Genomic DNA, 112780 nt, shown 5'->3' with positions numbered 1-112780 from the left:
AAAGGTGGTTCGCACAATCGCTATCTAGTGCCTTGGTGAAACAGATCGTAGCATTCACGGCACAGATAAGGAGTTAGCCATGCGTATCAATCCACCCCTTGTAGCACTCGCCATGGGCGCGTTCGGTATCGGGGTTACCGAGTTTGCTCCCATGGGCATGCTGCCCAACATTGCCACTGACCTGGGTGTGTCCATTCCGGCCGCTGGTCTGCTGGTCAGCGCCTATGCACTGGGTGTGCTGATCGGCGCCCCGCTCATGACCCTGGCAACCGTACGCGTACCGCGCCGATACCTGCTGATCGGGCTGATGGCCATCTTCACCTTGGGCAACCTTATGTCGGCCCTGGCCAGCGACTACGCCAGCCTGTTGGTCGCACGGGTAGTGACCTCCCTCAACCACGGCGCCTTCTTCGGTATAGGTGCCATCGTCGCGGCCAGCGTGGTGCCCGCCGAGAAACGTGCCGGCGCCGTGGCCGCGATGTTCATGGGCCTGACGCTGGCCACCATCGGCGGTGTCCCCCTGGCAACCTGGTTCGGCGAGTTGCTCGGCTGGCGCACGGCGTTCTGGGGCATAGCCGGGCTCGGCCTGGTGGCGATGACCACGCTGTGGTATGCCTTGCCCAATGTGCCATCGCCCAAGGGCGACGGTGCGCTGGCCGAGATACGCGTGCTGACACGTGGGCCTGTGTTGGCAGCCTTGCTCCTGACCGTGGTGGGCTCCAGCGCGATGTTCACGGTGTTCACCTACATTGCGCCCATCCTGCAAAACGAAGCCGGCGCGTCTACCGCATTCGTCACCTCCATGCTGGTGCTGTTTGGTGTTGGCCTGACCCTGGGTAACGTCTGGGGCGGCAAAGCGGCGGACCGGTCCGTGGATCGAACCCTGATTGTCTCGCTCGCCATATTGATCGCGGTACTGCTGGTGTTCCCACTCGTAATGGGCTCATCCCTGCTTACTGCCGGCGCCATCCTGGTCTGGGGCGCAGCCAGTTTCGCCCTGGTTCCGCCCCTGCAGATGCGCGTGATGGAGGCGGCCAAGGATGCACCCAACCTGGCCTCGGCCGTGAACATCGGTGCTTTCAACCTGGGCAACGCCATCGGCGCTGCATTGGGGGGCGCCGTGATCAATGGCGGCCTCGGTTACTCGGCCATCGCGCTGGCGGGCGCAGGCACCGCAGCGCTGGGCTTGATAATGGTGCTGACGTTCGCCTGGCGTGGTCGTCACCAGGTTACCCAGGTCGCGGCCTGAGGCATGCGCCTTCGCGAAGGCTGTGCTAGCTGTCAAGGCGTGCCGTTACGCCCATGTTCGTGATAGGCCGGGCGCTCGCTCAGGCGCTCGTAATAATCGCGTAGGGCAGGCAGGTGAGGGTGTTCGAGCGGCGTTTCGAACCAGCGGTTGACCGACAGGCCTATGGGAATGTCGGCCAGGGTGAAGTCACGCCCGGCTATATAGGCGCCGGTGCGTGCCAACTGGCGCTCGAGAATGAGCATATTGCGCCCCCAGTCGGCACAGGCGTTGGCCAGGGCATGCGGGTCTTGATGGGCGGGGGAGTGTCTGACCAGCGACAGGAACGCGTAGCGCCAGGATGCGTTCAGGTCCGAAGCCTGCCAGTCGATCCATTGGTCGATCCTGGCCCGAGTACGGGCCTCCCCCGGGTAGAAGGCTGCTGGGCCATAGCAATTGGCCAGGTAGCGAATGATGCTGTTGGACTCCCACAAGGTGAAGTCGCCGTCCTGGATGACCGGCACCATGGCATTGGGGTTGAGCGCCAGAAACGCTTCGCTGTCGGTAGCCTGGAAGCCCGTTCCCCAGTCCTCCCGCACGAATGGGACCTGGAACTCCGCGCACGCCCACAGTACCTTGCGTACGTTGATCGATGAGGCTTTGCCCAGTATGCGCAGCATGTTGACATCCTTGTAGGCGGAGCTTCGATCCTCGGTGACCGACGGCAAACGGTCAAGAGGTAGCGATCGTGTAGGCCCTTTCTGAAATTGCGCGCAGGTACTTGCTGCTCGTTGTGCTCAGGGAAGCACCTGCCTAGTCTCGGCTCTCCAGACAGGGAGCAAACAGCATGGACAATGACATCACCAGACCCCCCCAAGGCCCCACCGTGGTCAACGCAACCCGTCGATTCGCGAGCGCCGGTACCGACCTGGTCCAGATGAAGCCAGCGTTGCCCTTGCGTACTGCCTTAGTGGAAGCATCCGTCATCATGGGTTGCATCACCGAGCTTACCCGCAAGGCCATCGACAAGCCTGCAGACCGCAAGAACGCAATGCTCGCCACCTGCTACCTGGCCGCAATGGCCAAGGCCCTCATCGACGGGCAATTACAGGCGTTGCGCCATGTTCGTGAGGACGATGTCGAACGATAGCGGTCAGGCGCTTGCTTGGGGGCCGCGAACTTGGCACCCTTGGCGGCGCGTATCGCCTGTAACTCGACAAAAGGAAGAGTGCATTGAGCTGGGACAAGGTGGGGAAACTCCTCGTAGCCGTTCTGATCGGGCTGGCGGCCCTGTTGTTCGTCTACAAGGCAGTGATGGGCAACCCGCGCCTGGAAGCGTCGCTGACCTACGCGTACCTGACCTATCCGGGACAGTTCAGCGAGCGTATCAGCAAAGCCAGCGAGCAGCTCAAGTACGAGCAGTTGAGTGCACGCATAAACACGATCGGCCAAGGTCAACTGAGCCGCGACCAGGTCGACCGGCTGGTGGAGATGGCACAGGCGCCTTATGCCCAGCTGTTTGCAAAACCTTTCGAGGCCGGCCTGGTAGACCACCGGACCGGCTTGCTCATCGAGTTGCAGAACACCGGCAATGCCCCCGTGGATCAGGTAAGGATCCGCTTGCCCTCCAAAGGCCTGGTGCAGATCCGGGATTCGGCCGGCAATGACACCTTGCTCGAGGCGGCCACCGCTCAGCTCGAGATCCCGGCGATCGAGGCCGGCGGCTCCAGCAAGGTCTGGGTGTATTTCGATGCTGACTATTCGCAGATTCGCCAGAGTGGGGTAGGCATCAGCTATGCCGAGGGGACGGCGGATGTGCAGGTGTATCAGTCGGTCGCCGGCTTCCCGGCCTGGGCTGCCCGCTACAGCACAGAGCTGATGGGGCTGTTGATTGTAATGGGGTTGAGCGTGTTGGCACTGGGTTACGCCTGCCTGTCCCGCCGGCGGTCGGCCTAGGCATTGCTCAAGCGCCGGTGTCGTGCAGTGCCAGGCTCTGACGCAAGTGCTCCAGCAAGGCCAGGCGCACCGACTGCGGCCCCTGAACGCGGATCGCTCCGGCCTGGGACAGCAGCCAGCCCATCAACGCTCGATCATCCGCTACCGTTGTGACCAGGATGGCACCGCCGTTGGGCAGGCATGTGAGGCGCATACCTGTGCCCAGCGGATGCATCTCCAGATGATGGTAGAGCGACTCGTCCACCCAGGCGTGCAATTCCACTTGAGCGGGCGCATCTCCTGGCGCGGGCGGTGCCCCATCGCGCAATTTGCGTCCGGGCTGCCAGTGCCAGCTATACGGCATGCACGCGCTGTTGCACTGCAACGGGAACAGTCCTGCCAGCTCCACCAGGTCACGCTCGACCGTACGCTTGGTCGTGGCATGGCCCGCGCTCGACAGTGCCGCCTGTAACTGCGTGCAGCTCATGCCGGGATCGCGGCCCGGAAGGAGCTTGAGGAGTTCCCACTGGCGGGCGATGGTGTGACGCGATGACTGACTGGGCAAAGGCTCTTCCTTGAGGGGCAGACAATGAATGCCTAACTGGTGGCTTTAAGCTACCGGAGGATACCGTTTCGCAGGTTTTGAACCAAGTCATTCATACCCGTGAGGCAAGCGACGAGCGCAAACGGTGTCTTCGTACTTGCAACGCCATCGCCCCCGATCAACGACACAGGGGCGATGGGTTAACGCTCGAACATCATCCGTCCAGGCAACGGGTCAGCGTGCGCCCACTCAGTTGAGCGCGTGCGCCATACCCTGGTCTTCGCCAAGGAAACCACCGCTCTGGTGCTGCCACAGGCGCGCGTAGGTGCCGTTTTTCTCGAGCAGCTGGGCGTGGGTGCCTTGCTCGATGATGCGCCCTTCATCCATCACGATCAGACGATCCATGGCGGCGATCGTAGACAGTCGATGGGCAATCGCAATTACAGTCTTGCCCTCCATCATCTCGTCCAGGCTTTCCTGGATGGCGACCTCTACCTCCGAATCCAGTGCACTGGTTGCCTCGTCAAGCAGCAGGATAGGTGCGTTCTTGAGCATCACCCGGGCGATGGCGATGCGCTGACGTTGCCCACCGGACAGCTTGATACCGCGCTCACCGACCATGGTGTCGTAACCGGTGCGGCCCTGTTGGTCGCTGAGCTGGCTGATGAACCCGTCGGCTTGCGCATCGCGGGCGGCGGCCTGGATTTGCGCGTCGGTGGCGTCCGGCCGTCCATAGGCGATGTTCTCGCGTATGGTGCGATGCAGCAGTGACGTATCCTGTGTCACCATGCCGATGGCGCTGCGCAGGCTGTCCTGGGTGACCTTGGCTACATCCTGGCCATCGATACGGATCTGGCCACTGTCCACGTCGTAAAAGCGCAGCAGCAGGTTGATCAGCGTCGACTTGCCAGCACCGGAGCGGCCGACCAGGCCCACTTTCTCACCCGGCTTGATGTCCAGGCTGAGGTCGGTCAGTACCTGGCGCTCACCGTTGTAGTTGAAACTGACCTTGTCGAATGTCACTGCGCCACCACGGGTCACCAGAGCGGTGGCGTCCGGGGCGTCCTGCACTTTCGGACCGCGCGTCAGGGTGGCCATGCCGTCCTGCAGTGTGCCGATATTTTCGAACAGTGAGGTCATCTGCCACATGATCCAGTGCGACATGCCATTGATGCGCAGGGCCATGGCAGTGATGGCCGCCACAGCGCCGGTGCCCACTTGGCCCTGGTGCCACAGCCACAGCGCATAACCGCCTGCACCAAGGATAAGCCCTACCACCAACGCCTGGTTGACGATCTCGAACTGGCTCACCAGACGCATCTGCCGGAAACCGGTCTGCTTGAAGTCCTCCATGGCCGCTCGGGCGAAATGGGCTTCGCGCTTGGAGTGCGAGAACAACTTGACTGTAGTGATGTTGGTGTAGGCGTCGGAAATGCGCCCGGTCATCGACGACCGCGCGTGGGCCTGCTCTTCGCCTACTGCGCCCAGGCGTGGAACGAAATAAACCATCGCCAGCCCGAATAGCACCAGCCAGGCAATGAACGGCAGCATGAGTTTCAAGGCAAAGCCGCCGGCCAGGGCGATGATGGCGATGAAATAAACGCCAATGCCGGGCAGGATCTCGATGACCGTGAACAGCACCTCGCGCACGGCCAGTGCAGTCTGCATGACCTTGGTGGTGACGCGCCCTGAAAACTCGTCGGAGAAGAACGACAGGCTCTGGCGCAGCATCAGCCGGTGAAAATCCCAGCGCAGTCGCAGCGGCAGGTTGATGGCCAGCACTTGGTGCTGGACCATGGTGCGTAGCGCCACCAGGCCGATGCTGATCACCAGCACGATGCCAATGCCCCACAACACGTGGCTTTCCTGGGCGGCAGCGGTGTCGCCGGCCTGCCAGGCTGACAGCAGGTCCACCACCTGGCCGAGGAAGCTGAACAGCCAGGCTTCGTAGAGGGACACGCTAGCGCTGAGCAGGGCCAGCGCAAGAATGTAGCCGCGCGCCCCACGGGTGCACGCCCACAGGAAAGGCATGAGGCCAACGGGGGGCGGCGGCACCTCATCGGGAGGGAAAGGGTCGAGCCTACGCTCAAAGATACGAAGCATGCAGTGTCTCCGGAAAAACGAATGGCGTGGCTGCCCTGGTACTTCACCAGCAGTGCCCGCCTTTACATAGACACAATGAGTGTCCATCTGATCAAAAACTTCAGCGCCATGGGCCTGCGTGAGGCTTCACATGCTCAAGACCTTTTGCATTGGCTGGTAAATCAGCCCCGCGTGCTCCCCAACTTCACCTGCCTGGCTGAAGCCATAACGCTGATAGGCCGCCACCGATGGCAGCGACGCGCTTACCGTAACCGTCTGGCTGCGGGCATGGCCGAGAGCGGCCTCGATCACGCGTCGGCCGATACCCTGGCGCTGACGAGCGGGGCATACGAAGAGCATTGCCACATGACGGCCTTGCTTGAGTTCGACCAGCCCCGCAAGCCTTCCTTGGACCTCGCACACCAGCATGAGGTTGTCACCTTGCAATCGCTCTGCAAAGGCGTTCACGCTCGCCACTTCGGTGAATGTCGTGATGGCCTGCGCAGGCAAAAGTGGCGCTACCGAATGCATGAACGAAGCCATGCACAGAGCATTGGCCTGATCGAGTTCATGGCGAGAGAGGGTGCGTATTTGCATGCTGACGGTCCGTGTGGGCAAGCGGTGAGCTAATAGTACCAGCGCTTCTTTCTGGCAATTGCAAAGGAGTGTATTCGTGCCTGCTTGAGCGTGCAGCCGGAGAGTTGCTGATCGATTCCATATCACCAGGCGAGTACCCAGTCCTGGACGCTCATCGACTTCCTGCACGGATGGGGCTAGCCTCGTGCCAACCTGCCCAGCCTGGATCGCCTACCCCCTATGCCTGCCGTTTTTTCCGAGTTGCCGTCCCTTGGCGCCCTGCGGGTGTTCGAGGTCGTGGCGCGGCATCTCAATTTTGGCCTGGCCGCCGAAGAGCTGGGTGTCACCCAGCCCGCCGTGGCCCAGCAGATTCGGGGGTTGGAACGCGCCTTGGAGGTACGCCTGTTCGAACGCCTGCCTCGAGGCCTGGCATTGACCGACGCTGGTCGCGGGTATAGCGAGACCGTGCGTACGGCAATGGCCATGCTCGATGAGGCAACGCGCCGGCTGCGCCCTGCGCCTTCCCATATCACCGTCAGCGTGACACCCACTTTCGCCGCCAAGTGGCTGATCCCCAGGCTCGGTGGACTGGCCGAGCGCTACCCGACATTGGATGTGCGAGTACTGGCCACCGATCGTCTGTCGCATTTTCATACCGACGGCGTCGACCTTGCCGTGCGTTACGGGCGGCCACCTTTCGGGCCAGGGCTTGAGCAGGCACTGTTGATGGGTTCGGAGATCATCGCGGTGGCGAGCCCCACCCTGGTAGCGGCGCTTGGCCCGCCTGAAGACTTCGCAACACTGGAGCGCTATGTAGCTCTGTGTGATGCCCACGACTTGTGGCCGTCTTATCGCGCGCAGGTCTATCCCGGTCACCCCGCCGTTGGTGCAAGGTCAGTCCAGTTCAACCAGACATCACTGGCCATAGACGCGGCCATTGGCGGGCAGGGCATTGCGCTGGCAGAACGCGCCTTCGTGGCTCAGGAGATCGACGCAGGGCGCCTGGTCCAGGTTGCCGAATCGCATCTGCGCCCAGACAAGGCGTTCTACCTGGTGTGGCCACGCAAAGCTCGAGACGCGCAGCAGCTGCAGTGGGTCATCGACTGGCTCAGGTCAGACGCAGGCGATAGAAAAACTACTGGCTGACGCGTTGGGAGCTATCTCCCTCGCTTCTCTGCTCCTTGGTAGCCTGGTTCCTGTACCCACTCGATGCCCATCACAGGAGGCAGCATGACAAACGAAAAGGTTGCAATCATTACCGCAGGTGGCAGCGGTATGGGCGCGGCGGCGGCCAGGCGCCTGGCCGCCGATGGCTACAAGGTCGCGATTCTTTCGTCCTCTGGCAAAGGAGAGGCCTTGGCCATGACGCTGGGCGGGCTGGGCGTGACGGGGAGCAACCAGTGCATGGAGGACCTCGAGCGGCTGGTCGAGGCAGTCATGCAGCGGTGGGGCCGCATCGACGTGCTAGTCAACAGTGCTGGCCACGGGCCTCGGGGGCCTGTGCTGGAACTGAGCGACGCCGACTGGCATGCCGGCATGGAGACCTACCTGCTCAACGTCATCCGGCCGACACGCCTGGTCACGCCGGTGATGCAGCGCCAGGGCGGCGGGGTCATCGTGAATATTTCCAGTGCCTGGGCCTTCGAACCCAGTGATCTGTTTCCCACTTCCGCCGTGATGCGTGCCGGGCTCGCTGCGTTCAGCAAACTTTTCGCCGATACGTATGCACGTGACAATGTGCGCATGAACAACGTGCTGCCGGGGTGGATAGACAGCTTGCCGGCCCTTGAGCAGCGTCGCGACAGCGTGCCGCTCAAGCGCTATGGCAGCAGCGACGAAATTGCCGCCACGGTCGCGTTTCTGGCAAGTGACGGCGCCGCCTACATCACCGGGCAGAATATCCGGGTCGACGGTGGCGTGACGCGAAGCGTCTGAGTTGAACGATGCGCTCAAGGCAGGCTCACAACCCCAAAGGGTTTCACAGGAGCAGTGCGATGAGTATCGAACGCAGTATCCCTGAACTCGCGGCCTGGTACGCGCAGTACGACGACATCAGCTACCGCCGTGAGTCACCCGATGCCTACCACCATGAACTGGTGCGTACCGCCGAAGCGTTGCGTGACGATGGCATCATCGATTGGGACGATTGGCTGGCGCTCAAGGCCTTGGCCGACCAGGCGCATGTGCATGCCCTCGAAGATGCCGTGCGCGCCCATGTAATCGACCCTGACACATGAAAGCGCTGAGGATTGCCACATTCAACATCAACGGCATTCGCAGCCGGCTGCCTGCACTGCTGGCCTGGCTCGAACGTGAAAAGCCCGATGTGGTCTGCCTTCAGGAGCTCAAGGCACCCGACCATCAGTTCCCGGGTGAGGCTCTGGAAGCCGCTGGCTACGGGTATCTGCACCTGGGCCAACCTGCCTGGAACGGAGTGGCGATCCTGGCGCGCGGCAGCGAGCCGCTCGAGGTCCGGCGAGGCTTGCCGGGCATGGAGGACGACACCCAGAGCCGCTATCTGGAGGCAGCGGTGCATGGGGTGTTGATAGGGTGTTTGTACCTCCCCAACGGCAACCCGCAACCAGGGCCGAAGTTCGACTACAAGCTGCGTTGGTTCGAATGCCTGATCGAGCATGCCCGGCAGTTGCAGGGCAGTGGTCACCCCACCGTCCTGGCCGGTGACTTCAATGTCGTGCCCACGGACCTGGATATCTACGACTCCAAGTCCTGGCAAAAGGATGCGCTGCTGCAACCCGAATCGCGCGATTGCTTCGAGCGTTTACTGGCCAGCGGCTGGATCGATGCTATCCGGCACCTGCATCCGCAAGAGCAGGTGTTCACGTTCTGGGACTACTTCCGCAACCATTGGGCGCGCAATGCGGGTCTGCGCATCGATCACCTGCTGCTCAGCCGGGACCTGGCGCCGTACCTCAAGCGAGCGGGCGTCGATGCCTGGGTGCGCAATGAGCCCAAGGCCAGTGACCATGCCCCGACCTGGATCGAGTTGGGGAGTCGGCGCAGCCGCAAGTCGGCTGGAGTCAGCTAATAAGGTCGGGAGCTCAAGCGCCTGATTGCACGATCCTATACGCATCTTTCCAGCTGCCCTGTACCCCATCCATCATCTCTTGAGTTCCCCTATGGGAGCGGTCCGATGCCCCGGCAAGGGCGCTCCCACAGGGGGAGCGCTGGCCAGGCGTCAAAGCTGCGCTTACAGCCAGTTACTTGCGCGTACGACTTAATGAACGTCATAAACATGCATGAGTCTACTTGATGCTTTCTCTTAGCGTGACTAATACTAAGGAACGGCCGGTGAGGGATGATCATGCAGATGCGATTCGTTGTGGTTCCAGCTGTACCGCAAACAAAAGAATGGCTGCCACGGCGACTCGGCTTTCCATCATCACTGGGGGAGGGCTACGACCTGTACGACACGCAGGACAAGGTCAGGCTGAGCCTGAACCTGCCTACTCGCGCTCAGGCCGAGTACGAGTGCAGCTGTCACAACGGCTGCGAAGTGGCCGGTGACCTGACCGGAAGCGGCTGAGGGCCTGCCCGGCCCGATCAAGCCAGGTAGTCGTTGAAGTAGTCAAGCGTGGCCAGGTTCTTGTCCTTGGACTCGAACATGATGTCGAACCTGTCGAGAAACTGAAGTGCGTAGCGGTTCGTCCAGCGGTTCCACATGCGAGCGCTGTGGGCGTACAGATCGCGTTTGTTCACCTGTTCCAGCAACTCACCGATCACCAGCTTGCGATCAGGCCCGAACCCCAGCGCCTGCAGGTGCTCCGGGGGCTGAGAGTAGTGCATGGTGGGGCGTACGCCGCGCCAGCTCTCGATCACCCGCTCAACTCGCGTATCGCCCGGGTCGATGTAGTCACCCTCATGAATCCAGCAATGGTGGATATCCAGCACCACCGGCGCCAGGTCAGCCAACGCCAGGCAGTCGTCGAGCCCATAGGTCTTCTCGTCATTCTCGAAGGTGATCACATTGCGGGCCACCTCGGACAGGCGTGGCCATACGGTGCGAATCCCCGCACCGCCCAGCCGGCCGGCAATGTGCACATTGCATTTGAAGTCCTGGAAGACCTGCCCGTAACCCATCATGCGGATCATGTCGGCATGGTATTCGAATTCGGCCAGGCTGTTCTCCACCACCTCGGGGCGGTCCGAGCCCAACACGCAGTACTGTCCAGGGTGAAATGACAGGCGTATCTGCCTGGCGCGCGCGAAAGCACCGATGGCGGCGAAACGTTCGGCCATCAGCGCTTGAAAGTCGGCCTCGCGGTACACGTGGGCCACGCTAGGGTGGCTGTACAGCGGCAGCAGGTCGCTGCTCAGGCGCAGCATGCGCAGCGCCTGGGGCAGCTGGGCCACATAGTCGAGCAAGCGCAGCTGGGCCTGGAGGTTGTGTTCCGCCAGTTCAAGCAACTTGTTCCGAGCCGCCTCGCGGGAGGCGCCCGAAACCCAACGCAGCGTCGTGCTGCGCGGGTTGAACGTACGCTCGATGGTCTCCAGCTCCTTGACCGACAAGCTGCGGTGCGGGTGTCGGTACATGCAGGCGAAACCCAGGCGTGGCATGCGATTACTCCAGAGGGCAGGGCCCGTTTACAGCAGCTTGTCCAAGGTGATCGGGAACTCGCGGACCCGCTTGCCGGTGGCGTGATAAATGGCATTGGCCACGGCCGCAGCGACACCTACCACGCCGATCTCGCCCACGCCCTTGGAGCCCAGCTCGTTGACCACATCATCGTGCTCTTCCACAAAGATCACCTCGATATCATCAATGTCGGCATTCACCGGCACGTGGTACTCGGCCAGGTTGTGGTTGAGGATGCGGCCCAGCGCATGGTCGGTCTGGGTTTCTTCGTGTAGCGCCATGCCGATGCCCCACACCACGCCCCCCAGGATCTGGCTGCGCGCTGTCTTGGGGTTAACGACCCGGCCTGCAGCCACCGCACTGACCACGCGCTTGACGCGCACGGTCCCCAGGTCTTCGTCCACCGATACCTCGACGAAGACCGCCGAATGGGTGGCAGTGGAGTAGGGCTTGCGCTTGTCGTCAGGGCCCGCCTCGACCTGCACCTCGAAGCAGGCCTGCTGGGCACTGGGCAGCAGGTCGGCGAGGGCGAACGAATGCTCACCGGCGCTCACCTGGCCATCTGCGATCAAGAAGTCGGAATCCTCCAGGCTGGCCAGGCTCTGGTGCTGTTGCCTGGCTTGCTCGACAACCTGCTTGCGCAGCTCCAGGCACGCTTTGCGCACGGCAGAACCGACGGAGGACACGGTGAACGACCCACCTTGCAACGGAGCCTTGGGCAAGGAGGAGTCGCCAAGCAGGAACGTGACATCGGCCATGTCGAGGCCCGCGGCATCGGCAGCGATCTGCGTCATGACGGTATAGGTGCCGGTGCCGATGTCCGTGGTGGCGCTGCTGACGGTCAAGTGCCCGTCACAGCCCAGACGCGCCTTGGCGCTGGCTTGCATCTGCATGGCTTCCCATACACCGCCGGCCATGCCCCAGCCTATGCGTTGATTGCCGTCCCGCATCGAGCCGGGCGCAGCCTGGCGCTTGGCCCAACCAAAACGCTCGGCCCCTTGTGCGTAACAGGCTAGCAATTCCTTGCTCGAGTAAGGCTTACCCTCATTGCCATTGTGGCTGGCGAAGTTTCGTCGCCGCAACTCGACCGGGTCCAGCCCTGTTGCGCAGGCCAGTTCGTCCATGGCGCACTCCAGCGCCAGCATGCCCGAACCTGCACCCGGCGCGCGCATGTCCAATGGGGTGTAGACGTCCAGTGGGGCCAAGCGGTAGCTCAACGCGACGTTGTCGCATTGGTACAGCATGCCGCTCCACTCGACGACGTGCTCGGCAAAGTCTTCAAACCGTGACGTCTGGCCGATGGCGTCATGCCCAATGGCAGACAGGCGGCCTTGCTCATCGGCCGCCAGGCGCAGGCGTTGCTGTGTGCGTGGACGGTAGCCAAAGGTGAACATCTGCTGGCGGGTCAAGGTCACGCGCACCGAGCGCATCAGGTGCAGGGCAGCCATGACCGCCAGGGGCAGCTGGTACTGGGGACGCAGGCCGGAACCGAAGGCGCCACCGACGAAGGCTGCCTTGACGCGCAATTTTTCCTTGGGCATGCCGAATACGTTGTGCACGTATTCCTGGCAATTCTGCGTGCCTTGAGTCTTGTCGTGGATGACCAGGCTACCATCGAGCTGGTAGCACACGGTGGAGGCGTGGGGCTCCATCGGGTTGTGGTGTTCGTTGGCCGTCCAGTAGGTGGCGTCCACGCGGGTAGGGGCGCTGGCATACTGGCCTGGGAAGTCACCACGGGGCTCAGGTGTTTCAGCCGGCGCCTCGTGCGCTTGACCCAGTACCTTTTCCAGGTCAGATTCATGCCTTTCCTGGCTGTACTGGATCTCGACCAACGAGCCCGCATGCCGAGCGATTTCCAGCGTCTGTGCGACGACCAGTGCGACGGGCTGACCGCTGTAGAACACGCGGTCATTGAACAACGGCCTGAAGGGTGAGCCCTCGGCTGCATCATCGTCACTGTAGTCATCGTCGTAGCTGGAAATGCGCGGACGGTTGATGTGGTCCAGTACTGCCACCACGCCTGGCACCTGTAGCGCTTTGTCGCTGTTGACCTTGACCACCCGGCCGCGGGCGATGGTGCTGGAAACGACGCTGCCGTGCAGCAGGCCTTCTTCCGGGTAATCGGCGGCATAACGTGCCTGGCCGGTGACCTTCGCTGCGCCGTCGACGCGGTCCGCTGGGGTTCCTACTACCTTGCTCATTGCGCGTCCCCCTCGAGGCTGCCGCCGGCGGCGGCCTCGTTCAATGCCCGAATGATGGCTTGTTGTGCCAGTTGCACCTTGAAGCCGTTCTGGCTCAGGGGTTGTGCCCCTTGCAGCAGGGCAGTGGCCACTTGCGTGAAGAGCTCGGTGCTGGGCGCCTTTGCTTGCAACATCGCTTCGACAGCTTCGTTGCGCCATGGCTTGTGGGCCACGCCACCCAAGGCGATGCGGGCCTCCTGAATAACCCCGCCTTCGATGTGCAGGGCAGCGGCGACCGAGACCAGCGCGAAGGCATAGGAGGCACGATCACGTACTTTCACGTAGCGGAAATGCTCGGCGAAGCCTTGATCAGGCAGCTCGATGGCGGTAATCAGCTCATCAGGCGCCAGGTGGTTGTCCTGCTGCGGCGTATCGCCGGGCAGGCGATGGAACTCGGCGAACGGAATCTGGCGTTTGGCGGCGGGCCCTTGCACATGCACCACGGCCTTCAGGGCAGCCAATGCCACGCACATGTCCGAAGGATGAGTCGCCACGCAAGCCTCGCTGGCGCCGAGAATCGCATGAATGCGATTCAAGCCGCTGCGTGCCGGGCAACCGCTGCCGGGTTCGCGTTTGTTGCAAGGCGTACCGGTGTCGTAGAAGTAGTAGCAGCGCGTACGTTGCAGCAGGTTGCCGCCGGTGCTTGCCATGTTGCGCAACTGAGGCGATGCACCGGCCAGGATCGCTTGCGACAGCAGTGGGTAACGCTGGCGGATGAGCGGGTCCCAGGCCAGGTCCGCGTTGCTGACCAACGCGCCGATCATTACACCGCCCGCGTTGGAGGACTCGATACGGTCAAGTTCCAGTCCTGTGATATCGATCAGTCGCTCGGGCCGTTCGACATTTTCCTTCATCAGGTCGACCAGGTTGGTCCCGCCTGCAATAAAACGCGAGGACGCATTGGTCAAGCGCAGTGCCTCGTCCAGCGAGGCAGGCTTGTGGTAGCTGAAAGGGGTCATGTGCGTGCCCTCTTGATCAGCGGCAGGGCCTGTTCGACGGCGGCCACGATGTTGCTGTAAGCGCCGCAGCGGCAAAGGTTGCCGCTCATCTGCTCGCGGATGTCGGCACGGGTATGGGCGTGACCTTCATTGGCGAGGCCCACGGCCGAGCAGATCTGGCCAGGGGTGCAGTAACCGCACTGGAAGGCGTCCTGACTGATGAATGCCTGCTGCATGGGGTGCAGTTGGTCACCCTCGGCCAGGCCTTCGATGGTGACGAGGTCGGCACCTTCGCACATCACGGCCAGGGTCAGGCAAGCGTTCACCCGGCGGCCGTCGCGCAGCACGGTGCAGGCGCCGCATTGGCCATGGTCGCAACCTTTCTTGGTGCCCACCAGGTCCAGCTGCTCACGCAACAGGTCGAGCAGGGTGGTCCAGGGTTGTACCGTCAGGGCCTGGGGTTGGCCATTGAGGGTGAAGTTCAGGGTCTGCTGTGCAGCGCCCTGTTCAGGGAGTGCAGTCATGGTAGGTCCTCACGGTTCGATTGCGCACAGTAGGCTGTGTCTATGGAGTGCGACTGGTCAGGCGCCCGGAACGTTCATCCCAAGCGCCAGGCCCTTGTCATTTCTTGCCTGGAAGCACCGCGCTCAGCACTTGCTTGGCGGTCTGCACGATCACGCCGGCTTCATCCGGGTCACCCTTGAGCAAGGTGGTCGCAAACTTCCTGGCCTGCTCAAGTTTCAGGTGCGGCGGCAGTGGCGCTACGTTGGGGTCCGTCTTGAACTCGATCAGGACCGGGCGATCGGCCGCCAAGGCACGCTCCCAAGCGGGAGCGACATCTTCTTCACGCTCGACGTAGATACCCTCAAGACCAATCGAGATGGCGAACAAGTGATAAGGCACATCAGGGATCGACTGAGAGGCTTCGAACTTCGGATCGCCCTCCATCACGCGCTGCTCCCAGGTCACCTGGTTGAGGTCTTCGTTGTTGAACACCGCGCAGATCCACGTGGGGCTTTCCCACTGCTGCCAGTATTTGGCCACTGTGATCAGTTCGGCGAGGTTATTCATCTGCATGGCGCCGTCGCCCACCAGGGCGATCACCGGCCGGGTCGGATGGGCGAACTTGGCGGCAATGGCGTAAGGTACGGCCGCGCCCATGCAGGCCAAGCCGCCCGACAAGGAACACTGCATCCCTTCGCGGATCATGAGGTCGCGGGCGTACCAGTTGGCGCACGAACCTGAATCACTGGATATGATCGCTTGGTCCGGCAGGCGCGGGGACAGCTCATGCACCACTCGCTGCGGGTTGATCGGGTCGGCCTTGACCAACGCGCGTTTGGTCAATGTCTTGTCCCAGCTGGCGCGCCACTTCTCGATTTTCTTGCGCCAGCTGTGATCAGGGCGCGGGTGCAGCAAAGGTAGTAATGCCTGCAACGTCTGCGCCGCGTCACCGACCAGGTTCACCTCCATGGGATAACGCAGGCTGAGCATGTCGGGTTGCAGGTCGATTTGCACGCCGCGCGCCTGACCTTCCTTGGGTAGGAATTCGGAATACGGGAAGCCAGAACCAATCATCAGCAGCGTGTCACATTCGGCCATCAACTTGTAACTCGGCTCCGTCCCAAGCAGGCCGATGGCGCCAGTCACCCACGGCAGCTCATCGGGCAGCACGCCCTTGCCCAGCAAGGCCTTGGCAACGCCAGCACCCAGTTGCTCGGCCACTGCGGCTACCTCGTCACTGGCACCCAGCGCGCCGGCCCCGACCAGGATGGCGACCTTGCGTCCGGCGTTGAGCACATCGGCGGCGCGTTGCAGGTCGGCATCGAAGGGGACCACCTTGGGTTTACTGTAACCAACGCCCGAATGAACGGTGCCATGGGCGCGGGGCGGGTCTTCGTAGGGCAGGTCCTGCAGATCGTTGGGCAGAATCACGGCAGTCACACGTCGCTCTCCAACGGCCGTGCGCACGGCGCGGTCTACCAGATGACGTACCTGTTCAGGCGTGGATGCCTGTTGCACGAACGCGCCAGCGACGTCCTTGAACATCGAGACCAGGTCCAGCTCCTGCTGATAGTGACCGCCCAAGGCTGCGCGCGCCTGCTGGCCCACGATGGCCAGCACCGGCTGATGGTCCATGCGCGCGTCGTACAAACCGGTCAGCAGATGCGAAGCACCCGGGCCGGACGTCGCGATGCAGACGCCCAGCTCGCCGGTGAACTTGGCGTGGGCACTGGCCATGAAGGCAGCCATCTCTTCGTGCCGGGCCTGGATGAATTCGATCTTGCCGCCCGCGCGGTTCAGGGCGCCGAACACACCGTTGATCCCGTCGCCTGGGTAACCAAAGATGCGGCGTACGCCCCATTGGTACAGCCGCTCGACCAGAAAATCGCCTACAGTGCCGCTCATTGTCTTCTCCTGCCGCGTCTCGGATAAGTTCTGGACTTGACAGGGAATACTAAAGTTTCAACGGACTTGAAGCGGTTCAGCCGACCGGAATAACCCGTTCGTGCAGATCAACCGTGCTTGCGCAGCGCTTCGATCAACTCGGCCTTGGTCATGGTCGAGCGGCCCTTGATGTCCTTGCTGCGTGCCTCCTTGAGCAGACTTTCCTTGGTCTGCGATTCGAGGGACGCCGAGCTGTTGCGCGCGTGCCCCTCACGGGTCTTGGCAGCTCGTTTGGCAGAGTCCGAACGTGCGCTTTCCTTGTCCGTACTGCTGGTCTTGCTGCCAGAGCCACCTTGCTTGTCGCCCCCACCGGATTGCTTGTTCACCGTAGCCCAGGCGCGCGCCTCGGCTTTGTCCTTGGAGAGCCCTTTGTCCTCGTAACTTTGCTCGATGTGCTCGGCTTTGCGCTTTTGCTCTTGGGTGTACTTGTCCTTGTCGCCGCGTGCCATGGTCGCCGCTCCTCTCTGATGGATATAGGGTTGAAGGCCAGCACGCGCTCAAGTGCCTGTTGGCGGACGGGCGGTGGCCCTTTTAATCGGCGGACTCCACCTGAGAAAGGGGACGGGCAACGTGCTCCAGTGACCGGCGCTCTGCGGCTACGCCGTAAACGGCCTGAACGAATGCCGCTACCAGCATGAGCGCGGCGCCGAGCAGATACCCATACCAGACCTGGGTGCGCTCGCCCGATTCGATCAAGGCACCGAACAACGTCGGCCCCACCATGCCACCGAGCCCTGTGCCGAATGCATAGAACACGGCAATGGCCAGAGCGCGGATCTCCAGCGGGAAGGTTTCTGCGACAGTAAGGTAGGCAGAGCTGGCCGCAGCCGATGCGAAGAAAAAGATCACCATCCAGGCGATCGTTTGCTCGATGGCATCGATCATCCCCTGTTCGAACAGGTAGCCGCTCAGGGTCAGCAGTATGCCCGACAGGGCATACGTGGCGCTGATCATGATGCGCCGCCCCAGCACATCGAACAGCCGCCCGAGCAACAGCGGGCCACAGAAGTTGCCGAGCGCGAACGGCAGGACATACCAGCCAACGCTGGAGGAGGGCACATCGTAGAAATCGGTCAGCACCAGGGCATAGGTGAAGAAGATGGCATTGTAGAAAAACGCCTGCGCCGTGAGCAGCGTCAGGCCTACCATGGCCCGGCGTCTGTGGACCACGAACAGGCTGTGAAATATCTCGGGCAAAGGCGTGTGATGCCTGGTGCGCAATTGCAGGGGCGAAACATCTACCGCAGGCAGTCTCAAGCCTTGAGCGCGGCACTTGCGCTCGATATCGGCCACTATACGCTCAGCAGCTTCGGGCTGATCGTGAATCATCAGCCACCGCGGGCTCTCCGGCACCCACAGCCGCATCAGCATGATCAGCAATCCCAACGCGGCGCCGGTGCCGAAACAGAGGCGCCATCCGAGGTCGCCGTTCGCGATCGACGGGTCCAGAAGCACGATGGCGCCCACTGCACCCAGCGCAGCGCCGAGCCAGAATGTGCCGTTGATGGTCAGATCGACCCAGCCCCTATAGCGCGCTGGGGTGAACTCCTGGATGGTCGAATTGATGGCCGTATATTCCCCACCAATGCCCGCGCCTGTGAGAAAGCGAAATGCCAGAAAGCTCCACAGATTCCAGGAAAATGCCGTGGCTGCAGTGGCCCCGATATAGAGCGCCAGAGTGATGAAGAACAGTTTGCGCCGGCCCAGCCGGTCGGTCAGCCATCCGAAAAAGAGTGCGCCGAGCACCGCCCCTGCGATGTAGATGGCGCCAGCCAGACCAACGTCGCGGTTGCTCATGGCCAGAGCAGGGCTGTCCTTCAGGGCGCCGGCGAGTGACCCGGCAAGGGTGACTTCCAGGCCGTCCAGTAGCCACGTGATGCCAAGCGCCACCACCAGCAACGTGTGAAACCGGGTCCATGGCAGTCGATCAAGGCGGGCAGGAATATCCGTGCTGTAGAGCCGCTGATCGGGGCTGCTGGCATGTGTGCCGTGTCTAGGTTTAGTCGTCACGCCAGCCTCGAGCCTCTATCGCTGCCGTTTACAGGAAGGGCTGCGAAGCAGCCCTTAGATTCCAGGTATCAGGCTCGGTGAGCCTTTGCGATGATCAAGTACCCCTGATGATCAGCTACCACCACCCGAGCCGCCTGCGCCGCCCGTACCGCCACCTGTACCGCCGCTCCCGGTCCCACTGCCCATACCGGTACCCCCGCTGCCGCCCATGTCGCCTCTACCGCCCATGTCGCCGCTCCCGGTACCGCCCATGCCTGAGCCACTCCCGGTGCCGCCGGGACCCGTGTTCGCCCCACTACCGGTACCCGAGCCTGAGGTTGTGCCATCGCCACCCGTGGCGTCCGTACCATTGCTTCCGGTGCCACTGCCGGTACCCATGCCGTCCCCTGGGGTGCCGGAACCGGTAGCGCCGCCGGTGCCATTCATGGTCCCGTGATCACCCGACTGCATGCTGGGGGTGTGCTGATCGTTCATGTTGGTAGCTGCCATGACCATTGGCGCGGACGCACCCAGGCAGAGTGCAAGCAGCAAGGAAGAAGGTTTTAGCATTGTCATGATGAAGCTCCTTTTATGAGGTGTCCTCGTAGTGTTCGTCAGGCTGCACTACCACGCCGTGCCCTGTAGGCGACGAACGGGCCTTTCCCTAGGGCGATGAAGTGCCAACCGACCGCCTGGCAGGGCATGCGGTTTTTTGCGGGTGTTCCGGCGCTTGACCGGGGTCATACAGGAAAACCACGTCACTTCGTGGATGTTTTCAGACAGGAACCAACGATGAACAGCCCGTCCAGCACCGCCGCCAACACAGATCGAACCTTACCCAGCCAGCTTGGGTTTCCGGTGGTGGGCATTGGTGCCTCGGCAGGCGGTATCGCCGCGCTCAAGGTTTTCTTCGAACACATGCCGTCTGAGAGCGGCATGGCATTCGTCATCGTGCTGCACCTCTCGCCCGATCATCAGCGCGTCGCGGACGGGATCATTCGGACCGCGACTTCCATGCCGGTCGTACAGGTAAACAGCTGCGTGCCCATCGAGCCCGATCACGTCTATGTCATTTCACCTGCCTGGCAACTGATCATGGCTGACGGCCACCTCAAGGTCGTTCCCTCTTCGCGGCCTTTGGGAAAGCATGTCGCCATCGATTTGTTCTTCCGTGATCTGGCCGATGTGCACAAGCAGCGAAGTTTCTGTGTAGTGCTTTCCGGTGCAGGCAGTGATGGTGCAGTGGGCTTGTCGCGTATCAAGGAGCAAGGTGGCATCACCTTGGTGCAGAGCCCGGCCGATGCCGAATTCGACGGGATGCCGCTGGCTGCCATTGCCACCGGACTGGTCGATGCGATACTGCCGGTAGCCGACATACCGCAAAAACTGCTCGGTTTCTGGATGGGCATGCGCAGCATCCGTGTCGCCGATGCAGAGGCCGGAATCCAAGCCAACGCTGCGCAAGCGGGAGAGGATAGCGAGCAGGCGCTGCAGGACATTCTCATGACCCTGCGCAACTGTACCGGGTACGATTTCCAGCACTACAAGCGCGCGACGGTCATACGGCGCATCGAACGCCGCTTGCAGATCACTGGCCGGGCCGACCTGCCGAGCTACCTGCGTCATCTTCAGCAGCACCCTGATGAGGCAAAGAACCTGCTCGAAGACCTGCTGATCGGTGTGACGAACTATTTTCGCGACCGGGAAGCCTTCGAGGCGCTCGAGCGCTTGGTATTGAGCGTTGTCTTGAACCCAGGTGGCCCTGAGGACAAGCGTGAAGACGTGCGAATCTGGTCCGCTGGCTGCTCAACGGGAGAAGAGGCCTACAGCCTGGCGATACTGTGTGCCGAACACCGCAAACTTGAGCCTGCTCTGCTCAAGCTGCAGGTATTTGCCACCGACATCGACGAGCGCGCGATTGCCATAGGTCGCGCGGGGATCTACCCGGAGGCGATCATCACCGATGTATCGACCACGCGCCTGCGCCAGTACTTCGCCAAGGAGAACGATCACTACCGGGTAAGGAAGGAAATTCGTGAGAAGGTTCTGTTCGCCAGGCACAGCTTGCTTTGCGACCCGCCTTTCTCACAGGTAGACCTGATCGTGTGTCGCAACGTGCTCATCTATCTGGATCGCGAGATCCAGAAACAAATGCTGCAGATGTTCTATTTCGCGCTACGCCCTGGCGGCTACCTGTTCATGGGCTCCTCGGAGTCTGCCGACCTGTGCCCGGAGCTGTTCAAGGCGGTCGATAAACGCAACCGGATTTTCCGCGCCAATGTCGCCGCCAACATCCCCGTCGAGCAAAATCAAAATCAGGTGATGACGAGCCTGGAGAGCGAGCTGCATCGCACCAAGCTCCACCTGCAGGAAACCATCGAAAAGTCGGAAGTCTCCAGCGAAGAGCTAGAAGCTTCCAACGAAGAAATGCAAGCCATCAACCAAGAGCTGCGCTTGGCTACCGAAGAACTGGAAACCAGCAAGGAAGAGCTTCAGTCGATCAACGAAGAATTGCTCACGGTCAATTTCGAGCTCAAGAGCAAGGTCGAAGAAACCGACAAGATCAACGACTACCTGGCCAACCTGATCGCTTCTACCGACATCGCTACAGTGTTCGTGGATCGCAATATGCATATCCGCTGGTTCACGCCGAGAGCGCAGGACATCTTCAGCATGCGCCAGACGGACACGGGCCGTTCGCTGCTGGATATCACCCATCGGCTCGATTATCCGAAAATGACCGAGGACGCTGCTGCGGTTCATCAATCGCTGACCGTCAGGGAACGAGAGGTCAGTAGCAGTGACCGACGCTGGTACATCGCTCGTCTGTTGCCTTATCGCTCGAGCGAGGACCACATCGACGGTACGGTGCTCACGTTCATCGACATCACCAAACGGCGTGAAGCTGAACAGGACCTGCGCCTGGGACAGGAGCGCATGCGACTGGTAGCGGAAAGCACCCAGGACTTTGCCATCATCATCCTGGACGGCAACGGCGTCATCTGTGAGTGGAATCGCGGTGCGGAGTCTATCTTCGGCCACAGCGCCGAGCAGATTGCCGGTAGCCATTTCGACGTGCTGTTCACGGACCAGGATCGAGCTGCTGGTGTACCTGAAGCCGAATTGCGCAAAGCCCAGGTAAATGGGCGTGCCGAAGACGAGCGCTGGCATTTGCGTCGCGACGGGAGCCGCTTGTACTGCAGCGGGGAAACGGCGCGCTTGCGTGGTGATACCCCGGGGTACGTGAAGATTGCCCGTGATATGACGGGGCAGAAGCACCTGCAGGATGAACAGGGCAAGCGCCTGGCTGAGACACGTACCAGCAGCTTGCTCAAGGATGAGTTCTTCGCCTTCATGTCGCACGAGCTCAAGCATCCGCTGAACCTCATTCAGCTCAATGCCGAGATATTGCGCCGACTGCCTGCCGTGCAGTACACGGCCAAGGGTGGCAAGGCGCTTGCCGTGATCAACGACGCAGTGACCAGCCAGACCCGCATCATCGATGATTTGCTAGACGTCGCTCGCCTGCGGACCGGAAAGCTCATGCTCAAGAAAGAGCTTCTGGATCTGGCCGATATGCTCAAGTCGATACATGCCATGGCCATTGAGGAGTACCCCACGGCCCGGATCCTCCTCGTACTGCCCGAACCGCGCGGTCCGATGGTGGTTTATGGTGATGCGACGCGTCTTGAGCAGATCATCTGGAACCTGATCAACAATGCCCTGAAGTTCAGCGGCCCGCAGGCATGGGTCACGGTCGAGCTCTCGCTTACCGAAAAAAACGTGCGTTTGGCTGTCAGCGACAACGGCCCTGGCCTGTCTGCAGATGATGTGACAGACATCTTCGAGCTGTTTCGGCAGCCCCACCACACCCGTCATCACGGTGACGGCCTGGGCATCGGGTTGTCACTGGTCAAGCAACTGGTGCAGGCCCATGGCGGTACTGTGAGCGCACACTCGGCGGGGCTGGGGCTTGGTTCAACATTCAGTGTCCAGCTACCGCTGTCGCAGCGCACCCTTGGGAAGGGCGCAGCCAACTCAGACGCTGGGCCCAGTGAAGGCAGGCTCAAGGGCGTTCATGTCTTGCTGGTAGACGATTCTGCGGACGTTGTGGACGTCATGCGGATGCTGCTGGAAATGGAAGACGCCCACGTTACTACGTTCCTCAATCCGGTTGAGGCGCTGGAGAATGTGGGAGGGCACCGGTTCGATGTGATACTGACCGATATCGGCATGCCTGAAATGGACGGGCACGCATTCATCACGGCGATTCGTGAACAAGCTCAGTATCAGGCGACGCCTGCAATCGCGTTGAGTGGCTATGGGGTCAGCCCGCCAAGCCGGGAGGGTCGGGTCGCGCACTTCGACCTGCAACTGACCAAGCCCGTGCACTACGACGAGCTGGTAGGCGCCATTGAGTCACTCTGTCGTGCCTCGCAAACGCTTTGAAAGGGAATCGGTGGGCAGTGCGGCTCACCGCAACCGATGACCGGTGCCGAACTGGGCAAGGTCAATGGTGATGAGCCTATGTGAGACGGCAGGGCAGCGGACCGCCGGGTCCGCTGCCACGTTCAAGCGTCACAGGTGACGCTCTCAAGCCCCCCGCATACCCAGGTTGTCTCGCCCTTGCGCATGCACGTTCGCCTCCTGCGGCAGCGCCGTAACCTTGATGGCCCGCACCGGTACGGCGAACTTGGCGCCGATTTTCGAGAACCGCTCAAGCAGCTTGAAGTTGATGGCCTGTTGAATGTCCATGTACAGGTTGTAGCCTGGGTCCTGCACGATATAGACACATTCGAACTCAAGCGCTTCCTTGCCGAAGCCCCGCAGGTGCGCGCGGTCGAAGCGTGCTTGCGTTTGCGCCTTGATCGCTTCCTCTACGATCCCGGGTGCCTTCTTCACCGCCTCGGTAGGCGTGTCATAGGAAAGACCAAATTCGAACACGATGCGTCGTTCTTGCAGGCGCTTGTAGTTCTGGATGGTGCTGCTGATCATGCTGGCATTGGCCATGACGATCTGCTCGCCGCCCAGGCTGCGGATGCGCGTGGTTTTCAGGCCTACATGTTCGACGGTACCGGCCAATGGGCCAATGACGATGAAGTCGCCCACCTCGAACGGCTTGTCCACGGCGATGGACAGCGAGGCGAACAGGTCACCCAGAATGTTCTGCACAGCCAGGGCGACCGCAATACCGCCCACACCCAAGCTGGCGACGAAGGCGGTGATGTTCACGCCCAGGTTCGACAGCATGGCCAGTAGCACGATCGACCACAACAATACCCGCGCACCCCAGGCCGACAACGTGGCAAGGGCACTGCTCTGCTGGGAACCGTCCGGATTGTGGCGGGTGAAGTAGCGGTCCAGGCCCAGACCGATGGCACGGTTGACCCACAGGCCGATCTGCAACGCGGCGACGACGAACCAGAGGCTGCCGACCCGGCTCAACCAACGCTCCGGCAGGTCGAGCATGCTCAACCCCACCAACAGTGAAGCCAGGAACAGTAGCGAGTTGCTGGTGCCTGACAGTACTTTCTCAACCACATGGCTCATGGCACCGGAGTGAGATGACCAGTGCTTGACGCGCCGCTGTACGAAGCTTATGGCGGCCCTGGCCACCAGGAACGTCAGGACGGCCACAGTGACGGCGAGTAACAGGTTCAGAATGGAAATACCGAAGAACGTGGTATCGGTGAAGAGTGTAATGATGCGATCGCTCATGAAGGCTTGCCTCCTCTAGCAAAGATTTCGAGGTGTCAGGCGTCGAGCAAAACAATTGCCCTGCGAGTGGTTATCAGAGGGTGGGTGCACGTCGATCATAAGAAGATGAACAGTGCAGACCGGGTAAGGGGCCGTGCGCCCGTAGGCCATTGATTGGCCCACGATTGACAACAGGTGGGGCCCCGTCCGGCGATGCGCTGAGAGGGCTCCTCATGGATGCGGCACATCGTCTTCAAGCGTTGCGCCGGTACGCGCAGCCAGCGCACGGTATTCCTTGCGCAGCTCGCGCAGGGTCTTGCTGTCCATGGCCTCCAGGTCCAGCACCGAACGTTGCGCCGATTGAGTGGCGCGGATCAGCTCATCGAGCTTGACGTGAATGATGTCGTTGTCCCGGTTCTGGGTGTTTTGGATCAGAAACACCATCAGGAATGTGATGATGGTGGTCGAGGTGTTGATGATCAGTTGCCAGGTATCGTTGTAGTGGAACCATGGGCCGGAAACCGCCCACATGATGATGAGCACGATGGCCATCAGGAATGTGCTGGGGCGGCCAGCCTGGTTGGATAACCACTGACAGAACTGCGCGAACTTCATCGGATCCCTCCTGGTGATTGCAGTGGTTTGCGGCGGCGCAGCGTACGCCGCCAGGTGTGAAACGGTCAGCCGTCAGTTTGTTCTTCAGGTGGCACCTGGCCTTCCGGCCATTCCGGAGCCGGCTCTGTGGGCGCCTGTTCAGGTGTACCAATGGTGTCACCCGGATTGTGGGGTACGTCGTCCACATAAGGGTCTGGATGATTGGGGTCAGTCATGTTGGATTCCTCTGGGATGTGCTGCGTTAGTGCCCAGCCCGTTGCCGGGTGTTCCATCGATCTGCCCAGTGGAACGTCCTGACACTGAAGCGGCTCCATCCTTGAGTGAGTTCAACGGACTACTGAGATGATCTACTTAGGCTGTGCAGGCTGGAGTCTGCCCAAGGAGCATGCCCCGGCTTTTCCCGAGGCAGGCAGCCATCTGGAGCGCTACGCTGCGTGCCTGAGCGCTGTGGAAATCAACAGTTCGTTCTACCGGCCCCATCGGCCGCAAACCTACGCGCGCTGGGCCACATCGACACCTGAGGGCTTTCGCTTCTCGGTCAAGGTACCCAAGGCCATTACCCATGAGATGCGTCTGCAAGGGTGTGAAGCGGCTTTGGACAGCTTTCTGGCCCAATGCGGGGAGTTGGGGGAGAAACTGGGCTGCTTGCTGGTCCAGCTACCACCGTCGCTAAGCTTTGACGAAGCGGTAGCCAGGCGTTTTTTCGAAGCGCTGCGCCGCCGGTCCGACAAGCCGGTCGTCGTCGAACCTAGGCATGCCACATGGTATTCAGCGCAAACGCTGCTGATTGACCTTCAGGTGGGACAGGTGGCGGCAAGTCCGCCTAGATTCGTGCTAGACGGCCAGCCCTCAGGATGGCCAGGCATAGCGTATTGGCGGTTGCACGGCGTACCGGTTTTGTATCACAGCGCTTATTCCGATCCATGCTTACGGCAGCTTGGCGCGCAGGTGACACGTACGCATGTTCAGGGGGCGATCACCTGGTGCATCTTTGACAACACAGCCAGTGGCGCCGCCGTGGGTGATGCGTTGACGGTTCGCAGTCACCTGGGCTAAGCGAAGCGGATCAAACTTTTCCCCAGCGTTGCGCTCTGCTCATAAAGACACCCTGTTGAAGTTGGAGATGCCCATGAAAGACACTCATACCCACACCGGCGACAAAGTCCCGCGTCCGATCTCCTCTGAGGAAGCGCAAAAAGGCGAGCAGTCACCTGATCCGGTGTTGGAACGCCCTGATCCGGCCACTGAGGCCGTAGACAAGGCGATCACCCCGACATCCATCAAGGAACTGGAAGAGCAGACGCGGGCGATCGAGCAGCAGACTGAGAACGTCGAAAAGCGCCTGGATCGCTAAGCGATGGGGTCGTTTTGCTGCATGCGCTGGGCTTTCCCGAAATTGAAGCCAGCGGCTTAGTGCTGCAATGGGCCGCAAAGCGGCCCCACGATTTGAGCTGGGCGCCTGACAGTCAACTTGACACCTTCAGCTACCGGGGCCGGCCCGGCGCTCCGGCAAAGGCACTCACACCTAGATCCACGTCAACCCGGCTCCATCCTCGTATTCTTCTTCCATCCTCGCAGATTCATGACGCACAGCGTGAACTGCAGAATGATCAGCGCCCAGGCCTCGGCATGCCAGCCCCAGGCCGCCCATAACAGATTGCTTGCAATGAAACAGCAGAAGCCGACCTTGCGGCGGGCGGGTCGCCGCGACCCTATGCACCATGCTGCCACTACCGTCAGCACCATGGCCGGCCATTCCAGCCAATCGATCCAATCCTCCATCGCGCTGTCCTCGGTCTTGGTTTGTTCGTGGGACAGGCCAGCTGAGGACGGGTTCAGATCGTTCCTCTACCCGGATACGCATGGCCATGACAGCGCGGGCACACACGTTTTTTTGAACCTCACCCAGCCTTGGCTTGCCCACTTGAGAGGTACTGCTTTGAATCGTGATCAAGAGGAGGGATGTCATGCCCAGTACAGCACGCAAGGTCCGTTATGGTGTAGTGGCCGGGGGCTCGATTTCCCAGGGTGCGTTCATGCCTGGTATCGGGCAGACCGACAACTCGGAAATTACCGTCCTGGTCACCGGGGATGAGGAAAAAGCCCGACAGTTGGGCAAGCGTTATGCCCTTCGCACCTACCATTACGACCAGTATGCTCAGATGCTTGCTGCGCGGGAGGTGGATGCGCTCTACATCGCAACGCCTAATTTTCGTCACCGTGAATTCGTGGTGCCGGCGCTCGAAGCCGGTATTCATGTATTGCTCGAAAAGCCCATGGGCATCAGCGAAGCCGACTGCAAGGCCATGATCGAGGCCTCGAAACGCACTGGGGCGAAGCTGATGGTTGCCTACCGTCTGCACTGCGAGCCTGGCACGCTGGACATGATCGAGCGTGTGCACAAGGGCGATTTCGGTGATCCCAGGTTGTTCACCTCTATCTTCACGCAGCGGGTCAAGCCCAATAACCACCGTGCCCAGAATGGTTTCGAGGCCGGGCCGGTGCCCGACATGGGCCCCTATCCCCTGAACATGGTTCGCCAGTTGTTCAACGCCGAACCCATCGAAGTCTCGGCCATGGGAGTTCGCTCGCCTGGCAGCACCATGGACACCTGGGACACGGTCACTGTGAGCCTGCGCTTCGAAGACGAACGACTGGCCCAGTTCACCGTCAGCTATACCTTGCCGTCTACCGAGCGGTTCCAGTTATTGGGCACCAAGGGCGAGATCGAGGCTTCACCGTGCTTTGGTTATGGGGAAGGGGTGGCGATCAGCTACAGGGCCACCATCGATGGCGAGACGCGTGTGCACGTTAACCCTGTGGTGGATCAATTTGCTGGGGAAACTGCTTATTTCTCCGACTGCATCCTCAACAACGTCGCGCCCGAGCCCGACGGGGAGGAGGGGTGGCGCGATGTACGGGTAGTCGAGGCGATCAAGCGAGCGCTTGAAACCGGTACGCCACAACAGCTGGAACCGCTGCCCGCTCGCCCGTTCGCGCGGCGATCCGAACAACGCAGGGCCTTTGCCCTGGCCCCAGTACCGCCGATGGTCGATGCCGAATCGCCGGCAGAATAGCGGGCGAGCTGCGCGCTCCCTTGAGGGGGCGCGCAGGCTTGATCACGCGGCTCGCTGCTCCGACTTGCCCTTGAGCAGTTTCTTCTGCGCCATCATCGTCTTGCCCATCTCCTCGAGTTGCTGCTTACCCAGCAGCTTGCGTGCCGTAGGGAACAGCTCGCTTTCTTCTTCCTCGATATGATGCTCCAGCAACTCTTTCATCACCTTGACCCGGCCTGCAAACTCGACCGTGCCGGTGTCTGTGCCTTCAAGGTCAGGAAGCACCAGTGAATCGACGGTACGGTGCTCTTCCTTGGCCTCGTAGTACATCTTTTCCTCTTCCTTGCCGCCAGCCTCTTTAATGGCCGGGTACAGGATTTCCTCCTCCAGCGCGGTATGGATAGTGACTTCCTGCTTGATGCGTTCCAGCAGTTCGGCACGCTTTTTCACCGCGCGCTCCGTTGTCGAAGACAACTCTTCGAGCAGTTTCTTGACCAACTGGTGGTCCTGGGTCAGCAATTCGATGGCGTTCATGGATCACCTCTGCAGGTTGTTGTAATCACGGTTGCCATGGGTTGAGTCGAGCGCCAGGCCATCAGTTCCGCTGCGCAGATGACGTGCCTGGCGTGTACCCTCATCTACACGGTGCGCGGCCACCCAGTGCCAACGCTGCGCGCAGCGCCGCCAGGTGCGTGAGGCCTTGCGGCAGGTTGCCCAGGTACTCTCCCGTGCCAGGGTCGACCATCTCCGAATAGATGCCTGCGCCATGGGCAAGGCCTTGCAAGGCAGCTTCATAGGCGTGCTGCGCGCGTTCGTGTTGGCCGAGCAGTACCCAAGCCTCTACCAGCCAGAACGTGCACGCCAGGAAGCAGCCTTCCTCCTCGACCGCACCGCTGTAGCGGTAGTGGAAGGGGCCTGCCGACAAGCTTTGCTGCACAGCCTCCAGGGTGCTTTGCAGCCTCTCAGGCGCCGGATAGCCGAAGTGCACCGCCAGGGCGATACCTGCGTCCAGCCGGTCGCTGCCTGGGTAGAACACATACGCCTGGCGGCCCTCATGCCAGCAATGGGTTTCGATCCACTCGAAAACACGGTCACGCTCGCGCGCCCAGCGCTGCCGGCAGGTTGTGGGTAGATGGCCGCCGTCGGCCAGTTCGATGGCCCGGCTCAGGGCCTGCCAGCAGCTGATCTTCGACAGGGTGTAGTGCCGCGTTTCTGGTAACTCCCAGATACCGGCATCGGGCTGGCGCCACTGGTCTGCGCATTGATCGGCCAGCCGTGACAGCAGCACTGCACTGCTGCCGTCCAGGATGTTGCCGGTGTCGATGAAACAACGGGCAGTTTCGAAAATGTCGCCGAACACGCCGTGCTGCAACTGGTCGCGGGCGTCGTTGCCCACTACGGGCGGGGATTGCTTGTAGCCCGGCAGGTCGATGGTGCGTGTGCAGTCACCGATGGCCCCGTCCAGGGTGTAGAAGACCTGCGCGCCGTGCTCGGCCAGCCTGCGCAGCAACCAGGTAAACGCAGCCTTGGCTTCAGGCTGAGCGCCAATGCCGAGGAAGGCTTCGATGGTATACCCGGCATCGCGTATCCATGCGAACCGATAGTCATAGTTCTTGGTGCCGCCTATGCGCTCTGGCAACGACGTGGTGGCAGCCGCCATGATCGAACCGCTGGGTGATGACAGCAACAACTTGAGCGCCAGCGCGTTGCGTATCACCACCGACTGATAGGGGCCTTTATAGATGAGGCTTTTCGACCACTGCCGCCATTCACGATCAGAGCCGTCGATGCGTTCATCGATCAGGCTCAGTGGCGGCACCACCAAGGGCTCGTCACGCCCCGCGATCAGGGCCACCACGGTGCGTTGCCCCGGCGAGGTGTCGAGTGTGGCGCGCACGCCTATGTCGTCCTTGCGCCGCACGCTGATCTGTTGATCATGCAGGAACATCCCGAGAATATGGCCTGCGTGAAAAACGCAGCCGTTGTCGTTGGGCGTGAGGTACGGGCTAACCGTGTCGGCCTGGGTACCAAAATCGATGGCGATCTCAAGCGTGACCGACCCTTCGATGCCCTCGATACGGCGAGCCAGTTCCGCCCAGGGTAAGCGCCCGGCAGGCCCGCTGTTTAGCGATTCGGTCAATCGCACGCTGCCGGTAGAGGTGATGTACTCGGTTTCCATCACATTGCTGCCGGGGCGATAGCGACGCTTTGCCTGATAGGGCTGGGTTGGGGTGATGGCAAAGTAACCGCCGGTCCTGGGCGAGAGCAGTCGATCGAACAGAGGGGGGGAGTCCATGTGGGGCACGCACCACCAGTCGATGGAACCGTCCAGGCCCACCAGTGCTACCGAGCGCCCATCGCCAAGGGCCGCATACTGCTCCAGCGCCAGCCAGCCACCGGTATCTCGTTGCGGCTCGGCACATTGCCGCGGGCTTTCAGATACGTCTTCCACATTGCAGCTCCTGCACCTTTTGTACAGGTGTGACTGAAGCGAAGCGACAACAGTTCGGCACAAATGGGCAACGGCAAGACGATGACTGTCGGGTCAAAATAAATGGAATTTTTTGTTACGCCTTTGGCTCCATTAGGCTGAGTTTGATGGAGGAGAGTCCAATGGCAGGACAACAACTGTATGTAATCGAGTACGAGCTACACGGAGAATTCAGGACTTTCATCATTCGACTGGAACGCATGGACAACGCCGAGGCCTGGCACTGGGCGAGTTGCGATGCAGGCGTCGGTATCATCCCGCGGTTCGGTCAGCACAAGATCAAGAAAGTCAGCCGACCCATGGCTGAGCGCTATGGGTTGACCAACGTGCGGTGGCGGGTCTCGGGCAAAGGCCCGGAGTTCGTCGCGCCGGCGGTAGACATGACGAAATTCGCAGTTGCCACTGAGAAGTCCTGAATTAGATTGGCGACACGCCGGTGGCACGGGCCCCGGCGTGTTCGTGTCCAGGCGTGTGTGTTCAGCCGTTCAGGGCTACGGGTACAGGAGTGTCGATAGTCGCACGGCGCTGTTGGCGCCGGCCCGTACGTGACCTGTGACCTGACCAAGTGCTTCATGGCGCACGGTGAGGTGCAACGTGGCCAGCCCTGCTTCGTCTGTCGCCACTTCAACGAGCATTGCCTTCCCTTGGGTTTGAATGCGCAGCGGTTGCGGTTGCACGGTTTCGATGCTCGCCTCCTGAAGCATGCTGCCGCCGAGCTGAACCCAAAGCGGCTTGCTCGGCGCTCCCCTTACTTCAATCGAAAGATCGGCAGGGCTTGCGCTGCGACTCAGTCGTTTGTACTGCACCTGCACCTTGCCATCGGCGCTGCTCGCCTGGGTATCGATCAGCCAGGTACTGGCCGGCATTGCGGCCATTACTACACCCAGGGGCAGCAAAAGTGCACACCATTTAATGCGTCCGGCGGGCCAAAAAGGGTGGTGCGCATTGGCGCTTTCGGGCGCTGGATAATGCTTGGAATTCATCGGGTGCTCATTCATCGAGATGTGATCAGGCTCGTTCGCCGCGTAGCCAGCGTTGGTGATAATGCGCAAGTTGCGACAACCCATAGACTGCCCCCTGGCGCATCACTTCTTCACGCTCGGCAAAAAAACGTTGGGTGCCGGTAAAAACGGCAAGCGGCTCACCCGCGAATGCCCAGGCAAAACACAGCGTACCTGGCGGAATTTTGCCTTGCGCGGCAGGCCCCGCTACGCCCGTGGTGGCGATGGCGACGGTAGCGTTGCTGTCTTTCAATGCGCCCAATGCCATTTCCCAGGCCACCGCCTCGCTGGTCAGGCCATAGCGCTCGATGGTCGTGGGGCTGACGCCTAGCAGACGCTGCTTGGCAGCAGGAGAGTAGACGACGTAGCCGCTTTCGAGCACCTCGGCTGTTCCTGGCAGGGCGGCCAGTGCCGCTACCATGGCGCCTGCAGTGCAGGACTCGGCAGTGGTCAGAACAAGGTCATGTTTTTTCAAATACTCGAAAACGGACTCAATCGGCTCAGTGACCATACCTGTAACTCGCGCAGCATTTTGCAGTGGACGCGAGCGCAAGGCTTTTGGTTCAGTGCATGTGCGCCCGCCCGTCCATCGCGCAACAATCGAGCTGAACTTAGCAGGACTTTCATGCTTCCTCTTCAAAGAGGTTGAAAAACCGATCAAACCTGGAGAGCGGTTATGAACGAGCCTGTGACGTACTTCTGGATTGCCGTGGCGGTCCTCATTCTACTGGTGGACTTGTGGGCGATCGTCAGCGTGTTTCGTAGTGACAAGACCGATTCCACAAAGGCGGCCTGGGCGCTATTGCTCCTGGCGCTGCCTGTTGCGGGTCTGGCGATCTGGGGTATTTGGGGGCCGCGTGGCATCAAGCGCGGCACTGGACCTTCTTCCCCTGAACATAGCAAAGGCTGAGGTGTCTTCATGAGCACATCGAATGAGCAGGACGCCAAGCGCGTTGAGCAAGCGCGTACCACAGGCGAAGAAGAGCGAGACAATGACGCTCACCGTCCAGACGGGTCTACGGGCACCGAGCAGGACACTACGGCGCAGAAGACCGCCAGGGATGTGCCTGCGCACAAGCCGTAAAGCAGTGTTCAGCCAGCTTCGCTACACCGCGCGACGTCAACGGCAGCCAAGCGCTGTTGACTAACGCGTGGGCATTGTCCCTGCCCGTGAATACTTTCTAGGAGCCGTACTGTGCCACGTATCATCACCCCAGCCACCCCGGAGCACGAAATCCAGGAGCATAATGCCCGCATGTTCGGCTCGCCCAAGGAGCGGCTGGACTTCTACCGACAGGAAATCCAGTACGAGACCAGCATCCTTGCCAATCGTACGGATGCTTATCTGGCTGCCCAGTCATTTCTGGTGATTGCCTACGCATCTGCCATGGGCAACACCAATCAGAGTTGGGGTGAAATGTTCACGTTGGTGGTGCCGCCGTTTCTGGCGCTGCTTGGCGTGCTCAGTTCACTGAACGCCTGGCCAGGTATTCACGCCGCCTACAAGATCATCGAGCATTGGCAGCTCAAACAGAGCCATCTGCTGCGAAGCGAACCCATGATGGGCCTGGCTTATGACGAGTCGCCCTTGTTCAGCGAGACCGAAACCTCCCAGGCCGGTCATCGCAAGTCCTTGCTGTTCTCGCTGCGTACACCCTGGATTTTCCTCGTGTGCTGGGTCTTGCTGGGGTCATACGCCATCTTTATTCAGTTGGCATAAAGACCAGGCCTTTCAACTCTTGGCCGCGGGGCCCATCATAGGCGCCTTTTGCACAGCGCGACGTGCCCGGTGCCCGTGCTTGCACTCAGGAAGTTCGAGGTCGATCGATGAATCAACGTACCGCTGGTATCGATGCCAGTGGCCAGGATGATGCCGCGTTAACCGCAGAACGGTTGCAGCTTGCGCTGGACGCGGGCGCGATCATCGGCACGTGGGTATGGGATATACCCAATGACAGGGTTACGGCCGATGAGCGTTTTTCGCATTCGTTTGGCTTGCCGCTGTCCAAATGCCTGACAGGGATGCCTCTGGCAGAAGCGTTTGCCTCCATCTATCCCGATGACCGCGAACGCGTCGCGCAAGCCATTCAGGCGGCCACGGCCCTGGGCGGCCCGTTTCGCTGTGAATACCGGGTCCGCCAGGACGATGGCTGTTATCGCTGGGTTGAAGCCAACGGTCGAGTCGAGCTCGATGAGCAGGGCATTGCGGTGCGCTTTCCTGGTGTGCTGATGAACATCGAGTCACGTCGCAAGGCCCAGGCCGAGCGCGACCGCATGTCCACGTTGCTGCGTACCTTCACTGCCGCGGTTCCCGGCGTGGTGTACGCCAAGGACCTGGAGGGGCGCATGCTGGTGGCCAATCATGGCGCCACGCAGCTGATTGGCAAGCCGCCGGAATTCTACCTGGGCAAGACCGACCTTGAGTTCCTCGAGGATAAGGAGCAGGCCAGGCAGGTGATGGAAACCGATCAGCGTGTGATGGCTGGCGGGACGGCCGTGCAGGTCGAAGAGCGGGTGGACATGCCAGACGGGTCGGCCACGTATTGGCTCTCGGTCAAGGCACCGCTGCTCAGTGACGACGGGGAGGTGATCGGCTTGGTAGGATCCTCCATCGACGTCACGGCCCGCAGGCAGGTAGAGGAGCAACTTCTTGAGCTCAACCGAACGCTCGAGGCGCGTGTTGCCCAGGCGGTAGCCGAGCGGGAGGAGGCCGAAGCCGCTTTGCGTCAGGCCCAGAAAATGGAAGCGGTTGGACAATTGACTGGGGGCATTGCCCATGACTTCAACAACTTGTTGGCGGGCATTTCGGGCAGTCTTGACCTGATCAGGTCTCGCCTGGCCCAGGGCCGTCATGAGGACGTTGAACGCTACATGACCGTGGCTTACGGTGCTACACGCAAGGCCGCCGCGCTGACGCACCGACTGTTGGCGTTCGCCAGGCGCCAGACCCTGGTGCCCGTGCAGACGGATGTCCATGCGCTGATCGATGGTATGGCTGAGCTCGTGCGCCGCACGGTAGGCCCTTCCGTGAAGCTGGAGGTCCAGTTGTCCGCTTCGTTGCACACGTGCCTGGTCGATCCCGTCCAGCTTGAGAACGCATTGCTGAACCTTTGCATCAATGCGCGCGATGCCATGGACGGTAACGGCCGGATTTGCATTCGCACGGCAGACAAGCGCATCGATGGGGATGCAGACCCTGAGATCGCTTCGGGCGATTACCTGAGCATCTGCGTCACGGATGAGGGCATTGGTATGGACGCCGCAACCCTCTCGCGGGCGTTCGAGCCATTTTTCACCACCAAGCCGCTAGGTGCAGGTACGGGGCTGGGTCTGTCGATGGTGTACGGTTTTGCCCGCCAGACCGGCGGGCATGTGCACATCGAGTCGGCGCCAGGGCAAGGCACTCGGGTGTTTGTGCAATTACCGAGTCACGGTGGGCCTGCCCGTGTGGTCAGCGACAGCGTTGCCCCTGCAGTGAATCACCGGGCGCGGCCGGGTGAAACGGTATTGGTGGTGGACGATGAAGCGTCGGTGCGCCTGTATGTCAGTGAAACGCTCAGTGGAATGGGCTACGTCGTCATCGAAGCAGCCGACAGCCTGGCGGGTTTGCAATTGCTGCGCTCGGACACGCGTATCGACCTGCTGATCACCGATGTCGGACTGCCTGGCGGGTTGGATGGCAGAAAGATGGTCGACGTTGCAAGGGGGATCAGGCCGCGGCTGCCAGTGCTGTTCATCACTGGCTATGCACCGCCCACCCCTGAGCAGCAGACCTGGCCCACCCATGGCGGGATGGTATTGAGCAAGCCATTCGATCATGACACGTTGGTCAGGGCCTTGAGCACCCTGATGCACGCGTGAAGCCGGGCTCGGCCCGCTAACCACGGGCCAGGCCACAGACAGCGTGGAATGCCCTTAAATCGGTACCTCGGGAGCCAGCGTACCCGCCGCCGCACCAGGCACTAGAATGACCTTGCGGCAGTCATCCTTTTTCTGGTCGAACATCTTGTAGCCCATCGCCGCTTCCTCAAGCGCCAATCGATGCGTCACGATCAATTCAGGTTGCAGCCGGCCAGCCTCGATATGCTCGAGTAATTCTGGCAAGAACTTCTGGACGTGGGTCTGACCCATCTTGAACGTCAGGCCCTTGTCGAACGCGTCGCCGAACAGGAAGCCATGGATGAACCCGGCGTACACACCAGGGACGCTTACCACGCCGCCGCGCCGTACGGCAGCAATGCATTGACGCAGCGCCTTGCCGCTGCTGCCTTCGATCTTCAGGGCTGTCATGACGGTTTCGGTGGTGCTGCCCTTGGCCTCGAAGCCTACTGCATCGATGACGGCATCAACGCCGCGCATGCCCGGGGTTAGCCGAATGATGCTGTCGGCAGGGTCATCGTCCTGCTCGAAATTGATCGGTACTACACCATAAGCGTCGCGGGCAAACGTCAGGCGGTAGTCGTTGTCGTCGACCAGGAAAATGGTGTGAGCGCCCAGCATGCGAGCGCAGGCTGCGCTCAACAAGCCGACGGGCCCCGCACCGTAGATGGCTACTGTCGAACCCTGGCCCACTTGCGCGTTGGTCACTGCCTGCCAAGCGGTGGGCAGAATATCCGACAGGAACAGCACCTTGTCGTCTGACAGCGAAGTGGGCACCTTGAAGGGGCCTACGTTGGCCTTGGGTACCCGTACATAGTCCGCCTGACCGCCCGGGATCCCACCATACAAATGGCTGTAGCCGAACAGCGCTGCACCTGGTGGAATGATTTTCTTGTTGATGATGGCGCCGCGGCCTGTGTTAGTCGTCTCGCATGCGGCAAACAAGTCGTGCTGGCAGAAGAAGCAGCTGCCGCAAGCGATCACGAAGGGAATCACGACGCGGTCACCAACTTGCACATTGGTCACCCCGCGGCCGACATCCTCGACGACGCCCATGAACTCGTGGCCAAAAATATCACCCTGTTCGGTTTGTGGAATCTTGCCGTGATACAGGTGCAGGTCAGACCCACAGATGGCAGTGGCGGTAACCCTCAAAATGATGTCGTCAGCGTCTTGCAGGATAGGGTCCGGAACCGTGTCGACTCTTACATCCTGTGCGCCGTGGTACGTCAATGCTCTCATGGTTCAACTCCTGCGAAGGCGAGTGTGTTATGCAGGTGAAACCACAGGACAAACAAAAGTTCAGGTCAAAAGCTCGGCGGGCATGCGGACACGCGCATACCCGTGCCGCCGTGCTTAGTCTGCCAGTAACGGTAGACGTATCGTGAAGGTGGTACCGAGCGCCGCATCCGAAGCGACGGTGACATCGCCGCCATGGGCCAAAGTGATTTCGCTGACGATGAACAGCCCTAACCCGACAGAGCGCACCGAGTCGGCACGGTCCGTGCCCCGAGTCATGGGTGCAAACAAGGATGTAAGCAAGGTATCAGGAATGCAGGGGCCATGGTTGTGCACGCTGATGACGGCGCCATGCTCATGAAGATCAGTGGTAACGGTGATGGGATGGGTGAGGTCACCATAGGCCACACTGTTGGCAACCAGATTGCCAATCATTTGTTGCACGCGGTCTGGGTCCAGCGCACGTTGACCCTTGCCTTTGCACAGGTGACGAATGCGCGCCTGGGCGAAGGCGACTCTCAATTCGTTGACGCTTTGATCGACCGTCGAGCACAGGTCTATCGGTTGACGGCAGATGGTGATGCCTTGGCCAATCCTGACCGAGGCAAAGTCGAGCAGATCAGCGATCATGCGCCTGGCGCGCTCCGAAGAATGGCTGATACTGCCCAGCAGACGCCGTTCCTTGTCCCTGTGCTCACCGCGTTCGAGCAACTGCGTCGCCATCTTGATCGCAGTCAGCGGGTTTTTCAGGTCATGACTGGCGATGGCGACCATCTGTTCGGCAAAGGCTGCGCGTCGCTGGGCGCTCTGGTAGGCGTCGGCCAGCTCGGCCTTGGCCTGCTGCAACGCAGCCTCGGCCTCAGTGGTCTGCGCCAGCAATTGCTCGGCGCGGCGCCGGGCGGTGAGCAATTCACGCTCGTAGCGATCTCGCTCGATGGTGCCGAACAGCGCCAGCTCGTGGAACACGCCGTGGGCATATTGACGGCGCACGCCATTGAGCAACATGGTGATGACGTGACCGGTGCGGTGCCGTACTTCGAGCTTAACCTCGGCGACCGAACCCTGCATTCTCATCAGCGGCGCCCAATGGGTCTGATGGAAAATTCGTCCCCCCATGGTCAACAGCTCCTGAAACCTGCACTGCGTCAGGTCCTCGGGCACGTAGCCCAACCACTTGCAGAAGGTCTGGTTTGCCCTCACGATCACGCCCGTCTCGGTGGTGACCACCAGGCCGCAGGGTGCCCCTTCGAACAACGCGTCGACAGCCGGTATCTCACCCGCGCCGGTCATGGCCCCGGTGCCCAGGGTTGCAGGAAGGCGTCCATGGCCTGGGAGCAGGCTGTAGGGGCACTCATGTGCGGGCAATGGCCGATGTTGTCGATCAGGCACAGCGTGCTGTTGGGCAGCACGGCATGGAGGTACTGGCCGACGGAAACTGGCGCGATAAGATCGTCGATGGACTGAAGAATCAACACGGGCGTAGGCAGGCCCTGCACATCCAGCCGGTTGTCAGACAGGAACGTGACACGCGCGAACTGCCGAGCGATGTCTGGATCGGTGCGGCAGAAACTGTTGGTCAGCTCCTCGCTCAGCATAGGCTGGCCCGGCGCGCCCATGATCACCGGCGCCATGGTACTCGACCAGCCCAGGTAGTTGCTGTCCAGTGTTTCGAGCAGTTCGTGGATATCCTCCTGCTTGAAACCGCCGATGTAGTCGCCGTCGTCGATATAGCACGGCGATGGGCCGACCATCACATGAGCTGCAATGCGACCAGGTTGCTGTCGATCCGCCAGTGCACCAATCATGGCGCTGACCGAATGACCGACCAGAATCACGGCGCCTTGGCCGTATTCTGTGATTATCTCGTTCAGATCCGCTGCATAACCCGCCAAGGAGTCGTACCGGACGCGATCGTACGCCGATAAGTCCGATTGCCCAGCACCAACCAAGTCGTAGGTCACGATGCGAAAGCGCGCTTGAAAATGCGGCAACAGGTACTTCCACATCGATTGATCGCAGCCAAAACCGTGGGAAAAGATCAACGTGACAGGGCCAGCACCGGTGATGCGCACGTGGTTACGCGTAGATAAGGTCATGGCTTTCCAAGAGGGTGTGCAGCATCCGTGGCAGGGTGGGTGGGGCATGGCTTGGGCAACGTTGGCTGTTGAATCTACCGCTTACAAGCAAGCGTAGGCCGGAGATGACGAATCGACATTGGCCATCGAACAATAGTTTCGTAAGCAGCCGCTATTGGCGGAGCAATTTACCGCTTGGCGTTGTCAAGAAGTGACGAGTTGCACCATTGCCCAACCAGGAGAGTCACGTGACGGAAAAGAAGGCCCGCGTCAGCAATCAGGCGACCGGAGACATATCCAACCTGCCGCACGACATGTTCTTCGCTGCCGTGCAAACGACGCGCATGCCCATGATCGTGACCGATCCCAGCCGCGACGACAATCCTATCATCTTTGCCAACCGCGCGTTTCTGGAAATGACCGGTTATGAATCCGGTGAGATCATGGGGCGAAATTGCCGCTTCCTGCAGGGCCCCGAGACTGAGCGGTCGGTGGTCGACGCTATCCGTGAGGCGATCGAGAAGCGCGTGGATATCGCCACCGAAGTGCTCAATTACCGCAAGGACGGCTCCAGTTTCTGGAATGCGCTGTTCATCTCGCCGATTTTCAACGAGCGTGGCGACCTGATCTACTTCTTCGCCTCGCAGTTGGACGTCAGCCGTCGGCGCGATGCCGAGGATGCATTGCGTCAGGCGCAGAAGATGGAAGCTCTGGGTCAGTTGACGGGCGGCATTGCTCACGACTTCAACAACTTGCTGCAAGTGATGGGCGGTTACATGGGGCTGGTGGCCAGCGAGACCGACAAGGCGCAGCCGGATCTGAGCCGCATTCGCCGAAGCGTCGGGCATGCGCAAACGGCGGTCGATCGTGCCAGTACCCTCACCAAGCAGTTGCTGGCCTTTGCCCGCAAGCAGAAACTGCACGGCCGCGTGCTCAACCTCAATCATCTGCTCGATGACGTGAGCCCTATCATCGAGCGCACCTTCGGCGCCCAGGTGACGGTCGAATACGACTTGGAAGAGCACTTGCGCAACTGTCGCATCGACCCGACCCAGGCCGAAGTGGCACTGCTGAACATCTTCATGAACGCTCGCGACGCTCTGATCGGTCGCAAGCGCCCCCACGTATTCATCGAAACGCGAAACGTGCACGTAAGCGACATCAATCTGTCCTTCGACGGCCTGTTGCCGGGCAGTTACGTGAGCATTTCCATTACCGACAGCGGCATCGGCATGCCTGCCAGCATTCGTGATCGCGTCATGGACCCTTTCTTCACGACCAAGGAGGAGGGCAAGGGCTCGGGGCTGGGTCTGTCCATGGTGTATGGCTTCGCGCGTCAGTCCGGCGGCGCTGCCAGGATCTACACCGAAGAGGGTGAGGGGACCACGCTGCGCTTGTATTTCCCGGTGGACGAAGCCAGCCAGATTCAGGAAAAGCCCGTGAAGCTGGTCGAGCGCAGTTCCGGTACCGAGAGGATTCTTATCGTCGAAGACCGTCCAGACGTTGCGGAGCTGGCCAAGATGGTGCTGGAAAACTATGGCTACGACGCCGACATGGTGCTCAACGCACGCGAAGCGCTGAAGCTTATCGAAGCGGGTGAGCGCTATGACTTGTTGTTCACCGACCTGATCATGCCCGGCGGCATGAATGGGGTGATGCTGGCGCGCGAGGTGCGTCGCCTGCAGCCGCAGATCAAGGTGCTGCTCACCACCGGCTACGCGGAGAACTCGATCGAACGCACCGACATCGGTGGCTCTGAATTCGATGTGATCTCCAAGCCCTGCCAGCCCCATGATCTGGCACGGCGCGTGCGACAGGTACTGGATGGTCATACGGGTATCGTGTGAGGCCGGCTCGCTCGATTACCAACCGGAGTGAACCATCGGTCACTCCTTGGGTTCGATTGAAAAAGCGAGCGCCAGGGAGACCGGCATGACGGCATTCATTGAGCAGCCTTCTACTGACCTGATGTACTTGGAGGCAATCAACCGTTGGTTTTCTACCTTCGATGATCACGTGGCACGCTGCGCCTGCCCCCGTGCCTCCCACCAGGAACTGCTGCGTCAGGCGGACGAGATGAAGCGGCTCGGGCTGATCGCTAGGCAGCAGTGGCGGGACCTTCGACAACTGGCTGACCGGTCGTTGCAGCAGGCACCGGAAGGCGCCCGCTGAAACGGCTCGACCGCAATCGATGCAGACTCACTTCCAAGGATCGGCAGCATGCGGTCGATCCGAACTGGCTGAACCTGGATCAAGCCGCAGGCTGAGCGCGAAGCGACGCTGAACGCGCGAGCTGATCACTGATCACGCCGATGAAATGATCCAGGGTCCAGGGCTTGGGCAGGAATATAGCGCCAGAGGGGAGGGCACAGCTTGACGGGTCGTGATAACCACTCATGACCACGATGCGAGTGTCAGGCTGCGACTGGCCCACCTGGTAGGCCAGCTCCAGTCCGTTCACCGCACCAGGGGTGCGGACATCGGTGAGGAGCATCGAAAATGCCGAGCGCGAGGTTATTTCCAGGCCTTCCTGTGCTGTTTCCACGCTGGTTACCGCTGCGCCCAGGTCCTCAAGGGCAATGGCGATCAGCTCACGGATGATAGGTTCGTCCTCAACCAGCAGAACGGTCGGACAGCTTGGGAATTCGCACGTTTTCATGGCAATACTCTGGCTCTGCGCACGCTGAATAAAGGGAACATCCGATGTAGACTTGCAGCCAGAGGTGCAAGCGATAGCTGTGCGCTACCGTTGTGACCTCGGGCTGTAGCAAAAAATTCCTTTGCGTAGCGTTTGCTGCTTTGCGATGCACAAACCAATGCTCAGGCGCCGGGTTCCTGGGCTAACCGTTTAAGCAATGCCTTGGCAGTTGCTGCTGAGGATGCCGGGTTCTGACCTGTTATCAGATGCCCATCCTCGACCACATGGCTCGCCCAGTCTTCGGCCTTGGCATAGTGTGCGCCATGGCCCCGCAGCATGTCCTCCACCAGAAACGGGACGACGTCGGTCAGACCCACGGCTTGCTCTTCACTGTTGGTGAAGCCCGTGACTTTTTTGCCCTTGACGACAGGGTGACCGTCAGGCGCCTTGACGTTTTTCAACACGCCCGGTGCATGGCATACCGCTGCGATGGGCTTGTTGGCGGCATAAAAGGCCTGCAGCAGAACGATCGAGTCCTGGCTTTCGGCCAGATCCCACAGTGGGCCGTGGCCGCCTGGATAAAAAACGGCGTCGAAATCATAAGGGTCGACTTCGCCAAGGGGGACGGTATCGGCCAGGGCAGCCTGGCCCTCGGTGTCTTTGGCGAAGCGTTGAGTGGCCTCGGTATGTGCATCGTCTTCGTCACTTTTCGGGTCCAGCGGCGGCTGCCCGCCCTTGGGCGAAGCGAGCGTGACGTCGGCGCCGGCATCCACGAATGCGTAATAAGGTGCCGCGAACTCTTCCAGCCAGAACCCGGTTTTCTTACCGGTGTCACCCAGTTGGTCGTGGGACGTCAACACCATCAGGATCTTCTTCATGCAGGTTTGTCCTCCAGCTCAGGTTGTGCAGGGCCGCTGCCCTGATAAGGGTGGGAGTGCGGTAAACGGTGAGTGTTCCATGGACGTGAGCGTAAGGCATTGAAAAAATGCCGCAGCTCAATGGGGCGCAGGGCAGGGCGTGGCGTGGAGAGGGGCGCGGTGCCACGCGGTGGTCACAAAGCTGTAACACAGCTGATGCAAAGTGTGCCGGCCATCACACGGAGCGCTTTCAATGATACGCCTGATGAAGTCTGCTGCACTCGCCGTCGCGGTCTCCCTTTGCGCCACATCGGCTTCGATCGCCGCAGAAAACATTCGCCTGACCGGTTCCGGGGCCAGCTTCCCCGCACCCATCTACCTGACCTGGTTCAAGGACTTCAGCAAGAAGTCCGACGGCGTGACCGTCGATTACCAGTCCAAGGGCAGCGGCGCCGGGGTGCAGGATTTTCTGAACAGGACCGTGGACTTTGCCGCCAGCGACTCGGCCATGAGCGAAGCTGACATGGCCAAGGTGGGCGAGGGCGTACAACTGCTGCCCATGACCGCCGGCGAGATCGTGCTGGCCTACAACCTGCCTGGCAACCCGAAAGGGCTCAAGCTGCCGCGCGAGGTGTACTCCAATATTTTCCTTGGCAACATCACCCGCTGGAACGACCCGCAGATCGCGGCCGCCAACCCGGAGCTCAAGCTGCCCGATACCCCCATCACCGTCGTTGTGCGTGCCGACTCCAGTGGCACGACAGCGGTGTTCACCAAGCACCTCTCGGCTATCAATGCCGACTTCAAGCAAAAGCTGGGTGAGGGCAACACGGTCAACTGGCCGGCTACCGACAAGTTCATCAAGTCACCTAAAAACGATGGTGTAACCGCCACCGTACGCCAGACCCCAGGCGCCATTGGCTACATTGAGTACGGTTTTGCCAAGTTGGCCAAGGTGGACTTCGCCCAACTGCAAAACAAGGCCGGGCAGTACGTGGTGCCCAATGCCGAAAGTGGCGCCGAGGCCCTGGCCGCCGTGAACATGCCGGAAAACCTGGTGGCCTGGCTGCCTGATCCGGACGGCGCCAAGTCCTATCCCATTACCTCCTACACCTGGATGATCTTCCGCAAGGACAATGGCAACCCCGCCAAGGCCAAGGCCATGCGCGACATGGTCGAGTACAGCCTGACCGAAGGGCAGAAGATCGCCGACTCGATGGGCTACATCCCGCTGCCGCCTTCGGTGGTCGAGCAAGTGCGCAAAGCCTCCGCCAACATCAAGTGATACCGGCGTCCCCGGCGTGCGCCTGATACGCCGGGGGTGTCAGCACCCTGTCTCGGAACCTGCCAATGAACACACCCTTCGACCTACCGGATAACCCCGACTCCGCCTGCCGGCCGCCGTCTGCCAGGGACGTGCTGGTGGACCGCACCTTCCGTGCGCTGGCCCGCATTGGGGTTGTGCTGGTCCTGGCACTGGTCTTCGCACTGGTTTACGAGGTAGGCCGCAAGGCTTTGCCCGGCATCGAGAAGCATGGCTTCGACCTGCTGCTGGGCAGTGTCTGGGACGTCAACCAAGGCCAGTACGGCATTCTTCCTGCCATCTGGGGCACGCTGTACAGCGCATTCATCGCCTTGCTGATCGCCGGTTTCTTCGGCGTCAGCATGGCCATCTTCCTGACCCAGGATTTTCTGCCGGCCAGACTCGCGGCGGTGTTTCGCACCATCGTCGAGCTGCTGGCCGCCATCCCCAGCGTGGTGTACGGGCTGTGGGGCATCTATGTGGTGATTCCGGCCATACGGCCACTGACCACCTGGCTCAACAGCGAGCTGGGCTGGATCCCGTTCTTCGGCACGTCCCTGAGCGGGCCGGGGTTGCTGCCAGCAGCCTTGGTGCTGGCGATCATGATTCTGCCGACCATCGCCGCGGTCTCCCAGGACGCGTTGACCAGTGTGCCGATGAAAACCAAGCAAGCCGCCTATGGCATGGGCACGACGCACTGGGAGGCGATTCTCAAAGTCATGGTGCCCTCGGCTGCGACCGGCATCTTTGGCTCGCTGGTGCTGGGCCTGGGCCGCGCCCTGGGCGAGACCATGGCACTGGCCATGCTGGTGGGCAACGCCAACACCCTCTCTGTGTCACTGTTCGCGCCGGCCAATACCCTGGCAGCGTTGCTGGCCCTGAACTTCCCCGAAGCCGGACCAAACGAGGTGGAAGTGCTGATGTACGCCGCCTTGGTGCTGATGTTCATCACGCTGCTGGTGAACGTGCTGGGCTCGATGATCATGCTCTACGCGCAACGAGGTAACCGCTGATGACCGATCTCTCTACACCAGTGGCCGCGCTGCCAAGCCTGCAGCGCAAGCTCGAGGGCCGGGCGCTGCGCAGCGTACTGCTGACCACACTGGCCTGGCTCGCCGCCCTGGTGGCCAGCGTGCCGCTGATTTCGGTGCTGTACATGCTCATCACCCGTGGTGGCGCACGGCTGAACCTGGAAGTGTTCACCGAGCTGCCGCCAACCGGCTTCGAAATGGGCGGCGGCTTCGGCAACGCCATGGTCGGTACCCTGGTCATGGTCGGCATTGCAGCGGCCATCGCTGTGCCGGTGGGCATCCTGGCGGCCGTGTTTTTGGCCGAGCTCGGGCCTGACAGCAAGCTGGCCAACGCCGCACGCTTCGCCGCCAGGATGCTGACCGGCTTGCCATCCATCCTGGCTGGCGTGTTTGCCTATGCGCTGGTGGTGATGACCACTGGGACCTACTCGGCGCCGGCGGGCGGCGTGGCGCTGGCCGTTTTGATGCTACCAATCGTGGTCCTGACCGCCGAGGAAGCCATGAAGATGGTGCCCAAGATCATGAAGGACGCCGCCTACGGCATGGGCTGCACCCAGGCCCAGGTGATCTGGAAGATCGTGCTGCCCACCGGCCTGCCCGCCATCCTGACCGGCGTCATGCTGGCCGTGGCCCGGGCGGCGGGTGAAACGGCGCCGCTGCTGTTCACCGCGTTGTTCAGCAACTACTGGATCTACCACGATGGCAGCCTGGCGGTGATGAACCCCACCGCTTCGCTGGCGGTGCTGATCTACAACTTCTCCGGCATGCCGTTCGACAACCAGTTGGAGCTCGCCTGGGCGGCGTCGCTGGTTCTGGTAATGATCGTGCTGGTCATCAACATCCTGAGCCGTGTATTCGGCAAGCCCAAGTACTGATAAGGGAGCATTCGACGTGAACGTATCCACCGCCCAAAGAGTCGCTCCCCTGGCCAGCGAAACCCCCATCGTCATGGATTGCAAGCTGGACAAGATCTTCTACGGCAACTTCATGGCCGTGCGCGACAGCCACGTGCCGATCCGCAAGAACGAGATCACCGGTTTCATCGGCCCGTCCGGTTGTGGCAAAAGCACCGTGCTGCGCAGCCTCAACCGCATGAACGACCTGGTCAAGGGCTTTCGCTTCGAAGGGCATGTGCACTTTCTGGGGCAGGACGTCTACGGCAAGGGGGTCGATCCAGTCGTGGTGCGCCGCTACATCGGCATGGTGTTCCAGCAGCCCAACCCGTTCTCGATGAGCATTTTCGACAACGTGGCCTTCGGTCTTCGGCTGAACCGCTACAAGGGCGATATCGGTGACCGGGTCAAGCATGCCTTGCAAGGCGCTGCGTTGTGGGATGAAGTGAAAGACAAGCTCAAGGTCAGTGGCCTGTCCCTGTCCGGTGGCCAGCAACAGCGCTTGTGTATTGCCCGGGCCATCGCCACCGAACCCGAGGTGCTGTTGCTCGATGAACCCTGTTCGGCGCTGGACCCGATTGCGACCCGGCGGGTGGAGGAGCTGATGGTGGAGTTGAAAAAGGACTACACCATTGCGCTGGTGACCCACAACATGCAGCAGGCCATTCGCGTGGCTGACACCACGGCGTTCTTTTCGGTCGACATTTCCCAAGGCACGCGCACGGGCTACCTGGTAGAGATGGGGCCCACCACCCAGATATTCCAGGACCCTCGTGAGCAGCTGACTGCCGACTACATCAGTGGCAAGTTCAGCTGAGCCTCGCTTGAGAACGCCCGCGCGCCAGTGCCAGGACGGCCAAGGCCCGCAGTGGTCTTTACCCCAATACCGCAATCAGGGATAACCGATGCCAGCGACGCCCCGCCTGGATCTCAACGCCGTCGAGCACGCCCTGCGCCAAGTGCAGGCGCATTTCGCCGAGCTCAGCCGCCACTTCACCGAACCTCGCGACCCGTTCACCGACGAGGTGCTGTGCAACGTGCTGGAGGGCTACGCGTTGGTCGATCACTACGTGGCGCGCGGTATCGACCTGTTTCACCTGCAGCAGGTGAACCTGATGCTGGAAATCAACGCCACGGTGCTCTGTGGCACCGACGCCGCCCGCCGCCAGGAGTTCGCTGCGCACCTGGCGGCTACCGAAACCCATTTTTTCAACAACGTCGAAGGCGGCATCAAGGACTTGTACAACTGGTACTGCGGTTATGGCAGCGATTCGATATGGAAGCGCGCAGCTGGCGTGTACGTGCGCATCCTCAGCAAGCCGCAGCTGTTCATCGAAGGCAACAACCGTACCGGCTCGCTGATCGTCAGTTATCTGCTGATGCGCGCAGGCTTGCCGCCATTCGTGCTGTCGCTCGAGAACGCCGAAGGCTACTTCAATCCCTCGTCAGTCATCCGCAACTCGGCCAAGCATGGCGTCAAGGCGCTGTACGAGCTGCCCAAGATCAAGAAAAAGTACGCCGCCTTCCTGGAAGCCCATGCCCCGGCGCCCGAGACGTTTTTCCTGCCAACCCCCCTGCGCGAGAGGAGCCTTCGATGAGTCGCGGATTAGCCTGGCAGCGCTGCCGAGCGGTGCTCGAAAGCACTGTACGTCAAGCGCGAGTGCGCATCTCGTTCGACATCGACGATACCTTGGCCTGCCTGCCCGAGCACGCCGAAGCCGAGCCGGACCGGCTGCCGAGCTTCGTCCACCGCTGGTTGGGCGAGCCACTGCGCAGCGGTACCCGCGAATTGATCAGCGACCTGCGCCGCCAGGGTTGCAGCGTGTGGATCTACACATCGTCCGGACGCACGCCGGCCTACATCCGCCGATGGTTGCTGCTGTACGGTATCCGCGTCGATGGCGTGGTCAACAGCGACCGCCACCAACACATGCTGGGCCAGCGGGGGCTGGTCAACTCGCCCTCCAAGCTGCCCTCGGCGTTTGACATCGACCTGCATGTGGACGACTCCGAAGGTGTACGGCTCGAGGGGCTCGAGCATGGTTTTCGCGTGGTAGTGGTCTGCCCCAAAGACGACCAATGGACGCAGAAGGTCAAGCAGGCGGCTACCGATGTTCAGGCCACGCTGGCCTGGCAGCAACCTCATCGCTTTACCACAGCACGTGCGCAGCGGGGATCGATGCTCGCTTCCTGACCCGCCAGAGGCCAGGCAGGCCCTGTCTGGTCAGCTGTCCCGTTCATACGCTCGGCCACTTTCGTGCCGATCTTCGGTGTCCATCATTGATGCGTAAGCCCTAGGTCGCACGACCCGGCCTAGCCCGTAGTGGTCCCAAACCACCGGGCCTTGCACGCCCTTCGCAAGCAGGCTCGATGCTGCGCCAAAGCAGCGTTTCTGACCGCTACCCACCTTTCGATAATCGCCTCCGACCCTCTGTCCCCCGTTTGGAGCGCGCCATGCACAACAATAAAAACAAGTCTCTGCGGCCTCGTTACCTGGCAGTTGCCATCGCCAGCCTTGCGGCTGTCAGCCTGAGTTCCCTGGCGCAAGCCGAGATCATGCTGTACGACCAGAACCAGACCACCTTTTCCACCGACGGCTATATCAACGCGTTCTACGTCAACAGCAAGGTCGACCGTGAAGGTGAGCAGTTCGACCGCCGCCAGTCTCGGGTGAAGATGGGCTTTCTGCCCAATTACCTGGGGTTCAACATGGGCAAGCAGGTCAATGACCTGAAGCTCGGTGCCCGTGCCTCGTTCTGGGTCACCATCAACGACAGCGAAAGCACGGGTACCGACACGGCCATCGATGTCCGGCAGTTCTACGGTACTGTGGCCAACCCTGAATGGGGCGAGGTGCTCATCGGCAAGGATTTCGGGCTGTTCGCCCGCTCGAACATCCTGCTCGACGAGCTGCTCGCCGGTTACGGCCAGGTCAGTGACACGCTGGGCCTTGTCGATGGCGGGGGTGTGTCGTTCGGCAACATCGGCAGCGGCTACCCGTATCCGTTCCCGACTTCGCAAATCACCTACCGTACCCCGGTCATGGAGGGGCTGCGTATCGCCGTGGGGATCATGGACCCGGTCGACACCAATGACAGCAGCCCCACGGGCAAGGCCTACCAGAAGAACCCCCGCACCGAGTCCGAGATCACGTACCAGTTCGACCTGGCAGGCGCACACATCTACAGCTGGCTAAACGGCAGCTACCAGACCTCCGACAACACTGACGACGCGGTGCGGTCTGTCACCTCAAAAGGGCTTGGCTATGGCGTGCAGGCCAAGCTGGGCGGGCTGTCCCTGACCGGGTCCGGCTTCCAGGCCAAGGGCATCAACCCGTTCTTCACCAACAATGCCGGCGAACCGGTGTTGCGCAACGTGGACAGCGACGGCTACCTGCTGCAAGCCTCTTACAAGGTCGGCAAGAACCGGGTTGCGCTTTCCTACGGCAAGACCAAGGACGACGGCAACGGCGCGGTAGGCAGCGGTGCCGATTATCAAACCCGCGGGGTGGCGCTGTTCCATGACATCAACGACAACCTCAAGCTGGTGGCCGAGTACAACCAGTTTTCCATTGAGGGCCATGAGACTCGCGAGCAGAACGAAGACACCGATACGTTTGCCGTGGGTGCGGTGCTGACGTGGTAGCGATGTGGCGCAGGCCCCGTGTTCAACGGGGCTTGCGCGGTATTCGAAACCTTCAGGTCAGGCCCCTGACAGCGGGGCAGCGCCGCCGCCGAATGATGCTTGCACGCACAACGATGTGACGCTCACTTGCCTGCCGGACGTTTCCCAGTCGTCAGGACAGCATCAAATTCCTCCGGCAAGCTAATAAAGCCAGCAGTTTAGTGCCGATTTTTTTAGACCCATGCAGTTAGTCAGCATTTTTTTACCGGTTATTGACCCGTACGCGACGGTGCGCTATACGCTGATGCAATGCTTGCCGATAACCAAGCGCGTCAACACTGGCTGATCAAGTTCGCGCGCAATAAAGGGAGTGAGCGCGATAACGATATCCTGCGCACCGAGTTCCATTACTACAACGCGGTGGCGGCCCTGGGACTTGATACGGTTCCCACTGAGGGCTTGATGCTCGAGGAGGCAGTCAAGCCCAGCCTGTGGATGCCGCGCTTTGATCGCCGAGTCGTGAATGGCGTAGTGGAGCGGGTGCCACTGGAGTCGGTGTATTCAATCTGCGGCATTACCGGTTATGGGCAGGTGATGGCCCATGCTGAAGTCGTTCACCGATTGGTGGAGCTGTGGACCCACAACGGCCAGCAGGATGAGATAGAGGACTTGGTGTTCGAGTACGTACGGCGCGATCTGCTCAATCGCATTCTGGGCAATACCGATAACCACGGACGAAACATCTCCATCATCCGTGAAAATGGAAAGTTTCGTTTGGCCCCGATCTATGACCTTGCGCCAATGATCCTTGACGAAGAGGGCGTCACACGGACGACGAAGTGGGTGGCCGAGCGCAAGGGTTCCTCCAACTGGAGGGACAATTGCGCTGAACTGGCCGGTTACACCGATCCCGATGTGCTGCTGCAACGGTTGATGAATGCGGCTGATGGCTTCAGGGCGTTGCCCGATCTGCTGACGGGTGTCCCCGAGTCGGTACGCAATGCAGCCTCTTTGCCGGTCAATGACCTGGACAAGCGACTCGCACAGTGGGGGTTGAGATGAAAAAATTACAGCCCGAACAGCGTGCTCAGCTTGTGGAGGAGATCGCCCAGCGCAACGCCTTGGGGCTTGATTCGATCGGAGCATCCATCCGCCGCTTGCGGCTCGAAGTCACCGGTCTGGATCAGGAGACCTTTGCAACGATGTGCAAGATGTCCACGAAAAGCTTGTATGAACTCGAAAGTGGGAAATCCAACCCCAAACTCGGCACCCTGGAGGCTGTGCTGCGTCTTTTTGGGCTGCGGATGGGTATTGTGCTCAATCCCCGGGGGGGAATTAACCCGGTGTCGTTGACCGATACACCCGCACAGGCTGAACCGAAACGAGGAAGAAGCCCTGCGGCAGCTAAGGCAAAACGGGGAGGATCCAAGCAGGAAACGCCCAAATTGCCGTCACGCGACGACGGACAGTGAAAGGGCGGTAGCTGAGCGTGCGAGAGGCGCTCTGACGACCGCCTGGATGATCTTGCGATGGTGCGGGGATCGTTTCGCCAGTGCATGGAGGCTCGGGCAGTGCTGCTACCGGACGTTCTGGGCCACCCAGGGCATTCGCCTCCTCCAGCAATAGCGTGCGTCAGTAGCTCACCACTACGCCCATCGACGCGTGCACCCGCTACGCAAGTAGCATTCGAACCCTGGCCCATGCTTCGTACACTCACCGCTCAGCCAGCCCTTGCCGGAGACCCCGATGCAGCAGGCACATAACGAGGGCGTGGTCAGCGCCATGTCCCAGGCCAGCGATGCACGCGTGGCGGCTCAGGAACTGGCGCGGCAACTGCTGCATCCGCACTTGGGCTTCGTGCTGTTCTTCTGCACCGCCGAGTACGACCTGCAGGCCTTGGGCCAGGCCCTTGAACAAGGCTTTGGCGGCATCCCGCTGGTCGGGTGCACCAGTGCGGGGGAAATCACGCCGCTGGGTTATGGGCGCAGTTGCGTGACGGCCGTAGGTTTTGATCACCGGCATTTTTCCATCGCCACCGAACTGATCGACGAAATGGAGCGTTTCAGCCTGATCGACGCCCAGCAGATGGTCGAGCGGTTGGTCGGCAGCTGTCGCGGCAACGCCTTGGCCCAGATCAAAGGACACAGCTTCGCCTTGACCTTGCTCGATGGCTTGTCCAGCCGTGAAGAGACGGTGCTGGCGGCCCTGAGCGCAGCGTTGGGCGATATCCCGCATTTTGGCGGCTCGGCCGGGGACGACAACTACCTGACACGGACCCACGTCTTCTATGGCGGGGCGTTTCACCACGGTGCTGCCGTGGTGGTGCTGGTCAATACCTGGCTGGACTTCGAAGTGTTCACCACCCACCACCTTGAGCCACGGCAGGAAAAACTGGTGGTCACCGGCGCCGACAGCGCCCAGCGACGGGTGTATGAGCTCAATGCCGAGCCTGCGGCCGAAGAATATGCACGCCATATCGGGGTGCCCGTCAGCGCCCTGGACCACAGGCTGTTTGCCGCACACCCGCTGGCCGTGCGCATGCACAACCGGTACTACGTGCGGGCCATCCAGCAGGTGCATGCCGATCTGAGCCTGAGCTTCTACTGTGCGGTAGAGAACGGCATTGTGCTCACGCCCATGACACCCGGCCCGTTGCTGCCGAACCTGCAGCAGCTGTTCGATGGCCTGCAGCAACGCCTGGGTCCGCTGATGCTCACCATCGGCTGCGACTGTTTTTTGCGCCGCTTGGAGCTGGAGACCCAGCAAGGCCTGGCGGCGGTGGGTGATTTTCTGCGCGAGCAGCGGGTGATGGGCTTCAACACCTATGGAGAACAGTTCAATGGTATGCACATCAACCAGACCTTCACCGGGGTTGCCATTGCCCGCAACCGAGCCCGCCCCGGGCAATGACGTGCAGGCCGAACTGGCGCAGCTTCGCTATGAAAACCGCAAGCTGCAACGGATCAACGCCGCGCTGATCGAGCGCATCGAGTCGGGTGTCACGCGCGGCAGCGATCCCTATGCGGCGTTCCAGCATTCGGTGGTGCTGGCCGAGCAGGTGCGCGAGCGCACTGATGCGTTGAACCAGGCCATGGCCGAACTCAAGGCGGGCAACCAACTGCTCAGCGAAGCACGTCTGCGCGCTGAAACCGCGCACCAGCACCTGATCGATGCCATCGAAAGCATTTCCGACGCGTTCATCCTGTTCGACCGAAACCTGCGCATGGTGCTGTGCAACAGCCGCTTCAAGGCTTTCTGGGAGAACCGCCGCGTGCGCATCATTCCCGGCATGCGCCTGGTCGACGTGCGCAGGCTGATGACCAGCAGCGGCCTGTTCAGCGAGGATCCGCGCGGCCCTGCCGACGAACATCTGTTGTACCGACAGCACAATGGCCGCTGGCTGCAGGTCAACGAGCGCCCCACCTGCGAGGGTGGCCGGGTGATCCTGTTCACCGACATCACCGAGGTCAAACTCAGCGAAACCCTGCGCAGGGAACAGGCGGTGGCGCAGAAATCGCACCTGTTGCAGCGGGCGGTGGACAACCTGTCCCAAGGCGTGGCCATGGTCAACGCGGACGGTGTCCTGGAGTTGTGGAACCGCCGGTTCCTGGAGCTGAGCGGGCTGGCCCCGGTCGCTGCGCACCGTCCCTTCGCCGACGTGATTGCCGACAGCGAGCTGCGTTTGCTCACGCCCGAAAGCCGCGACGACAACGGGCGTATCGTGCACGAGTGCGAGCAACGCCTGTTCGACGGGCGCATGCTGGAGATCCGCACGCATCCACTGCCCACTGGCGGATTCGTCAACACGTTTACCGATATCACCGAACGCTACCTGCATGCCGAGGCCCTCAGCGAAAGCGAGCGCTGGATCCGGCTGATCACTGACCATGTGCCGGCACTTATCGCCTACCTCAACGCCGACCTGGTGTATGAGTTCACCAACAAGGTCTATGAGCAATGGTATTGCTGGCCCAGAGGGCTGATGCTGGGCCAGAGCCTGCGCCAGGCCCATAGCGAGCAGCATTATCAGCGCCTTGAAGCCTATGTGGCGCGGGCGCTGGCAGGGGAGAGCGTCACGTTCGAATTTCCGGAAACCAACATCAACGGCCAGGAGCGCCACATGCTGCGCTCCTATGTGCCCAATCGGCTGGCCTCTGGCGAGGTGGTCGGTATCTTCGTGTTGATCCGTGACATCACCGAACGGCGCAACACCGCCCAGGCGCTGCACCAGGCTTATCAGCACCTGGAGCTGCGGGTCCGTGAGCGTACGGCCGAGTTGACCAGCCTCAACGAACAGTTGTTACGGGAGATCGAAGAACGGCGACGTGCCGAGGCGCGTTTGCGCGAGGCCAAGCACGAGGCTGACCAGGCCAACCTGTCCAAGACCAAGTTCCTTGCCGCGGTCAGCCATGACCTGCTGCAGCCACTGAACGCGGCGCGCTTGTTCACCAGCGCCTTGCTCGAGCGCCGCGATCCGCTGGCCAGTGCACAGCTGGTGCGTAATGTCAGCAACTCCCTGGAAGACGTCGAGAACCTGCTGGGAACGCTGGTGGACATCTCCAAGCTCGATGCCGGCGTCATCACAGCCGACGTGGCACCCTTCGCCCTGGCGGAACTGATGGACAACCTGGCGGCAGAGTATGCCCACGTCGCCCGCAGCGAGGGGCTGGCCCTGCACTTCGTAAGCTGCTCGGTCGTGGTGCGCAGCGATATTCAGCTGCTGGCGCGGATCCTGCGCAACTTGCTCAGCAACGCCATCCGCTATACCCCCAGCGGGCGCGTGGCGCTGGGCTGTCGCCGCCAGGCAGGTTGCGTGCGCATCGAGGTGTGGGATACCGGTATCGGCATTGCCGAGGAGCATCTGGAGGAAATGTTCCAGGAATTCAAGCGTGGCGCCGTGCAGCGGCCGGATCAGGATCGCGGCCTGGGCCTGGGGCTTGCCATCGTCGAGAAGATTGCCGGCATCCTCGGCCACCGTATTGCCGTGCGCTCCTGGCCCGGCAAGGGGTCAGTATTCGCCGTGGAAGTGCCGATGAGCACCGCCGTCCCGATTGCACGGCCCGAGCATGCCGTATGCCAGCCGATGCTCGAGTGCCTGCGTGGGGCCCGGGTGTGGGTGCTGGACAACGACGCTGCCATCTGTGCCGGCATGCGCACACTGCTCGAAGGCTGGGGCTGTTGCGTGATCACGGCACTGTCGGAGCAGGACCTGGCCCGTCAGGTGGAGAACTACCACGCCGATGCCGACCTGCTGATTGCCGACTATCACCTCGATGACGACTGCACTGGCGTCGACGCCGTGGCACGTATCAATGCCCGCCGTGCCCGGCCGCTGCCTGCGCTGATGATCACCGCCAACTACAGCAATGAACTCAAGCAACAGATCCGTGAGCGAGGCCATACGCTGATGCACAAGCCCGTACGGCCCATGAAACTCAAGACCGCCATGAGCCACTTGCTGGCCTCCCGGGCCCCTTGGGGGTCAGCGCCGTAGATAGTCAGCGAAGTCGATGTCGCCGGCGCTGAGGATGGCCTGCACCCGGTTGTGCACGTTCAGCTTGCGCAGGATGGCCGAGACGTGGGCCTTGACGGTGGTTTCGGCGATGTCCAAGGCATAAGCGATCTGTTTGTTCGATTCGCCCTTGGTCATGCGTTCGAGCACCAGCAACTGCTTGCGCGTCAGGGCCTGGAGCATTTCCGGCGGGAAGCTTGGGGCATCGCTCAGGCGGCGGCTGCTGCTTTTCTGCGCGCGGATGATATCCGGCGGCAGGTACACGTTGCCGTTGAGGATCTGCTCGATCGCCTCGATCATCTGCGCGCGCGGCGAGGACTTGGTGATGAAGCCCACCGCACCGTAGGTGATGGCTTGCAGCACCACCTGCTTCTCCTGCTCGGCCGAGACGATCACCACCGGGGTGGTAGGTGCCTCGTTGCGCAAGGTGATCAGCCCGTTCAGGCCATGCATGCCCGGCATGTTCAGGTCGAGCAGGATCAGGTCGAGGTCGTCATGGTCCTGGGTCAGCGTCAGCGCACTGTCCAGGTCGGCGGTTTCCATGATTTCACTGCCCTGAAACCCGTCACTGATGACGTTGTGGATCGCTTCGCGAAACAGCGGGTGATCGTCGGCAATCAAGATTTTGTACATGGCCTTTTCACCTTGTTCTTGTTTGAATAATTAAGCGCGCAGGGGCAAGCAAGCTGTCAGGGAAACGCTGCTGGCTGGGCCGTCTGCACGGGCAGGTCGGCCTGCTGCCAGGCGTCTAGCCCGTCGCGGTACCAGTAGAGGTTGGTGTAGCCCAGGTGTGCTGCGCGTTTTACCGCGTTCCAGCTCAACCAGCAATCGGACCGACAATAGAAGACGACAGGGTAATGAGGCTGCCCCCCTGTGGCCTGACGCAGGTGATGCTCGAAGTAACCTTGCCAGGCAGGGCTGAGCACGCCGTCGCCGGTGTTGGGCAGCCACAGGCTGCCAGGCAGGTTGGCGTGGGGCTCGTCTTCGATGAAGCGTTCATGCAGCCACTGGCGGCGGTAGACGTCGATCAGGACAGGGGCCGGATGCCCCCGCATCATCGATTGCAGCGCGGCAGTGTCTATCACCTTGCCACCTTCGACCTGCGGCGGGGTCGGGCTGCGGTACAGCGTGGCGCGGTAGCCATCTGGCGTGAACGTCGGTGGGGCGGCGGCCTGGGCATGGCCCAGCAGAAGGCTCAGCGAGGCGGCGGCCAGCAAGCACAGGGGCAGCCTTTGGAGGGCACGTGGCATGGTCTGTTCCTTCTTGTTATAAGCGCATTACATGCCAGTGCCACGGCTTTGTGAATGCGACCATAGACACCCTGGGCAGTACCAAAGTAGTAGAGGCGAGCCTCCCCTGCAGCGCACGGTCCACCGGGGCACCTCACCGTGGTTTGCGCAGGGCGGCGTGCTGCGGGTTGAAGGTGACGATAGCCAGCAGCGTGAACAGCATGCTCAGCGTCAGGCATACCGCCAGCGCCAGAAGGCTCAGCCGCTCGTAGAGCGCAAAGCGCACCAGCTCGACGGCGTGGGTGAACGGGTTGACCGCACACAGCCAGTAAAGCCACTGGCTGGCCTCCTGCATTTTCCAAAGCGGATAGAGCGCCGACGACAGAAAGAACAAGGGGAAGATCACGAAATTCATCACTCCGGCAAAATTCTCCAGTTGGCGGATGGCATTGGACAGCAACAGCCCCAGTGCGCTGAGCATGAACCCCACGAGCAGTACCGCGGGCAGGGCCAGCCCCAGGCCGCCGACCGGGGGCTGAATGCCGTAAAGCCAAGCGATGGCGATGAAGATGTACACCTGTAGCACAGAGATAAGCGACGTCGCCAAAAGCTTGCTGCACAACAGAAAGGCCCTGGGCAGCGGGCTGGTCAGCAGCACCCGCATGCTGCCCATCTCCCGGTCGTAGACCATCGATAGCGAACCTTGCATGCCATTGAACAGCAGGATCATGCAGGCCAGGCCCGGCACGATGTAGACCTCGTAGGGAATGTAGCTGTCGTATGGCTCGATGATGGCGATGCCCAGTGCAGCACGAAACCCGGCAGCGAACACCACCAGCCACAACAAGGGGCGCACCAGTGCGCTGATCAGACGCGTGCGTTGGCGCACGAACCGCAGGGCTTCACGCATGAGGATGCCGCTAAAGCAGTACCAATAGGCGTTCATCAGGCGGGCGCTCCAGCCGTGTTACACGTGTGATAGGCGAACGTACGGCCCAGATCGCCGCCGTGGGGCTGCATCATGGCCTCGGCAGGCCCATTTGCCACCACCCGACCCTGGTGCAGGATGACCAGGTCATCGGTCGCCTGCACTTCATCGAGCAGGTGAGTGGTCCACAGCACGCTCAAGCGCCGATCGCTGTGGCACAAGCTACGCACGTGCTGGTTGAGTGCTTGCCGGCTGGGCGGATCCAGGCCAACGCTGGCTTCGTCGAGTAGCAAAAGGCGGGGCCCGTGCAGCAGTGCCCGGGCGATTTCGACGCGGCGCCTGTGCCCAACATTGAGTTCGCGCACGGGGTCACGGCGCCGCTCTCCCAGCCCTTGGCGGGCCAGTTCGGCGTCCACGCGGCGCTGGGCCTCCCGCCGGGGCATCCCATGCAGCGCTGCGTGATAGCGCAGGTTCTGTTCCACGCTAAGGTCCAGGTCCAGCGTGCTCTGCTGAAACACGACGCCCAGCTGCCCTAGCGCTGCCCGAGGCTGACGGCGCAGCGAATAACCCAAGACCTGGATATCGCCGTGCTGCACGTCATACAGGCAGGTCATCAAGGCAATCAAGGTCGACTTGCCGGCGCCGTTGGGCCCCAGCAAGGCGGTGAAGTGGCCGGGCGTCAGGCTGAAGGTCACGTCCCTGAGTGCCGCGCGCTGACCATAGGCGAAACTGACCCCATCAATGTGCAGCGCGTTCATGGCGTGACCACCACACCCCATGGATAGCGGCCGACCTTGATCGATTTGAGCACCTTGAGGCTGGCCACGTCGATCACCGACACGTCGCCGCTCACGCCATTGGTGGCCAGCAGTTGCTGCTGGTCAGGGGTGAAGGCCAGCTGCCAGACGCGACGCCCCACCAGCAGGTAGTCCAGCACTTCGAATGTCCTGGCATCGACCACCGCCACATGATTGGCCGGGCCCAGTGCCACGAACGCGTACTTGCCATCGGCGCTGAGCTTGATGCCCACTGGCTGGACTTTGTCAGGGTGCACGCCCTTGATGGCGAAGTTCAGGGTCTTGAGCACCTGGCGCGAAGCCACGTCCAGGATGGTGACCGTGCCGCCGATTTCTGCCGACGCCCACAGGTGCTTGCCATCCTGGCTGAATTCCACGAAACGGGGGCGCTGGTCCACCGGGGTGCTGTCGGCCAAGGTCTGGGTCTGGGTGTCGATCCAGTGCAGCATGTTGGTGGTTTCGCTGGTGTTGACCGCCCATTTGCCATCCGGGCTCACGGCCATGCCCTCAGGTTCGATGCCCACATCCACCTGGGCCAGCACCGTGTCGCTAACGGTGTCGATGACCGTGACCAGGGCATCGTCTTCGTTTGACACGTACAACCAACGGTCGTTGGGATGCAGGGCGAATTGCTCGGGGTCTTTGCCTGACGGGAGTTCCTTGACGAGGATACGGCTGGCCACGTCCATCACCTGCACCCGATCCGAATCGCTGGCGCAGATGTACAGCAGCTTGTTGTCGTGCGACAGCAGCAGGCCGCGCGGGCGTTGGCCGACGGGCAGGGTGTCGGTCACCGTCAAGGTCTGCAGGTCGATCAGGCTCAGGGTGTTGTCCTTCTCGTTGGACACCCAGGCGGTGGCGGCCAGAGCAGGCTCGCCGGCCAGGGCCAGCACGACCGGCAGAAGACGGGCGCACAGCAGGCAGCGTGATGAGGGGCGGCGGCGCATGACAGGTTCCTTGTTATTGTGTGGGCGTGTCAGGGGTAAGTGCAGGTCACATCGGCCTTGTCGAATCCCAGGCTGTCCATCTCGTTGGAAGGGTGCAGGAAGCCTTCCTGCGGTGAGGTGCTGACCAGGGCTCTGGGCTGCACCAGGGGGATGGGTTGGCGCAGCTCGCCATTCCAGGGCCTGTAGCTGAGCTTGCGCCCCTTGAAACCGTCGAGTGGCAGTTGTTCGCTCACAAGCAGTTGCTGCAAGGCCCTGGGCTTGGCCTCGCGCAGCTTGCTGACGGCCGTGGCGATGCTGCGCACGGCCATCCACGCTGCGAAATCGCGGTCGTTCATCCAACGGCCGGCCTGCGCTTCGAAGCGTTTTTGCAATTGCGCGGCGCCAAACGTTTCTACGGTCTTGTGCCAGCCGGTGGGCGTCAGGCCCTGAGTGCCGGCGACCGGGCGTGGCAACCAGGTCTGGTAGGGCACGTATTCGCCGAAGTCGCCCCGTTCATCAGCCACCAGCACCACGTCGTATTCGCGCGCCTGAGTGAACAGCGGCATGTCGGCCTGGGCGCTGCGGCGCTGGTCGTTGTCGAACGTCCAGCGCTTCTCGGCCACCAGTTGCAGGCCAAAGCGCTTGGCCGCGCGGCGCAGCGCGGCGGCGTAGGCTTCATCGTCCGGGGTCTGCCCGACGATCAGCAACCCGCGCTGCCATTTGCGCAGCACCAGAAACTGCACCAGCGCATCGGCCAGCATCGCCCGCCCAGGCAGGGCGTGGAGCACATTGCCCAGGCACTGCACGCTGCGTATGGCGTCATCCGGGCTGCCGGCATTGAACAGCAGGCTGTCAGGCAGGGCCGCAGACAAGGCCCGCAGGCTGGCGACCGGCGCGTTGATGACGAACAACCGCACGCCATCCCCATGCTGGGCCTGGGCGGCATGCAGCAGTTGCTCGGCGGAGTCGGCACGTGCGCTGACCAGCGCGAACTGCTGCTTGAGAAACCGCCCGGTGGTATTGCTGTCGGCAACGGCTAACTGTGCCCCTTGCAGGCCGGCATCGTTCGGTTCAGGCCAGATAGTGGACAACAGCGGGCCGCTGTCAGGGCGATAGCTCAGGTAGCCGATACGGATCTGCAAGGGGCTCACGGCCTGTGTGTCGGCCCTTTCGTTCTGAGCCCAGGCCGTCGGCGCAAGCAAGGTCAGCAGGCAAGTCAGGACAAGGTGGGCAGGCTGGCGCATATCGCACTCCACGGCAGATGGCGCCAGCATAGAAAGCCTACCGGGGCCGGGGAATATGCAGAAAGTAGCGCCCAGCCGCTACCAAGGTAGTAGCGGGTGCGCTGGCGTGGCGCCCTAGGATGGCAGCAGTTGCCCTGGAGCCCGGTCATGCATGCTGTCAATCTGTCTGCCCTCTGGCGTATCAACCTGTGGGTCGCTGGCTGTTTCGCGGTGTTGACCCTGGCCTGCGCGGGGGTCGTGCTGCACCAGGCATCAGCCGATGTGAAGCGGGAGTTGCAGTCGGCCGAAGCGGTGATGGCGTACATGGCCCAAGCCGCCAGCCACGACCCGGCGAGCCTGCAACCTGTGCTGACCGAGCACCTGCGCCACGTGCGCGTGCATTGGCTGAACCCTGGCGAGCCTGAAAAAACGGCGGTGCCGTCCGAGGCCGGGCTCGATGGCTGGTTGGGCACGGTGCTGGCAGGCGAGCATTACGACAGCACCCGTATGCTGGTACTCGATGATGGCCGCCGCGTCGCGTTGAGCGTGGACGCACGCGATGAGGTCGATGAAGTCTGGGACTCGCTGCAACAGCTGCTGGCGGTATGTGCTGTCGCGTTGGCCATGAGCCTGCTGTCCATCAGTTGGGCCGTGCAGCGCGGGCTGCGCCTGCTGGCTGCGCTGCTGCGTGCATTGCGCCAGGTGTCGCAAGGGCAGTTGGACGTGCGTCTGCAAGTGACCGGTGGCCCGCAAGCGCGCCAATTGGCCGGGCACTTCAACCAGATGGCCGCGGCGATCGAGCAGGCCCAGGCCGACAACCAGCAACTGACTGGCGCTTTGCTGGCGGTCCAGGAGCAGGAACGCACGCGGCTGGCTCAGGCGCTGCACGACGACCTGGGCCAGTACGTGGCCGGCATCCGCGCCCAGGTGTGTCTGTTGCAATTGTGTGCCCACCAACCTGAGCAGGTGCGACAAACCACCCAGACGCTGGAGCGCAACTGTGCAGGCTTGCAGTTCGGTTTCCGAGCCTTGATACGGGACTTGTACCCGGTTGCGCTGCAGCACCTGCCCATGGCCGAAGCCCTCGACCAGTTGGTGAGCCAATGGCGTGCCAGCCAGGCCATCGAGTGTCATTTGCGGGTCGGGGCCCAGTTGCCGGCGCTGTCATCTACCCAACGCACGCATCTGTACCGGTTGTTGCAGGAAGCGCTGACCAACGTCGCTCGCCATGCCCACGCCCGTCAGGTGCGGATACGCCTGCAACGGGGCGCCAACGGGCTGCGCCTTCTGGTTCGCGACGACGGCTGCGGCGCCAGCCAGCCTGGGCGGCCCGGGGTAGGTTTGCATTCAATGGCCGAGCGCGCCCGCAGCCTGGGCGGTGAACTGCTCATTCTCACCCGTCCCGGTGCCGGGTGGGCACTGGCCCTGACGATTCCCCTGGAGGTGTCATGAATATCGTGCTGGTCGACGACCACGCCGTGGTTCGCCAAGGCTACGCCAGTCTGCTGCGCGCCGTGTTGCCATCGATGCAGGTGCGTGAGGCTGCCAGCGGTGAAGAAGCCCTGGCTCGCGTGCAGGAGCAGGTACCGAATCTGGTGATCATGGACTTCGGCCTGCCCGGCATCAGTGGGCTGGAAACCACCCGACGCCTGCGCCAGCGCCTGCCGCAGTTGCGGGTGCTGTTCTTCAGCATGCATGACGAGCTGCCACTGGTACGCCAGGCGCTGGACGCCGGCGCGGCCGGCTATCTGACCAAGAGCTCGGCCCCGCAGGTTCTGGTCGAGGCCGTACAGCGCGTGCTTGCCGGATACGCGTACATCGAGCAGGGGCTGGCTACCCAACTGGCCTGCAGCTCGACGCACGATGCTTGTGATCCCAGGCTGCAACGCCTGACCCAGCGGGAGCTGGAAATCTTCGTGATGCTGGTTCGCGGCACACCGGCCCGGTCGATCGCCGAGCAGCTGTGTATCAGTGCAAAGACCGTCTCCAATCACCTGACCATGCTCAAGAGCAAACTGCAGGTCGGCTCCCATGCTGAACTGGTGCACGTGGGCATCGACCTGGGTCTGGTACGTGTAGCGGGTTAGCCGAGTGCTCGAAGTCAATGTTCCCAGGTGGCTGGGCAGCCGCTGCAGCCTTGCATGTTGGCGTCCTGGAAGTTGCCGTAGTGAAGGCGCGCGCCTTCCAGCTTGGCTTGTTCGAGGTTGCTCTGCCCAAGCTTGGCTTCTTGGAGATTGGCATCGTTCAGATGCGCGCCGCGCAAGTCGGTCTTGTTCAGCCAGGCCATTTCCAGGTCCGCAGCCTGCAAGTTGGCCTGCTGCATCCTGGCGCCCGAGAGCCGGGCGAATTGCAGGTAGGCAGCGCTCAGGTCGGCGTTGGTGAACTGGGCGCCTTGGGCAAACAGCCCCCAGCCCTGGATGGCCATCAGCCGTGCACTGCTCAGGTCGGCCAGGCGCAGGTTGCTTTGCTGCAGGCTGGCGCGGGTCAGGTTGGCGCCCTGCAACCGGGCTTTTTCGAGATTGGCCAGGTCCAGCCGGGCGTGGCGCAGGTCGGCATCGCGCAGGTCGGCGCCGGCCAGGTTCATCTTGCGCAGGTCCTGATTGGCCAGCTTGGCGCCCCGCAGGTTGGCGCCGGGGCATTGGCTGGCTTCGGCGATCACGCAGCCGTTGATGCTCAACGGCGTGTCGCCGTCATCGCTATCAGTGGCCAGCGCCAACGCGGGAGTGATGGCCAGCAACAAGGCCAGTGGTAGAAAGGTCATGATCGAGTTCCCTGGACAGGCGCAAAAGGGCGGGGCGCAGCCGGAGCGCGCCCCGCTGTCGGTCAACGTTGAGCAGTCGTGGTGTCCCAACTCGGTATCTTGAACACCCAGAACGAACCGCCCTGGGCCACTGGCTTGGTCAGTTCGGCCATGTCGCCGCCCCACAGCGGCACCGCCCCGCCATAGCCGACAGTGACACCGATGTATTGCTCCCCGTCCTGCTCCCAGGTAATGGGCGGGGAAACGATGCCGCTGCCCGTCTGGAATTTCCAAAGCTCTTTGCCGGTCTTGGCGTCGAAAGCCTTGAAGAAACCGTCACCGGTTCCGGTGAACACCAGGTTGCCCTTGGTCGCCAGCACCCCGGCCCACAGCGGCAGGTGCTCCTTGTGTTCCCACACCAGCTTGCCGGTGGTCGGGTCCATGGCGCGCAGGGTGCCTACGTGGTCGTCGTACATGCGCTTGATGCGAAAGCCCATGCCCAGGTAAGCGGAGCCTTTCTTGTAGTTCACTTCCTCGGTCCAGTATTCCTCTTTCCACTGGTTGCCCGGGATGTAGAAAAGACCGGTGTCCTGGCTGTAGGCCATGGGGTTCCAGTTCTTGCCGCCCAGGAAGGGTGGCGACACTTCCACCGGCTTGCCCTTGGTTTCTCCCGGCAGCGGCTTGGCAGGCCGTTGCCCTGGATTTTCCACGGGACGGCCGGTCTTGAGGTCGATGTGACTGGCCCAGGTGATGTTGTCGACGAAGGGGAAGGCGTTCTGCAGCTTGCCGTCGTTGCGATCGACCACGTAGAAGAAACCGTTGCGGTCGGCATGCCCCGTGGCCTTGATCACCTTGCCTTGCTTGTCCTTGTAGTCGAACAGCACCAGCTCGTTGTTGCCAGAGAAGTCCCAGGCGTCGTTGGGGGTGTGCTGGTAGAACCATTTGACCTCGCCAGTGCTGGGGTCCACGCCCACCTGGCCGGAGGTATAGAGGCTGTCGTAATCGTGCGGGTTGCCGTCCTTGGCGGTGCGTGCCCAGGTGTTCCAGGGGCCTGGGTTGCCTGCACCAACGATGATGGTATTGCTTTGGGCATCGAAGCTTGCACTCTGCCAGGGTGCGCCGCCGCCGTGGCTCCAGGCCTCCACCTTGCCGGTTTCGGTGGTCGGGTCATCCGGCCAGGACGGTGCCTTGACGTTGCCAGTAGGGGTGCTGTCCTTGCCATTGAGGCGGCCCATGTGGCCCTCGACGAAGGGGCGCATCCACACTTCCTCGCCGGTTTCCGGGTCACGGGCGAACAGCTGGCCCACCACGCCGAATTCGTCGCCGGAGCTGCCGTGGATCAGCAGCACCTTGCCGCTGGTCTTGTCCTTGACCAGCACAGGCGCCCCGGTCATGGTGTAGCCGGCGCTGTGGTCGCCGAATTTCTTGTTCCACACCACCTTGCCGGTGTGTTTGTTCAGCGCGATGACCCGGGCGTCCAGCGTGCCAAAGTAGACCTTGTCGCCGTAAATGGCAGCGCCACGGTTTACCACGTCGCAGCACGGGCGAATGTTGTCCGGCAGGCGGTGATTGTAGGTCCACAGGCGTTTGCCGGTCTTGGCATCGAGGGCGAATACCCGCGAGTAGGAGCCGGTGACGTACACCACGCCGTCGCTGACAATAGCCTGAGACTCCTGGCCACGTTGCTTTTCGTCACCAAAGGAGTAAGACCAGGCCGGGGTCAGCTTGAACACGTTCTTGTCGTTGACCTGGGCCAGCGGGCTCCAGCGCTGGGCGTTGGTGCCCATGCCGTATTGCAGGACGTCCCCAGTCGTGAGGTGGTCGTTGGCGATGTCTTCCCAGGTCACGTTCTTGCTGGCAGGTGCCGGGCTTGTGGTTGCCGCCGTGGCCACTGTCCCGGTGGCCAGGCTTGCGGCCAGCAGCAGGGCCTTCACGCTCAGGGCCAGGGGAGACGGGGCGGGTAGCGATCTTGTTGTCATGGTTGCAATTCCCTGTGGAGTTTGGCCCGCACAGCGTGGTCCGTCCGGACGCTGCGCAACAGGGAGAAAATCCCGCCGAGGCCGGGAAAACTTCCCACCGCCAACCTCTTTTCGCACGTCGTCGCAAGCCCTACTACCAAGGAACGAGCACCCGACCACCAAAGCAGCATACGGCCCCGGCGCCGCGGTTTCTAAGATGGCGGCACGGCCTCTGTGGTTGAGGCCTTGCGTGCAACCGTGAGGGCATAACAATGACAATCAAACGCAACGTCGTGCTGGCTGCCGGCCTGTTGGCCGGTGCCGTGTTGACCGGGTCGGCCTGGGCCCATGGCAACGTGGTGCCGCAGGCGGTGGAGACCCAGGGGCTGACCCCGATCAAGGAGGCCGGCGTGAGCCTGGATGCCGATGGCTGGGCGGCGGTCAACCCTTACCGCGAGTCACCCGAGCACGACAAGGCGGTCGAAATCGGGGCGTCGGCGTACAACCAGAACTGCGCGGCGTGTCATGGTCTTGAAGCCAAGTCCGGCGGCATCGCGCCTGACCTGCGCATGCTCGACGTCGGTGAAGCGGGTGATGAGTGGTTCGTCGAACGTGTGCGTCACGGTGCCGTACGCGATGGCCGCGTATACATGCCCAAGATGGCGGACTACCTGAGCCAGGAAGCGCTCTGGGCAGTGCGCACTTACCTGGACAGCGTGCACGTGGAGGAATGAACGTCGTGCGCCACTGGGCGGCCATGTTCTGCGTCATTGCCGGCCTGCTGCTAGGGGATGCACCGGTGCAGGCGCAGCTGCGCAACTACGATTCGATCATCGCCGCAGGCGAGCTCAAGGTGGCGGTCTACAAGGACTTTGCCCCCTACAGTTTCCAGGACCATGGCCAGGCCCGTGGGGTGGACGTGGAGCTGGCGCAGGCGCTGGCCGACGGGTTGGGCGTACGCCTGCAACTGATCTGGGCACCGCCTGGCGAGAAGCTCGACGACGACCTGCGCGATTACATCTGGCGAGCAAGCCCCCTGCGTCACCAGCAGCTGGCCGATGTGATGATGCGCGTGCCCTACGACCAGGCCTATACCCAGAAGCGCAACGAATTGGGCGAGCTGGAAAACGGCCAGGTGGTGATGTTCGGCCCTTACCAGCAGGAGCGCTGGCAGGTGGCGTTCGATCGCAGGCGCCTGCCTGCGGTCAGTAGTATCGCGGCGCTAGAGGGTCACCCGGTCGGGGTCGAGGTGGACAGCGTGCCTTCGTTCTACCTGACATCGGTGTTCGACGGGCTACTGCGTGCCAGCGCGCGCCACTACCCCAGCATGCAGCGAGCGTTCGCGGCCATGGGCAAGGGCGAGGTGGATGCGGTGATGGCCATGCGCGGTGAAGTGGATTGGCAACTGCACCAGGCCCGCGATCGGCACCTGCAGGTGGCTGAAAACGCCTACCCCAGCCTGGGCAAGCAGGTTTGGGAAATCGGAATGGCGGTGCACGAAAGCAACCGGCAGCTGGCCTATGCCCTGGAAGAAACCCTGGAAACGATGATCCGCGAGGGGCGCATGCAGGCGCTCTACGCGCACTACGGGCTGCGCTACGAAGTCCCGGAGATGTACCAATAGGAGCGGACGATGAACTGGCGAGCGGGATTGGGGCTGGTGTGCATCCTGAGCGGGTCGGCTCATGGGCTGGGCGGTACACCTGCCAGCAATGCCGACCCTGTCCCTTCGGTGATGTGGGCGTTCTACCACAAGCAGATCTTGAACCAGGCGCCGTTCGTCTTCGATGATCGGGTCAAGGTGCTGGCGCCGCCTTTTGCCGAGGATGCTCGCCTGGTCCCGCTGGAGATCGATGCTCGGGCCTTGCCTGACGTGGTGCGGATTCTGGCCTGGGCCGAGCTCAATCCGTTGCCGCGCATCGTCGACTTCGAACCTGGGGAACAGGTCATGCCCTGGTTGTCGGTGCGCATCCGGGTCGAGCAGGCTACGCCGTTACGCGCAGCGGCGCTGACCCGCGACGGCACCTGGCATGTGGGATCGGCCCTGGTCGACGCAGCGGGTGGGGGGTGCACCGCACCCAGCGTGGTGCGCACCCAGCCTGGATGGGAGGAGCACTTGGGTGAAGTGCTCGGGGGGCGCTATCGGCGCCAGGATGGCAGCCGCTTGCGCCTGCAGATCGCTCACCCCATGGACAATGGCCTGGTCAGCGGGATTCCCGAGTTCTTCATCAACCAAGCTGAGTTGCTGGATGAACACGGGCAGCAGATCGCGACCTTGGTGCTTTATCCGGCGGTCAGTGAAAACCCAAGCCTTGGGTTCGATGTACGCGCACCGGGGCCTATCCGCCTGGTGCTTCAGGACAACAGCGGCAATCGGTTCGAAGCCGCCGTGCCTTGAACGTGGCCGGCGTGGTTTCATGCCCATGGGAGGTACCTGATGCGATGGATGATGCTCTTGCTGCTGGGCGTGGGCCTGCCGGCGCTGGCCGACTTCGACTACCGGCTGGCGCCGCGACAGATCGCCCAGGGCACCTGGGTACTTGAAGGCAGTACCGACAATTTCCAGAAGGCCAACGGCGGTAATGTCGTGAACACGGCGTTCATCGTGACCGACGCCGGTGTGGTGGTGATCGATAGTGGGCCGTCCAAGCGCTATGGGGAGGCCATGCGCCAGGCAATCGCCGGGGTCACGGACAAGCCCGTCATCGAAGTCCTGTTGACCCATCACCACCCGGATCATGTGCTGGGTAACCAGGCATTCGCCGAGGTGCCGATCGCTGCGCTGGCCGGTACGACCGAGCTGTTGCGCCAGCAGGGCGATGCCATGGCCGAGAACATGTACCGTCTGGTCGGTGACTGGATGCGAGGCACCGAAGTGGTCTTGCCGACCGAGGTGGTACAACCCGGCAGGCGTGAAGTGGGCGGGCATCGACTGCGCCTGTTGGGCTTGGCAGGGCATACCGGCGCTGACCTGGCCATTTTCGATGAAACGACCGGCGTGCTGTTCGCGGGCGACCTGGTGTTCTACGAGCGTGCCCTGACCACGCCCAACAGCCCGGGGCTGGACGTCTGGCAACGTGACCTGGACACGTTGCAGGCCTTGCCCTGGCAGCAACTGGTACCGGGCCATGGCCCTGTCGCAAGCGATAGCAGGCCCTTTGCCCAGATGCACGATTACCTGCGTTGGCTGGATGGCCTGATGCGCGAAGGCGCCGAGCAGGGCGCCGACATGGTCGAGATGATCCGCAGCCCTGTGCCCGAGCGGTTTGCCGCGATCAGCCTGACGCGCTATGAGCTGATTCGAAGTGTCAGTCACCTGTACCTACGCTATGAAAAGCAGGTGATGCAACGGGTGGATGTGAGGCCCTGATAACGGCCAGGCCCTGTTCCCTTGTACCAAGGAACTAGGGTTTTGCGCATTGCGGTCAATTGCTGGCAGCCAGGGCGGGAACAAGAATTCCCGCCACACCGGGAAAATTTCCCGGCATAACAAAAAGCCAAAGGTAGCTGCCATGACCCGTACTCCATGCCGTCCCGTGTTTGCCTTGAGCCTTGTGTTCAGCGCCTTGCTGCTTGCCGGCGCAGCCCACGCCGGCGTCACCGATGCCGAGATCCTGCAAGACCCCAAGAACCCCCAGCAGATCGTGACCAACGGGCTGGGTGTGCAGGGCCAGCGCTACAGTCCGCTGGACATGCTCAACACCCGCAACGTCAAGGAGTTGCGGCCGGTTTGGGCATTCTCGTTTGGCGGCGAGAAGCAGCGCGGCCAGCAGGCGCAGCCGTTGATCAAGGATGGGGTCATGTACCTCACAGGTTCCTACTCACGGGTATTCGCCGTCGACGCACGCACCGGCAAGAAGCTGTGGCAGTACGATGCCCGCTTGCCCGACGATATCCGCCCTTGCTGCGATGTCATCAACCGAGGGGTTGCGCTGTACGGCAACCTGGTCTTCTTCGGCACCCTGGATGCCAAACTGGTGGCCCTGAACAAGGACACCGGCAAAGTGGTCTGGAGCAAAAAAGTGGCCGACCACAAGGAAGGCTACTCCATCAGCGCGGCGCCCATGATCGTTAACGGCAAGCTCATCACCGGCGTTGCCGGGGGCGAGTTCGGGGTGGTGGGCAAGATCCAGGCCTACAACCCGGAGAATGGCGAGTTGCTCTGGATGCGGCCCACGGTCGAGGGCCACATGGGCTATGTCTACAAGGACGGCAAAGCCATCGAGAACGGCATCTCGGGCGGTGAAGCCGGCAAGACCTGGCCGGGCGATCTGTGGAAGACCGGCGGCGCGGCTCCCTGGCTGGGCGGCTACTATGACCCGGAAACCAATCTGATCCTGTTCGGCACCGGTAACCCCGCCCCCTGGAACTCGCACCTGCGTCCCGGCGACAACCTGTATTCGTCCTCGCGCCTGGCACTGAACCCGGACGATGGAACGATCAAGTGGCACTTCCAAAGCACGCCCCACGACGGCTGGGACTTCGACGGCGTCAACGAGCTGATAGCGTTCAACTACAAGGACGGGGGCAAGGAGGTGAAGGCCGCCGCCACGGCTGACCGCAACGGCTTTTTCTACGTGCTAGACCGCACCAACGGCACGTTCATCCGCGGCTTCCCCTTCGTCGACAAGATCACCTGGGCCACGGGCCTGGACAAGGACGGTCGCCCGCTCTACAACGACGCCAGTCGCCCGGGCGCACCGGGCAGCGAGGCCAAGGGCAGCTCGGTGTTCGTCGCGCCGGCCTTCCTGGGCGCCAAGAACTGGATGCCCATGGCCTACAACCGTGACACCGGGCTGTTCTACGTGCCTTCGAACGAATGGGGCATGGACATCTGGAACGAGGGCATCGCTTACAAGAAAGGCGCAGCGTTTCTGGGCGCAGGCTTCACCATCAAGCCCCTGAACGAAGACTACATCGGCGTACTGCGTGCCATCGACCCGGTCAGCGGCAAGGAAGTCTGGCGCCACAAGAACTACGCCCCGCTGTGGGGTGGGGTGCTGACCACCAAGGGCAACCTGGTCTTCACCGGCACCCCCGAGGGGTTCCTCCAGGCCTTCGATGCCAAGACCGGCGAGAAGGTGTGGGAGTTCCAGACCGGCTCCGGTGTCCTTGGCTCACCGGTGACCTGGGAAATGGATGGCGAGCAGTACGTGTCGGTGGTCTCCGGCTGGGGCGGGGCTGTACCGCTGTGGGGCGGGGAGGTGGCCAAGCGGGTCAAGGACTTCAACCAGGGCGGCATGCTCTGGACCTTCAAGCTGCCCAAGCAATTGCAGGGCGCCAGCGCAACCGCGCAGCGCTGAACCCTACTACCAAATGACGAGCGCCCCGCTGCCAACGATGCATTCGCCTGGCAAGCGGGGCTTTTTACCATCGTCGTATCGCCTGTCGCAGGCAGGCATCGACCCGCAGAGGCTCAGCATGATCTACGCACAACCCGGAACCCCAGGCGCCGTCGTGTCCTTCAAGCCACGCTATGGCAACTTCATCAACGGCCAGTTCGTACCGCCAGTGGCGGGGCAATATTTCACCAACAGCTCGCCGGTCAACGGCCAGCCGATCGCCGAATTTCCGCGGTCCACCGCCCAGGATGTGGACAAGGCCCTGGACGCCGCCCACGCCGCGGCCGATGCCTGGGGCAGAACCTCGGTGCAGGACCGCGCGCTGATGCTGCTGCGCATCGCCGATCGCATCGAGCAGAACCTGGAGGTGCTGGCGATCACCGAAACCTGGGACAACGGCAAGGCCGTTCGTGAAACGCTCAATGCCGACGTGCCGCTGGCGGCGGATCATTTCCGCTATTTCGCCGGCTGCATCCGAGCCCAGGAGGGCGGCGCCGCCGAGATCAACGAGGGCACCGTCGCGTACCATTTCCATGAACCGCTGGGTGTGGTGGGGCAGATCATCCCTTGGAACTTCCCTTTACTGATGGCCGCCTGGAAGCTTGCCCCGGCACTGGCCGCTGGCAACTGCGTGGTGCTCAAGCCCGCCGAGCAGACGCCGCTGTCGATTACCGTGTTTGCCGAACTCATCGCCGACCTGCTGCCCGCTGGCGTGCTCAATATCGTCCAGGGCTTTGGCCGTGAAGCCGGAGAGGCCCTGGCCACCAGCAAGCGCATTGCCAAGATCGCCTTTACAGGCTCCACGCCGGTGGGCGCGCACATCATGAAATGCGCTGCGGACAACATCATCCCCTCGACGGTAGAGCTGGGCGGTAAATCGCCGAACGTGTTCTTCGAGGACATCATGCAGGCCGAGCCCGCCTTCATCGAGAAGGCGGCAGAAGGGCTGGTCCTGGCCTTCTTCAACCAGGGCGAGGTGTGCACCTGCCCGTCGCGGGCGCTGATCCAGGAATCGATCTACGAGCCGTTCATGGCCGAGGTGATGAAGAAGATCGCCAAGATCAGCCGTGGCAACCCGCTCGATACCGACACCATGGTCGGCGCGCAAGCCTCCGAGCAGCAGTACGACAAGATCCTGTCCTACCTGCAGATCGCCCAGGACGAAGGCGCGCAATTGCTGGCCGGCGGCGCTGCCGAGCGCCTGCAGGGCGACCTTGCCAGCGGCTATTACATCCAGCCCACGCTGCTCAAGGGCGACAACAAGATGCGCGTGTTTCAGGAGGAAATCTTCGGGCCCGTGGTGGGTGTGACCACCTTCAAGGACGAAGCCGAGGCGCTGGCCATCGCTAACGACAGTGAATTCGGCCTGGGCGCTGGCGTGTGGACCCGCGATATCAACCGTGCCTACCGCATGGGCCGCGGCATCAAGGCCGGGCGCGTCTGGACCAACTGCTACCACTTGTACCCGGCGCATGCTGCGTTCGGGGGCTACAAGAAGTCGGGCGTGGGCCGCGAAACCCACAAGATGATGCTCGACCACTACCAGCAGACCAAGAACCTGCTGGTGAGTTATGACATCAATCCACTGGGCTTCTTCTAAGGCTCAGGCACCCTCGTCCATGGGCGCCGTGAGTTCGTTCCAAAGTAGCATTTGGCCCCGCGGCTGCCCGTGCATTAATGGCTGTACCGGAATCGTCCGGCCCAAGAAGAGGACACGCCATGTGGACCAAACCCACCTTCACCGACTTGCGCATTGGCTTTGAAGTGACGATGTACTTCGCTAACCGTTGATCCGCACGCCGGCCACCCTCGCGGTGGCCGGCGTCTTTCTACCCGCCAGGAACATGTTGAGCCGTGGAGCCGATCAGCCGTCAGCAGGCCTTGCAAGTGCACCGGCGGGCACGCTTGCGCTGGGAGCCGAGTACCGGCATGCATGTGCTCCAATGCCCGGGCATGGTCATCGAACTGACCGGCAGTGCCGGTTGGGTGCTGGAACTGCTGGACGGGCAGCGCAGCGTGGCCGTTGTGATCGAGCACTTGCGTCAGCGCTATGGGGACGTGCGAGGCCTTGAGGAGGATGTGCTGGGCTTTCTCGAGCTCGCCAGGGTCAGGGCCTGGGTCGAGTGAGCGACGATGCCACCTAGGTCTGGTTGCTTTCGTGGATGGATGCATTACGCTGGCACTCACCTTCCAGAACAATAAGATCAGGCTTGCCCATGAGCCAGAGTTTCAGCCCGCTACGCAAATTCGTTTCGCCTGAAATCATCTTCGGTGCCGGCTGCCGGCATAACGTGGCCAACTACGCCAAGACCTTCGGGGCCCGCAAGGTGCTGGTGGTCAGCGACCCCGGGGTGATCGCTGCCGGGTGGGTGGCCGACGTCGAGGCCAGCCTGCAAGCCCAGGGCATCGACTATTGCCTCTACAGCGCAGTGTCGCCCAACCCCCGGGTCGAGGAGGTGATGCTCGGCGCCGAGATCTACCGGCAAAACCATTGCGATGTCATCGTCGCAGTCGGCGGGGGCAGCCCGATGGACTGCGGCAAGGCCATCGGCATCGTGGTGGCGCACGGACGCAGCATCCTCGAATTCGAGGGTGTGGACATGATCCGCGTGCCCAGCCCCCCGCTGATCCTGATTCCGACCACGGCCGGCACCTCGGCGGATGTGTCGCAGTTCGTGATCATCTCCAACCAACAGGAACGCATGAAGTTCTCCATCGTCAGCAAGGCGGTGGTGCCCGACGTGTCGTTGATCGATCCGCAGACCACCCTGAGCATGGACCCGTTTCTGTCGGCCTGTACCGGGATCGATGCCCTGGTGCATGCGATCGAGGCGTTCGTCTCCACCGGCCACGGCCCCTTGACCGACCCCCATGCCCTTGAAGCCATGCGGCTGATCAACGGCAACCTGGTGCAGATGATCGCCAATCCGACCGACATCGGCCTGCGCGAAAAAGTCATGCTGGGCAGCATGCAGGCGGGGCTTGCCTTTTCCAATGCCATCCTCGGCGCCGTGCACGCGATGTCCCACAGCCTGGGCGGCTTCCTGGATCTGCCCCACGGGCTGTGCAACGCGGTGCTGGTCGAGCATGTGGTGGCGTTCAACTACAGCTCGGCGCCAGAGCGTTTCAAGGTGATTGCCGAGGTGATGGGCATCGATTGCCGGGGCCTGAACCACCGGCAGATCTGCGCGCGTCTGGTCGACCACCTGATCGCCTTGAAATACGCCATGGGCTTCCATGAAACACTCGGGCTGCACGGTGTGCGCACCAGCGATATTCCATTCCTGTCGCAGCACGCAATGGACGATCCGTGCATCCTGACCAACCCACGTGCCTCCAGTCAGCGAGACGTCGAGGTCGTTTATGGCGAAGCCCTCTGAAGCGCAGCAGCGAGCACTGGCCGGGCTGCTCGGGCTGGGCGACCAGTCCGCGCGCAAGAGTCATTACCCGGAGCTGGCCGCGCGGCTGGAGGAACTGGAAGCTGAGCGCAACCGCTACAAGTGGTTGTTCGAAAATGCCGTTCACGGCATCTTCCAGGCCAGCCTGCAGGACGGCATGCGTGCTGCCAACCCGGCCCTGGCGCGGATGCTGGGCTACGACGACCCTCAGGCCGTACTGTTCTCGTTGACCGACCTTGGCGCCAACCTCTTCGTCGGGGGTGCTCAGGAACTGCACGCCATCACCACGACCTTGGCGCGCGAGCATAGCCTGCACGGTTACGAAACCCGCCTGCGGCGCCGTGATGGCAGCCACATCGACGTGCTCATGAACCTGTTGCGCAAACCCGGGCATGAGGGCTTGGTGGAAGGGTTCGTGGCCGATATTACCGAGCGCAAGCTGGCGCAGCAGCACTTGCAGCAACTCAACGATGAGCTTGAGCAGCGGGTGGCCGACCGGACCGACCAACTGCTCGAAGCCAATCGCAACCTGCACCAGCAGATCACCGAACGCAAGCAGATCGCCCGGGCCCTGCGCGACGCCCGGGACGCCGCACAACTGGCCAATCGCAGCAAAGACAAGTACCTGGCGGCGGCCAGCCATGACCTGCTGCAGCCGCTCAATGCCGCCCGCTTGCTGATCGCGACCCTGCGCGAGCGGCCGCTTGCGCAGGCCGAACAACTGCTGGTGGAACGCACTCACCAGGCCTTGGAAGGGGCCGAAGACCTGCTGACTGACCTGTTGGACATCTCGCGACTTGATCAGGCCGCCGTGAAGCCGGACATGGGCGTGTACCACCTGAGCACCGTGTTCGCGCCGCTGGTGTCTGAGTTCGAGCCAGTGGCCGACGCCGCAGGGCTCAAGCTCAGGGCGCGCATTCCCGACGTTGCCGTGGGCACCGATCTGCGGCTGATGACCCGTATCCTGCGCAATTTTCTCAGCAATGCCTGCCGCTACACGTCAACGGGCGGCGTGCTGTTGGCGGCGCAGCGGCGTGGCCATTACCTGGCGCTGCAGGTATGGGATACCGGGCGCGGTATCCCGGAAGATCGCCTGGAGTCGATCTTCCTCGAGTTCAACCAGTTGGATGTGGGCCGTGCAGCCGAGCGCAAGGGGGTTGGCCTGGGCCTGGCGATCGTCGAGCGCATCGCCAAGATACTCGAGCATCCGGTACGGGTGCGGTCGCGGCCCGGACGAGGGTCGGTGTTCACGATTGAGGTGCCAATGGCAAGCTGCCTGCCGGCTGCTACCCCAGTGGTCCTCCTGCAGCCGAGCATGGGGGACCCACTGCCGGGGCGGCGGCTGCTGGTGCTGGATAACGAGTCGAGTATCTTGCACAGCATGGGCGCCTTGTTGAGCCAATGGGGGTGCGAGGTCGTCACGGCTTTGGATCAGCACGCGGCCTGTATCGCGCTGCAGGGTCGGCCGCCAGAATTGATTTTGGCCGACTATCACCTGGATCATGGCGTTTTGGGGTGCGACGTGGTTGAGCGGTTGCGTGAGCAATTCGGGTGCACGATCCCTGCGGTCATCATTACCGCCGACCGCAGCGACGAAGGCAGGCGGGCGTTCCAGGCGCTGGGCATGCCGGTACTGAACAAGCCGGTAAAACCCGGGAAACTGCGCGCGGTGCTCAGTCAACTGCTGACCTGACCGACAATCGGGCAGCGTATTTCACGGAATTTAAGCGTTGGCACGGATATCTCATGGAAGTTGGCCATGCCCGGGTCGGGTGGGTCATGCGACCACGCGTTGGTGAACAAGAACAACAAGGGGGCTTACATGAGCTGTCTGATATGCGCAGGACAAGCAGAGTCCGTCGAATGTGCCGGCGGGTGGGAGCAGCGCCAGTGCGCCCAGTGTGGGTGTTACCGAATGTCCCAGGCATTGATTCTGACGATGATGGAAGAAGGCCAGATATTCGACACTGCTCGCATGCGCCAGTGGCTCATGGTGAGCAGGGACAGCATGCCGGTGCCTTGCATTGACCACGCTCAGGCGATTCTGATGCCGTGAGGTGGTGGAGGGCTCTGCGGGTGCAGAGCCCTGCGTCTGTCAGAGAATGGGCTTGCCGCCTGTCACTGCATAGCGCGAGCCGCTGATGTAGCTCGCTTCATCCGAACCCAGCAGCACGTAGATCGGGGCTACTTCCACCGGTTGGCCCGGGCGGCCCATGGGGTAGCTGGAGCCGAAATTCTTGACTGCTTCGTCGGGCATGGTCGCGGGGATCAACGGCGTCCAGATCGGGCCTGGCGCTACGCTGTTGACGCGTACCCCTTTTTTGGCCAGCAGTTGCGCAAGCCCTGCGGAGAAGTTGGCGATGGCGCCTTTGGTCGCCGCATAGGCCAACAGCGAGGAAGACGGATCATCGGAGTTGACCGAGCTTGTGTTGATGATCGAGCTGCCTTTGGGCATGGACGGCAAGGCGGCCTTGCAGATGCGGAAGATCGCCGTGATGTTGGTGTCGAAGGTTTTCACCCATTCGTCGTCTTCGATTTCCTCGAACGTTTCGTGGGCCATCTGGAAGGCGGCGTTGTTGACCAGGATGTCGATGCGGCCGAATTCGGACACGGTTTTTTCCACGATCGCATGGCATTGCTGCTTCTGCGCCAGATCGCCTGGCAGCAGTAGGCACTTGCGCCCGGCTGCCTCGACCCAGCGCGCGGTCTCCTTGGCGTCTTCGTGTTCGTCCAGGTAGGAGATAGCGACATCGGCGCCTTCACGGGCATAGGCGATGGCCACTGCGCGGCCAATGCCGCTGTCGCCGCCAGTAATCAGCGCTTTCTTGCCCTCGAGCCGGCCATGGCCGACGTAGGTCTGCTCGCCGCAGTCCGGTACCGGGTCCATTTTCGGCTGGGAGCCGGGCACTGTCTGGGGTTGGGAGGGGAAGGGCGGGGTAGGGTAGTCGCGCATGGTAAAAGCTCCTGCAGTTGAGAATGCTCGTACCTGTTCGAAAGGTCCCGTTGCCCTGGGTTGACTCGGATCGATGATTGGGACGACGAGCGGCCGTTGGCAAGCCTTAAGCGTGTTTCCCCATGCGCGTGAGCATGGGGAAACAGCGTCGGCGCTACCTGTGTTTACCGCGCACGCGCCACGCGCCCCATGCCAGGCCCAGCGTGGCCGCAACCACCGAGCCTGCCAGCACGCCCAACTTGGCCGCACCCAGCGCCGCTGGGCTGGCGAACGCCAGGTTGGCGATAAAGATGGACATGGTGAAGCCAATGCCGGCCAGCAGCCCGATCAAGGTGATGCCGCTCCAGTTGACCCCTGGCGGCAGCGAGCACACGCCCAGGCGCACCATCAGCCAGCTGATGCCGACGATGCCCACTGGTTTGCCGATGACCAGCGCCGCCATCACCGACTCCATCACCCAGCGCGGCGTCTCGCTGTCCAGGTTGACGCCCGACAGGCTCACCCCGGCATTCGCCAAGGCAAACAGCGGCATGATCCCGAATGCCACCCAAGGGTGCAGCGCGCTTTGCACACGCACCACCGGCGGCAGCACTTCACGTTGGGCCACGCGCAGCTGCTTGAGGGGCGTCAGCAGTTCGCTTGCGTCTTGGGCCGCGGCTTTGGCGCGGCCGACCACCTCATCGCTCAGGCGCGACACGGCTTCTACGGGGCGCTCCCACATGGGTCGGCTGGTGACAGGGGTCATCAGGCCGAGTACGACGCCTGCCAGGGTAGGGTGGGCGCCGGTCATCAGCACACCCACCCATGTGATCGCGCCTGGGATGACGTAGGCGAAGGCCGAGCCGACGCCAATGCGCTGCATGAGCAGGACCAGCAGCACGCCCACTGCCGCGACAGCGAAGCCTAGGTAGTCCAGGCCACCGGAATAGAACACGGCGATGATCAGCACGGCGATGATGTCGTCGATGATCGCCAGGGCCAGCAGAAAGACGCGAATATTCGACGGGATCGACTTGCCCAGCAACGCCAATACGCCGACCGCAAAGGCGATATCGGTGGCTGTCGGCACGGCCCAGCCTTGCTGTTCGCTGGGCGCATGGCCGAAGCCCAGGTAGACCATGGCAGGCACGGCGACGCCGCCCATGGCTGCCACCATGGGCAAGGACGCCTGGCGCAGGCTGGAAAGGGCGCCTTCATGAATCTCGCGGCGAATCTCCATGCCGACCACGAGGAAGAAGATCGTCATCAGGCCGTCGTTGATCCAGAAATGCAGGGACTGGGAATAGACCAGCGAGCCGATGCCCAGCGTGATTGGCGTATGCCAGAGGGCGTCGTAACTGGCGGCGGCCGGGGAGTTGGCCCAGATCAGGGCGGCGATGGCGGCGATCAGCAGTACCACACCACTGACGGCTTCGATGTGCAGGAAACGTTCGAGGCTGGCCAGCGCGCGCTCGGCCAGTTGCTGTGCTTTGGGGACTATCGTGTTTTGCATAGGCGCAATAACTCCCGCATGGCGGCCCGACCTGCGTAGCTTGTTTAACCTGCTTCACTGCCCCAAGCAGCTAGCACCCGGGCGCGATTGTAGCGCAACTGGCCACGTGTGGGGAGACTGAGGTCGGTGACGCCGGGCTATGCACCGCGCTGCATGTGGGTGGCGTTAGACAACTACCTCAAAGACAGGTCTCGAAGCTGGCTGAGTGACGCTTTTGCGACTCACAGGTGCTTCATGACAAACTCGCCGTTTTCCGATGATTCCGTGGATGCATTCATCGCCGACCGACTGCCACCCTGGATGACTGATGCCACGGTCGAGCAGCTCCAAGTCCTGCATCAGGCGCTGCTTGACCAGCAACGGGCGCGTGAGCAGGTTCAGGCCGTTTTCGCCCAAGTGCAGCCTCTGGACGACTTCGCCAGCACATTACTTGAGGCGGCATTGCAAAGGCTCTTGCACCGGCCGGTGGACGTCCGAGCTGCCAGGCTTCATCGCGTGGTGCATGTACGTTACCCGTCCGGTGTAACCGCCATTCCTGATCGCGTGGTTCCCAAGACGCTGGAGCAACCCTTGCTGGCCTGTGCGTTGCACAATTTTGATCGGCGAGAGACCGCCGAGGTAGCCTGGTTGCCACAGTCGAACGTGCTGGATGCGGATGGGACGGTGCTCCCCTTGCGTCCGCGGGCTTTCGCGGGGGTCTGTCGGTCCTTGGACCTGGGCGCTGCTTACCAGCAGCACCTCAAGCAGGTGCTGTTTGCCGACGACAAGCGCCGACGCGAAGTCAACGCGGACCTTGAAGAGGGGTGGCGCCGCAGCCTACTGGCCGCTGTAGAGCTCGCGCGGCTACAGGGCGTCGTGAAGGGTGCGAAGCTTGATCGCCTGGTCAGTGCTGTAGCCGGCGCTGTCGAGCCACTGGCAGGCGCGTTCAGCGAAATTCGGCTGTTTGGCCGAGTGGTGACCGGTGTTACGGTGTTCGAACCTGCGTCTGAGCACGGCTCATCCGCGCCACAGAACCTGATCGTGTGGATACCTGACGATCCCCATGGCGCCATTGGCGCTTACCCTTCGTGGTCGCAGTTGTTTCGCAGCCTTGGCACGCGTTTGCGCGACCCTGCGTACCGGCAGTTCTTCCAGCGCTTCATCAAGGAGCATGATCGCCTGCATTTCAGCCAGCGCTTCCAGCATGCGCTGGGCAGCGCAGCGGCTGAGGACCCCATCGAACTGGACGGTCGCCACCAAGTCATCCACGGTGCACTGATCGCGCACCTGCGCAGCGTCCAGGTCGATACCCTGCTCGAGGACGCGCAGTCCCTGGCTGTGCCCAGCACGGCGGTGGACAGTCAAGCGCGCGACCGGCGTAACCACTTACTCAAGGGTCTCGGGCTGGACCTGCTGGGCTTGGCCAGTTTCTTCGTACCCGAGCTCGGGTTGCCCTTGCTCGCACTGGCGGCGCGCCAGGTTACCGATGACGTGATCGATGGCTACCACGAGTGGGCGCTTGGCGATCGAGAGGCAGCGCTCGGTCATCTGATGTCGGTGGCGCAAAACGTCGTCATGATTGGGGTAGGCGCCGCTGTCGGTGCAGCCACGGGCCGGATGCTGGCGCGAGAGGGCGTCATCGATGAACTGGCACCTGTGCTGACGCCTGCGGGCGAGCAGCGCCTGGCCCGGGTCGAACTGCCAGGTTATGCGGTTCCCGACTCGGACCTGATGGCCGGGCAGCGGGGTTTGCTCAATGGGCGTTTACACGTGGCCGTAGAGGGCAGTGCCTACAGGTTGGGGCCTAGTGAGTATCGCGCGACGATTGAGCATCCGCAGCGTGTCCAAGCCCCTGCAGTTAGCCTGGAAGACAATGAGGCGGGCGGGATGCGCCATGCACTGGAGCGCCCTCAGGAGTGGTCCGACGTCGGCATGCTGGTGGCGCGTCTGGGCTCGAACCTGAGTTCGGTTAGCCCAGCAGCGGTGCGCGCGGTGCTGCGCAGTGTAGGGCTGGACGAAGCCGCGTTGCGTCGCTTGCATCTTGAAAACGCACCTGCACCTGCGCGCTTGTGTGATGCCGTGCACAGATACGAGCTGCATCGAGCGTTCCCCCGCCTGCGTGGACAAGCCTTCGAAGCGCATTGGCATGAGGCAGAGGAAGTGCCCGCGCTGGCGGCCGAGCCGCTGCACCGCGATTTTCCAGCACTTTCCACGCGCGCTGGCCGGGAGTTGCTCACGGCCGCGGGCGATACCGAGCTCAGGCAGTTGCTGGAGCAACGCAAAGTGCCGCTCGCGCTGGCCGAGCGGGCACGATGGGCGTTGCATGACGCACGCCTGGATCGTGCGTGTGCCGGTTTCGAGCAGGCCAACGCCGTTAACAGGGATACCGAGCGGTTGGCTTTGGCATTGCTGCACCGCGACTGGCCTTGGGCTGCGGCAGTCAAGATAGAAGTGCACGAGGCGCAATTCGGGGGCGATATGCGAGCCAGCGTAGGCGCTGACACGGCACCCGAGACCCGCTGCCTGATTCATAAGGCACAGGGGTACCTGATAACCGATCATGCAGGACGTCCCCTGCACGGTGCTGTGGCCAGTGATGATTTTTTCCAGGCATTGCTGCGCACCCTTGACCCCGAGCAGCGCGTTGCCATGGGGGCGGCCTCGGGGGCCCCGGCCGATCTTGCCAGCGCGCTGGCAGACCGTGCCTTTGCTGACCGGACACAGGCTGCGCGGCTCTTGGGCATGGTGCCGGTGGGCAAGCCAAGGCCTGCGATGCGCCTTGGCGATGGACGTATCGGCTATAGGCTGAGTGGCCGTCCGGAAGGGTCGCGGCAAGCCATGCTTCGGGGCTACCAGCAGATCTTCCCGACGCTGAACGAGATGGAAATCGAAGTGTATCTTGAGCGGGTGCGGTTGCAGGGCGAGCAACCGTGGGATCACCTGCGCCAATTGCAGCAGTGCCTTGTCGATCTGGGTGAAAACCTGGCAGCCTGGCGCCGAGAAGCAACCACTGCGCCTTTGCCTGAGCGCCGTCGACAGATTGCTCGTCGCATCCGCCAATGCTGGCGGCGTAAGCGACCCGATGCCGATGGCGAGTACCGCCTGGTCATCGACAGCGAGCGCATCGAAAGTCTTCCGCTGTTGCCTGAGCAAGCGTCGTTCGATCACGTCACCCACCTGACAATTCGCCGCGCCTACTTGTCGGGCATCACCGAGGGGTTTCTCCAGCGATTCCCCAATGTACGCACCCTGGACTTGAGCCACAACTTGCTAAGCAGTGTTCCAGAAGGCTTGCAGGCACTGACCCAGCTCACCGAGCTGCGCCTGACGCGCAACCAGATCGTGATCGACGACGCAGGCCTGGCCAGGCTCAGTGCATTGACCAGGTTGCGCATCCTTGACCTGTCGCATAACCCTATCGGTCGGCTGCCACCGCTGGGACGGTTGCTGGATCTACAACGGCTGCACTTGCGTGGCACGGGCTTGAACGAGTTGCCGATAGAGGTATACATGCACCCCGCGTTGGAAGACATCGACCTTCGCGACAACCATATCGCGGGCATGAGCCCGACCCTTGCTCACTCCCACCGGCGTCTGGCTGGGCTAAGCCTGCACGATAACCCTGTGCCCGAACCCACGCAGACCGCGCTGCGCAGCACGCTGGGCGAAGTCGGGGCAACGGCCTTGCCTGTGCGCCGTCATGGCCCTGGCGGGCAAGAATCCCTTGAGCGCTGGTTGGCGGACTCCAGCCCTGAGGAGCGTGGGATTCGCTCCGAGCATTGGGCGGCGCTGACCGACGAGCCTGGCAGCGATGACCTGATGCGGTTCTTCAACGACCTTGGGCGCTCGAACGACTATGATTTTCAAGGCATCGATCTGCGCAGGCGCATCTGGGCGTTGATCGAGGTGTGTGTCGAGCATTCGCTGGTCCGTGAAGCTGTCTTCCAGCAGGCAGCGGGCCCGCGCACCTGTGCTGATCAGATGCTGCTGATGCTTAGCCTGTTCGAGGTGCGTGCCTTGGTCGCGACCCGCACCGCAGGGCTTGCCGCCGCAGACACGGCGCCTGCTCTCGTGCGCATTGGCCGCGAGCTGTATCGCCTGGACGAGGTGGATCGTGTCGCAGCCCAACACATTGCCAGCGAGCGGGCCAGCAACCCCTACGGCCTGATCGATGAAGTGGAGATACACCTGGCATATCGGGCAGGGTTGGTCCGGCCGTTGGGACTGCCGGCTCAATAACGCTACATGTATCACCGGGTATTTTCCGACGTCGACGATGTGCGTCTGCGTGAAGCCGCACGCAGTATTCTGCTGGCTGAAAGCAACGCGCGGATTGCCGATTCGCTACTGCAGCGCACGTTTTGGATGGATTTTGTGCGCACTTCGTATGCAAACGAATACGAGACATTGAACCAGCCCTACCACGTCCAGCTCGAGGCACTTTTGCAGGGCCAGGAAGGTATGACCGAGCAGCAGATCATCGAGGCCGTGGGTAAACTTGCCGATGAGCGCAGCGCGGCCGAGCGCCAGCTGACCCTGTCATTGACCTTGCGGCTGCTGCTGGAGCATCCCTGGGAGGGAGAACTGGCGTAACTACCGGGCCCGTCATTGATGGGCCCGCTTATCCGCTGGCGGGTGTGGGCCTCAGAAGTTGTAGCGCAGCGTTGTCATGACGTTGCGTGGGGCGCCGTAGATGCCACCCGCCGTGGTCGTCAGGTAGTGCCTGTCGAACAGGTTACTGACGTTCACACTGGCTGAAAGCTGTGGAGTGACCTGGTAGCGAGTCATCAGGTTGACCAGCGCATAACTGCTCTGGGTGGTGGCGTAGCTCAAGGCGTAGCCCGTTTCACTTTGCCAGTTGAACCCGCCGCCGACAGTCCATTTATCCAGCTCACCCGGCAGGCGGTAAGTGGTGAACAGCTTCACGCTGTTGCGCGGAATCTCGGTGACGATGCGCTCGTCGTTGGTATCGAAGCTGACGTTATAGGAATAGCCCGCCATGACCTGCCAGCCTTCAGCCAGCTCACCGTTGACCTCAAGCTCCACACCTTCGCTCGTGGTGCCGCTCTCGGCGCGATACGCCTGAAACCCGTTGGGCTGGAGCAGGCGCCCATCGGCGATTGCCAGGTTGTCCTGCTCTACTCGGAACAGGGCCAGGCTCGCGGTCAGGCGTTCGTCGAGCAGGTCGGCTTTCAATCCTACTTCGTAGCCTGTGCCTTCCTGTGGGTCGAGGGGCGAGCCCTTGACGTCGCGGATCTGGTTACCTTGCGGGTTGAAGATTTGGGTATAGCTGGCGTAGGCAGCCCAGGTATCGTTCAGGTCATAGACCAGCCCAGCATAGGGGATGACCACACCATTTTCGGTGCGCTCGGTGCGTTGACGCGAGCCACTATAGAGCGCGCTCTTGTTCACCCTGTTCCAGTCGACCACGCGCGCCCCGAGGATCAGCCTGGCGGCGTCGCTCAGGTGCAGCCGCGAGGTCAAGTAGCCGGCGTACTGGGTTTCGGTCATGTCGGTGGTACCGATTTGGGTGAACACTGGCTTGGGGGACGACCCGTTCCAGTTGAAGATGTTGTCGATGGTGTCGTCGTAGCCTGTTCGAGCGCTCTGCCAGCCGCCGAAGTTGGAGGTGCCTCTTTCCTCGGTCCGCGACAGGGTCACGCCACCGATCAATTCGTGCTCGCGCCCCAGGGCGTCGAAGGTGCCGGTGAGATAGGCGTCCAGGCTGTCCTGGGTGGGCGCTGCCTTCCAGCGTGTCGGGTTGATCGTTGCACCGGCACCGGTTGCTGGGTCGATTTCGCCATCGACGTAGGCGATCACGGTGTCGTAGTCGTTGCGCGCGTGGGTGTACTCCACCTTGCCGCTCCACCCGTTGGCGAACTGATGTTCAAGCGAGGTGAAGAGGGTACTTTGCTGCCGATCATAGTAGCTCCAGTTTGGCGCGGTATTGAACGAGCGGGAGAAATGTGTGCGTGCCCCGTCCGTGGTGAACAGCGGGAAGCCGGTGCGAATGGGGGCGGTACTGTGGGTGACCTGATGGCTGAGGCCCAACGTCAGCAGGGTCGTGTCGCTCAGGTCCAGTTCGGTGATGCCATATAGGGTCGAGATTGCTTGGCTAAAGCGGTCGATCCAGGCGTGCTGGTCCTTGTGATCGGCCACCAGGCGGCCGCGCAGCCTGCCGCTTTCATCGAGCGCGCCGCTCACATCAACACCCAGGCCATAGCGATCCCAGCTACCAGCCTCGGCGCTCAGTTGCACGTGAGGATCAACGGTGGGGCGTTTGCGAATCAGGTTGATGGTGGCCGATGGGTTGCCCATGCCACTGATCAGGCCCGTGGCGCCGCGCACGATTTCCACGCGGTCGTACATGGCCGTGTTCTGGGTGTAGTTGTCCATGTTCGCCGACGTGGGGACGCCGTCGATCTCGAAGTTGCGGATGGCAAAGCCCCGTGACAGGTACGCCGTACTGTCGGCGCCCAGACTTTCGCGAATGACGGTGATGCCGGTGGTTGCGTCCAGTGCGTCGGTGAGGGTATCGAGCTTCTGGTCGTCCAGGCGCTGGCGCGTCAGGACCGTGATCGATTGTGGGGTTTGCTTGAGTGACAGGTTCAGGCGCGTGGAGCTGCTGGACGATTCGGTCGTGTAGGCGCCTGAACCTTCGGTGAGTGCGCCGGGGGCCTTGCCGGAAATGCTCAGGGCGGTCAGTTCAATCGCCCCGCTGTTGCTCGGGGCGGGGGGGAGCACTAGGTAGCCACCATTGGTGTCGCGACTAAGGCGCAGGCCAGTGCCTTGCAACAGGTGATTAAGCCCCTCCCATGCGCCGTAGCGTCCTTGCAGGCCGCTCGAGCGCAGGTCGGCGAGGGCGTTACGATCGAACGACACCGAAAGGGCGGCGCGCTGGGCGTATTCGTTCAGTACGCTGTCGAGGGGGCCTGCGGCGATATCGTGGCTGATGGTCTTCACCTGATCAGCTGCCAGGGCGGGTAGGTGGTCAAGCGGTGAGAGGGCAACGGCTAGCAAGGTTAGGCGCAATATCTGGGTACGTGAAAGTGATTGGGTGCGAAGTGTCATGGCGTGTCCGTTCGTCCTAGGCGTGATCGCGGGTTATTCCGCCGCTTTTTTATATGAACGAACGAGCACGATGATTCACCAGGGTTGTTGGGGATGAGCCTTGGCTAGGGTGATATTCTATGGCCCTACAAGACTAATTTCAGTTGCAATACATCTTGCAGGGCGCGCGGCTTGCAGTTGCAGTTGCAGTTGCAGTTGCAGTTGCAGTTGCAGTTGCAGTTGCAGTTGCAGTTGCAGTTGCTTTTGCTCTTGCTTCTAAGCGCGCGGTAGCCCAGGCGCCGCAGATCGCGACTTCAGGAGGCCGAGCGCAGGGCTTGCGGAGGGAGGTGACAGGCATGGATGCCTGTCAAGCGCTGGGCCCCAGGATGGGGCCTGCAGCGCGGTCCTCCCGGGAGCAAGCCCGGAGCGAGGGGACCCCGGAGCGTAGCGTAGGGGCCGGATGATAGGAGCAGGCGGTTTTTGCTTACTTTTTGACAAGACAAAAAGTGAGCCGCCGTAAGGGCGGAAGGGTGACTGTGCGCCACCCGCGCCAATGAATACCAACTTGCTGTATGCGCCCACGCTTTGAAGTTTGAAGTTTGAAGTTTGAAGTTTGAAGTTTGAAGTTTGAAGTTTGAAGTTTGAAGTTTGAAGTTTGAAGTTCGATTGGGTTGGTGTGGGTATTGATAGAGCGCATAGTCCATTTGCGATGGCGACGCTTAATCACCTTTTCGCCCTTACGGCGAGTTACTTTTTGTCAAACGCCACAAAAAGTAACCAAAAAAGGCTGCGCTCCATTCATACGGCCCCTACGCTGCGCTTCGGGGTTCCCTCACTCCGGTCTTGCTCCCGGGAGGACCGCGCTGTAGGCCCCATCCTGGGGCCCAGCGCTTGACAGGCATCCATGCCTGTCACCTCCCTCCGCAAGACCTGCGTTCGGCCTTCTGAAGTCGCGAAGATCAAGATCAAGATCAAGATCAAGATCAAGATCAAGATCAAGATCCACAGCAACAGCGGTGACGACGATGACAACTATGTTGGAAGTAGTTTGTAAGCGTGTCCATATCGAATAACTAAGAATTGAATATCGCCCCTAGGTACCCTTATCCCCCATGTGGGAGCGGTCTCGTGCCGCGATGGGCCGCACAGCGGCCCCTGGCGTTATCGGATCGATCTCAGAAAAGACCAATTTGCAGCGACCCCTTTGAGAAGACGCTCCCACCCCACGCCCACTCAGCCAGCAAACACCATGCTCGCTTGAACTTCCCTCTCCCATCCCACCTCGAAATATTCAGACATAACTACAGCGAGGCGGCCATGTCGCTCATCCACCCTCAAGCGCGATACAAGCCCTATAAAGATGCAGCAGGCGGTTGGGGGTCGGCGCGCTCTGTCATGACCATACTCTGGCGGGAACAGGCCATTACAACAGCACCCATGGCGCTGGTCAGGCAAAACAAACCCAAAGGCTTCGCCTGCGTCAGCTGTGCCTGGGCCAAGCCAGGCAACCCACACGCGCTGGAGTTCTGCGAGAACGGCGCCAAGGCCACCGCCTGGGAACTTACCCGCCACCGCACCGGCCCGGATTTTTTTGCCACCCATACCCTCTCAGCGCTGCGCACATGGACCGATTACGCCTTGGAGCAGCAAGGCCGGCTGACCCACCCCATGCGCTACGACCCGGCTAGCGACCGTTACCAAGTTACCACCTGGGCAGAGGCGTACCAGCAGATCGGCCAACAGTTGCAAGCCCTGAGCCCGGACGAAACGGTGTTCTATGCCTCGGGCAGGGCATCGCTGGAAGCCTCGTTCATGTACCAGCTGTTCGCCCGCGCCTACGGCACGAACAACCTCCCGGACAGCTCGAACATGTGTCATGAGAGCACGTCGGTCGGACTGCAGGAGAGTATTGGTGTACCCGTCGGCACCGTCACGCTGGAAGATTTTGAACACACCGACTGCATTTTCTTCTTCGGCCAGAACGTAGGCAGCAACAGCCCGCGAATGCTTCACCCGCTGCAGGAAGCGCGCAAGCGCAATGTGCCCATCATCACCTTCAATCCACTGCGCGAGCGAGGGCTTGAGCGCTTCGTCAACCCTCAATCCCCCAGTGAAATGCTGGGGCCTGAATCGACTGTGATCAGTACCCAGTATCATCAGGTCAAGGTAGGGGGCGACCTGGCAGCAGTGATGGGGATCATCAAGGCCCTGCTTGCGATGGAACAACAGGCAAGTGACGAGGGCAAGCCGGCTGTGCTCGACCATGCGTTCATCCAGGCACACACCGATGGGTTGAACGCGCTGCGAGAAGAAGTTCAGCGCCATGAGTGGGCGACCCTGGAGCGTCAGTCCGGCCTCGGGCGTGCTGCGATGGAAGCTGCAGCTACCGTCTATGCCCGTAGCAGCAAGGTCATGATCATCTACGGGATGGGCATGACCCAGCACCGACGCGGTGTCGACAACGTGCAGATGCTGGTCAACCTGCTGCTATTGCGCGGCAACATCGGCAAGCCCGGCGCAGGCATCTGTCCCGTGCGCGGGCACTCCAATGTGCAAGGCCAGCGCACGGTCGGTATCACGGAGGACCCGGCCAAGGTTCCGGGTCAAAAACTGCAAGCACTGTTTGGCGTGCAGGTTCCACCGAACAAGGGCATGGCCACGGTGGACTGCTGCCAAGCGCTCGTCGAGGGCAAGGTCAAGGCTTTCATCGGCCTGGGTGGCAACTTCCTGCGGGCGATTCCCGACACCCAGTGCATGGAGGCGGCCTGGCAGACGCTTACGCTGAACGTCCAGGTGGCGACCAAGCTTAATCGCACGCATCTGTTCCCGGGGCGACATGGCTGGTTGTTGCCCTGTCTTGGGCACATAGAAGCTGATCGTCAGGAGGGTGTAGAGCAGGTCTATACCACCGAGGACAGTACCGGCTGCATCCGCGCCTGGCAGGGCCGCAATGAGCCAGCCAGTGAACACCTGCGCTCCGAAGTGGCGATTATTGCCGGGTTGGCCGAAGCGACCCTGGATCAGCGAACGACTGTCGACTGGGATGCTTGGCGCCACGACTATGCATTGATCCGCGAAGCGATCAGCCAGGTCTACCCCGAGATATTTCACAACATGGAAACACGCATGTGGGAGCACGGCGGTTTCCATAGGCCCCTGCCGGCGGCTAAACGGGAGTGGCAGACCCCGTCTGGCAAAGCCCAGTTCGTGGCGCCCCAGGGGCTTGATGAGGACGACGACTTGCAGCCCGCTGTCTCGGCGCATGATGTGCTGCAATTGATGACGCTGCGCAGCAATGACCAGTTCAACACCACTGTCTATGGCTACGACGACCGTTTTCGTGGGGTAAAAGGCACCCGTAGCGTCGTGTTCCTCAATCGCAGCGATGTGGTTCGGTTGGGTTTGGCTGCAGGCGACTGGGTGCTGCTACGCACTGCTGTCGAGCCCCAGGTCGTGCGAGAAGTCGGTCCTTTGCAGATCATCGCCTATGACATTCCCGAAGGCTGTGCGGGCGCCTATTACCCTGAGTGCAATCCGCTGATCCCGCTGTGGCACCACGCTGAACGCAGCAAGGTGCCTGCCGCCAAGTGCGTGCCGGTGACGCTGCACAAGGTCGATCCCCGTGCAAGCGACCTCAGCAAGGCAGTGCCTGCGCACGATCAGATCAATTGAGCGTGAGGGGTGCTGGACCATGCAGAATCGTGAAGGCTGTGTGCTGGTAACCATCCCATTGTTCGTCTCGAGACGACAGGAGCGTAGTAATGAATAAGCTGCCCGATGCCCCCGCCTTGGTAGTGCCATTACCTTTTGAGCCTGGGTTTGAACAGATTCCCGAAGATGAAGCACAGACCAGCCAGGCGTTGCAGGATACGCTGCGCGAAATCATGGAGACCACCTTCAAGGACAATGGCCATGCCAACCGCAGCGTTCATGCAAAAGCACATGGATTGTTGCGCGGCACACTGAAAGTGGCGCCAGGGTTGCCGGCGCAGCTCGCTCAGGGGGCGTTCGCCACACCGGGTGAGTTCGATGCTTACCTGCGGTTTTCCACCAACCCGGGTGACATCCTCGATGACAAGGTTTCCACCCCACGGGGGCTGGCGCTCAAGATCGTTGGCGTACAAGGCCCGCGGTTGCCAGGCAGTGAAGGGCAAGTCACGCAGGACTTTGTCATGCAAAATGCCAAAGCCTTCACCGCGCCAGACCCCAAGGCGTTTCTCAAGACGTTGAAGTTGCTTGCCAAAACCACTGACAAAGCGCCGGGTACGAAAAAGGTAGTGTCGGCCGTGCTGCGCGGTGCAGAAAAAGTGGTCGAAGCGTTTGGCGGTGAGAGCGGCACGCTCAAAAGCCTTGGTGGGCACCCTCAAACCCACATTCTTGGCGAAAGCTTCAGCACCGTCGTACCTGTACTCTATGGCCCTTACTACGCAAAGCTTGCGGTAGTGCCCGTGTCGGCGGCCTTGACTGCGCTGACCGATCAGGTTGTTGACCTCAAAGACGATCCAGACGGGCTACGTCACGCCATGGAAGCGTTTTTTGCAAGCGAGGGCGGCGTCTGGGAGCTTCAGGTCCAGTTGGCCACCGACCTTGATCAAATGCCAATCGAAGATGCATCCAGTCAGTGGCCCGAGACGCTCAGCCCCTATGTGGCCGTGGCCACGTTGGAGGTCAAGCCTCAAGCGGCATGGAGTGAAGAGAATGTGCGCCGTATCGACGACGGCATGGCGTTCAGCCCCTGGCACGGTCTGGCGGCGCACAGGCCCTTGGGTGGCGTGATGCGGGTGCGCAAGCCGGCCTATGAAATGTCGGCCAATTTTCGTGGGCAGCACAATGGGTGCCCAATCCATGAGCCCGGTCCTAAAGGGCCGAGCCTGTAAGTCGAGGAGAGTACGCCATGCAACCAGAAACCGCGGGCACTGAAGAGAAAGGCCCAAGCGATGTGCCTTATATCAACGATCCGTTAAAACCGACTTCCCCTGCGCTCAATGACGCGGATGCCACGGAGGCGGCGGAGGCTGAGATGGACATCGAGGACGACGGCGAATCGCTCTAGGTTCGCTGGCGCCGTCGCCCGAGCAGCGGCGGCGCCAGGTATGAAGTCTGAGTCTACCGGTCGTTTGAATAAACCTTCCACGTGGTAAAGCCATCACCGCCTGATTTTTAGTGTTGTGGTTTGACTTGGCGCCGGCTTCGCCGGCTCCATGGCACGCTTGTGAGCCGTGGACGGCAACCGAGCGCCAAGCGGCTTCTACTTGGCAGCCAGCGTTCCTGCGGCCTGCGCCTGTTCAAGCTGGCGCTTGCGGCCAATGACCAGCACCATGACCCCAGCCAGCGTGCACAACGCCGCCAGTGGCATCAGTGCCAGTGCGTAGCTGCCGGTGGCGTCATGGATGGCGCCGTACACGTTGACCATCAAGCCACCCCCGATCAGGTTGGCCATGGCGCCAACCGCAGCCAGCCCAGCTGCTGCAGTGGAGGAGGACAACCAGCCCGACACCAATGCCCAGAACGGGCCTTTCATGGAGTAGGCCCCCACCAGCACCATGGTCAGCATCACCACCGTGGCCGGCAGTGACGAGGTGAACAGGGTCATCAGCAGGCCGGCCGCAATCAGCAACATGGTCATTGCGGTGTGCCAGCGACGTTCACCGGTGCGGTCGGAACTGCGGCCCCAGATGACCATCAGGATCGAGGCAACGCCATAAGGAATCGCGTTCACCAGCCCGATCTCCATGGAGCTCAGGCCGAAGGTCTTGAGCAGTTGTGGCGCCCAGACGCTCATGGTGCTGCCAGCCGCCGAGGCGCCCGAGTAAATCAGCGCGAGCACCCAGATGTCCTTGTGGCGCAGCAGTTTCCACAGCGAGATATGACCGATGGTGGTTTTCTGTGCTCGTTCCTCGGCCAACCGCCCGGTGAGCCAGCCGCGTTGATCGTCATTCAGCCATTTGGCCTGCTCAGGCCGATCGGTCAGTACGAACAGGCAGGCGATCCCCAGCAGCACCGCCGGGATGCCTTCGAGGATGAACAGCCAATGCCACCCACGCATGCCCAACCAGCCGTCCAGGCTCAACAGCAGCCCTGAAATCGGCGAGCCGATGAAGTTAGCGGCGGGAATGGCGACCATGAATAGCGCCACCATGCGCGCGCGATACGCCGACGGCAGCCAGTAGGTGAGGTACAGCAACACCCCTGGGAAGAACCCGGCCTCGGCAGCGCCCAGCAGAAAGCGCATCACATACAGTGAGTTGGCCCCTTGCACGAAGGCGGTACCGGCGGAGATCAGCCCCCAGGTGATCATGATGCGCGCGATCCAGATGCGCGCACCGTAACGCTGCATGGCCAGGTTGCTGGGGACTTCCACCAGGAAGTAGGCGAAGAAGAACAAGCTGCTGGCGAAACCGAAGACCTTGGCTGACAACTCCAGGTCCTGGTTCATCTGCAACGATGCCATGCCGATGTTGCCGCGATCGATGATCGCGATCAGGTAGCAGATGATCAGAAAGGGCAGTAGACGCCAGGCAACACGGCGCATGGTGGCGCGTTCGAGCTCGCTGGGCGGGGTTGAGGCTGCTTTCATGGTGCTCTCCAATTGTTTTTTTTCTGGAGTTACGCAGGGGTCTGTGCGGCCGGACAAGCCGGCGCAAGGGCAATCAGTTATCGATCAGGTGACGGTTCACCACACAGCGCGGGTCCAGCGCCTTGCCGTCCCAGGCATCGAGGATTTGCTGCAGGGCAACCAGGCCTACGCGGTCCCGGGCTTCGCTGGTGTTGGCCCCGATGTGAGGTGTGGCGACCAGGGTTGGCAGGCCCCACAGCGGGCTGTCGGCCGGAGGCGGTTCGGGGTGGAAAGTGTCCAGGCCGGCACCCCCGATGCGCCGCTCGCTCAACGCAAGCACCAAGGCCTCGGTATCGACCAGCTCGCCACGTGCGGTGTTGATCAAGATGGCACCTGAACGCATGCGCTCAAGCTGCTGGGCGCCGATGAGGTTGCGATTGGTGTCTGTGAGGGGGCAATGCAGGCTGATGATATCGCTATCGGCCAGCAAACGATCGAAATCCTCTTCGCGCTCGAGGTGATCACGCACGGGTAACTGCTGCAAGTAAGGGTCGTAAACCTTGACCTTCATGCGCAGCGGCGCCACCAGGTCCATCAGGATCGCGCCGATCGAGCCAAGGCCGACCAGGCCCAGTGTCTTGCCCGCCAACTCCATGCCGTTGGCAGTGGCCTTGTCCCAGTGGCCTTCGCGCATGCGCGCATCGAGCAAGGCGGTTTGGCGCGCAACGCTGAACATCAACGCAAAGGCGTGCTCGGCCACTGACTGGGCGTTGGCCCCAACGGCGACGGAGACAGGAATACCCCGGTCGGCGGCGGCCTGGATGTCGATGGTGTTGTAGCCGACCCCATGCTTGGCGACCACCTTCAACGCGTTGGATGCGTCGATCATCGCGCGGGTCAGGCTGCCTTGTCGCACGATGATGGCATCGGGTTGCTCTGCGCGGATGATCGCTTCGAGCTCATTCTCGGACAGATAGGGCGTGGTGGGGATGACGCGGATGGCGTGTTGATCGGCCAGGCGCATCGCGTCGTCGGCCAGCGCCGGACCTGTCAGCAGAAGGGTACGGGACATCGTCGATACCTTGTTTTTGTTGAAGACGGTAGGACTGCACTGAGTGCTTTCACCAATAACCTATCATAATGAAATGGCGTTGCAACAATAGATTTTTAGTCAGCCAAATTGCCGAATAACTGAGATTTCAAACCCTTGAAATCTGTTTAATGGAATGACATTCTGAAATGGCGTTCTGATTCGACGTTGAGCGCGCCCAATAAATCCAAGAAGAGGTAGGTCACATGAGCATTGGTTTCCAGGTGCTTGAGCGCACGCGAAAAATCGGTGATGAGTGGGTATCGCGCTACCGCGAGGTGCCGGTCGCCAACGTCAGCGACTCGATGAATCGCATGACGGCGGGTGGTGCGCGTTTGCGCCCCATGCACCGGGAAGGTGTGCTGTGCGGCGCGGCTCTGACGGTCAAGGCCCGTCCTGGTGACAACCTGATGCTGCACTACGCCATCGACAGCGCCGAGCCAGGTGATGTGATCGTGGTCGATGCCGGCGGCGACCTGACCAATGCTCTGATCGGCGAGATGATGGTGGCGTACGCCGTGAAGCGCGGTGTAGCGGGCATCGTCATCCATGGTGCAATCCGCGATGCTGGCAGCATCAAGGCCGGTGACTTCCCCCTGTTCGCTGCCGGTGTTTCCCATCGCGGCCCTTACAAGGACGGGCCGGGTGAGATCAACGTGCCCATCGCCATCGATGGCATGGTGATCGAACCCGGGGACCTGATCATCGGTGACGATGACGGCTTGCTGTGCGTACCCTATGCCCATGTCGCAGAGGTCTACCAACGCGCCACGGCCAAGCACGCTGCCGAAACGGCGCAAATGCAACATATCGCTCAAGGTACCAATGACCGCACCTGGGTCCTGGAGTCCTTGAAAAAGAAAGGCTGCCTGCTGCCAGGCTGAGGATCGACCCGCACGTGGTCCGAGCAAGATCCTTCAATGGCGGCTGCTTCTCACCTGAGGACTCGCTCACTTGTCTGACCTGACGCCGCCCCCTCGTACCCGTTGGCCTTCTGCTGTACGCGCATTGGGCCACCATCATTTCCAGGTTTATTTTGCCGGCCAAGGCGTTTCGACCTTGGGCAAGTGGGTTCAGCAAGTCGCGCTGTCCTGGTTGGCCTATCACCTGACCGGGTCAGCTGTATTGCTGGGCCTGATCACCTTTCTTTTTCTCGCCCCGCAGTTGATCGTCGGTCCGTTCGCAGGCGCCTGGATCGATCGCCACGACAAGCGTCGACTGCTGATCGTGGTCCAGTCGATGCTGGTGGCGCAATCGGCCGCGCTTGCGCTAGTGACCTGGGCTGGTTGGGTAGATGGCCCCTTCATTGCCGCAATGGCACTGCTGCTGGGCTTGCTCAATGCCGTCGAAACACCCCTGCGTCAGGCCCTGATCGGCTCTTTCGTGGAAGATCCAGCTGACCTGCCCAACGCGCTGGTCCTCAACGCGATGCTTATCAACGCCGCCCGCTTCGTGGGCCCGCCACTGGCCGGCGGGCTGATAGCCGTGGCGGGGGAGGCGGCTTGCTTCGCCTTGACCGCCGTCGCCTTCACCGCGCTGCTGGCAGGGTTGCTGAAGGTGCAAGCCACAGCCAGCCCTCGGGCGACAGGTTCCACTGCCCAGGTCTTTCGTGAGGGCCTCGCTTATCTATGGCGGGAACAGGGCGTCAGGCAACTGCTGTTCAATGTCATCATGGTCAACCTCCTGGCGTCCTGCTATGCAGCGCTTCTGCCGATCCTGGCCAAGCGCGTGTACGCCGGTGACGCACGGGTGCTGGGCTGGCTCTGGGGCGCGGCAGGCGCTGGCGCGTTCGTGGCCACGTTAGTGCTGGCGGTGGGCGGAGCCTTGCCTCGCCTTCGGCAGTTCATCGAAGTGGGCGCAGGGCTTTGCGCCCTGGCACTGCTGGGTGTGTGCTGGGCAGGGCAGTGGCAGCTGGCATTGCTGGCGCTTCTGGTGCTGGGGTTCGGCATCACGCTGAGCAACGTGAGCACCAACATGCAGTTGCAGAGCCAAGCGCCGGGCCATCTGCGCGGACGTGTCATTGCGTTCTACATCGCCATGCGCTTCGGGTTCGAGGCGTTGGGTGGCATGGCCGCCGGGCTGCTGGCTGCTCGTGTGGGCGCCCCGGCCACCTTGGGTGCAGCCGGGGCAGTGTTGCTGTTGGGTGTCGCGGGGACTTGTGCATGGCGCAACCGTCGGGCTGCATGAGCGCGCCGGTCCGACCTGCTGGTGGCAGGCCAGCCCGGATGGGAAGACAGTCATAACCCGAGCATGTTGTAGTGCACGTAGTACATGATCCACAGCGACAACCCCACCAACAGCGTGATGATCACCACCGTGAACACCAGCGCGATCAAGTTCCAACGCTGCTCTCGCGCTGTGGTCAGGTGCAGGAAAAACACCATGTGCACCACGATCTGGACCAGGGCGCACACCAGCACGGTCATGAAGGTCAGGTGACGCGGCAGGCTGGGGTACATGGCCAGCCCGAAGGGCAGCAGGGTGAGCAGGGCTGCCAGCACGAACCCTGTGTTATACGAACGGTGGCTGCTCTGGCTAGCGCCGGCACTGCTAGGTACATGGCTTTGACGACTCATCAGATCACCCCGAACAGATAAACGACGGTAAACACACAGACCCACACGATGTCCAGGAAATGCCAGAACAGGCTCAGGCAGCTCAAGCGCGTAGCATTGACACAGGTCAGGCCGCGCTGGTGAACCTGCATCATCAACAGGGCCATCCAGATCAGCCCCACCAGCACGTGCAGGCCGTGAGTGCCCACCAACGTGAAGAACGCCGTCAGAAACGCACTGCGTTGGGGGCCTGCGCCCTCGCTGATCAGATGATGGAATTCATTGATCTCCATGGCGATGAAGCCCAGGCCGAGCAGGAACGTGACGCCCAGCCAGCGCAGCACCCAGCGCTTGTCCTGGCGGTGGTTGGCGAGCATCGCATAGCCGTAGGTGATGCTGCTCAAGAGCAACAGGAACGTCTCCACCAGCACATAAGGCAGTTCGAAGATGTCCGCCGCGCTGGGCCCACCTGCCACAGACTGTCCCAGCACCGCATAGGTAGCAAACAGGGTGGCGAACAGAATGCAGTCGGTCATCAGGTAGACCCAGAAGCCGAACAGGCTCAGGGAGCCTGCGTCTTCGTGGCCATGCTCTTGCTCGCGGGCCGTTTCGTTGTGCACGACATGGGACATGATTCAGGCCTCCGCCAACCGTTGGCGACGCTCGGTTTCCATCCGTTCGACCGCTTCGGCCGGGATGCAGTAGTCGGTATTGGGGTCGTAACTGCGCACGATCAGGGTGGCGATGACTGCCAGTGAACTGGCGATGACCAACCACCAGATGTGCCAGATCAACGCAAAGCCCAGCACCGTGGACAGAACGCCTAGCCCCAGGCCCAGGCTGGTGTTGCGAGGCATGTGGATCTTGCGAAAATCCATCTCGGCCAGGGTTTTCACGCCTTTCTCCTTCATGCCCCAGTACGCGTCGATGCCGCCCACGACAGGTTGCTCGGCGAAGTTGTAGAACGGGGGCGGCGAAGCGGTCGCCCATTCCAGCGTGCGCCCGTCCCAGGGGTCGCCCGTCGTGTCGCGGTTCTCATGACGTTTGCGGATACTCACCACCAGTTGCATGACCTGACAGGCCACGCCACACAGGATGATCAATACACCGACCATTTCCAGCAGCAGGAAGGGCCGCCACTCGGGTACGTCGAAGTGATTCAGGCGCCGGGTCATGCCCATGAACCCCAGGAAATAGGACGGCATGAAGGCAAAGTAAAATCCAGCCAACCAGCACCAGAAGGCAGCACGCCCCAGTGGGTCATGGAGTTTGAAGCCGAAGGCCTTGGGGAACCAGTACGTCAGGCCGCAGAGGTAGCCGAAGACCGCGCCGCCGATGATCACGTTGTGGAAATGGGCAATCAGGAACAGGCTGTTATGCAACAGGAAGTCCGCACCGGGCACCGCCAGCAGGACCCCGGTCATGCCCCCGATGCTGAAGGTGACGATGAAGCCAACCGTCCACAGCATCGGCGTCTCGAAACGCACCCGACCCCGGTACATGGTGAACAGCCAGGTGAAGATCTTCACCCCGGTGGGGACGGCGATGATCATGGTCATGATGCCGAAGAACGCGTTCACGTTGGGTCCTGCGCCCATGGTGAAGAAATGGTGCACCCAAACGATGAAGGACAGCACCGTAATGACGATGGTCGCCCACACCAGGGAGTAGTAGCCGAACAGCTTCTTGCGCGAGAACGTCGAGGCCACCTCCGAGAAGATACCGAACGCTGGGAGTATGAGGATGTACACCTCGGGGTGGCCCCAAGCCCAGATGAGGTTCACGTACATCATGGGGTTGCCGCCCAGTTCATTGGTGAAGAAGTGCATGCCCAAATAGCGGTCCAGCGTGAGCATGAACAAGGTGGCGGTGAGGATGGGAAAGGCAGCCAGGATCAGGATCGAGGTGCACAACACTGTCCAGGTGAACACCGGCATGCGAAACAGCGTCATGCCGGTGGTACGCATCTTCAGAATGGTGACGAAGAAGTTCAGCCCGGTGAGCAGGGTGCCTACCCCGGAAATCTGCAACGCCCAGATGTAGTAGTCCACTCCCACCCCGGGGCTGTATCCGATACCGGACAACGGGGGGTAGGCCACCCAGCCGGTGCGTGCGAACTCGCCAATGCCCAGGGAAAGGTTCACCAGCACGGCGCCGGAAACAAACAGCCAGAAGCTGACGGCATTCAAAAATGGATAGGCCACGTCGCGGGCGCCGATCTGCAAAGGTACCACCACGTTCATCAGCCCGACCACGAACGGCATGGCCATGAAGAAGATCATGATCACCCCATGGGCGGTGAAGATCTGGTCGTAGTGCTCAGGCGGCAGGTAGCCAGGCGAGCCGTCCGAGGCCATGGCCTGCTGGGTGCGCATCATCAACGCGTCGGCGAACCCGCGCAGCAGCATCACCAGGGCGACGACGATGTACATCACGCCGATGCGCTTGTGGTCCACGCTAGTGAACCACTCCTGCCACAGGTATTTCCATTTGCCCATGTAGGTGATGGCCCCTACGACCGCCAGGCCCAGCAGCCCGACGACGGCCAGCGTGTACATGATGATCGGCTCGTGGAGGGGGATGGCGTCCCAGGTCAGTTTTCCGAACATGCGCTTACTCCTTGCTGCCTTGGGGGCTCTGGCCCTGGGAATCGCTGAGGCGGCGTTCGACCTCCCGTGAGCGGTTGACGCCCTGGTACTTGTCGATCAACGACTGGAACAGGTGCGGGTCGACTTTGCCGTAATGTTCTACCGGGTGGGCAATACTGGGCTTGGCCAGCTGCGTGTAGGCAGCCCCATCGAGCTGGCGCCCGGCGGCGCGGGTGCGTTCGACCCAATCATCGAAGCCCGCCGGGTCGAGGGCCAGCGCCTTGAAGTGCATGTCGGAGAACCCCGGGCCGTTGTAGTTGGCGGCGATCCCGGTGTAGTCGCCTGCGTGGTTGGCGATCAGGTGCAGCCGTGTCTGCATCCCGGCCATGGCGTAGATCTGGCCGCCCAGGGCCGGAATGAAGAACGAAGTGATGGCGCCGTCGGAAGTCACCCTAAAGTCAACGGGCGTGTCTACAGGCATCGCCATTTCGTTGACCGAAGCAATGCCGAGTTCGGGATAGACGAACAGCCACTTCCAGTCCATGGCGATGACCTGGACCTTGAGCGCAGGGGTGTCGGATGCCAGCGGCCGGTACGGGTCCAGCGCATGGGTCGAACGCCAGGTGACAACCCCCAGCACGATGATGATGGCCAGCGGCACGCCCCATACCACCGCTTCAATCAGCCGCGAGTGGCTCCAGTCGGGGGTATAGCGGGCCTTTTCGTTCGAGGCCCGATAGCGCACCGAAAACACCAGCGCCATGATCATCACCGGTACCACTACGATCAGCATGAGCAAGGTGGCGAGGATGATCAGGTTGCGCTGCTCGAGCCCCACCTGCCCCTTGGGGTTGAATAACACCATGTCGCAGCCCGAGAGCTGGAGTGCTACGGTGCCCAGCGCCATCATCCAAAGCAGTCGCCTTGCCGTTTTCGGTTCCCTGGCCATGTGAGCATCCCGTATGTGTTGTCAGATGTTTCGGCTATCACATCTGAGAGGAACCCAATGCTCCCAAGGTTGTTTGCAATGCGCGATTGGTCGACGAATGGCAGCCCAGGTCAGGGAACTTATGCCCATGGGTGGCTGGCAGCTGGCGCGCCACCTGGGCAGGGCACTGAACCTTGCGCGCAGGGGGGCAGTCACAGCGCCATTGACCAGACGATTGGAGCGCCATGATGGCCAGCGACGCAACCGCCTCACTCAAACGCGTGATCACCCTGCCGTTGTTGGTGTTCTTCATCCTCGGGGACGTATTGGGCGCCGGGGTATACGCACTGGCAGGCGCCATCGCCGACCGGGCCGGTGGCGCCATCTGGGCGCCTCTGGCCCTGGCACTGTTCTTCGCCCTGTTGACTGCGGCGTCCTACGCCGAGCTTGTCAGCAAATACCCCCGGGCTGGCGGTGCGGCGGTGTTCGCACGGCGGGCGTTCGGCTCGCCGTTGCTGGCTTTTTTGGTGGGGTTCGCCATGTTGGCGGCAGGCATCACCAGTGCCGCAGGGTTGGCGCTGGCGTTTGCTGGGGAATATCTGCGCGTGTTTATCGACTGGCCTTCGGCGGTGCTGGCGCCCCTGTTTCTAGTATTGATGGCAATGCTCAACGCCCGGGGTATCAAGGAGTCGCTCAGTGCCAACCTGGTCATGACCCTGATCGAACTCAGCGGCTTGGTGCTGGTGATCGTCGCTGTGGCGGTGTTGAGCGGCCAAGGGCAGGCCGAGCCTACCCGTTTGCTGGATTTCGGCGAACAGGGCCCGGCTAGTGCGGTACTGGGCGGCGCTTTGCTGGCATTTTATTCGTACGTGGGGTTCGAGACGTCCGCCAACCTGGCCGAGGAAATCAAGGACGTACGCCGGACGTACCCACGCGCGCTGTTCGGGGCCTTGCTGGTGGCCGGCCTGGTTTACCTGGCAGTCGGCGCCGGCGCCGCGTTGGTCATGCCAGTGCAGGCACTGATCGACGCCAAGACGCCCTTGATGGACATCGTGCACAACGCTGACCTGGGGCTGCCCCACGGTGTATTCGCCATCATCGCTTTGGTGGCGGTGGCCAACGGCGCCATGTTGACCATGATCATGGCCAGCCGCCTTGCCTGGGGCATGGCCCGCGATGGCATGCTGCCGCGCGTTCTGGGCCAAGTGCTACCCAACCGCGGCACACCCGGTTATGCGATAGCCGCGACCACGCTGCTGGCCATCCTGCTGACCTTTACTGGCTCGCTGGAAGTGCTGGCCGAAACCGTCGTGCTGTTGCTGTTGTTCGTATTTTTGAGCACGAACGTAGCGGTGTTGGTGCTCAAGAAGGAAAAGGTCGATGCCGAGCATTTCTCGGTTCATCCGGTGGTCCCTGTGTTGGGTATCCTGTCGTGCCTGCTGGTGCTGAGTCAGCAACCTTTCGAGAACTGGCTGAGGGCAGGGGCATTGCTGGGCTTGGGGGCGGTGTTGCACTGGCTGGCGGGCAAGGGCATTGGTCGGACCATTAGCGAGGGTGATGCGGGACAGTGACGGGGGCAAGCGATCATGTGCGAGCTTTGAATGTCCCATACTTCACTAGCCAACCGCGCCCCTGCGCAGACTTGCGCTGCTACTCATCAGGAACCGTTCAATGGCCAAAGAGATTGAAAACCCTTGCGTGTCGAGCTGCAAGCTCAAGCATGAAGTGTGCACCGGCTGCGGGCGCAGCAAGGAGGAGATACGCGGCTGGCGAAACATGAAGCGTTCCGAGAAGAAGGCGACGGTCGAGAAAGCGGCTGCGCGCTTGAAGAAGATCAAAAAGAAGGGCAAGGGGTGAGTGGTGTGCAGGGTTTGTTGACAGCCCGGAACGGTTGGTAGGCGCAATTTATCGGCGTGCGGCCTAAGCATGGGCATCAATCACCTTGGTCCTTGCCGCATGGCTCCAGGATTCCCAGCTGGCGTTCTAACTGACACGAGCGGCCAACATCCCCTCGACCTGGGGAGCGACATCGAGGTCGAACATGGAAATGAAGCTGTCCATCAACGGTGATTCGTTGTGGGTGCTCCAGCTCATGTACAGGCCGATGGCCGGGTTGGGGGAGGCGGTCACGGGGTGGATACGGCGGAACACGACCCTGTCGCGCATGATCGAGTTGGCAATCGACTCAGGCACCAAAGCAACGCCGAAACCGCAGGCCACCAAGCCTATCAAGGTATGGATCTGCGCGGCCTCCTGCACCACCTTGGGGTAAAAACCGGCGGCTTCACACAAGGCGGTCAGCTGGCTGTGATAGCCGGTGCCCAGCGCTTCGGCGGTGAAGACGAAGTCTTCCCCGGCGAAGTCCCTCAAGTCGATCTGACCTTCCTTTGCCTTCGGGTGATGGGCGGGCAGGGCCATCACGATCTCTTCGTCCAGTAACAGGCGCGACTCGACGTTTTCCGCCGAGATCGGCAATTTGCGCATGAAGGCAATGTCCGCTTCTCCCGACAAAATGGCCTTGGCTTGGCTAGACGAGGACATCTCCTTGATGATCAGCTGGACTTTGGGGTAAGTCTCGCGGAACTGGCGCAGGGTACTGAGCAGTGACTCGTAATAGGCGATGGACACCGCCGTTACCGTGAGTTTGCCAGCAATGCCCTCGGACATGCCCAGCTCAAGCGCCTTCAACGTGCTGTAGGCCGCACTCAGGAATGCACTGCCGGCGGGGGGCAGTTTGACCCCGCGCTTATTGCGCGTGAACAGACTGAACCCCAGTTTGTCTTCCAGCCGATGGATGGCTTGGCTCAACGGGGGCTGGGCCATGTGCAGGCGAATAGCTGCCTTGTGAAAGTGCAGCTCTTCAGCCACGGCGATGAATTGGCGCAGCAGGCGGGTTTCGATCATTTCTTCTGTTCCTTCATCTGAATTGATCTGAGGACGGGGGTGCGGCAAGGTTACCGGTTAACAGGCCCCCGACTAAATACTAAACAAAAAGTAGAGCTAAGTTAATCATTGGATCCAATACCCGCAAGCGGTCTCGAACAGGTCCGAGTTCGGTGGCGTGGCTTACGAATGGGCCTCAGAAGAGTAATCATCAAGAAATTATTCGGATTTACCAGCAACTTGATAGGCACCAGGTATCAACCTGCGCTGCCGTTAGTATTAAACAACGTGAACATTCATTGTTAAGGTAGGGCGGTACTCAAGCGGAAACAGACCATGAACTTTACAGGAAAGACCGCCCTTGTAACGGGTGCTGGCCGAGGACTCGGTTTCAGTTATGCGCACGCTTTGGCGACACTGGGCGCCAATGTGGTAATTAGTGATATCGGCGCAGATAAGCTGGGCGCCGGGGGCGATGGCTCCATTGCCATGGAGGCTGCGAAAGCGCTCCGGGGCAAAGGTTTCAACGTGTTGGGGCATCATGGGGACTTGTCCGGTGAGCAGGGTTGCGAGCAACTGGTGGCAATGGCCATCAAGGCATTTGGTCAACTCGATATCGTGATTCATAACGCCGGTTGGGTCGGTTATCAAGCGATTGAAGACGCTGAGGCGACATTCATTGGCCGCGCCGTGGATATCAATATCTATACCCCCGTGTGGTTATGCAAACATGCATGGAAACACCTCAAACAGTCTGCTGCCGCACGGGTCGTGCTGACCTCATCCGACCGCGCGATGTACCAGCAATATGCCCAACCGGGCCTGGTGGCGTATGCCGCCGGCAAGATGGCACAACTGGGCATCATGAATGCGCTAAGCATGGAAGGCACCGAAGCCGGCATTCTCGTCAATGCTGTATCTCCAGTGGCCAAGACCCGTATGTGGGGCGTGACGGGTGAACCGGAGAATCTCAAGCCTGAATGGGTGACGCCCGGCGTGGTGTTCCTGGCGTCGCCGAAGTGCCAGGACACAGGTTATGTCCTGCGTGCCAGCAATGGCCAATTTACGGCCACGCGGTTTGTGGAAAACCCAAATGTCGATTACCCGGTCGATCTGGCCCGCGTGAAGGCCACTAGCGCCGAACAAGTTGCCCAGCGGTGGGACCACATTAAGGAGCGATGAATAGGCCTCCTCAGGAAAACCTCAAACGCTTCTTACCGTGCCAGGCCGATCTGGAGGAAAGCCCGGTCTGGGATGAAGCTCATCAGTGCCTGCGCTTCGTCGACATCAGTGGCGGCCAGATCAATGCGCTGGACCTGCATGGGCAACTGACGCGACTGTATGAATCGCCTGCGCGCATTGGCGCCCTGGCTTTGACTGAAAAGGGCAACCTGATTGTCTCCCAGCATGCTGGCGTTGCCATCCTAGGCTTTGTGTGAAAAGTCTTGAGACAAAGGTCAGGCAAAGCGAAAACAGCCGAAGGACGGCCGAAGTCGCGCTCGACTTTACGGGTTGCAAATGAGCCTTCCGACCGTGCGGCCGCTCCAGACTGTTTTCAACGTAGCCTCACCGAGTATCAAGGCGCTTGATACAAAGCCTAGTGTCCACAATCAGAGCCACCGCCGGTGTCGGGTTGAGCAGATGGGCCGCCTATGTGCGTCGCCATTCAGGTTAGGCGTAATCAAATACTACCTGAACGTACCCATTATTGGATTTCTGCTCAAAGATGTCGAAGTACTCGATACGTGCGAAGTACCTGTACGTTCCTTTGTAATCGTTCTCCCTGAGCAGCAGGTCATTGGTGATAGCCTTGCGGCCACTGGGTCCGTTGATTTCATGGAGATAGACGTCCTGTCCGTATACTTCATCACGTGAAATGGAGAGCAAGGTCCTGATGGGAGGAGGCGAACTGTCTTTGATGGTCCACGCCCATTCAATTGTTTGCGCACGCACATGGTAGGTCACGGTGAATGACTCAATGATCGGCGGCGTGATGGTGGTGGGCCGGTTTTGCTGCGCTGGCCTCAATGTGATTTCTTGATCTCGTTCGGGCGTTTGCCCAACTTGGACTTTGACGTCTTGTCCGGAGTGACCATTGACCAAGGAGGCTCGCCATGGTGCTTTGCCGGCCCCGACGGTGTATTTGTGGGGTGACTGCCACTCGCCACCCTCGACCATGATGAAGTAGTTGCCAAAATGCCCGTAGTAGTGCTGTGCATTGCCTCCATAGCGCTCTACGAAGCCGGCGGGATTACCCTCAAGCATCAGCGCGCGCCCTGCAATCCGTGCAGACATCCAATGCGTCCATGTCTTGGCCGTGAACGAATACATGAACATCGACGTGTAGGTGTACTTGTCATCACCTTTGCGTGTCCAGCGGCGTATGACCATGGCATAGCGCTCACCGGGTTTCCATGCATTCTGATTACTGGTGTGCAAACCAGTTCCTTCATTGCCGAAGTGATCCCAGTATATACCAGGTCTACCGCTGATAAGTGTTGCCTCGGGTAAGGTGTCCTCGGGCAAATCATCGGAATCCCAGATGGAGCAGATGTTGTTTCCGTAAACATCGTTACCCGGCACTAGGCTCATCTGTATTCCAGCATAACTGGGGTTCTTTCCATAGTTTGGATTCATCAGGCTCCAGTAGATGTAGCGCTGGGCCCCGGCCTGCGGCACATGTATCTCGGCATAGAACAGTTCAACCCCTTTGCGCGGGTTGAAGTGGGCGGTGATGTAAGGTCCCCACGCTGGTACGTCGTTGGCAGGCTCAGGCAGGTCAGCGTGTTCATCTCGCAATATTGCGGTCATGGACTGTGCTTGACGGGTATCCATTGAGTATTCCTCGTTATGTAAACGTCGCGATAGTGCGATGAAAGTCATGCTATTCGGATCCCTTGTGCCCGCAACTGGCAGTTTTGACAGGTCTTCATCTTGCAACACGGTACAACCGCGACCTCCTGAGCTAGGTCGACCGGAGCCAGCAGGGCAGTAAGAAGAAGCCGCTGTTATGAGGGGCGCGACGTCTATGCTGCATAACCTAATGCATCAGGGAAGTCTCCGGTCTATTGGTGGTACTCAATGCCGGTTGGTGCCCAGACCTTAGGCCCTGGGTGAAAAGCCTTGATACTCGGTGATGCTGCGTCGAAAACAGCCTAGTGCGCCAGCCCGGTCGGATTGCTCATTTACAACCCGTTAAGTCGAGCCCGACTCCAACCGTTCCTCGGCTGTTTCGCCTTGCCTGAGCTTCGTCTCAAGACTGTTCACACGGAGCCTAGGCTCTCTGCGAAATCACGAGAAACCTAATCGTTGCCCCTTCAGCGCTGAGATTTTGTAGAGTCACACGCCATCAAAGGAAGGGAACCCTGTGCTGGCAAGGCGCTACGAACTCGCGGACGAAGCCTGGGATGTGGTCTCCGATCTCTTCATCGAAACCCATGGCCGGGGCCGGCCGCGATTGAGCGACCCACTGATGCTCGATGGCGTCCTCTGGGGTACTCTGCTCAGGGGCTGCATGGCGAGATATGCCTGAGCGCTTCGGTCCATGGTCAATGGTGTATCAACGGTTTCGGGACTGGCGAAACCAAGGGACTTTCGAGCAGATGCTCAAACGTCTGCACCTGGGATTGAATGAGCTGGGCTTGATCGATCTGCAAACCTGGAGGATCGAGTCAACCGCAGTACGCGCAACCGAGCCTCATCTGGCGCCGGGAAATAAGGGGGCTGACGAACCTGCCGATCACGCTCTAGGCCGCAGTCGTGGCGGCCTGACAACCAGAATCCACATGCTCTGCGACGCACCAGCCTGCCAGAAGATGCCTCAAGACTCTCAGGATCCCCAAAAAACATTTGGGCAATCATGCTAGTCAACAAGTTACGAGTGAGAAATTCAATTTGTACCCCCAGAAGTACCCCTTTTTGCAGTGGTTCCGAGTGGACGATAGTGGACGCACTGAGGCGCGGTGTTGAACGTGCTATCACTCGCCAAAGCGTGCCGCCTACGCTTTGGGCTCGTCCCAGTCGCTACGCGTCGCAGCAGTCAGCGCATCCCAGTCATCAGGAGGGTTGCCGCGGCTAAGCATCTTCTCGAATACAGCGTAGGGATCGGATTTGCTGCCTGCAGACCGGAGGGTATTTTCGTCGTTGACCCATGCATAGACGATGACCTTGGATCTTGAGTCGTAGCGAAAGAACAGCCGAAAGCGCCTACCGATCTTTGCCCGCCGCCAATGTCGGTAGGCGGTGCCCAGCGTGTTGCCTTGGCGGAACTCATCACGGCCCGGGTCGGCAGGCACAGCCTCCATGATCAGATGGCTCAATGCCCGAAACAGCTTGACGTTGGCATTGCTCTCAAAACCTTGCGGGTCGTTTTGCTCGGCCCGGGCGGCGGCTTCTTGCAATTTGCGTAGCTGTAAAGTCACACCTTCATGGAACAACAGTGTCCAGCCATGTCGCACCATCAGATCGCGACCTCACCATCGATATCTTCGTCCAGGTTTACAGGGTGGTTTGCGTTGGCGAGCAGGGTTTGCGCCAAGTCTTCCGGCAGGGTAGTGAGGTTGCGGCCGCCTCGGATATCAGCCTCCAGCAAACCCAGGAACGCACCGATGGCAGGGTCTTCGTGGGTGGTTTCTACGCGGCTGACCACGATTTCACCCCCGCGCACGTCGAATGCAATCTTGCCACCAGTGTCAATGCCCAAAAGCTGGCGAACGGATTTGGGCAGTGTGACCTGTCCCTTCGAGGTCAACGTGGCGATTTCGTGGATGGCAGGCATGAGTGTTCTCCCAGATATACTAAGCGAATGGTAAGGAATAATCCTTACGTGGTCAATCTTGGTTTCTGGCCAAGGAGCGAGATGCTGACACTGATCAGAAGAAGGGCTACGTCTGCCTTTCCACCTCGGCGGCGACATGCCAGGATGGCGTATTGACTTCAGTGCGTAGGCTTGGCCTACTCGCGGCGTCAATTCTGTAGTGTGAGCGTGGTCGCTTTTCGGCGCTTGGCACCTCGAGGTTTGCTGCCAAATTCTAGAAAAGGAGTTCTCTGCAAATTCTCGAACGACTCGCATGGCTTACTAACAAACCGGTCACTCGAGATCGGCAACACTGTTCTTTCTCAAAAGAGGATCTTATTGGACATGACAGATGTAAACGCATTGGCGCCCTATGTGAGTAATCCACTCGCTCTGGTGGCCTTTGTATTGCTGGTGATTTTGTTAGCCATGCTCAAAGTACCCGCCAGTAGTACGTTTCTCAAGGTGCTCGCCTGTATTTTGCTCGTGGCCAACCAGGTTTAACGCAGTATCGAGTCAGACTCAGTCTCTGAAGCAGCGCTGCTGAGCAGCCAAATCAGGGCAGGGGATTGCTTGACGTGTTCTGCCATGGTTGTCATTGCAACCTTGAGAGGGGGAATAGTCGACACCACGACATCGTAATTCTCAGTAGGCTGTAAACGAGCGCCAATGATGACACTTTTGTCTTCTTATTCGCGGGCGTAAGCAATAAAGCCATTCTCCAACGGATGCACATATTCTCCAGTCCGCACGTCGGGATAGTTTGGGGCTTTGTGGAAATCACTTCGTAGTGCAATGACTTTGGTCACGGCCTTGAAGGCCGGGCTGAAGTTGTCGGTAAGATAGTCGTAGCTCATGGCAAATAGCACGCTAATGATAAGAGCCCCTGCACCATGGAACATGATCATACTGCGCGATTGCTTGAGCTTAGCCTGAAAGCTGAGGAGCGCGGCCAAGCGGGTCATGTGTTGCCAGGCTGCTTCGAATGGCAGGCTGATCATCGCGATGACCATGATCAGTATTGCTGTCAGACCAAGGAGTATTGCCACCACAAGCAGCCACGATGGAATGTAAAATAGCAACGCGAGAAAGCCGACTGTCAGATCAAGACTTTGAGGAGGCAGCCCTAACGTCTCGGCAACCGTGAAACGCGCGCATGCTGTGGATATCAGCAGTGCAAGCAGATGCATAATGATGATGGGCGTTTTGGCGAATGGCTTCTCCCATGCTGTATGGAGCCAGCGGGCGAAAGGGATGCACCAGGCAATGAATCCGCAAATTATCAATGCAGCCGCGACCGTCGTCCCGATGGTAAGCGCGGATATGCCCGTATATTGAGAAGCTGCAATCGTGATGAGGTACGTAACTACCGAGGCGAGATAGAACCGTTGGGATACGGAATATTGTTGGAATTTGGCGAGCAGTTTTGCTTTCAGAGCTATCATTTTTCATCCTTGAACTTCTTTTCAGTGCTTCCAAATCCATGCGGATAGCAATGCTTGGCCGCCTTGATGTACGTTTTGTTCTGCCATTTGAGGTGGATGACCTCGTGGCGCCCCATCAAACTCCCACGAGTTCAGCTTATTTATGTAGGCACGAATGACGAATCAATCGGCTGGCAGACAATCCGCCACATCCCGCGTACGCCGTCTTCGACCCAAGTGCCTTCCAGTACATTCGAGCCTTCGAAGCGGTACAGCGTTGCTCTGCCGTCGAAACCTTCTGCTTGCAGTTCGTAATGCCCCAGGCCTTTTGCCTGGCCTCGGTATTGCCAGGTCTGCCCCGTCGTCATAGGAGACGGTGATAAACTCGATGTCGATCGTCACCTTGCAGGGTTGATCAAACACGCGGCACTGCCGGGGCGAAAGGTGTCCATTTTGGCGTACATGTTGGCGTCCTTGTAAAGATATCAGGAGCTGTTCAGGGCAGCTGCCAAGTACTGTTTGGGGTGGTGGACCGGATGCCGACTGCCTGGCACTGCTCCAGAATCGGCAGAATGTAGGTGATGTTGGTACGCCCCGGCTTGCCTTCTGCTCTGTAACGAGCCGCCTGGCAAAGTGGGCCTGCTTTTTCGTAGGTATGGTGAGAGCTGATTTCCACAGCTTGTGCTTGGCCGAAATGATTGTTACCGGCTAGGTAGTCCAACGTTTGCTGGAAAGCTGCTCGAGTCAGCGCCAACTGCGAGTCTTCCGACCCGGTTTCAATCACAACGCGATTTGCATCAACGGTCGTGATTCGGAAACGGGCGCTACGCGACGGTGTTTGCAGTTCCTTGCCTTGCAGGCGGCTGATCAATGCCCAGAGAGTGTTGTCGATTTGAATGATGTGCTGCATGGGATAATTTCTTTCGTTACTGAACGGACGCTAGCTTTAACCTGAAGCGATTTATGGAATCTTGATACCCAACGCATTCAGCGATGGCGTATCCATCCGGCCATTCACGGTCAGCCCACTGTCCATCTGAAAGGCCATCAACGCACCTCGTGTCGCCTTGCCCATCACCCCATCAATGGTGCCTTGGTAATACTGGCGCACCATCAGCGCGGTCTGCACACGGGTGACCAGGTTGCTTTTTTGCTCATTGGTCGCGCGGCTCTTTGAAGTGCTCGAACTTGTCCCGCTGGTAGTGCCAGACGACTGATAAAGGCTGTTGCTGCTTGAGGTGCTGCTCGAAGCACTCGGCGCGCTGTAGCTTCGGGTACTGGTAGCAGGTGGGCTGTAGTAGCGAGGTGCGCTATAGCCACCCGAGCCGCTGTAGTGAGAACTGTGCGAACTGTGGGACCGGTGTGAACTGTGTGAGCGATGTGCTGCATAGATGTTGACGGCATCTGGCGCATTGAGCGTATCGGTAAATACCGGGGGCTGAAGCTTGTCATTGGGTTGCCAGTTCGCATCGGCCAGTGACAGATGTCCCGGCTGTGCCAGGGTAGTACCTGCCATTGGCAGCAGGCTGATCCCACTGATCAGGACTTTCCAGCGTTCGAGCAATTTCACTGTGCACTCCTTGCATAGGCACTGAAGGCCTCGGTCGATAGTGGTTGTACGCCGCGGCTCTGCCAACGGTCGGTATGGGATTTGAAAAAGCCAGAGCAATGTTTGACGGCAGCGCATTGCTGGCAGGTTTCGATGAACAGGTTTTTCCAGTCCGAGATGCTCTGGCGGGCGAAGCGCGAGAGGTGGGACGGGATCAGGCACAGGGGCAAGTTGTAGATCGAAACCGGCACGCCACGGTTGGACAGGAAATACACGGTCTGGGTCAACGACCCTTGATAGTCCAGCGGGTCAATCCACAGTTCTTCATAGTTCTTCCTCGCCAGGCCGGTACTTTCGATGCCCATCAGCGCAACATGCCGCACGAAGGGCAGGTTTCTGAATACATAGTGGGCGAGCTCTGGCAAGCGTGGTGTGGTCAGGCGATTGAGCACCACGCGAATTTCGATGATCTGGTTGGCCCGCGACAGGTTATAAAGACCTTGCAGGGTTTCGCTGAACGCGCCTGGGGCCTGCACCACATGGTCATGGTCTTCGGCATTGTCGGCGTACAGGGGGATGCCCCAGCTCAACTGAGGGTGACCGATTGCAGAGAGCGCTGCGATCCAGCTTGGGTCTCGGAACAGGCGCCCGTTACTGAGCACATGAATGGATTTCTGCGGCAAAACAGCTTTGCACTTGGCCAGGATTTCCAGCAGGCCATCGCGATAAAGTGTTGGTTCTCCGCCGCTGATACCTAGATTTTCCTCGCCCGGATCCATCAGGTCGATCAGCCGTAGGTTTTCTTCAATGTGCCAACGGTCATCGATATCCTTGGGCGGCTGCGAGCACATCAGACAGAGGCTGTTGCAACGATCGGTCATGAACAGCAGGTTGCTGTCCGAGCCTCGTCGATAGAGCACTCGCACCAACGTGTTGCCTGGAGTGATGGCAATGACATCGCCGGGCTGCACGACATCCGCATCCTTGGGAGTGTGCAGGTATGGCCGCGCGCTGTCGAAGTCGCCGATCAATGGCTCCGGGATCAGGAACCCACCTACTGGCAGCGAGAGCAGATGCGGGCTGCGTAGCCGTTCTTCGTTTGGCAGCCAAAGCAGCAGGTCATCGAACGCGGCAGTTCCGGCGCAAGCAGCCAGGCCGTGTTCGATGAACTCATCCAGCGTGATGACCTTGAGCAGTTTCGGCTCATTCAGGTGATGGATTTCGAAGTGGGTATCTTTGCGCAGCATCGCAATCAGCCCCTGTAACCCGGGATCCGGACATCGCTGTAAGAGCGCCTGTTCAACCAGGACAGCAGCACCCTCTGCACGTTGTCGTCGCCATCGCGAAGCAGGCCGAAAAGATGCTTCAGAAGACCCATGTTCTTCTTGCAGAAGCTGCTGAACGCTCGATGTCCGATCGGGTCAGCGTGGCGAGCATAGTGTTCGATGGGGTCAGCACCACAGTACGGGACAAGCGCGCAGTCGGAGCAGCCCGGCAGCGCCTCTGCTATTCCACTGGCGAGCAACGCATTCATAACTGGCGATGCGAGCAATGCTGACAAAGGTTGCTGCACGGTGCCGAGCCTCAAGCCGTCTTCACCCATTTCCAGCAGCATTCGGGCTTCGTCCGAGGGATAGACGTAACCGTCATAGTTATAAACCAGCGCCGCAGTGCCAGCGCCAGCAGGGGACCGCAGGTCTACGTAGCCGGAGGAGAAGGGTGTCAGGATATTTTTCAGCAGCAGGCTTGTATAACTCTCTGAGATATATACGCCCTGTTGGTTGATATGCAGCAAATAGGCCAGTGCCTTCTTGTAGAAGGCCAGGTATCGCTCAATAGGGTAATCAAGTCGATGGGCACTCTTGGTGGCAAACCCATAAGGGCTCAGAGGCCGAAGCGAAATGCTGGAGAAGCCCTGGCTTACATACTCATCGATGATCGCTTCAGGTTGTTCGAGGCTTCTTGAAGTTAGCGTGGTCAGCGCGGAAACTGCATCATGGCCAAGGCGCTCACGGACCCACTGGATACCTTTTACAGTGCGTTCGTAGGAGTCTCGTGACGGGGTAGGGCGGTTGGCATTGTGTAAGGGCGCCGGCCCATCGAGCGAAGTCGAAAACTGGATGCGATTTTGTTCTGCGAAGTCGAGTATTTCCTCCGTCAGGTGGTGCAGCGTGGTGGTGATGACGAACTGGATATCCCTTTGTTCGACCACGTTCCGTTCAACGACCCATTCGACAATCTGGCGGACGCGCTCGAAGGCCAGTAGCGGCTCGCCACCCTGAAACTCCACAGTCAAGGCGGGAGCGTTCGATTCGAACAGGCGATCGACCGCCGGCTGTGCATCTGCTTCCGATAGATCGTGGCCGGATCCTCCCAGAGGGGCCCTCGATACCTGGCAGTACTGGCAGGTGTGGTTGCAGCGCAATGTAACCACGAACAAGTGCAGTGCAGGGCCCTGGAAGAGGAAGTCCTTTCGGCTCCGATATTGCGCGGCCATTTCCGGGAACGGATCGTGGCGGCCTGGTTCGTAGATGAAGTGGCGGGCCAGCAGGTCCTTGTAAAAAGGCGTACTTGCTTGAAGGTCGAAGTAACTGAGGGCTCGTAATTGCGCGTCGTTCACGTGCATGTACTCACCGGTATCGGAGGTGAGCAGGATGTCACGCTCATTTCCCGTGTTCATGCGCATGAATCGAAAAGGCAGCAAGCGGTAGTGCTTGGCGTCTGTCGCAATCAGTGTCACTGTGAAATACCACGTCCAGCGAGCGCGGCTCGGGCCAGGGCTTCGCGCAACCCTACTGTTTCGCGGTTGATATGGTCGCGTAGGGCGAAGTCGTTCAGATGCTGAAGGATCAGCGAGTGAGCTTGCTCCGGGGAAAGCGTTAGCCTTGCTTCAGCGGGGTGGGCCGTGAGGCTTATCTGATTGGCTTCAATACCGACCTGGATCGTGACAGTGTCGGCCAGGGAATAAGCGGCGCGTTGCACCACGCTGAGCGGGTAGGCTGCACTGTCGAGTTTTAGCGTGACTGGCCATGTCATCGGAACCGGTCCTTCAAATCCGTTGGGAGCGTGTGGATTTTGCCGGTTGACGAGGCATTATGCCATCATAATTTTTTACATTTGCACGCATTTGTCCAGCGTGGCGGGTGGTGAGCTCACTACGGCTCGGTCATTGAGACGGGGTAGGGTCGCGGGTTCAAATCTCCCTCAGTCCACCCATTGCCATCTATAACCTGCTTGGCCTCAGGCTAGGGGCATCCTTTTCAATCCATCCATAGCATGCCGTCATATATGCCCACCAATGTAGCAATCCACTGGAAGTACATAGAGCTCCATGGTTTGTGGAAAGGCAGGAATGATCAGCCGAACAGCCTATCCGGCGGCGACTAGAGACTCTCAGGATCCCCAAAAAACATCTGAATCCTAGACCGTAACCACCGCTCCGCCGGGTCATTGTCCTGCGCCCCACGCCAGGCCATGTGCAATTCAAAGCTGCGCACGTCCAGTGGCAGCTCTTCAGCCCGCAACCCACCGGCCGCCGTCAGGGCATCGGCCGTGTAGTCAGGCACGGTGGCGACAATGTCGGTGCCGGCCAGCAGGCTGCCCAGGCCATTGAACTGCGGCACGGCGAGGACCACGTGGCGCTTGCGCCCAAGCGCCTGCAAGGCTTCGTCGATAAAACCCGACAGGTCCCCGGCGAAAGACACCAGGGCATGGGGCCGTGCGCAGAAATCATCGAGGCTGATGCTGCCCGGTACGCTGTCGGCACGCAGCAGCTTTGGCCGGCTGCGGCGCAGCACTTTGCGCTTGGCATTGGCCGGGAGTTCGCTGGTGTAGCTGACGCCAACCGAGATTTCGCCGGAGGCCAGCAGGGTGGGCATCAACAGGTAATTGACGCGTCGTATCACCAGCACGATG

General features: G+C 61.2%; 106 protein-coding genes and 3 pseudogenes (1 of these 109 only partly in view). 56 read left to right on the top strand and 53 right to left on the bottom strand.

Annotated features, from left to right (window positions below; genetic code table 11):
* Window positions 1-79: 79 nt before the first annotated feature.
* Window positions 80-1249 (top strand): MFS transporter, encoded by a 1170-nt coding sequence (locus CRP40_RS09350; protein ID WP_027914721.1) that lies wholly within the window; start codon window positions 80-82, stop codon window positions 1247-1249.
* 32 nt (window positions 1250-1281) lie between these two features.
* Here the strand turns inward: CRP40_RS09350 and CRP40_RS09345 are convergent, their stop codons facing one another.
* Window positions 1282-1905 carry a glutathione S-transferase gene (locus tag CRP40_RS09345; protein ID WP_027914722.1) on the bottom strand — a complete coding sequence of 208 codons (624 nt, stop codon included), beginning with the start codon at window positions 1903-1905 and terminating at the stop codon, window positions 1282-1284.
* Window positions 1906-2072: 167 nt separating this feature from the next.
* On the opposite strand from CRP40_RS09345, the gene CRP40_RS09340 reads away from it, so the two are divergent.
* Entirely contained in the window at window positions 2073-2375 is a 303-nt protein-coding gene (locus tag CRP40_RS09340; RefSeq protein ID WP_027914723.1) for a DUF3077 domain-containing protein, read from the top strand.
* An 83-nt stretch (window positions 2376-2458) separates the two neighbouring features.
* The gene (locus CRP40_RS09335) at window positions 2459-3181 is read left to right on the top strand and encodes a hypothetical protein (RefSeq protein WP_027914724.1); all 723 of its coding nucleotides are present in this window, start codon (window positions 2459-2461) and stop codon (window positions 3179-3181) included.
* Between the two features lie 7 nt (window positions 3182-3188).
* On the opposite strand, the gene CRP40_RS09330 is transcribed toward CRP40_RS09335, so the two are convergent.
* The 3 genes from CRP40_RS09330 to CRP40_RS09320 all read right to left on the bottom strand — a co-directional run bounded on the left by CRP40_RS09330 (window position 3189) and on the right by CRP40_RS09320 (window position 6383).
* Window positions 3189-3725, bottom strand: a complete 537-nt coding sequence (locus tag CRP40_RS09330; RefSeq protein ID WP_027914725.1) for a WYL domain-containing protein — start codon at window positions 3723-3725, stop codon at window positions 3189-3191.
* Between the two features lie 228 nt (window positions 3726-3953).
* Entirely contained in the window at window positions 3954-5807 is a 1854-nt protein-coding gene (locus CRP40_RS09325) for an ABC transporter ATP-binding protein (protein WP_027914726.1), read from the bottom strand.
* Window positions 5808-5933: 126 nt separating this feature from the next.
* Window positions 5934-6383, bottom strand: a complete 450-nt coding sequence (locus tag CRP40_RS09320; RefSeq protein WP_080992878.1) for a GNAT family N-acetyltransferase — start codon at window positions 6381-6383, stop codon at window positions 5934-5936.
* Window positions 6384-6602: 219 nt separating this feature from the next.
* On the opposite strand from CRP40_RS09320, the gene CRP40_RS09315 reads away from it, so the two are divergent.
* The 5 genes from CRP40_RS09315 (at window position 6603) to CRP40_RS09295 (ending at window position 9906) form a co-directional block, all read left to right on the top strand.
* On the top strand, window positions 6603-7508 hold the full coding sequence (locus CRP40_RS09315) for a LysR substrate-binding domain-containing protein (protein ID WP_027914728.1): 906 nt from the start codon (window positions 6603-6605) through the stop codon (window positions 7506-7508).
* Between the two features lie 84 nt (window positions 7509-7592).
* Window positions 7593-8297, top strand: a complete 705-nt coding sequence (locus CRP40_RS09310; protein WP_027914729.1) for an SDR family oxidoreductase — start codon at window positions 7593-7595, stop codon at window positions 8295-8297.
* A 59-nt stretch (window positions 8298-8356) separates the two neighbouring features.
* A complete protein-coding gene (locus tag CRP40_RS09305; RefSeq protein WP_023536082.1) occupies window positions 8357-8599 on the top strand; it encodes a hypothetical protein in 243 nt (80 codons plus the stop codon).
* Window positions 8596-9408 carry an exodeoxyribonuclease III gene (xth, locus tag CRP40_RS09300; protein WP_027914730.1) on the top strand — a complete coding sequence of 271 codons (813 nt, stop codon included), beginning with the start codon at window positions 8596-8598 and terminating at the stop codon, window positions 9406-9408. The genes CRP40_RS09305 and xth overlap by 4 nt, the downstream gene beginning before the upstream one ends.
* 270 nt (window positions 9409-9678) lie before the next feature.
* The gene (locus tag CRP40_RS09295; RefSeq protein WP_027914731.1) at window positions 9679-9906 is read left to right on the top strand and encodes a hypothetical protein; all 228 of its coding nucleotides are present in this window, start codon (window positions 9679-9681) and stop codon (window positions 9904-9906) included.
* A gap of 17 nt (window positions 9907-9923) precedes the next feature.
* Here the strand turns inward: CRP40_RS09295 and uvsE are convergent, their stop codons facing one another.
* From uvsE to CRP40_RS09255, 8 genes are all read right to left on the bottom strand, one after another.
* Window positions 9924-10937 (bottom strand): UV DNA damage repair endonuclease UvsE, encoded by a 1014-nt coding sequence (uvsE, locus tag CRP40_RS09290; protein ID WP_027914732.1) that lies wholly within the window; start codon window positions 10935-10937, stop codon window positions 9924-9926.
* Window positions 10938-10964: 27 nt separating this feature from the next.
* A complete protein-coding gene (locus CRP40_RS09285) occupies window positions 10965-13157 on the bottom strand; it encodes a xanthine dehydrogenase family protein molybdopterin-binding subunit (RefSeq protein ID WP_027914733.1) in 2193 nt (730 codons plus the stop codon).
* A complete protein-coding gene (locus tag CRP40_RS09280) occupies window positions 13154-14155 on the bottom strand; it encodes a xanthine dehydrogenase family protein subunit M (protein WP_027914734.1) in 1002 nt (333 codons plus the stop codon). Before CRP40_RS09280 ends, CRP40_RS09285 begins: the two co-directional genes overlap by 4 nt.
* Window positions 14152-14658, bottom strand: coding sequence for a (2Fe-2S)-binding protein (locus CRP40_RS09275; RefSeq protein WP_023536023.1), 507 nt, complete (start codon window positions 14656-14658; stop codon window positions 14152-14154). The genes CRP40_RS09280 and CRP40_RS09275 overlap by 4 nt, the downstream gene beginning before the upstream one ends.
* 97 nt (window positions 14659-14755) lie before the next feature.
* Window positions 14756-16543: a thiamine pyrophosphate-requiring protein gene (locus tag CRP40_RS09270; RefSeq protein WP_027914735.1), complete on the bottom strand. Its 1788-nt coding sequence runs from the start codon at window positions 16541-16543 to the stop codon at window positions 14756-14758.
* Between the two features lie 107 nt (window positions 16544-16650).
* Window positions 16651-17031, bottom strand: coding sequence for a hypothetical protein (locus tag CRP40_RS09265; protein ID WP_027914736.1), 381 nt, complete (start codon window positions 17029-17031; stop codon window positions 16651-16653).
* A gap of 82 nt (window positions 17032-17113) precedes the next feature.
* Window positions 17114-18592: an MFS transporter gene (locus CRP40_RS09260; RefSeq protein WP_027914737.1), complete on the bottom strand. Its 1479-nt coding sequence runs from the start codon at window positions 18590-18592 to the stop codon at window positions 17114-17116.
* Between the two features lie 111 nt (window positions 18593-18703).
* The gene (locus CRP40_RS09255; protein WP_027914738.1) at window positions 18704-19147 is read right to left on the bottom strand and encodes a hypothetical protein; all 444 of its coding nucleotides are present in this window, start codon (window positions 19145-19147) and stop codon (window positions 18704-18706) included.
* 216 nt (window positions 19148-19363) lie between these two features.
* Here CRP40_RS09255 and CRP40_RS09250 point away from each other — a divergent pair, with 216 nt between their 5' ends.
* Window positions 19364-23020 (top strand): CheR family methyltransferase, encoded by a 3657-nt coding sequence (locus tag CRP40_RS09250; RefSeq protein ID WP_027914739.1) that lies wholly within the window; start codon window positions 19364-19366, stop codon window positions 23018-23020.
* A 144-nt stretch (window positions 23021-23164) separates the two neighbouring features.
* On the opposite strand, the gene CRP40_RS09245 is transcribed toward CRP40_RS09250, so the two are convergent.
* From CRP40_RS09245 to CRP40_RS21995, 3 genes are all read right to left on the bottom strand, one after another.
* A complete protein-coding gene (locus tag CRP40_RS09245; protein ID WP_027914740.1) occupies window positions 23165-24289 on the bottom strand; it encodes a mechanosensitive ion channel family protein in 1125 nt (374 codons plus the stop codon).
* Window positions 24290-24499: 210 nt separating this feature from the next.
* Window positions 24500-24883 (bottom strand): low affinity iron permease family protein, encoded by a 384-nt coding sequence (locus CRP40_RS09240; protein ID WP_042139293.1) that lies wholly within the window; start codon window positions 24881-24883, stop codon window positions 24500-24502.
* Window positions 24884-24948: 65 nt separating this feature from the next.
* Window positions 24949-25098 (bottom strand): hypothetical protein, encoded by a 150-nt coding sequence (locus tag CRP40_RS21995; protein ID WP_155952741.1) that lies wholly within the window; start codon window positions 25096-25098, stop codon window positions 24949-24951.
* A 127-nt stretch (window positions 25099-25225) separates the two neighbouring features.
* On the opposite strand from CRP40_RS21995, the gene CRP40_RS09235 reads away from it, so the two are divergent.
* Together CRP40_RS09235 and CRP40_RS09230 are read left to right on the top strand one after the other, a co-directional pair.
* Window positions 25226-25939 (top strand): DUF72 domain-containing protein, encoded by a 714-nt coding sequence (locus tag CRP40_RS09235; RefSeq protein ID WP_027914741.1) that lies wholly within the window; start codon window positions 25226-25228, stop codon window positions 25937-25939.
* A gap of 73 nt (window positions 25940-26012) precedes the next feature.
* Complete coding sequence (locus tag CRP40_RS09230; protein WP_027914742.1) at window positions 26013-26237, top strand: hypothetical protein; 225 nt, start codon at window positions 26013-26015, stop codon at window positions 26235-26237.
* 182 nt (window positions 26238-26419) lie between these two features.
* Here CRP40_RS09230 and CRP40_RS09225 read toward each other — a convergent pair whose 3' ends face one another.
* Window positions 26420-26665, bottom strand: a complete 246-nt coding sequence (locus tag CRP40_RS09225; RefSeq protein ID WP_027914743.1) for a hypothetical protein — start codon at window positions 26663-26665, stop codon at window positions 26420-26422.
* A gap of 185 nt (window positions 26666-26850) precedes the next feature.
* On the opposite strand from CRP40_RS09225, the gene CRP40_RS09220 reads away from it, so the two are divergent.
* Window positions 26851-27960 (top strand): Gfo/Idh/MocA family oxidoreductase, encoded by a 1110-nt coding sequence (locus CRP40_RS09220; protein ID WP_027914744.1) that lies wholly within the window; start codon window positions 26851-26853, stop codon window positions 27958-27960.
* A 42-nt stretch (window positions 27961-28002) separates the two neighbouring features.
* Here CRP40_RS09220 and CRP40_RS09215 read toward each other — a convergent pair whose 3' ends face one another.
* Both CRP40_RS09215 and CRP40_RS09210 read right to left on the bottom strand, forming a co-directional pair.
* The gene (locus tag CRP40_RS09215; RefSeq protein WP_027914745.1) at window positions 28003-28473 is read right to left on the bottom strand and encodes a hemerythrin domain-containing protein; all 471 of its coding nucleotides are present in this window, start codon (window positions 28471-28473) and stop codon (window positions 28003-28005) included.
* A gap of 100 nt (window positions 28474-28573) precedes the next feature.
* A complete protein-coding gene (locus CRP40_RS09210; protein WP_027914746.1) occupies window positions 28574-30328 on the bottom strand; it encodes a glycoside hydrolase family 15 protein in 1755 nt (584 codons plus the stop codon).
* Between the two features lie 224 nt (window positions 30329-30552).
* Between CRP40_RS09210 and CRP40_RS09205 the strand changes: the two genes are divergently transcribed.
* The gene (locus tag CRP40_RS09205; protein WP_027914747.1) at window positions 30553-30846 is read left to right on the top strand and encodes a DUF6555 family protein; all 294 of its coding nucleotides are present in this window, start codon (window positions 30553-30555) and stop codon (window positions 30844-30846) included.
* Between the two features lie 75 nt (window positions 30847-30921).
* Here CRP40_RS09205 and CRP40_RS09200 read toward each other — a convergent pair whose 3' ends face one another.
* Together CRP40_RS09200 and CRP40_RS09195 are read right to left on the bottom strand one after the other, a co-directional pair.
* Window positions 30922-31305, bottom strand: coding sequence for a hypothetical protein (locus tag CRP40_RS09200; protein WP_140174387.1), 384 nt, complete (start codon window positions 31303-31305; stop codon window positions 30922-30924).
* 133 nt (window positions 31306-31438) lie between these two features.
* Window positions 31439-31942 carry a CinA family protein gene (locus CRP40_RS09195; RefSeq protein WP_027914749.1) on the bottom strand — a complete coding sequence of 168 codons (504 nt, stop codon included), beginning with the start codon at window positions 31940-31942 and terminating at the stop codon, window positions 31439-31441.
* Between the two features lie 165 nt (window positions 31943-32107).
* Here CRP40_RS09195 and CRP40_RS09190 point away from each other — a divergent pair, with 165 nt between their 5' ends.
* From CRP40_RS09190 to CRP40_RS09180, 4 genes are all read left to right on the top strand, one after another.
* Window positions 32108-32341, top strand: a complete 234-nt coding sequence (locus CRP40_RS09190; protein ID WP_027914750.1) for a PLDc N-terminal domain-containing protein — start codon at window positions 32108-32110, stop codon at window positions 32339-32341.
* Window positions 32342-32350: 9 nt separating this feature from the next.
* Entirely contained in the window at window positions 32351-32515 is a 165-nt protein-coding gene (locus CRP40_RS21990; protein WP_168199527.1) for a hypothetical protein, read from the top strand.
* Between the two features lie 111 nt (window positions 32516-32626).
* A complete protein-coding gene (locus tag CRP40_RS09185; RefSeq protein WP_023536033.1) occupies window positions 32627-33151 on the top strand; it encodes a hypothetical protein in 525 nt (174 codons plus the stop codon).
* A 107-nt stretch (window positions 33152-33258) separates the two neighbouring features.
* Window positions 33259-35292 carry a PAS domain-containing sensor histidine kinase gene (locus tag CRP40_RS09180; protein ID WP_027914751.1) on the top strand — a complete coding sequence of 678 codons (2034 nt, stop codon included), beginning with the start codon at window positions 33259-33261 and terminating at the stop codon, window positions 35290-35292.
* Window positions 35293-35346: 54 nt separating this feature from the next.
* Here CRP40_RS09180 and CRP40_RS09175 read toward each other — a convergent pair whose 3' ends face one another.
* The 3 genes from CRP40_RS09175 to CRP40_RS09165 form a co-directional block, all read right to left on the bottom strand.
* A complete protein-coding gene (locus CRP40_RS09175) occupies window positions 35347-36552 on the bottom strand; it encodes a zinc-dependent alcohol dehydrogenase (RefSeq protein WP_027914752.1) in 1206 nt (401 codons plus the stop codon).
* Window positions 36553-36666: 114 nt separating this feature from the next.
* The gene (locus tag CRP40_RS09170; protein ID WP_033695036.1) at window positions 36667-37839 is read right to left on the bottom strand and encodes a PAS domain-containing sensor histidine kinase; all 1173 of its coding nucleotides are present in this window, start codon (window positions 37837-37839) and stop codon (window positions 36667-36669) included.
* Window positions 37836-38645 carry an alpha/beta hydrolase gene (locus tag CRP40_RS09165; RefSeq protein WP_027914754.1) on the bottom strand — a complete coding sequence of 270 codons (810 nt, stop codon included), beginning with the start codon at window positions 38643-38645 and terminating at the stop codon, window positions 37836-37838. Before CRP40_RS09165 ends, CRP40_RS09170 begins: the two co-directional genes overlap by 4 nt.
* A gap of 227 nt (window positions 38646-38872) precedes the next feature.
* On the opposite strand from CRP40_RS09165, the gene CRP40_RS09160 reads away from it, so the two are divergent.
* Both CRP40_RS09160 and CRP40_RS09155 read left to right on the top strand, forming a co-directional pair.
* Window positions 38873-40471 (top strand): histidine kinase famiy protein, encoded by a 1599-nt coding sequence (locus tag CRP40_RS09160; RefSeq protein WP_027914755.1) that lies wholly within the window; start codon window positions 38873-38875, stop codon window positions 40469-40471.
* An 85-nt stretch (window positions 40472-40556) separates the two neighbouring features.
* The gene (locus CRP40_RS09155; RefSeq protein ID WP_033695037.1) at window positions 40557-40796 is read left to right on the top strand and encodes a hypothetical protein; all 240 of its coding nucleotides are present in this window, start codon (window positions 40557-40559) and stop codon (window positions 40794-40796) included.
* 79 nt (window positions 40797-40875) lie between these two features.
* Here CRP40_RS09155 and CRP40_RS09150 read toward each other — a convergent pair whose 3' ends face one another.
* Together CRP40_RS09150 and CRP40_RS09145 are read right to left on the bottom strand one after the other, a co-directional pair.
* Entirely contained in the window at window positions 40876-41283 is a 408-nt protein-coding gene (locus CRP40_RS09150) for a response regulator (RefSeq protein WP_027914757.1), read from the bottom strand.
* 161 nt (window positions 41284-41444) lie between these two features.
* Complete coding sequence (locus CRP40_RS09145) at window positions 41445-42140, bottom strand: type 1 glutamine amidotransferase domain-containing protein (RefSeq protein WP_027914758.1); 696 nt, start codon at window positions 42138-42140, stop codon at window positions 41445-41447.
* Window positions 42141-42372: 232 nt separating this feature from the next.
* On the opposite strand from CRP40_RS09145, the gene pstS reads away from it, so the two are divergent.
* The 11 genes and pseudogenes from pstS to nahK all read left to right on the top strand — a co-directional run bounded on the left by pstS (window position 42373) and on the right by nahK (window position 54464).
* Entirely contained in the window at window positions 42373-43404 is a 1032-nt protein-coding gene (gene pstS / locus CRP40_RS09140) for a phosphate ABC transporter substrate-binding protein PstS (RefSeq protein WP_027914759.1), read from the top strand.
* Window positions 43405-43469: 65 nt separating this feature from the next.
* A complete protein-coding gene (gene pstC, locus CRP40_RS09135) occupies window positions 43470-44435 on the top strand; it encodes a phosphate ABC transporter permease subunit PstC (RefSeq protein WP_027914760.1) in 966 nt (321 codons plus the stop codon).
* Entirely contained in the window at window positions 44435-45328 is an 894-nt protein-coding gene (pstA, locus tag CRP40_RS09130; protein ID WP_027914761.1) for a phosphate ABC transporter permease PstA, read from the top strand. The genes pstC and pstA overlap by 1 nt, the downstream gene beginning before the upstream one ends.
* Window positions 45329-45401: 73 nt before the next feature.
* Window positions 45402-46163, top strand: a complete 762-nt coding sequence (gene pstB, locus CRP40_RS09125) for a phosphate ABC transporter ATP-binding protein PstB (protein ID WP_042139286.1) — start codon at window positions 45402-45404, stop codon at window positions 46161-46163.
* Between the two features lie 88 nt (window positions 46164-46251).
* Window positions 46252-46944, top strand: coding sequence for a hypothetical protein (locus CRP40_RS09120; RefSeq protein ID WP_027914763.1), 693 nt, complete (start codon window positions 46252-46254; stop codon window positions 46942-46944).
* On the top strand, window positions 46941-47540 hold the full coding sequence (locus CRP40_RS09115; protein WP_042139284.1) for a hypothetical protein: 600 nt from the start codon (window positions 46941-46943) through the stop codon (window positions 47538-47540). The genes CRP40_RS09120 and CRP40_RS09115 overlap by 4 nt, the downstream gene beginning before the upstream one ends.
* Window positions 47541-47800: 260 nt before the next feature.
* On the top strand, window positions 47801-48991 hold the full coding sequence (locus CRP40_RS09110) for a porin (protein ID WP_027914764.1): 1191 nt from the start codon (window positions 47801-47803) through the stop codon (window positions 48989-48991).
* A 267-nt stretch (window positions 48992-49258) separates the two neighbouring features.
* Window positions 49259-50032 (top strand): annotated as a pseudogene (locus tag CRP40_RS09105) (HipA domain-containing protein); the annotation flags it as partial.
* Entirely contained in the window at window positions 50029-50442 is a 414-nt protein-coding gene (locus CRP40_RS09100) for a helix-turn-helix transcriptional regulator (RefSeq protein WP_027914765.1), read from the top strand. The pseudogene CRP40_RS09105 and the gene CRP40_RS09100, both read left to right, overlap by 4 nt.
* A 274-nt stretch (window positions 50443-50716) precedes the next feature.
* Window positions 50717-51880, top strand: coding sequence for a nitric oxide-sensing protein NosP (gene nosP, locus CRP40_RS09095; protein WP_027914766.1), 1164 nt, complete (start codon window positions 50717-50719; stop codon window positions 51878-51880).
* Window positions 51810-54464 carry a hybrid sensor histidine kinase/response regulator NahK/ErcS' gene (gene nahK, locus CRP40_RS09090; protein ID WP_081728199.1) on the top strand — a complete coding sequence of 885 codons (2655 nt, stop codon included), beginning with the start codon at window positions 51810-51812 and terminating at the stop codon, window positions 54462-54464. The genes nosP and nahK overlap by 71 nt, the downstream gene beginning before the upstream one ends.
* Here the strand turns inward: nahK and CRP40_RS09085 are convergent.
* From CRP40_RS09085 to CRP40_RS09060, 6 genes are all read right to left on the bottom strand, one after another.
* Window positions 54453-55115 carry a response regulator transcription factor gene (locus tag CRP40_RS09085; RefSeq protein WP_027914768.1) on the bottom strand — a complete coding sequence of 221 codons (663 nt, stop codon included), beginning with the start codon at window positions 55113-55115 and terminating at the stop codon, window positions 54453-54455. The two genes, nahK and CRP40_RS09085, sit on opposite strands and share 12 nt — an antisense overlap.
* A 56-nt stretch (window positions 55116-55171) precedes the next feature.
* The gene (locus tag CRP40_RS09080) at window positions 55172-55732 is read right to left on the bottom strand and encodes a PQQ-dependent catabolism-associated CXXCW motif protein (RefSeq protein ID WP_027914769.1); all 561 of its coding nucleotides are present in this window, start codon (window positions 55730-55732) and stop codon (window positions 55172-55174) included.
* 133 nt (window positions 55733-55865) lie between these two features.
* Window positions 55866-56657: an ABC transporter permease gene (locus tag CRP40_RS09075; protein ID WP_027914770.1), complete on the bottom strand. Its 792-nt coding sequence runs from the start codon at window positions 56655-56657 to the stop codon at window positions 55866-55868.
* Window positions 56657-57397 (bottom strand): ABC transporter ATP-binding protein, encoded by a 741-nt coding sequence (locus tag CRP40_RS09070; RefSeq protein ID WP_027914771.1) that lies wholly within the window; start codon window positions 57395-57397, stop codon window positions 56657-56659. The genes CRP40_RS09075 and CRP40_RS09070 overlap by 1 nt, the downstream gene beginning before the upstream one ends.
* Window positions 57394-58356: a YVTN family beta-propeller repeat protein gene (locus CRP40_RS09065; RefSeq protein ID WP_305955241.1), complete on the bottom strand. Its 963-nt coding sequence runs from the start codon at window positions 58354-58356 to the stop codon at window positions 57394-57396. Before CRP40_RS09065 ends, CRP40_RS09070 begins: the two co-directional genes overlap by 4 nt.
* A gap of 56 nt (window positions 58357-58412) precedes the next feature.
* Window positions 58413-59606, bottom strand: coding sequence for an ABC transporter substrate-binding protein (locus tag CRP40_RS09060; protein WP_027914773.1), 1194 nt, complete (start codon window positions 59604-59606; stop codon window positions 58413-58415).
* A 147-nt stretch (window positions 59607-59753) separates the two neighbouring features.
* On the opposite strand from CRP40_RS09060, the gene CRP40_RS09055 reads away from it, so the two are divergent.
* The gene (locus CRP40_RS09055; protein WP_027914774.1) at window positions 59754-61037 is read left to right on the top strand and encodes a histidine kinase; all 1284 of its coding nucleotides are present in this window, start codon (window positions 59754-59756) and stop codon (window positions 61035-61037) included.
* Window positions 61034-61672, top strand: coding sequence for a response regulator transcription factor (locus tag CRP40_RS09050; RefSeq protein ID WP_027914775.1), 639 nt, complete (start codon window positions 61034-61036; stop codon window positions 61670-61672). The genes CRP40_RS09055 and CRP40_RS09050 overlap by 4 nt, the downstream gene beginning before the upstream one ends.
* 14 nt (window positions 61673-61686) lie before the next feature.
* Here CRP40_RS09050 and CRP40_RS09045 read toward each other — a convergent pair whose 3' ends face one another.
* A complete protein-coding gene (locus tag CRP40_RS09045; protein WP_027914776.1) occupies window positions 61687-62346 on the bottom strand; it encodes a pentapeptide repeat-containing protein in 660 nt (219 codons plus the stop codon).
* Between the two features lie 62 nt (window positions 62347-62408).
* Window positions 62409-64304, bottom strand: coding sequence for a quinoprotein ethanol dehydrogenase (exaA, locus tag CRP40_RS09040; protein ID WP_027914777.1), 1896 nt, complete (start codon window positions 64302-64304; stop codon window positions 62409-62411).
* A gap of 251 nt (window positions 64305-64555) precedes the next feature.
* On the opposite strand from exaA, the gene pedF reads away from it, so the two are divergent.
* From pedF to CRP40_RS21985, 11 genes are all read left to right on the top strand, one after another.
* Complete coding sequence (gene pedF / locus CRP40_RS09035) at window positions 64556-65017, top strand: cytochrome c-550 PedF (RefSeq protein ID WP_027914778.1); 462 nt, start codon at window positions 64556-64558, stop codon at window positions 65015-65017.
* Window positions 65018-65040: 23 nt separating this feature from the next.
* On the top strand, window positions 65041-65907 hold the full coding sequence (locus CRP40_RS09030) for a transporter substrate-binding domain-containing protein (protein WP_097223511.1): 867 nt from the start codon (window positions 65041-65043) through the stop codon (window positions 65905-65907).
* A gap of 9 nt (window positions 65908-65916) precedes the next feature.
* On the top strand, window positions 65917-66681 hold the full coding sequence (locus CRP40_RS09025; protein ID WP_027914780.1) for a quinoprotein dehydrogenase-associated SoxYZ-like carrier: 765 nt from the start codon (window positions 65917-65919) through the stop codon (window positions 66679-66681).
* Window positions 66682-66720: 39 nt separating this feature from the next.
* A complete protein-coding gene (locus tag CRP40_RS09020) occupies window positions 66721-67653 on the top strand; it encodes a quinoprotein relay system zinc metallohydrolase 1 (RefSeq protein ID WP_027914781.1) in 933 nt (310 codons plus the stop codon).
* Window positions 67654-67795: 142 nt separating this feature from the next.
* Complete coding sequence (gene pedH, locus CRP40_RS09015) at window positions 67796-69586, top strand: PQQ-dependent alcohol dehydrogenase PedH (RefSeq protein ID WP_027914782.1); 1791 nt, start codon at window positions 67796-67798, stop codon at window positions 69584-69586.
* Between the two features lie 118 nt (window positions 69587-69704).
* Complete coding sequence (locus CRP40_RS09010; protein ID WP_027914783.1) at window positions 69705-71225, top strand: aldehyde dehydrogenase family protein; 1521 nt, start codon at window positions 69705-69707, stop codon at window positions 71223-71225.
* 119 nt (window positions 71226-71344) lie between these two features.
* Window positions 71345-71416, top strand: a complete 72-nt coding sequence (pqqA, locus tag CRP40_RS09005; RefSeq protein ID WP_080672057.1) for a pyrroloquinoline quinone precursor peptide PqqA — start codon at window positions 71345-71347, stop codon at window positions 71414-71416.
* A 63-nt stretch (window positions 71417-71479) separates the two neighbouring features.
* Window positions 71480-71752: a pyrroloquinoline quinone biosynthesis peptide chaperone PqqD gene (gene pqqD, locus CRP40_RS09000; protein ID WP_027914784.1), complete on the top strand. Its 273-nt coding sequence runs from the start codon at window positions 71480-71482 to the stop codon at window positions 71750-71752.
* Between the two features lie 89 nt (window positions 71753-71841).
* On the top strand, window positions 71842-73005 hold the full coding sequence (gene ercA, locus CRP40_RS08995) for an alcohol dehydrogenase-like regulatory protein ErcA (protein WP_027914785.1): 1164 nt from the start codon (window positions 71842-71844) through the stop codon (window positions 73003-73005).
* Complete coding sequence (locus CRP40_RS08990; RefSeq protein ID WP_027914786.1) at window positions 72989-74716, top strand: NahK/ErcS family hybrid sensor histidine kinase/response regulator; 1728 nt, start codon at window positions 72989-72991, stop codon at window positions 74714-74716. The genes ercA and CRP40_RS08990 overlap by 17 nt, the downstream gene beginning before the upstream one ends.
* Before the next feature lie 222 nt (window positions 74717-74938).
* A complete protein-coding gene (locus CRP40_RS21985) occupies window positions 74939-75079 on the top strand; it encodes a hypothetical protein (RefSeq protein WP_165919249.1) in 141 nt (46 codons plus the stop codon).
* Between the two features lie 39 nt (window positions 75080-75118).
* Here the strand turns inward: CRP40_RS21985 and CRP40_RS08980 are convergent, their stop codons facing one another.
* On the bottom strand, window positions 75119-75976 hold the full coding sequence (locus CRP40_RS08980; protein WP_027914787.1) for an SDR family oxidoreductase: 858 nt from the start codon (window positions 75974-75976) through the stop codon (window positions 75119-75121).
* Window positions 75977-76130: 154 nt separating this feature from the next.
* Window positions 76131-77468, bottom strand: coding sequence for a Na+/H+ antiporter NhaA (gene nhaA / locus CRP40_RS08975; RefSeq protein ID WP_027914788.1), 1338 nt, complete (start codon window positions 77466-77468; stop codon window positions 76131-76133).
* A gap of 153 nt (window positions 77469-77621) precedes the next feature.
* Here nhaA and CRP40_RS22340 point away from each other — a divergent pair.
* Window positions 77622-82040 (top strand): annotated as a pseudogene (locus tag CRP40_RS22340) (NEL-type E3 ubiquitin ligase domain-containing protein).
* Window positions 82041-82091: 51 nt separating this feature from the next.
* On the opposite strand, the gene CRP40_RS08960 reads toward CRP40_RS22340, so the two are convergent.
* On the bottom strand, window positions 82092-84518 hold the full coding sequence (locus tag CRP40_RS08960; RefSeq protein WP_027914791.1) for a TonB-dependent receptor: 2427 nt from the start codon (window positions 84516-84518) through the stop codon (window positions 82092-82094).
* A gap of 883 nt (window positions 84519-85401) precedes the next feature.
* On the opposite strand from CRP40_RS08960, the gene CRP40_RS21980 reads away from it, so the two are divergent.
* The 4 genes from CRP40_RS21980 to CRP40_RS21975 all read left to right on the top strand — a co-directional run bounded on the left by CRP40_RS21980 (window position 85402) and on the right by CRP40_RS21975 (window position 89550).
* Entirely contained in the window at window positions 85402-85551 is a 150-nt protein-coding gene (locus tag CRP40_RS21980) for a hypothetical protein (RefSeq protein ID WP_176505839.1), read from the top strand.
* 263 nt (window positions 85552-85814) lie between these two features.
* The gene (locus CRP40_RS08945) at window positions 85815-88169 is read left to right on the top strand and encodes an FdhF/YdeP family oxidoreductase (protein ID WP_027915505.1); all 2355 of its coding nucleotides are present in this window, start codon (window positions 85815-85817) and stop codon (window positions 88167-88169) included.
* 89 nt (window positions 88170-88258) lie between these two features.
* A complete protein-coding gene (locus tag CRP40_RS08940) occupies window positions 88259-89374 on the top strand; it encodes a catalase family protein (RefSeq protein WP_027915506.1) in 1116 nt (371 codons plus the stop codon).
* Window positions 89375-89391: 17 nt separating this feature from the next.
* Window positions 89392-89550 (top strand): hypothetical protein, encoded by a 159-nt coding sequence (locus tag CRP40_RS21975; RefSeq protein ID WP_165919269.1) that lies wholly within the window; start codon window positions 89392-89394, stop codon window positions 89548-89550.
* Window positions 89551-89745: 195 nt separating this feature from the next.
* Here the strand turns inward: CRP40_RS21975 and CRP40_RS08935 are convergent, their stop codons facing one another.
* Entirely contained in the window at window positions 89746-91074 is a 1329-nt protein-coding gene (locus tag CRP40_RS08935) for an MFS transporter (RefSeq protein ID WP_023533529.1), read from the bottom strand.
* Window positions 91075-91147: 73 nt separating this feature from the next.
* On the bottom strand, window positions 91148-92125 hold the full coding sequence (locus tag CRP40_RS08930; protein ID WP_027915507.1) for a hydroxyacid dehydrogenase: 978 nt from the start codon (window positions 92123-92125) through the stop codon (window positions 91148-91150).
* A 224-nt stretch (window positions 92126-92349) separates the two neighbouring features.
* Here CRP40_RS08930 and CRP40_RS08925 point away from each other — a divergent pair, with 224 nt between their 5' ends.
* Together CRP40_RS08925 and CRP40_RS08920 are read left to right on the top strand one after the other, a co-directional pair.
* Window positions 92350-93027 (top strand): RraA family protein, encoded by a 678-nt coding sequence (locus CRP40_RS08925; RefSeq protein ID WP_027915508.1) that lies wholly within the window; start codon window positions 92350-92352, stop codon window positions 93025-93027.
* A 70-nt stretch (window positions 93028-93097) separates the two neighbouring features.
* A complete protein-coding gene (locus tag CRP40_RS08920) occupies window positions 93098-94330 on the top strand; it encodes an MFS transporter (protein ID WP_027915509.1) in 1233 nt (410 codons plus the stop codon).
* 50 nt (window positions 94331-94380) lie between these two features.
* Here the strand turns inward: CRP40_RS08920 and cyoD are convergent, their stop codons facing one another.
* From cyoD to cyoA, 4 genes are read right to left on the bottom strand one after another with little or no spacing between them, the layout of a single operon-like run.
* Window positions 94381-94719: a cytochrome o ubiquinol oxidase subunit IV gene (gene cyoD / locus CRP40_RS08915; protein ID WP_027915510.1), complete on the bottom strand. Its 339-nt coding sequence runs from the start codon at window positions 94717-94719 to the stop codon at window positions 94381-94383.
* Window positions 94719-95330 carry a cytochrome o ubiquinol oxidase subunit III gene (gene cyoC / locus CRP40_RS08910; protein WP_027915511.1) on the bottom strand — a complete coding sequence of 204 codons (612 nt, stop codon included), beginning with the start codon at window positions 95328-95330 and terminating at the stop codon, window positions 94719-94721. The genes cyoD and cyoC overlap by 1 nt, the downstream gene beginning before the upstream one ends.
* Before the next feature lie 3 nt (window positions 95331-95333).
* A complete protein-coding gene (gene cyoB / locus CRP40_RS08905; RefSeq protein ID WP_027915512.1) occupies window positions 95334-97307 on the bottom strand; it encodes a cytochrome o ubiquinol oxidase subunit I in 1974 nt (657 codons plus the stop codon).
* Window positions 97308-97311: 4 nt separating this feature from the next.
* On the bottom strand, window positions 97312-98196 hold the full coding sequence (gene cyoA / locus CRP40_RS08900) for a ubiquinol oxidase subunit II (RefSeq protein ID WP_050587345.1): 885 nt from the start codon (window positions 98194-98196) through the stop codon (window positions 97312-97314).
* A 266-nt stretch (window positions 98197-98462) separates the two neighbouring features.
* Here cyoA and CRP40_RS08895 point away from each other — a divergent pair, with 266 nt between their 5' ends.
* On the top strand, window positions 98463-99785 hold the full coding sequence (locus tag CRP40_RS08895) for an APC family permease (protein WP_033695113.1): 1323 nt from the start codon (window positions 98463-98465) through the stop codon (window positions 99783-99785).
* A 100-nt stretch (window positions 99786-99885) separates the two neighbouring features.
* A complete protein-coding gene (locus tag CRP40_RS08890; protein ID WP_023533540.1) occupies window positions 99886-100071 on the top strand; it encodes a DUF1289 domain-containing protein in 186 nt (61 codons plus the stop codon).
* A 126-nt stretch (window positions 100072-100197) separates the two neighbouring features.
* Here the strand turns inward: CRP40_RS08890 and CRP40_RS08885 are convergent, their stop codons facing one another.
* Window positions 100198-101118 (bottom strand): LysR family transcriptional regulator, encoded by a 921-nt coding sequence (locus CRP40_RS08885; RefSeq protein ID WP_027915514.1) that lies wholly within the window; start codon window positions 101116-101118, stop codon window positions 100198-100200.
* 315 nt (window positions 101119-101433) lie between these two features.
* Here CRP40_RS08885 and CRP40_RS08880 point away from each other — a divergent pair, with 315 nt between their 5' ends.
* Both CRP40_RS08880 and CRP40_RS08875 read left to right on the top strand, forming a co-directional pair.
* The gene (locus tag CRP40_RS08880; RefSeq protein WP_027915515.1) at window positions 101434-102279 is read left to right on the top strand and encodes an SDR family oxidoreductase; all 846 of its coding nucleotides are present in this window, start codon (window positions 101434-101436) and stop codon (window positions 102277-102279) included.
* Window positions 102276-102536 (top strand): SMP-30/gluconolactonase/LRE family protein, encoded by a 261-nt coding sequence (locus CRP40_RS08875; protein WP_027915516.1) that lies wholly within the window; start codon window positions 102276-102278, stop codon window positions 102534-102536. The genes CRP40_RS08880 and CRP40_RS08875 overlap by 4 nt, the downstream gene beginning before the upstream one ends.
* 232 nt (window positions 102537-102768) lie before the next feature.
* Here CRP40_RS08875 and CRP40_RS08870 read toward each other — a convergent pair whose 3' ends face one another.
* Window positions 102769-103932: a DUF3472 domain-containing protein gene (locus CRP40_RS08870; RefSeq protein WP_027915517.1), complete on the bottom strand. Its 1164-nt coding sequence runs from the start codon at window positions 103930-103932 to the stop codon at window positions 102769-102771.
* A gap of 535 nt (window positions 103933-104467) precedes the next feature.
* On the opposite strand from CRP40_RS08870, the pseudogene CRP40_RS08865 reads away from it, so the two are divergent.
* A pseudogene (locus tag CRP40_RS08865) lies at window positions 104468-104897 on the top strand (IS5 family transposase); the annotation flags it as partial.
* 198 nt (window positions 104898-105095) lie between these two features.
* On the opposite strand, the gene CRP40_RS08860 reads toward CRP40_RS08865, so the two are convergent.
* Window positions 105096-105557, bottom strand: coding sequence for a type II toxin-antitoxin system YhaV family toxin (locus tag CRP40_RS08860; protein WP_027915518.1), 462 nt, complete (start codon window positions 105555-105557; stop codon window positions 105096-105098).
* Window positions 105557-105874, bottom strand: a complete 318-nt coding sequence (locus CRP40_RS08855) for a type II toxin-antitoxin system PrlF family antitoxin (RefSeq protein WP_027915519.1) — start codon at window positions 105872-105874, stop codon at window positions 105557-105559. The genes CRP40_RS08860 and CRP40_RS08855 overlap by 1 nt, the downstream gene beginning before the upstream one ends.
* A 363-nt stretch (window positions 105875-106237) precedes the next feature.
* On the opposite strand from CRP40_RS08855, the gene CRP40_RS21970 reads away from it, so the two are divergent.
* Window positions 106238-106396, top strand: coding sequence for a hypothetical protein (locus CRP40_RS21970; RefSeq protein WP_154665209.1), 159 nt, complete (start codon window positions 106238-106240; stop codon window positions 106394-106396).
* Between the two features lie 185 nt (window positions 106397-106581).
* Here CRP40_RS21970 and CRP40_RS08850 read toward each other — a convergent pair whose 3' ends face one another.
* The 7 genes from CRP40_RS08850 to CRP40_RS08815 all read right to left on the bottom strand — a co-directional run.
* Window positions 106582-107337, bottom strand: a complete 756-nt coding sequence (locus tag CRP40_RS08850; protein WP_197571546.1) for a hypothetical protein — start codon at window positions 107335-107337, stop codon at window positions 106582-106584.
* Between the two features lie 475 nt (window positions 107338-107812).
* Window positions 107813-108226 (bottom strand): hypothetical protein, encoded by a 414-nt coding sequence (locus CRP40_RS08840; RefSeq protein WP_027915520.1) that lies wholly within the window; start codon window positions 108224-108226, stop codon window positions 107813-107815.
* Window positions 108227-108277: 51 nt separating this feature from the next.
* Window positions 108278-108886: a His-Xaa-Ser repeat protein HxsA gene (hxsA, locus tag CRP40_RS08835; protein ID WP_027915521.1), complete on the bottom strand. Its 609-nt coding sequence runs from the start codon at window positions 108884-108886 to the stop codon at window positions 108278-108280.
* Entirely contained in the window at window positions 108883-110118 is a 1236-nt protein-coding gene (hxsC, locus tag CRP40_RS08830; RefSeq protein WP_027915522.1) for a His-Xaa-Ser system radical SAM maturase HxsC, read from the bottom strand. Before hxsC ends, hxsA begins: the two co-directional genes overlap by 4 nt.
* A complete protein-coding gene (hxsB, locus tag CRP40_RS08825) occupies window positions 110118-111605 on the bottom strand; it encodes a His-Xaa-Ser system radical SAM maturase HxsB (RefSeq protein WP_027915523.1) in 1488 nt (495 codons plus the stop codon). The genes hxsC and hxsB overlap by 1 nt, the downstream gene beginning before the upstream one ends.
* Window positions 111602-111901 carry a His-Xaa-Ser system protein HxsD gene (gene hxsD, locus CRP40_RS08820; RefSeq protein ID WP_027915524.1) on the bottom strand — a complete coding sequence of 100 codons (300 nt, stop codon included), beginning with the start codon at window positions 111899-111901 and terminating at the stop codon, window positions 111602-111604. Before hxsD ends, hxsB begins: the two co-directional genes overlap by 4 nt.
* Before the next feature lie 347 nt (window positions 111902-112248).
* Window positions 112249-112780, bottom strand: partial view of a LysR family transcriptional regulator gene (locus CRP40_RS08815; protein ID WP_023533541.1) — the 3' portion only. Its footprint extends 383 nt past the window's final position; the window shows 532 of its 915 coding nt (coding positions 384-915); the start codon falls outside the window, past its right edge; its stop codon occupies window positions 112249-112251.

Source organism: Pseudomonas sp. URMO17WK12:I9, from assembly GCF_900230165.1.
Classification (GTDB): domain Bacteria; phylum Pseudomonadota; class Gammaproteobacteria; order Pseudomonadales; family Pseudomonadaceae; genus Aquipseudomonas; species Aquipseudomonas fulva.
The sequence above is the reverse complement of the archived record's forward strand: the minus strand, read 5'-3'. Positions and strand labels throughout refer to the sequence as shown.

Bases quoted from the DNA above. Each gene is read 5' to 3' on its own strand.
- CRP40_RS09350 (WP_027914721.1), top strand. From the start codon at position 80: ATGCGTATCAATCCACCCCTTGTAGCACTCGCCATGGGCGCGTTCGGT.
- CRP40_RS09345 (WP_027914722.1), bottom strand. From the start codon at position 1,905: ATGCTGCGCATACTGGGCAAAGCCTCATCGATCAACGTACGCAAGGTA.
- CRP40_RS09340 (WP_027914723.1), top strand. From the start codon at position 2,073: ATGGACAATGACATCACCAGACCCCCCCAAGGCCCCACCGTGGTCAAC.
- CRP40_RS09325 (WP_027914726.1), bottom strand. From the start codon at position 5,807: ATGCTTCGTATCTTTGAGCGTAGGCTCGACCCTTTCCCTCCCGATGAG.
- CRP40_RS09320 (WP_080992878.1), bottom strand. From the start codon at position 6,383: ATGCAAATACGCACCCTCTCTCGCCATGAACTCGATCAGGCCAATGCT.
- CRP40_RS09315 (WP_027914728.1), top strand. From the start codon at position 6,603: ATGCCTGCCGTTTTTTCCGAGTTGCCGTCCCTTGGCGCCCTGCGGGTG.
- CRP40_RS09310 (WP_027914729.1), top strand. From the start codon at position 7,593: ATGACAAACGAAAAGGTTGCAATCATTACCGCAGGTGGCAGCGGTATG.
- CRP40_RS09305 (WP_023536082.1), top strand. From the start codon at position 8,357: ATGAGTATCGAACGCAGTATCCCTGAACTCGCGGCCTGGTACGCGCAG.
- xth (WP_027914730.1), top strand. From the start codon at position 8,596: ATGAAAGCGCTGAGGATTGCCACATTCAACATCAACGGCATTCGCAGC.
- CRP40_RS09295 (WP_027914731.1), top strand. From the start codon at position 9,679: ATGATCATGCAGATGCGATTCGTTGTGGTTCCAGCTGTACCGCAAACA.
- uvsE (WP_027914732.1), bottom strand. From the start codon at position 10,937: ATGCCACGCCTGGGTTTCGCCTGCATGTACCGACACCCGCACCGCAGC.
- CRP40_RS09285 (WP_027914733.1), bottom strand. From the start codon at position 13,157: ATGAGCAAGGTAGTAGGAACCCCAGCGGACCGCGTCGACGGCGCAGCG.
- CRP40_RS09280 (WP_027914734.1), bottom strand. From the start codon at position 14,155: ATGACCCCTTTCAGCTACCACAAGCCTGCCTCGCTGGACGAGGCACTG.
- CRP40_RS09275 (WP_023536023.1), bottom strand. From the start codon at position 14,658: ATGACTGCACTCCCTGAACAGGGCGCTGCACAGCAGACCCTGAACTTC.
- CRP40_RS09270 (WP_027914735.1), bottom strand. From the start codon at position 16,543: ATGAGCGGCACTGTAGGCGATTTTCTGGTCGAGCGGCTGTACCAATGG.
- CRP40_RS09265 (WP_027914736.1), bottom strand. From the start codon at position 17,031: ATGGCACGCGGCGACAAGGACAAGTACACCCAAGAGCAAAAGCGCAAA.
- CRP40_RS09255 (WP_027914738.1), bottom strand. From the start codon at position 19,147: ATGACAATGCTAAAACCTTCTTCCTTGCTGCTTGCACTCTGCCTGGGT.
- CRP40_RS09250 (WP_027914739.1), top strand. From the start codon at position 19,364: ATGAACAGCCCGTCCAGCACCGCCGCCAACACAGATCGAACCTTACCC.
- CRP40_RS09245 (WP_027914740.1), bottom strand. From the start codon at position 24,289: ATGAGCGATCGCATCATTACACTCTTCACCGATACCACGTTCTTCGGT.
- CRP40_RS09240 (WP_042139293.1), bottom strand. From the start codon at position 24,883: ATGAAGTTCGCGCAGTTCTGTCAGTGGTTATCCAACCAGGCTGGCCGC.
- CRP40_RS21995 (WP_155952741.1), bottom strand. From the start codon at position 25,098: ATGACTGACCCCAATCATCCAGACCCTTATGTGGACGACGTACCCCAC.
- CRP40_RS09235 (WP_027914741.1), top strand. From the start codon at position 25,226: ATGATCTACTTAGGCTGTGCAGGCTGGAGTCTGCCCAAGGAGCATGCC.
- CRP40_RS09230 (WP_027914742.1), top strand. From the start codon at position 26,013: ATGAAAGACACTCATACCCACACCGGCGACAAAGTCCCGCGTCCGATC.
- CRP40_RS09225 (WP_027914743.1), bottom strand. From the start codon at position 26,665: ATGGAGGATTGGATCGATTGGCTGGAATGGCCGGCCATGGTGCTGACG.
- CRP40_RS09220 (WP_027914744.1), top strand. From the start codon at position 26,851: ATGCCCAGTACAGCACGCAAGGTCCGTTATGGTGTAGTGGCCGGGGGC.
- CRP40_RS09215 (WP_027914745.1), bottom strand. From the start codon at position 28,473: ATGAACGCCATCGAATTGCTGACCCAGGACCACCAGTTGGTCAAGAAA.
- CRP40_RS09205 (WP_027914747.1), top strand. From the start codon at position 30,553: ATGGCAGGACAACAACTGTATGTAATCGAGTACGAGCTACACGGAGAA.
- CRP40_RS09200 (WP_140174387.1), bottom strand. From the start codon at position 31,305: ATGGCCGCAATGCCGGCCAGTACCTGGCTGATCGATACCCAGGCGAGC.
- CRP40_RS09195 (WP_027914749.1), bottom strand. From the start codon at position 31,942: ATGGTCACTGAGCCGATTGAGTCCGTTTTCGAGTATTTGAAAAAACAT.
- CRP40_RS09190 (WP_027914750.1), top strand. From the start codon at position 32,108: ATGAACGAGCCTGTGACGTACTTCTGGATTGCCGTGGCGGTCCTCATT.
- CRP40_RS21990 (WP_168199527.1), top strand. From the start codon at position 32,351: ATGAGCACATCGAATGAGCAGGACGCCAAGCGCGTTGAGCAAGCGCGT.
- CRP40_RS09180 (WP_027914751.1), top strand. From the start codon at position 33,259: ATGAATCAACGTACCGCTGGTATCGATGCCAGTGGCCAGGATGATGCC.
- CRP40_RS09175 (WP_027914752.1), bottom strand. From the start codon at position 36,552: ATGAGAGCATTGACGTACCACGGCGCACAGGATGTAAGAGTCGACACG.
- CRP40_RS09170 (WP_033695036.1), bottom strand. From the start codon at position 37,839: ATGACCGGCGCGGGTGAGATACCGGCTGTCGACGCGTTGTTCGAAGGG.
- CRP40_RS09165 (WP_027914754.1), bottom strand. From the start codon at position 38,645: ATGACCTTATCTACGCGTAACCACGTGCGCATCACCGGTGCTGGCCCT.
- CRP40_RS09155 (WP_033695037.1), top strand. From the start codon at position 40,557: ATGACGGCATTCATTGAGCAGCCTTCTACTGACCTGATGTACTTGGAG.
- CRP40_RS09150 (WP_027914757.1), bottom strand. From the start codon at position 41,283: ATGAAAACGTGCGAATTCCCAAGCTGTCCGACCGTTCTGCTGGTTGAG.
- CRP40_RS09145 (WP_027914758.1), bottom strand. From the start codon at position 42,140: ATGAAGAAGATCCTGATGGTGTTGACGTCCCACGACCAACTGGGTGAC.
- pstS (WP_027914759.1), top strand. From the start codon at position 42,373: ATGATACGCCTGATGAAGTCTGCTGCACTCGCCGTCGCGGTCTCCCTT.
- pstC (WP_027914760.1), top strand. From the start codon at position 43,470: ATGAACACACCCTTCGACCTACCGGATAACCCCGACTCCGCCTGCCGG.
- pstA (WP_027914761.1), top strand. From the start codon at position 44,435: ATGACCGATCTCTCTACACCAGTGGCCGCGCTGCCAAGCCTGCAGCGC.
- pstB (WP_042139286.1), top strand. From the start codon at position 45,402: ATGGATTGCAAGCTGGACAAGATCTTCTACGGCAACTTCATGGCCGTG.
- CRP40_RS09120 (WP_027914763.1), top strand. From the start codon at position 46,252: ATGCCAGCGACGCCCCGCCTGGATCTCAACGCCGTCGAGCACGCCCTG.
- CRP40_RS09115 (WP_042139284.1), top strand. From the start codon at position 46,941: ATGAGTCGCGGATTAGCCTGGCAGCGCTGCCGAGCGGTGCTCGAAAGC.
- CRP40_RS09110 (WP_027914764.1), top strand. From the start codon at position 47,801: ATGCACAACAATAAAAACAAGTCTCTGCGGCCTCGTTACCTGGCAGTT.
- CRP40_RS09100 (WP_027914765.1), top strand. From the start codon at position 50,029: ATGAAAAAATTACAGCCCGAACAGCGTGCTCAGCTTGTGGAGGAGATC.
- nosP (WP_027914766.1), top strand. From the start codon at position 50,717: ATGCAGCAGGCACATAACGAGGGCGTGGTCAGCGCCATGTCCCAGGCC.
- nahK (WP_081728199.1), top strand. From the start codon at position 51,810: ATGGTATGCACATCAACCAGACCTTCACCGGGGTTGCCATTGCCCGCA.
- CRP40_RS09085 (WP_027914768.1), bottom strand. From the start codon at position 55,115: ATGTACAAAATCTTGATTGCCGACGATCACCCGCTGTTTCGCGAAGCG.
- CRP40_RS09080 (WP_027914769.1), bottom strand. From the start codon at position 55,732: ATGCCACGTGCCCTCCAAAGGCTGCCCCTGTGCTTGCTGGCCGCCGCC.
- CRP40_RS09075 (WP_027914770.1), bottom strand. From the start codon at position 56,657: ATGAACGCCTATTGGTACTGCTTTAGCGGCATCCTCATGCGTGAAGCC.
- CRP40_RS09070 (WP_027914771.1), bottom strand. From the start codon at position 57,397: ATGAACGCGCTGCACATTGATGGGGTCAGTTTCGCCTATGGTCAGCGC.
- CRP40_RS09060 (WP_027914773.1), bottom strand. From the start codon at position 59,606: ATGCGCCAGCCTGCCCACCTTGTCCTGACTTGCCTGCTGACCTTGCTT.
- CRP40_RS09055 (WP_027914774.1), top strand. From the start codon at position 59,754: ATGCATGCTGTCAATCTGTCTGCCCTCTGGCGTATCAACCTGTGGGTC.
- CRP40_RS09050 (WP_027914775.1), top strand. From the start codon at position 61,034: ATGAATATCGTGCTGGTCGACGACCACGCCGTGGTTCGCCAAGGCTAC.
- CRP40_RS09045 (WP_027914776.1), bottom strand. From the start codon at position 62,346: ATGACCTTTCTACCACTGGCCTTGTTGCTGGCCATCACTCCCGCGTTG.
- exaA (WP_027914777.1), bottom strand. From the start codon at position 64,304: ATGACAACAAGATCGCTACCCGCCCCGTCTCCCCTGGCCCTGAGCGTG.
- pedF (WP_027914778.1), top strand. From the start codon at position 64,556: ATGACAATCAAACGCAACGTCGTGCTGGCTGCCGGCCTGTTGGCCGGT.
- CRP40_RS09030 (WP_097223511.1), top strand. From the start codon at position 65,041: ATGTTCTGCGTCATTGCCGGCCTGCTGCTAGGGGATGCACCGGTGCAG.
- CRP40_RS09025 (WP_027914780.1), top strand. From the start codon at position 65,917: ATGAACTGGCGAGCGGGATTGGGGCTGGTGTGCATCCTGAGCGGGTCG.
- CRP40_RS09020 (WP_027914781.1), top strand. From the start codon at position 66,721: ATGCGATGGATGATGCTCTTGCTGCTGGGCGTGGGCCTGCCGGCGCTG.
- pedH (WP_027914782.1), top strand. From the start codon at position 67,796: ATGACCCGTACTCCATGCCGTCCCGTGTTTGCCTTGAGCCTTGTGTTC.
- CRP40_RS09010 (WP_027914783.1), top strand. From the start codon at position 69,705: ATGATCTACGCACAACCCGGAACCCCAGGCGCCGTCGTGTCCTTCAAG.
- ercA (WP_027914785.1), top strand. From the start codon at position 71,842: ATGAGCCAGAGTTTCAGCCCGCTACGCAAATTCGTTTCGCCTGAAATC.
- CRP40_RS08990 (WP_027914786.1), top strand. From the start codon at position 72,989: ATGGCGAAGCCCTCTGAAGCGCAGCAGCGAGCACTGGCCGGGCTGCTC.
- CRP40_RS21985 (WP_165919249.1), top strand. From the start codon at position 74,939: ATGTCCCAGGCATTGATTCTGACGATGATGGAAGAAGGCCAGATATTC.
- CRP40_RS08980 (WP_027914787.1), bottom strand. From the start codon at position 75,976: ATGCGCGACTACCCTACCCCGCCCTTCCCCTCCCAACCCCAGACAGTG.
- nhaA (WP_027914788.1), bottom strand. From the start codon at position 77,468: ATGCAAAACACGATAGTCCCCAAAGCACAGCAACTGGCCGAGCGCGCG.
- CRP40_RS08960 (WP_027914791.1), bottom strand. From the start codon at position 84,518: ATGACACTTCGCACCCAATCACTTTCACGTACCCAGATATTGCGCCTA.
- CRP40_RS21980 (WP_176505839.1), top strand. From the start codon at position 85,402: ATGCCTGTCACCTCCCTCCGCAAGACCTGCGTTCGGCCTTCTGAAGTC.
- CRP40_RS08945 (WP_027915505.1), top strand. From the start codon at position 85,815: ATGTCGCTCATCCACCCTCAAGCGCGATACAAGCCCTATAAAGATGCA.
- CRP40_RS08940 (WP_027915506.1), top strand. From the start codon at position 88,259: ATGAATAAGCTGCCCGATGCCCCCGCCTTGGTAGTGCCATTACCTTTT.
- CRP40_RS21975 (WP_165919269.1), top strand. From the start codon at position 89,392: ATGCAACCAGAAACCGCGGGCACTGAAGAGAAAGGCCCAAGCGATGTG.
- CRP40_RS08935 (WP_023533529.1), bottom strand. From the start codon at position 91,074: ATGAAAGCAGCCTCAACCCCGCCCAGCGAGCTCGAACGCGCCACCATG.
- CRP40_RS08930 (WP_027915507.1), bottom strand. From the start codon at position 92,125: ATGTCCCGTACCCTTCTGCTGACAGGTCCGGCGCTGGCCGACGACGCG.
- CRP40_RS08925 (WP_027915508.1), top strand. From the start codon at position 92,350: ATGAGCATTGGTTTCCAGGTGCTTGAGCGCACGCGAAAAATCGGTGAT.
- cyoD (WP_027915510.1), bottom strand. From the start codon at position 94,719: ATGAGTCGTCAAAGCCATGTACCTAGCAGTGCCGGCGCTAGCCAGAGC.
- cyoC (WP_027915511.1), bottom strand. From the start codon at position 95,330: ATGTCCCATGTCGTGCACAACGAAACGGCCCGCGAGCAAGAGCATGGC.
- cyoB (WP_027915512.1), bottom strand. From the start codon at position 97,307: ATGTTCGGAAAACTGACCTGGGACGCCATCCCCCTCCACGAGCCGATC.
- cyoA (WP_050587345.1), bottom strand. From the start codon at position 98,196: ATGATGGCGCTGGGCACCGTAGCACTCCAGCTCTCGGGCTGCGACATG.
- CRP40_RS08895 (WP_033695113.1), top strand. From the start codon at position 98,463: ATGGCCAGCGACGCAACCGCCTCACTCAAACGCGTGATCACCCTGCCG.
- CRP40_RS08890 (WP_023533540.1), top strand. From the start codon at position 99,886: ATGGCCAAAGAGATTGAAAACCCTTGCGTGTCGAGCTGCAAGCTCAAG.
- CRP40_RS08885 (WP_027915514.1), bottom strand. From the start codon at position 101,118: ATGATCGAAACCCGCCTGCTGCGCCAATTCATCGCCGTGGCTGAAGAG.
- CRP40_RS08880 (WP_027915515.1), top strand. From the start codon at position 101,434: ATGAACTTTACAGGAAAGACCGCCCTTGTAACGGGTGCTGGCCGAGGA.
- CRP40_RS08875 (WP_027915516.1), top strand. From the start codon at position 102,276: ATGAATAGGCCTCCTCAGGAAAACCTCAAACGCTTCTTACCGTGCCAG.
- CRP40_RS08870 (WP_027915517.1), bottom strand. From the start codon at position 103,932: ATGGATACCCGTCAAGCACAGTCCATGACCGCAATATTGCGAGATGAA.
- CRP40_RS08860 (WP_027915518.1), bottom strand. From the start codon at position 105,557: ATGGTGCGACATGGCTGGACACTGTTGTTCCATGAAGGTGTGACTTTA.
- CRP40_RS08855 (WP_027915519.1), bottom strand. From the start codon at position 105,874: ATGCCTGCCATCCACGAAATCGCCACGTTGACCTCGAAGGGACAGGTC.
- CRP40_RS21970 (WP_154665209.1), top strand. From the start codon at position 106,238: ATGACAGATGTAAACGCATTGGCGCCCTATGTGAGTAATCCACTCGCT.
- CRP40_RS08850 (WP_197571546.1), bottom strand. From the start codon at position 107,337: ATGATAGCTCTGAAAGCAAAACTGCTCGCCAAATTCCAACAATATTCC.
- CRP40_RS08840 (WP_027915520.1), bottom strand. From the start codon at position 108,226: ATGCAGCACATCATTCAAATCGACAACACTCTCTGGGCATTGATCAGC.
- hxsD (WP_027915524.1), bottom strand. From the start codon at position 111,901: ATGACATGGCCAGTCACGCTAAAACTCGACAGTGCAGCCTACCCGCTC.